Source organism: Burkholderia sp. IT-111MI5, from assembly GCF_949752865.1.
In the GTDB taxonomy this organism is placed as follows: Bacteria; Pseudomonadota; Gammaproteobacteria; order Burkholderiales; family Burkholderiaceae; genus Burkholderia; species Burkholderia pyrrocinia_C.
The window spans coordinates 398,303-512,141 of the sequence record NZ_CATKIF010000044.1 but is presented as its reverse complement, the minus strand read 5'-3'; the positions used below and the strand labels follow the sequence as shown (position 1 = coordinate 512,141).

The 113,839-nt window shown below is 67.8% G+C and carries 101 protein-coding genes and 3 pseudogenes (2 of these 104 cut by a window edge); 61 read left to right on the top strand and 43 right to left on the bottom strand.

Annotation, left to right across the window (positions count from 1 at the left end; translation table 11 throughout):
* The 3 genes in view from ACM6JT_RS27000 to ACM6JT_RS26990 are tightly spaced (at most 7 nt apart) and all read left to right on the top strand, a layout consistent with a single transcriptional unit that may run on beyond the window.
* Positions 1-514: the 3' portion of a 4Fe-4S cluster-binding domain-containing protein gene (locus ACM6JT_RS27000; RefSeq protein ID WP_414857644.1), read on the top strand. Its footprint begins 365 nt before the window's first position; only the last 514 of its 879 coding nucleotides appear in the window; the start codon falls outside the window, past its left edge; the stop codon is at positions 512-514.
* A complete protein-coding gene (locus tag ACM6JT_RS26995; protein ID WP_407970600.1) occupies positions 511-1,578 on the top strand; it encodes an asparagine synthase-related protein in 1,068 nt (355 codons plus the stop codon). The genes ACM6JT_RS27000 and ACM6JT_RS26995 overlap by 4 nt, the downstream gene beginning before the upstream one ends.
* A gap of 7 nt (positions 1,579-1,585) precedes the next feature.
* Positions 1,586-2,791, top strand: a complete 1,206-nt coding sequence (locus ACM6JT_RS26990) for a glycosyltransferase (RefSeq protein WP_414857643.1) — start codon at positions 1,586-1,588, stop codon at positions 2,789-2,791.
* On the opposite strand, the gene ACM6JT_RS26985 is transcribed toward ACM6JT_RS26990, so the two are convergent.
* Positions 2,748-3,437, bottom strand: coding sequence for a cephalosporin hydroxylase family protein (locus tag ACM6JT_RS26985; RefSeq protein WP_131947567.1), 690 nt, complete (start codon positions 3,435-3,437; stop codon positions 2,748-2,750). The genes ACM6JT_RS26990 and ACM6JT_RS26985 overlap by 44 nt on opposite strands.
* A 25-nt stretch (positions 3,438-3,462) precedes the next feature.
* Between ACM6JT_RS26985 and ACM6JT_RS26980 the strand changes: the two genes are divergently transcribed.
* On the top strand, positions 3,463-4,422 hold the full coding sequence (locus ACM6JT_RS26980) for a phosphotransferase (protein ID WP_407970598.1): 960 nt from the start codon (positions 3,463-3,465) through the stop codon (positions 4,420-4,422).
* 18 nt (positions 4,423-4,440) lie between these two features.
* Here the strand turns inward: ACM6JT_RS26980 and ACM6JT_RS26975 are convergent, their stop codons facing one another.
* The 5 genes from ACM6JT_RS26975 to ACM6JT_RS26955 all read right to left on the bottom strand — a co-directional run bounded on the left by ACM6JT_RS26975 (position 4,441) and on the right by ACM6JT_RS26955 (position 9,083).
* Complete coding sequence (locus tag ACM6JT_RS26975; protein WP_034181326.1) at positions 4,441-5,016, bottom strand: polysaccharide deacetylase family protein; 576 nt, start codon at positions 5,014-5,016, stop codon at positions 4,441-4,443.
* Positions 5,017-5,155: 139 nt separating this feature from the next.
* Complete coding sequence (locus ACM6JT_RS26970; protein ID WP_217589533.1) at positions 5,156-5,965, bottom strand: ABC transporter ATP-binding protein; 810 nt, start codon at positions 5,963-5,965, stop codon at positions 5,156-5,158.
* A complete protein-coding gene (locus tag ACM6JT_RS26965) occupies positions 5,958-7,022 on the bottom strand; it encodes a FecCD family ABC transporter permease (protein ID WP_414857642.1) in 1,065 nt (354 codons plus the stop codon). The genes ACM6JT_RS26970 and ACM6JT_RS26965 overlap by 8 nt, the downstream gene beginning before the upstream one ends.
* Positions 7,019-7,939, bottom strand: coding sequence for an alpha/beta hydrolase (locus tag ACM6JT_RS26960; protein WP_414857641.1), 921 nt, complete (start codon positions 7,937-7,939; stop codon positions 7,019-7,021). The genes ACM6JT_RS26965 and ACM6JT_RS26960 overlap by 4 nt, the downstream gene beginning before the upstream one ends.
* Positions 7,940-7,961: 22 nt before the next feature.
* Positions 7,962-9,083 carry an ABC transporter substrate-binding protein gene (locus ACM6JT_RS26955; RefSeq protein WP_407970596.1) on the bottom strand — a complete coding sequence of 374 codons (1,122 nt, stop codon included), beginning with the start codon at positions 9,081-9,083 and terminating at the stop codon, positions 7,962-7,964.
* Between the two features lie 161 nt (positions 9,084-9,244).
* Here ACM6JT_RS26955 and ACM6JT_RS26950 point away from each other — a divergent pair, with 161 nt between their 5' ends.
* From ACM6JT_RS26950 to ACM6JT_RS26905, 10 genes are all read left to right on the top strand, one after another.
* Positions 9,245-10,216, top strand: a complete 972-nt coding sequence (locus ACM6JT_RS26950; protein WP_034181331.1) for a helix-turn-helix transcriptional regulator — start codon at positions 9,245-9,247, stop codon at positions 10,214-10,216.
* Between the two features lie 117 nt (positions 10,217-10,333).
* Positions 10,334-12,541 (top strand): TonB-dependent receptor domain-containing protein, encoded by a 2,208-nt coding sequence (locus ACM6JT_RS26945; RefSeq protein WP_243564599.1) that lies wholly within the window; start codon positions 10,334-10,336, stop codon positions 12,539-12,541.
* A gap of 49 nt (positions 12,542-12,590) precedes the next feature.
* Positions 12,591-13,775: an isochorismate synthase gene (locus ACM6JT_RS26940; RefSeq protein WP_414857640.1), complete on the top strand. Its 1,185-nt coding sequence runs from the start codon at positions 12,591-12,593 to the stop codon at positions 13,773-13,775.
* A complete protein-coding gene (locus ACM6JT_RS26935) occupies positions 13,772-15,388 on the top strand; it encodes a (2,3-dihydroxybenzoyl)adenylate synthase (RefSeq protein ID WP_414857639.1) in 1,617 nt (538 codons plus the stop codon). Before ACM6JT_RS26940 ends, ACM6JT_RS26935 begins: the two co-directional genes overlap by 4 nt.
* Before the next feature lie 48 nt (positions 15,389-15,436).
* Positions 15,437-16,312, top strand: coding sequence for an isochorismatase family protein (locus ACM6JT_RS26930; RefSeq protein WP_414857638.1), 876 nt, complete (start codon positions 15,437-15,439; stop codon positions 16,310-16,312).
* Complete coding sequence (locus tag ACM6JT_RS26925) at positions 16,309-16,635, top strand: DUF2218 domain-containing protein (protein WP_034181402.1); 327 nt, start codon at positions 16,309-16,311, stop codon at positions 16,633-16,635. Before ACM6JT_RS26930 ends, ACM6JT_RS26925 begins: the two co-directional genes overlap by 4 nt.
* A 44-nt stretch (positions 16,636-16,679) precedes the next feature.
* Complete coding sequence (locus ACM6JT_RS26920; protein ID WP_414857637.1) at positions 16,680-20,594, top strand: amino acid adenylation domain-containing protein; 3,915 nt, start codon at positions 16,680-16,682, stop codon at positions 20,592-20,594.
* Positions 20,591-21,385 carry a 2,3-dihydro-2,3-dihydroxybenzoate dehydrogenase gene (locus ACM6JT_RS26915; protein WP_414857636.1) on the top strand — a complete coding sequence of 265 codons (795 nt, stop codon included), beginning with the start codon at positions 20,591-20,593 and terminating at the stop codon, positions 21,383-21,385. Before ACM6JT_RS26920 ends, ACM6JT_RS26915 begins: the two co-directional genes overlap by 4 nt.
* 34 nt (positions 21,386-21,419) lie before the next feature.
* Positions 21,420-21,617, top strand: coding sequence for a hypothetical protein (locus tag ACM6JT_RS26910; protein WP_414857635.1), 198 nt, complete (start codon positions 21,420-21,422; stop codon positions 21,615-21,617).
* The gene (locus ACM6JT_RS26905) at positions 21,598-22,836 is read left to right on the top strand and encodes an MFS transporter (protein WP_414857634.1); all 1,239 of its coding nucleotides are present in this window, start codon (positions 21,598-21,600) and stop codon (positions 22,834-22,836) included. Before ACM6JT_RS26910 ends, ACM6JT_RS26905 begins: the two co-directional genes overlap by 20 nt.
* A 46-nt stretch (positions 22,837-22,882) precedes the next feature.
* On the opposite strand, the gene ACM6JT_RS26900 is transcribed toward ACM6JT_RS26905, so the two are convergent.
* A complete protein-coding gene (locus tag ACM6JT_RS26900) occupies positions 22,883-23,440 on the bottom strand; it encodes a hypothetical protein (RefSeq protein ID WP_414857633.1) in 558 nt (185 codons plus the stop codon).
* A 206-nt stretch (positions 23,441-23,646) separates the two neighbouring features.
* On the bottom strand, positions 23,647-24,012 hold the full coding sequence (locus ACM6JT_RS26895) for a hypothetical protein (protein ID WP_034181339.1): 366 nt from the start codon (positions 24,010-24,012) through the stop codon (positions 23,647-23,649).
* A gap of 335 nt (positions 24,013-24,347) precedes the next feature.
* Here ACM6JT_RS26895 and ACM6JT_RS26890 point away from each other — a divergent pair, with 335 nt between their 5' ends.
* From ACM6JT_RS26890 to ACM6JT_RS26880, 3 genes are all read left to right on the top strand, one after another.
* Positions 24,348-25,784, top strand: coding sequence for an aldehyde dehydrogenase family protein (locus tag ACM6JT_RS26890; RefSeq protein ID WP_414857632.1), 1,437 nt, complete (start codon positions 24,348-24,350; stop codon positions 25,782-25,784).
* 122 nt (positions 25,785-25,906) lie between these two features.
* On the top strand, positions 25,907-27,097 hold the full coding sequence (locus ACM6JT_RS26885) for an NAD(P)H-dependent flavin oxidoreductase (protein WP_131947581.1): 1,191 nt from the start codon (positions 25,907-25,909) through the stop codon (positions 27,095-27,097).
* A gap of 65 nt (positions 27,098-27,162) precedes the next feature.
* Positions 27,163-27,804, top strand: a complete 642-nt coding sequence (locus ACM6JT_RS26880) for an OmpW/AlkL family protein (RefSeq protein WP_034181342.1) — start codon at positions 27,163-27,165, stop codon at positions 27,802-27,804.
* 86 nt (positions 27,805-27,890) lie between these two features.
* On the opposite strand, the gene ACM6JT_RS26875 is transcribed toward ACM6JT_RS26880, so the two are convergent.
* On the bottom strand, positions 27,891-28,094 hold the full coding sequence (locus tag ACM6JT_RS26875) for a DUF1289 domain-containing protein (RefSeq protein WP_006493160.1): 204 nt from the start codon (positions 28,092-28,094) through the stop codon (positions 27,891-27,893).
* A 516-nt stretch (positions 28,095-28,610) separates the two neighbouring features.
* On the opposite strand from ACM6JT_RS26875, the gene ACM6JT_RS26870 reads away from it, so the two are divergent.
* From ACM6JT_RS26870 to ACM6JT_RS26855, 4 genes are all read left to right on the top strand, one after another.
* On the top strand, positions 28,611-29,705 hold the full coding sequence (locus ACM6JT_RS26870; RefSeq protein WP_047900781.1) for a polyamine ABC transporter substrate-binding protein: 1,095 nt from the start codon (positions 28,611-28,613) through the stop codon (positions 29,703-29,705).
* Positions 29,706-29,791: 86 nt separating this feature from the next.
* Positions 29,792-30,952, top strand: coding sequence for an ABC transporter ATP-binding protein (locus ACM6JT_RS26865; protein WP_034181344.1), 1,161 nt, complete (start codon positions 29,792-29,794; stop codon positions 30,950-30,952).
* Positions 30,949-31,875 carry an ABC transporter permease subunit gene (locus ACM6JT_RS26860; protein WP_034181345.1) on the top strand — a complete coding sequence of 309 codons (927 nt, stop codon included), beginning with the start codon at positions 30,949-30,951 and terminating at the stop codon, positions 31,873-31,875. Before ACM6JT_RS26865 ends, ACM6JT_RS26860 begins: the two co-directional genes overlap by 4 nt.
* Positions 31,872-32,693, top strand: a complete 822-nt coding sequence (locus ACM6JT_RS26855; protein ID WP_414857631.1) for an ABC transporter permease subunit — start codon at positions 31,872-31,874, stop codon at positions 32,691-32,693. The genes ACM6JT_RS26860 and ACM6JT_RS26855 overlap by 4 nt, the downstream gene beginning before the upstream one ends.
* Positions 32,694-32,798: 105 nt before the next feature.
* Here the strand turns inward: ACM6JT_RS26855 and ACM6JT_RS26850 are convergent, their stop codons facing one another.
* On the bottom strand, positions 32,799-34,412 hold the full coding sequence (locus ACM6JT_RS26850; RefSeq protein ID WP_414857630.1) for a DUF3472 domain-containing protein: 1,614 nt from the start codon (positions 34,410-34,412) through the stop codon (positions 32,799-32,801).
* A 151-nt stretch (positions 34,413-34,563) separates the two neighbouring features.
* Positions 34,564-34,857, bottom strand: a pseudogene (locus ACM6JT_RS26845) (TSUP family transporter); the annotation flags it as partial.
* Positions 34,858-35,048: 191 nt separating this feature from the next.
* Here ACM6JT_RS26845 and ACM6JT_RS26840 point away from each other — a divergent pair.
* Genes ACM6JT_RS26840 through ACM6JT_RS26830 form a run of 3 tightly spaced genes read left to right on the top strand, consistent with a single transcriptional unit; the run spans position 35,049 to position 40,006 of the window.
* A complete protein-coding gene (locus ACM6JT_RS26840; protein ID WP_034181072.1) occupies positions 35,049-35,300 on the top strand; it encodes a PAAR domain-containing protein in 252 nt (83 codons plus the stop codon).
* 19 nt (positions 35,301-35,319) lie between these two features.
* The gene (locus ACM6JT_RS26835) at positions 35,320-39,174 is read left to right on the top strand and encodes a type VI secretion system Vgr family protein (protein ID WP_414857629.1); all 3,855 of its coding nucleotides are present in this window, start codon (positions 35,320-35,322) and stop codon (positions 39,172-39,174) included.
* 1 nt (position 39,175) lies between these two features.
* Positions 39,176-40,006, top strand: a complete 831-nt coding sequence (locus ACM6JT_RS26830) for a hypothetical protein (RefSeq protein WP_414857628.1) — start codon at positions 39,176-39,178, stop codon at positions 40,004-40,006.
* Between the two features lie 267 nt (positions 40,007-40,273).
* On the opposite strand, the gene ACM6JT_RS26825 is transcribed toward ACM6JT_RS26830, so the two are convergent.
* Genes ACM6JT_RS26825 through ACM6JT_RS26815 form a run of 3 tightly spaced genes read right to left on the bottom strand, consistent with a single transcriptional unit; the run spans position 40,274 to position 43,684 of the window.
* Positions 40,274-41,080, bottom strand: coding sequence for a sulfite exporter TauE/SafE family protein (locus ACM6JT_RS26825; protein WP_034181348.1), 807 nt, complete (start codon positions 41,078-41,080; stop codon positions 40,274-40,276).
* 18 nt (positions 41,081-41,098) lie between these two features.
* Complete coding sequence (locus ACM6JT_RS26820) at positions 41,099-42,769, bottom strand: TIGR01244 family sulfur transferase (RefSeq protein WP_414857627.1); 1,671 nt, start codon at positions 42,767-42,769, stop codon at positions 41,099-41,101.
* A 30-nt stretch (positions 42,770-42,799) separates the two neighbouring features.
* Positions 42,800-43,684 carry an MBL fold metallo-hydrolase gene (locus ACM6JT_RS26815; protein ID WP_034181350.1) on the bottom strand — a complete coding sequence of 295 codons (885 nt, stop codon included), beginning with the start codon at positions 43,682-43,684 and terminating at the stop codon, positions 42,800-42,802.
* Between the two features lie 249 nt (positions 43,685-43,933).
* Between ACM6JT_RS26815 and ACM6JT_RS26810 the strand changes: the two genes are divergently transcribed.
* From ACM6JT_RS26810 to ACM6JT_RS26795, 4 genes are all read left to right on the top strand, one after another.
* Positions 43,934-45,331, top strand: a complete 1,398-nt coding sequence (locus ACM6JT_RS26810; RefSeq protein WP_414857626.1) for a sigma-54 interaction domain-containing protein — start codon at positions 43,934-43,936, stop codon at positions 45,329-45,331.
* A 135-nt stretch (positions 45,332-45,466) separates the two neighbouring features.
* Positions 45,467-46,030: a DUF2975 domain-containing protein gene (locus tag ACM6JT_RS26805; RefSeq protein ID WP_034181353.1), complete on the top strand. Its 564-nt coding sequence runs from the start codon at positions 45,467-45,469 to the stop codon at positions 46,028-46,030.
* 8 nt (positions 46,031-46,038) lie between these two features.
* On the top strand, positions 46,039-46,263 hold the full coding sequence (locus tag ACM6JT_RS26800; protein WP_006488139.1) for a helix-turn-helix domain-containing protein: 225 nt from the start codon (positions 46,039-46,041) through the stop codon (positions 46,261-46,263).
* Positions 46,264-46,324: 61 nt separating this feature from the next.
* Positions 46,325-46,948, top strand: a complete 624-nt coding sequence (locus tag ACM6JT_RS26795; protein ID WP_414857625.1) for a hypothetical protein — start codon at positions 46,325-46,327, stop codon at positions 46,946-46,948.
* A 67-nt stretch (positions 46,949-47,015) separates the two neighbouring features.
* Here ACM6JT_RS26795 and ACM6JT_RS26790 read toward each other — a convergent pair whose 3' ends face one another.
* From ACM6JT_RS26790 to ACM6JT_RS26775, 4 genes are all read right to left on the bottom strand, one after another.
* Positions 47,016-48,044, bottom strand: coding sequence for a MerR family transcriptional regulator (locus ACM6JT_RS26790; protein WP_105392583.1), 1,029 nt, complete (start codon positions 48,042-48,044; stop codon positions 47,016-47,018).
* 119 nt (positions 48,045-48,163) lie between these two features.
* Positions 48,164-49,729 (bottom strand): efflux transporter outer membrane subunit, encoded by a 1,566-nt coding sequence (locus ACM6JT_RS26785; protein WP_414857624.1) that lies wholly within the window; start codon positions 49,727-49,729, stop codon positions 48,164-48,166.
* A gap of 2 nt (positions 49,730-49,731) precedes the next feature.
* Positions 49,732-52,881 carry an efflux RND transporter permease subunit gene (locus ACM6JT_RS26780; RefSeq protein WP_175749467.1) on the bottom strand — a complete coding sequence of 1,050 codons (3,150 nt, stop codon included), beginning with the start codon at positions 52,879-52,881 and terminating at the stop codon, positions 49,732-49,734.
* On the bottom strand, positions 52,878-53,987 hold the full coding sequence (locus tag ACM6JT_RS26775; protein WP_414857623.1) for an efflux RND transporter periplasmic adaptor subunit: 1,110 nt from the start codon (positions 53,985-53,987) through the stop codon (positions 52,878-52,880). Before ACM6JT_RS26775 ends, ACM6JT_RS26780 begins: the two co-directional genes overlap by 4 nt.
* Positions 53,988-54,165: 178 nt before the next feature.
* Here ACM6JT_RS26775 and ACM6JT_RS26770 point away from each other — a divergent pair, with 178 nt between their 5' ends.
* The gene (locus tag ACM6JT_RS26770) at positions 54,166-54,786 is read left to right on the top strand and encodes a TetR/AcrR family transcriptional regulator (RefSeq protein ID WP_034181360.1); all 621 of its coding nucleotides are present in this window, start codon (positions 54,166-54,168) and stop codon (positions 54,784-54,786) included.
* 91 nt (positions 54,787-54,877) lie between these two features.
* Here the strand turns inward: ACM6JT_RS26770 and ACM6JT_RS26765 are convergent, their stop codons facing one another.
* Together ACM6JT_RS26765 and ACM6JT_RS26760 are read right to left on the bottom strand one after the other, a co-directional pair.
* A complete protein-coding gene (locus tag ACM6JT_RS26765; protein ID WP_414857660.1) occupies positions 54,878-56,611 on the bottom strand; it encodes a ClcB-like voltage-gated chloride channel protein in 1,734 nt (577 codons plus the stop codon).
* A gap of 103 nt (positions 56,612-56,714) precedes the next feature.
* Positions 56,715-57,782: a YeiH family protein gene (locus ACM6JT_RS26760; protein ID WP_175749466.1), complete on the bottom strand. Its 1,068-nt coding sequence runs from the start codon at positions 57,780-57,782 to the stop codon at positions 56,715-56,717.
* Positions 57,783-57,893: 111 nt separating this feature from the next.
* On the opposite strand from ACM6JT_RS26760, the gene ACM6JT_RS26755 reads away from it, so the two are divergent.
* The 8 genes from ACM6JT_RS26755 to ACM6JT_RS26720 all read left to right on the top strand — a co-directional run bounded on the left by ACM6JT_RS26755 (position 57,894) and on the right by ACM6JT_RS26720 (position 65,870).
* Positions 57,894-58,787, top strand: coding sequence for a LysR family transcriptional regulator (locus tag ACM6JT_RS26755; protein ID WP_034181363.1), 894 nt, complete (start codon positions 57,894-57,896; stop codon positions 58,785-58,787).
* A gap of 160 nt (positions 58,788-58,947) precedes the next feature.
* A complete protein-coding gene (locus ACM6JT_RS26750; RefSeq protein ID WP_175749464.1) occupies positions 58,948-59,712 on the top strand; it encodes a TIM barrel protein in 765 nt (254 codons plus the stop codon).
* 28 nt (positions 59,713-59,740) lie between these two features.
* A complete protein-coding gene (locus ACM6JT_RS26745) occupies positions 59,741-60,733 on the top strand; it encodes a sugar kinase (RefSeq protein WP_407970580.1) in 993 nt (330 codons plus the stop codon).
* A gap of 158 nt (positions 60,734-60,891) precedes the next feature.
* A complete protein-coding gene (locus tag ACM6JT_RS26740; protein WP_034181366.1) occupies positions 60,892-62,172 on the top strand; it encodes an MFS transporter in 1,281 nt (426 codons plus the stop codon).
* A 5-nt stretch (positions 62,173-62,177) separates the two neighbouring features.
* Positions 62,178-63,143, top strand: a complete 966-nt coding sequence (locus tag ACM6JT_RS26735) for an NAD(P)-dependent oxidoreductase (RefSeq protein WP_414857622.1) — start codon at positions 62,178-62,180, stop codon at positions 63,141-63,143.
* Between the two features lie 464 nt (positions 63,144-63,607).
* Positions 63,608-64,651 (top strand): LacI family DNA-binding transcriptional regulator, encoded by a 1,044-nt coding sequence (locus tag ACM6JT_RS26730; protein WP_131948809.1) that lies wholly within the window; start codon positions 63,608-63,610, stop codon positions 64,649-64,651.
* A 54-nt stretch (positions 64,652-64,705) separates the two neighbouring features.
* A complete protein-coding gene (locus ACM6JT_RS26725; protein WP_414857621.1) occupies positions 64,706-65,494 on the top strand; it encodes a YhfC family intramembrane metalloprotease in 789 nt (262 codons plus the stop codon).
* A gap of 13 nt (positions 65,495-65,507) precedes the next feature.
* Positions 65,508-65,870: a DUF3022 domain-containing protein gene (locus ACM6JT_RS26720; protein ID WP_034181369.1), complete on the top strand. Its 363-nt coding sequence runs from the start codon at positions 65,508-65,510 to the stop codon at positions 65,868-65,870.
* Positions 65,871-65,903: 33 nt separating this feature from the next.
* On the opposite strand, the gene ACM6JT_RS26715 is transcribed toward ACM6JT_RS26720, so the two are convergent.
* Positions 65,904-66,335 carry a PGDYG domain-containing protein gene (locus ACM6JT_RS26715; protein ID WP_021160921.1) on the bottom strand — a complete coding sequence of 144 codons (432 nt, stop codon included), beginning with the start codon at positions 66,333-66,335 and terminating at the stop codon, positions 65,904-65,906.
* A 129-nt stretch (positions 66,336-66,464) separates the two neighbouring features.
* Positions 66,465-67,016 (bottom strand): Spy/CpxP family protein refolding chaperone, encoded by a 552-nt coding sequence (locus tag ACM6JT_RS26710; protein WP_217589560.1) that lies wholly within the window; start codon positions 67,014-67,016, stop codon positions 66,465-66,467.
* Positions 67,017-67,392: 376 nt separating this feature from the next.
* Between ACM6JT_RS26710 and ACM6JT_RS26705 the strand changes: the two genes are divergently transcribed.
* Together ACM6JT_RS26705 and ACM6JT_RS26700 are read left to right on the top strand one after the other, a co-directional pair.
* Entirely contained in the window at positions 67,393-67,857 is a 465-nt protein-coding gene (locus ACM6JT_RS26705; RefSeq protein WP_006481526.1) for an Lrp/AsnC family transcriptional regulator, read from the top strand.
* Positions 67,858-68,322: 465 nt separating this feature from the next.
* On the top strand, positions 68,323-69,423 hold the full coding sequence (locus ACM6JT_RS26700) for a saccharopine dehydrogenase family protein (protein ID WP_034181371.1): 1,101 nt from the start codon (positions 68,323-68,325) through the stop codon (positions 69,421-69,423).
* Between the two features lie 101 nt (positions 69,424-69,524).
* On the opposite strand, the gene ACM6JT_RS26695 is transcribed toward ACM6JT_RS26700, so the two are convergent.
* Positions 69,525-70,142, bottom strand: coding sequence for an AAA family ATPase (locus ACM6JT_RS26695; protein ID WP_034181372.1), 618 nt, complete (start codon positions 70,140-70,142; stop codon positions 69,525-69,527).
* Positions 70,139-70,285 carry a cytochrome bd-I oxidase subunit CydX gene (gene cydX / locus ACM6JT_RS26690; RefSeq protein WP_034181373.1) on the bottom strand — a complete coding sequence of 49 codons (147 nt, stop codon included), beginning with the start codon at positions 70,283-70,285 and terminating at the stop codon, positions 70,139-70,141. The genes ACM6JT_RS26695 and cydX overlap by 4 nt, the downstream gene beginning before the upstream one ends.
* 179 nt (positions 70,286-70,464) lie before the next feature.
* Here cydX and corA point away from each other — a divergent pair, with 179 nt between their 5' ends.
* On the top strand, positions 70,465-71,442 hold the full coding sequence (gene corA, locus ACM6JT_RS26685) for a magnesium/cobalt transporter CorA (protein ID WP_034181374.1): 978 nt from the start codon (positions 70,465-70,467) through the stop codon (positions 71,440-71,442).
* 10 nt (positions 71,443-71,452) lie between these two features.
* Here corA and ACM6JT_RS26680 read toward each other — a convergent pair whose 3' ends face one another.
* Together ACM6JT_RS26680 and ACM6JT_RS26675 are read right to left on the bottom strand one after the other, a co-directional pair.
* A complete protein-coding gene (locus ACM6JT_RS26680) occupies positions 71,453-71,740 on the bottom strand; it encodes a YciI-like protein (protein WP_034181375.1) in 288 nt (95 codons plus the stop codon).
* 265 nt (positions 71,741-72,005) lie between these two features.
* Positions 72,006-72,494, bottom strand: a complete 489-nt coding sequence (locus ACM6JT_RS26675) for an adenosine-specific kinase (protein WP_131948813.1) — start codon at positions 72,492-72,494, stop codon at positions 72,006-72,008.
* Positions 72,495-72,636: 142 nt separating this feature from the next.
* Here ACM6JT_RS26675 and ACM6JT_RS26670 point away from each other — a divergent pair, with 142 nt between their 5' ends.
* The 3 genes from ACM6JT_RS26670 to ACM6JT_RS26660 all read left to right on the top strand — a co-directional run bounded on the left by ACM6JT_RS26670 (position 72,637) and on the right by ACM6JT_RS26660 (position 75,105).
* Positions 72,637-73,623 carry a cysteine synthase A gene (locus ACM6JT_RS26670; protein ID WP_034181376.1) on the top strand — a complete coding sequence of 329 codons (987 nt, stop codon included), beginning with the start codon at positions 72,637-72,639 and terminating at the stop codon, positions 73,621-73,623.
* Positions 73,624-73,723: 100 nt separating this feature from the next.
* Positions 73,724-74,212 carry an aminoacyl-tRNA deacylase gene (locus ACM6JT_RS26665; RefSeq protein WP_105392611.1) on the top strand — a complete coding sequence of 163 codons (489 nt, stop codon included), beginning with the start codon at positions 73,724-73,726 and terminating at the stop codon, positions 74,210-74,212.
* A gap of 416 nt (positions 74,213-74,628) precedes the next feature.
* Positions 74,629-75,105, top strand: a complete 477-nt coding sequence (locus ACM6JT_RS26660; protein WP_105390103.1) for a papain-like cysteine protease family protein — start codon at positions 74,629-74,631, stop codon at positions 75,103-75,105.
* Between the two features lie 144 nt (positions 75,106-75,249).
* Here the strand turns inward: ACM6JT_RS26660 and ACM6JT_RS26655 are convergent, their stop codons facing one another.
* The 3 genes from ACM6JT_RS26655 to ACM6JT_RS26645 form a co-directional block, all read right to left on the bottom strand.
* Complete coding sequence (locus ACM6JT_RS26655; protein WP_414857620.1) at positions 75,250-75,969, bottom strand: Bax inhibitor-1/YccA family protein; 720 nt, start codon at positions 75,967-75,969, stop codon at positions 75,250-75,252.
* A gap of 86 nt (positions 75,970-76,055) precedes the next feature.
* Positions 76,056-76,409 carry a chaperone modulator CbpM gene (locus tag ACM6JT_RS26650; RefSeq protein ID WP_306795585.1) on the bottom strand — a complete coding sequence of 118 codons (354 nt, stop codon included), beginning with the start codon at positions 76,407-76,409 and terminating at the stop codon, positions 76,056-76,058.
* Positions 76,410-76,412: 3 nt separating this feature from the next.
* The gene (locus tag ACM6JT_RS26645) at positions 76,413-77,333 is read right to left on the bottom strand and encodes a DnaJ C-terminal domain-containing protein (protein WP_243565615.1); all 921 of its coding nucleotides are present in this window, start codon (positions 77,331-77,333) and stop codon (positions 76,413-76,415) included.
* Positions 77,334-77,836: 503 nt separating this feature from the next.
* Here ACM6JT_RS26645 and ACM6JT_RS26640 point away from each other — a divergent pair.
* The 4 genes and pseudogenes from ACM6JT_RS26640 to ACM6JT_RS26625 all read left to right on the top strand — a co-directional run bounded on the left by ACM6JT_RS26640 (position 77,837) and on the right by ACM6JT_RS26625 (position 85,509).
* The gene (locus ACM6JT_RS26640) at positions 77,837-79,570 is read left to right on the top strand and encodes an ABC transporter permease (RefSeq protein ID WP_034184256.1); all 1,734 of its coding nucleotides are present in this window, start codon (positions 77,837-77,839) and stop codon (positions 79,568-79,570) included.
* Positions 79,571-79,578: 8 nt separating this feature from the next.
* Positions 79,579-80,919 (top strand): nitrate/sulfonate/bicarbonate ABC transporter ATP-binding protein, encoded by a 1,341-nt coding sequence (locus tag ACM6JT_RS26635; RefSeq protein ID WP_051983827.1) that lies wholly within the window; start codon positions 79,579-79,581, stop codon positions 80,917-80,919.
* Positions 80,920-81,035: 116 nt separating this feature from the next.
* A pseudogene (locus ACM6JT_RS26630) lies at positions 81,036-82,783 on the top strand (AAA family ATPase).
* 326 nt (positions 82,784-83,109) lie between these two features.
* A complete protein-coding gene (locus tag ACM6JT_RS26625; RefSeq protein ID WP_034184302.1) occupies positions 83,110-85,509 on the top strand; it encodes a phosphoketolase in 2,400 nt (799 codons plus the stop codon).
* Between the two features lie 271 nt (positions 85,510-85,780).
* Here ACM6JT_RS26625 and ACM6JT_RS26620 read toward each other — a convergent pair whose 3' ends face one another.
* The gene (locus ACM6JT_RS26620) at positions 85,781-85,930 is read right to left on the bottom strand and encodes a hypothetical protein (RefSeq protein ID WP_217589570.1); all 150 of its coding nucleotides are present in this window, start codon (positions 85,928-85,930) and stop codon (positions 85,781-85,783) included.
* 83 nt (positions 85,931-86,013) lie between these two features.
* Between ACM6JT_RS26620 and ACM6JT_RS26615 the strand changes: the two are divergent.
* Both ACM6JT_RS26615 and ACM6JT_RS26610 read left to right on the top strand, forming a co-directional pair.
* Positions 86,014-86,130 (top strand): annotated as a pseudogene (locus ACM6JT_RS26615) (cytochrome C); the annotation flags it as partial.
* A 55-nt stretch (positions 86,131-86,185) separates the two neighbouring features.
* On the top strand, positions 86,186-86,560 hold the full coding sequence (locus ACM6JT_RS26610; protein WP_414857619.1) for a DUF3564 family protein: 375 nt from the start codon (positions 86,186-86,188) through the stop codon (positions 86,558-86,560).
* Positions 86,561-86,690: 130 nt separating this feature from the next.
* On the opposite strand, the gene ACM6JT_RS26605 is transcribed toward ACM6JT_RS26610, so the two are convergent.
* The 6 genes from ACM6JT_RS26605 to ACM6JT_RS26580 form a co-directional block, all read right to left on the bottom strand.
* Complete coding sequence (locus ACM6JT_RS26605; protein WP_407971528.1) at positions 86,691-87,002, bottom strand: hypothetical protein; 312 nt, start codon at positions 87,000-87,002, stop codon at positions 86,691-86,693.
* Positions 87,003-87,429: 427 nt separating this feature from the next.
* Positions 87,430-87,606 carry a hypothetical protein gene (locus tag ACM6JT_RS26600; RefSeq protein WP_414857618.1) on the bottom strand — a complete coding sequence of 59 codons (177 nt, stop codon included), beginning with the start codon at positions 87,604-87,606 and terminating at the stop codon, positions 87,430-87,432.
* Between the two features lie 148 nt (positions 87,607-87,754).
* Positions 87,755-88,687 (bottom strand): carbamate kinase, encoded by a 933-nt coding sequence (locus tag ACM6JT_RS26595; RefSeq protein WP_105390109.1) that lies wholly within the window; start codon positions 88,685-88,687, stop codon positions 87,755-87,757.
* Positions 88,688-88,700: 13 nt separating this feature from the next.
* Complete coding sequence (locus ACM6JT_RS26590) at positions 88,701-89,702, bottom strand: ornithine carbamoyltransferase (protein WP_034184252.1); 1,002 nt, start codon at positions 89,700-89,702, stop codon at positions 88,701-88,703.
* Positions 89,703-89,766: 64 nt separating this feature from the next.
* A complete protein-coding gene (locus tag ACM6JT_RS26585; protein WP_034184251.1) occupies positions 89,767-90,990 on the bottom strand; it encodes an arginine deiminase in 1,224 nt (407 codons plus the stop codon).
* A gap of 137 nt (positions 90,991-91,127) precedes the next feature.
* Positions 91,128-92,621, bottom strand: coding sequence for a basic amino acid/polyamine antiporter (locus ACM6JT_RS26580; protein WP_051983825.1), 1,494 nt, complete (start codon positions 92,619-92,621; stop codon positions 91,128-91,130).
* A gap of 652 nt (positions 92,622-93,273) precedes the next feature.
* Here ACM6JT_RS26580 and ACM6JT_RS26575 point away from each other — a divergent pair.
* From ACM6JT_RS26575 to ACM6JT_RS26560, 4 genes are read left to right on the top strand one after another with little or no spacing between them, the layout of a single operon-like run.
* Positions 93,274-94,785, top strand: a complete 1,512-nt coding sequence (locus ACM6JT_RS26575) for an efflux transporter outer membrane subunit (RefSeq protein ID WP_414857617.1) — start codon at positions 93,274-93,276, stop codon at positions 94,783-94,785.
* Positions 94,782-95,855, top strand: a complete 1,074-nt coding sequence (locus ACM6JT_RS26570) for an HlyD family secretion protein (RefSeq protein WP_034184249.1) — start codon at positions 94,782-94,784, stop codon at positions 95,853-95,855. The genes ACM6JT_RS26575 and ACM6JT_RS26570 overlap by 4 nt, the downstream gene beginning before the upstream one ends.
* A complete protein-coding gene (gene rbbA / locus ACM6JT_RS26565) occupies positions 95,852-98,656 on the top strand; it encodes a ribosome-associated ATPase/putative transporter RbbA (RefSeq protein WP_414857616.1) in 2,805 nt (934 codons plus the stop codon). Before ACM6JT_RS26570 ends, rbbA begins: the two co-directional genes overlap by 4 nt.
* A 2-nt stretch (positions 98,657-98,658) precedes the next feature.
* Positions 98,659-99,783 carry an ABC transporter permease gene (locus ACM6JT_RS26560; RefSeq protein ID WP_034184247.1) on the top strand — a complete coding sequence of 375 codons (1,125 nt, stop codon included), beginning with the start codon at positions 98,659-98,661 and terminating at the stop codon, positions 99,781-99,783.
* 38 nt (positions 99,784-99,821) lie between these two features.
* On the opposite strand, the gene ACM6JT_RS26555 is transcribed toward ACM6JT_RS26560, so the two are convergent.
* A complete protein-coding gene (locus ACM6JT_RS26555; protein WP_414857615.1) occupies positions 99,822-100,343 on the bottom strand; it encodes a hypothetical protein in 522 nt (173 codons plus the stop codon).
* Positions 100,344-100,630: 287 nt separating this feature from the next.
* On the opposite strand from ACM6JT_RS26555, the gene ACM6JT_RS26550 reads away from it, so the two are divergent.
* Positions 100,631-102,034, top strand: a complete 1,404-nt coding sequence (locus ACM6JT_RS26550) for an MBL fold metallo-hydrolase RNA specificity domain-containing protein (RefSeq protein ID WP_034184246.1) — start codon at positions 100,631-100,633, stop codon at positions 102,032-102,034.
* Positions 102,035-102,118: 84 nt separating this feature from the next.
* Here ACM6JT_RS26550 and ACM6JT_RS26545 read toward each other — a convergent pair whose 3' ends face one another.
* The 4 genes from ACM6JT_RS26545 to ACM6JT_RS26530 form a co-directional block, all read right to left on the bottom strand.
* On the bottom strand, positions 102,119-103,159 hold the full coding sequence (locus ACM6JT_RS26545) for a zinc-dependent alcohol dehydrogenase family protein (RefSeq protein ID WP_105390118.1): 1,041 nt from the start codon (positions 103,157-103,159) through the stop codon (positions 102,119-102,121).
* Positions 103,160-103,316: 157 nt separating this feature from the next.
* Entirely contained in the window at positions 103,317-105,131 is a 1,815-nt protein-coding gene (locus ACM6JT_RS26540; protein WP_414857614.1) for a PHA/PHB synthase family protein, read from the bottom strand.
* Complete coding sequence (gene phbB / locus ACM6JT_RS26535) at positions 105,128-105,874, bottom strand: acetoacetyl-CoA reductase (RefSeq protein ID WP_414857613.1); 747 nt, start codon at positions 105,872-105,874, stop codon at positions 105,128-105,130. Before phbB ends, ACM6JT_RS26540 begins: the two co-directional genes overlap by 4 nt.
* A complete protein-coding gene (locus ACM6JT_RS26530; RefSeq protein ID WP_175749448.1) occupies positions 105,864-106,361 on the bottom strand; it encodes a hypothetical protein in 498 nt (165 codons plus the stop codon). Before ACM6JT_RS26530 ends, phbB begins: the two co-directional genes overlap by 11 nt.
* Before the next feature lie 209 nt (positions 106,362-106,570).
* On the opposite strand from ACM6JT_RS26530, the gene ACM6JT_RS26525 reads away from it, so the two are divergent.
* From ACM6JT_RS26525 to ACM6JT_RS26515, 3 genes are all read left to right on the top strand, one after another.
* Positions 106,571-107,410: a universal stress protein gene (locus ACM6JT_RS26525; protein WP_407970559.1), complete on the top strand. Its 840-nt coding sequence runs from the start codon at positions 106,571-106,573 to the stop codon at positions 107,408-107,410.
* Between the two features lie 191 nt (positions 107,411-107,601).
* On the top strand, positions 107,602-108,105 hold the full coding sequence (locus tag ACM6JT_RS26520; protein ID WP_105390122.1) for a universal stress protein: 504 nt from the start codon (positions 107,602-107,604) through the stop codon (positions 108,103-108,105).
* On the top strand, positions 108,102-108,935 hold the full coding sequence (locus tag ACM6JT_RS26515) for a universal stress protein (RefSeq protein WP_131948828.1): 834 nt from the start codon (positions 108,102-108,104) through the stop codon (positions 108,933-108,935). Before ACM6JT_RS26520 ends, ACM6JT_RS26515 begins: the two co-directional genes overlap by 4 nt.
* 52 nt (positions 108,936-108,987) lie before the next feature.
* Here ACM6JT_RS26515 and ACM6JT_RS26510 read toward each other — a convergent pair whose 3' ends face one another.
* Positions 108,988-109,446: a universal stress protein gene (locus ACM6JT_RS26510; RefSeq protein ID WP_034184239.1), complete on the bottom strand. Its 459-nt coding sequence runs from the start codon at positions 109,444-109,446 to the stop codon at positions 108,988-108,990.
* 355 nt (positions 109,447-109,801) lie between these two features.
* Between ACM6JT_RS26510 and ACM6JT_RS26505 the strand changes: the two genes are divergently transcribed.
* Positions 109,802-110,449 carry a response regulator gene (locus tag ACM6JT_RS26505; protein WP_414857612.1) on the top strand — a complete coding sequence of 216 codons (648 nt, stop codon included), beginning with the start codon at positions 109,802-109,804 and terminating at the stop codon, positions 110,447-110,449.
* Between the two features lie 301 nt (positions 110,450-110,750).
* A complete protein-coding gene (fnr, locus tag ACM6JT_RS26500; protein ID WP_034184297.1) occupies positions 110,751-111,524 on the top strand; it encodes a fumarate/nitrate reduction transcriptional regulator Fnr in 774 nt (257 codons plus the stop codon).
* A gap of 34 nt (positions 111,525-111,558) precedes the next feature.
* Here the strand turns inward: fnr and ACM6JT_RS26495 are convergent, their stop codons facing one another.
* The gene (locus ACM6JT_RS26495) at positions 111,559-112,548 is read right to left on the bottom strand and encodes a zinc-dependent alcohol dehydrogenase family protein (RefSeq protein WP_414857611.1); all 990 of its coding nucleotides are present in this window, start codon (positions 112,546-112,548) and stop codon (positions 111,559-111,561) included.
* A gap of 176 nt (positions 112,549-112,724) precedes the next feature.
* Here ACM6JT_RS26495 and ACM6JT_RS26490 point away from each other — a divergent pair, with 176 nt between their 5' ends.
* Together ACM6JT_RS26490 and ACM6JT_RS26485 are read left to right on the top strand one after the other, a co-directional pair.
* Positions 112,725-113,726: an Acg family FMN-binding oxidoreductase gene (locus ACM6JT_RS26490; RefSeq protein WP_414857610.1), complete on the top strand. Its 1,002-nt coding sequence runs from the start codon at positions 112,725-112,727 to the stop codon at positions 113,724-113,726.
* A gap of 42 nt (positions 113,727-113,768) precedes the next feature.
* Positions 113,769-113,839: the beginning of a c-type cytochrome gene (locus tag ACM6JT_RS26485; protein ID WP_034184235.1), read on the top strand. 265 nt of this gene lie beyond the right edge of the window; only the first 71 of its 336 coding nucleotides appear in the window; its start codon is at positions 113,769-113,771; its stop codon lies off the right edge, out of view.

Sequence of the window (113,839 nt, the reverse complement as noted above, 5' to 3'; positions counted from 1 at the left end):
GAACGGCCTGAAGCTCGGCGAGATGCCGGACGCGTTCTGGCAGTCGGTGGATGCGCTGACGATCTCGCGCTACCCGAAGCCGTCGCTTTCGCCCGACCTGATCGCGCACGTCGAGCACCAGGCGGTGCGTTTCGACGTGCGCCTGAACTGGAAGGTGCAGGACGTGTTCACGACGATGAATCGCGCACAGCCCGGCACGGACCGCGACGACGCGCAGCGCCTCTATCGCGATTGCTGGATCCGCGAGCGCTGCCATATGATTCGCGACGGCATGTTCTACACGTGTACGCGTCCCGCGCATTTTCATACGCTGTACAAGGGCGAGAAGGATTTTCAATCCGACGGCCTGCCGCTGCGCGACGACGCAGGCATGCTCGACGCGATGCTCGCCTATCTGCAACGCGAGGCGCCGCTGGAAGCGTGCCTGCATTGCCAGGGCGGCAGCGCGCCGGTGGCGCCGCATCGCATTCTCAAACGCATTGAAGTGGACACCTTGAAGGCTCGTTATCCATGATCGTCGGCACGCGCGACCCGTTCGGTTTCGATCGTCTGCACTACCACCCGCGCAGCGGCGTGTCGGCGTCCGGTATCCGGGCCGTACTGCATGCGTCGGGGCAACCGGCCGGCGCGCCGGACACGGCCGCCATCGCCGGCTATCTGAGCGGCGAGCGTCCCATCGGCCGCACCGTGCTGCGCGACGTGCTGGCAGTGCCGCCCGGCCATGCGCTGATCCGTTCGCCGCAAGGGCTGGCGGTGCAGCCGGCGCCCGAGCGGCCGCAGCGCGGCGATCTGGAAACCGTGCTGCGCGCATCGCTGCAACGCGCGCTCGACAGCGGCAAGCGCGTCGCGCTGGCGCTGAGCGGCGGGCTCGATTCGGCGCTGCTGCTCGCGTTGCTGCGCGAACTAGGCGCGCAGCGGCACGTGACGTCCTACATCCTCGCGACCGACATGCCGGACTATTGCGAACGCGATGCCGCACTCGAACTGGCCGCGCAGATGCAGGCGACGGTGAAGATCGTGCGCGCGAACGAGGCCGATTTCGTGGCCGCGCTGCCGAGAACGACCCATGCGGTCGAGGAGCCGATGTTCAACCTGCATCCGGTCGCGAAGCTGCTGCTGGCCGAGGCGATGGCCGCGGACGGCATCGAGGTGGCCATCACCGGCGACGGTGCGGACCAGGTGCTGCGCCGCGACCGGTCGGCCAACTATCTGCCGCTGTGCCATGCGTTGTTCGATGCGGCGTCGGTCGACCTGCATCCGCCGTTTGTCGACACCGCCGTCGTCGCGCATCTGACGAGCATCGAACCCGACCCGAACAAGCAGTGCCTGCGCGATCTCGGTGCGCGCCTGAACCTGCCGGACCGTCTCGTGCACGGCCCCAAGCGCGGGCGGCTCGCGCCGGCGATGGACCTCACGGCACTACTCGATCGCGACCGCACGCATGCACTGGCCGACACGCTCGGTCTTGCCGTGCCCACATTGCAGGCGGATACCGAACGCGTGCTGTGGGCGACGCTGACGCTGATCCTCGATCATCTCGACCACATCCACTTCGATGCCGCGCATCGCCCAACCTGAGCCGCTCATGAAACGCATCCTGTTCTGCGTGGTGCCCGAAAAAGGGCACGTCAATCCGTGCATCGGCCCGGCCCAGCATCTGCGTGCCGCCGGCTGCGACGTCGCGTTCTACGCGCCGGCCGACATCAGCGCGCAGCTCGACGGCGCGGGCGGCTTCGCGTTCGTCGGCCCTCGCGAGACGCCCGAACGCCACGACCTGTCGCGCGGCGCGAGCTTCGCCGCGAACATTCGCGATGCCGACTGGCTGCGGCACTGGATCCGCACGCTGCTGATCGACCTTGCGCCCGCGCAGGTGGACGGCATCCGCGCGGTGCTGCGCGAATGGCGGCCCGACGTGGTCGTGATCGATCCGCTGCTCTATGCGGCGGCGATTGCCGCCGAGCTGGAAGGGCTGCCGTGGGTCTCGATGTCGAATTCGCTGAATCCGGTGCTGCCGGACGATCTCGATTCGGAACTGCTGCGCACGGTGCGCTGGCTCGCGCCGGAACGCACGCGCCTGTTCGCGCGCTACGGTCTCGACGCGCGCTTTCGCGGTTGCGACATCCTGTCGCCGCATCTGACGCTCGCGTTCACGACCGATGCGCTGGTCGGCGCGCCGCCGCCGGGTGTCGAACTGGTCGGCCCCGCGTTGCCGTCCGGCCCGCGTGGCGACGAGACGCCGTTCCCGTGGGAACGCCTCGACGCGGATCGCCCGCTCGTCTACATGTCGCTCGGCAGCCAGCTTTATTACCACCCGGATGTATTCGCGAAGGTCATCGACGCGACGCGCGCGACGTCGGCGCAACTGGTGCTGTCGGTGGGCGAACTGGTCGATTCGGATCTGCTGCCGGCCGGTGACGAGCGTGTCGTCGCGGTGCGTTATGTGCCGCAACTCGCGCTGCTGCGGCGCACGCACGCGTTCGTCAGCCACGGCGGCGCGAACTCGGTGATGGAGTCGCTCGCATGCGGCGTGCCGATGCTGCTGTCGCCGTTCTGCAACGACCAGTTTCATTCGGCGCACTTCGTCGAACGGGCCGGCGCCGGATGCGTGCTGGATCTGCAGCAGGCTGGCGTCGCGGACATTACCGATGCGCTCGAGCGCCTGTTACGTCCCGGGCCGCTGCGCGAGCACGCGGCGCGGATCCGTGCGAGCTACACGCGCGACGGCTCGGCGCAGGCCGCCCGCCTGATCAGCGAACTCGCTTCAGGAAGCCGCCTGGCGACAGCGTCATGAGCACGCGGTCCTCGATGTCCGCGTCGACTTCGAACCGGTCGTCGCGGGCGAGAAATTCGCGTACGGCCGTCGCCGGGTTGTTGCCTTTGCCGTACGGCTTGCCGTCGAACATCGATGCCGGCAGATATTCCATGATGGTGTCCATCACGATCGCGTAGCTGCCGGGCGTCACGAACGATGCATAACATTCGAGTTCGCGCAGCACGTGCGCGTGCGTATGCGTGAGATCGAGGATCGCCATCACGCGCGCGCCGTCGCCGATCCGTGCGCGCACCGACGCGAGCGTGTCGGCCGCGCACGATTCGCCTTCGATCAGCACCATGCGATGGGCGAGCCGGTGCGATTGCAGGCGCTGCCTGACCTCGTCGCGCAGGCGCGGCTCGATCGCGACGACGCGGCCGCGATCGCCGTTCAATTCCAGCATCGACGCGGAGAACACGACGCCGCCGCCGGCCGCGATGCCGGTCTGCACGATGCAGTCGGGGCGTTCGCGCCAGATCAGTTCCTGGAGCGCGAGCATGTCGCCGGGCAGATGGAAGAAGCGCTCGCCGAGCCAGCGCGTCTGGAACAGATGGTCGAATTCGGCAGCGCGCGTCAGCCATTCGATGTTGATGTCCCGCATGCGGGCCGAAGGACGCTCTGACATGGTCAATGCAACGAGTAGGAGTGACGTGAAAACGCTGGAACCCTGGCTTCGCCGGCACTGGAACCTCGGGCCGGCGCGCCTGCAGGCGCTGTCGTCGGGCCATACTAACAAAACGTACCTCGTCGAGTGCGATTCGGAGCGCGTGGTGCTGCGCGTGTCGTGGTCCGGCAAGCCGGTCGAACAGGTGCATCGCGAGGCGTCGATACTCGGCGATCTCGGCCGTTCGCGCACGGCGCCGATGCTGCCCGCGCTGCCGCGACTGCGGCCGACCGTGGATGCGCAGCCCGGTGTGCAGGTGTCCGATGGAAGCTGGCTGCATCTGTTCGAGCATATCGACGGCAGCCCCGGCTTGCCCGACGACGCGCAAGCGGGCGCGATCGATGCGATGCGCGCGCTCGCGCATCTGCATGCGGCGCTGGCGGCGATATCGGCGACCGAATCGGCACCGCTGGCGTGGCTGTCGGCGCGCCATGCACGCGTGTCGGCGCGCGCAATGCCGTCGTTGCCGGGCGAGTTGAGCGGCGATTACGGCACGATGATCCGGCGGATCGGCATGCATCTCGACGCCGCGGCACGCTGGTTGACGGGGCCGGTGCATTGGCTGCACGGCGACTATCACGCGGGCAACCTGCTGTACGTGGGGCGTGCGGTGAGCGGCGTACTCGATTTCGACGATGTCGGGCAGGGGGCGCAATGGCTCGAGGCGGCCTTTGCGCTGTTCGCGCTGTCGCGCGATGCGGGAAGGGACGATCGCTTCGTTTTCGATGCGCAGCGATGGGACGCCGGCCTGCAAGCCTACGCGGCGACGCGGGCCGATGCTGCGCCGGACTGGATGCGCGCGAACCGCGCTGCGTTGATGTCGCTGTTCTGCGTGGACCAGACGCTGATCCATCTGGAAGCCGCGCAACGCGGCCTGTGGATGCCGGGGCCCGGCATCGGGTTTCTCGGCGGCTGGCGGCAGTTGCTGGACGGCGCGGCGCCCTGAAGCTGGCCGGCCGCCGCGTCAGTTTTGTCGATTCAGGAACAGGCGCACGGCTTCGACCGTGTTGGGGCGCGCTTCGCCATGCCGCGATCCGTCGTGCATGCAGAACAGCACGTCGCGATGCCGTGCCGCGCTGTCGGCGACATGCGCGCGCATTGCGTCGAACAGTGCCTCGGGCGACGGCGCCGGGCGCTGCCAATCGTCGAGGATTGCGGTCCAGCCTGTGTGTTCGCGTTGAAGGCGTGCAAGTACGCCGGCGCGATTGTCCTGCGGCATCAGCCCGTAAGGCAGGCGCAGCGGGATCGTATCCGGTGCGGGCATACCGGCCCGGCGATACGCGTCGCGAATCAGCGCGTCGGTCGCATCGATTTCGGCGATCAACTCGTCGTCCGCCAGCGCGCCCGGTCTCGCATGCGAATGGGTGTGGTTGCCGAGCCGATGGCCTTCACGCGCCATTCTTGCCGCGATGTCGAGCGCACCCGCGAGGTTCTTGCCGAGCAGGAAGAAAGTCGCTGCGCACGAGGCGTTGCGCAGGACGTCGAGCAAGGCTGGCGTCGACGGGCCGGGGCCGTCGTCGAAACTGAGGTGAATGGACATCGCGGGGAGGGCGCGCGCGTGAGTGGAACCGGAACGATAGCGCAATCCGGCGGCTGACCGGTCGTGCGTCGTCAGCGAGCGCAAGCGTGCGGGCGCAACACGGCCGGGCGATACCGCCCGTGCTCAAGCGTTGAATCGCTCAATCGTCGCAAGCAAGCGCCGGCTCGTCCGGAATCGCCCGCTCCGCCAGCGCGACATAATCGCCCGACGCCGTGCGCTCGACCCTTGCATCGACGCGGTACGCGCGTCGCAGGTTCGGCGGCGTCAGCACGTCGGCCGGTGCGCCGTCCGCGACGAGTCCGTCGGCGCTCAGCAGCACGAGCCGGTCGCAGAAACGCGATGCGAGATTCAGGTCGTGCATCGCGACCAGCACGATCGCGCCGCGCCGGCGGGCCGCTTCGCCGACCGCCTCCAGCGCGAGCAATTGCCAGCGCAGGTCGAGCGCGCTGGTCGGTTCGTCGAGCAGCAGCAGCGGCGTGTCGCGCACGAGCACCTGCGCGAGCCCGACCATCTGCCGCTGGCCGCCCGACAACCGGTCGAGCGACGACATCGCCAGCGGGTGCAGCCGCAGCCGCGTGAACACCTGTTGCAAACGCCGGTCGCGCGTCGCGTCGGACAGGCCGCCGCAGGTGGCGCGCAACGCGCTGCGCACGGCTTCGTACACGAGCAGCGACGACGGTTGCGGCAAGGTCTGCGGCAGATAGCCGACCTGCCGTGTGTGTTCGCGGCTCGGCCCGCACAGCAGGTCGAGGCTGCCGAATGCCGCGCGACCGGTCGCGGACGCGAGCCGCGCCAGCGCGCGCAGCAGCGTCGACTTGCCGACCCCGTTCGGCCCGAGCAGCCCGATCGTCGTGCCCGGCTCGACCGGCGCGAGCGACAGCCCGTCGAGCACGACCCGGGAGCCGTAGCGGACGCACAGCGCGTCGAGATGCAGCATCGACTCAGCCATCGAGCCTCCTGCGCCGGCTGACGAGCAACATGAACAACGGCACGCCGACCAGCGCGGTGATGATGCCGATCGGCAGTGTCACGCCGGGGATCAGCGTCTTGCTGAGCACGGACGCGCCGGCCAGCATGATCGCGCCGGCGAGCGCCGCGCCCGGCAGGTAGTAGCGATGCTCGTCGCCGACCAGCAGTCGCGCGACGTGCGGCCCGACGAGTCCGACGAAGCCGATCGTGCCGACGAATGACAGCGCCGTCGCGGACAGCAGGCTGATGCGCGCGAGCGCGACGAGCCGCAGCCGCTCGACCGCGATGCCCATGCTGCGCGCCTGCTCGTCGCCGGCGCGCAGCGCCGTCAACGACGCAACGTCGACGCTTGCCCACAGCGCGCAGGCGGCGAACACGCAGGTCAGCAGTGCGATCTTGCTCCACGTCGCGCGGACCAGGCTGCCCATGCTCCAGAACACGATCTGCTGCAGCGCATTCGCGTCGGCGATGAACTGCAGCAGCCACAGCAGGGCCTCGAAGCTGAACATCAGGCCGATGCCGAACAGCACGACGGTTTCGGTCGACGCGCCGTGGCGCCACGCGAGCCAGACGATCAGCAGCGTCGCGACGCTCGCGCACACGAACGCGCCGAGCGACAGCGCGACGTTCTCGTTCCACAGCACGAGGTGCCAGCCGGAAATCACGACGAGCGACGCGCCGACGCTCGCGGCGGCCGACATGCCGAGCGTGAACGGGCTCGCGAGCGGGTTGTTCAGCACGGTCTGCATTTCGGCGCCGGCGAACCCGAGCGACGCACCGACGAGCACGGCCATCAGCGCATACGGCAGGCGCACGTCCCACAGGATCACGCGCTGTTCGAGCGGCAGCCCGTCGGGCCGGAACAGGCCGCCGACCAGGTCGGCGACCGGAAACGACGACGGGCCGGTCGAGACGTCGACGACGAGCAGCACGACGAGCACGCATGCGAGTGCGGCCAGCGCACCGATACGCCGCGCGGCGACCGCGCGGTAGCGGAGTCGCAGCGACGGAGGCGAAACGGGTGTCGTCGTGCTCATGCGGCCGCTCCGGACGCGGGCTCGACAACCACGCGTGACGCAAGCATGAGGCTCGGCAGCACGACGCCGCCGTGATCCTCGCCGTCGACCAGCCGGAACGCGGCGTCGAGCCCTGGGCGGCCACCCACGCGCGCGACGAAGTCGCGGGCGGAACTGACCTGCTTGCGTGCCTGCTGGCGGCGCATCCGTTCGGCGTCGGGGCTTGGAGCGCCTTCCTCGAGGCTGCCTGCGGTCACGAGGACGCTCAGCGGTGGTGCGAGCGGGGCGATTTGCGCGGCGAACCGGTCGGCATAGGGCAGCAGCGCGCGCTCGCCCCACCAGATCGACGGGCTCGCGGCCACGTAGCGCCGAAACAGGTGCGCGCGCGTGAGCATCGCGTACAGCGTCAGCAGGCCGCCGTACGAGTGGCCGAACAGCGTCTGCCGCTCGGGATCGACCGGCAACTGGCGGGCGAGCCACGGCTGCACGTCGTGCTCGATGAAGTCGAGAAAGCGGTCTGCGACGACGCCGCGGCTGTTCGGCAACGGCGCAAGCGTGTAGTCGTCCGCGCGTGCGGCCATGTCGTAGGGCCCGTCGACCGGATAGCCGATGCCGATCACGACGGCCTCGGCGTCGCGCGCGCCGTCGGGCCGCGCGCGGAGATTGCGGACGAGCTGCGCGGCGAGCGGGAACAGCGCATTGCCGTCGAGCACGGTGAGCACCGGATGGGGCGCCGAGCCTGAACGCTCGGCCGGTAGCGAGACGAACAGACGCCGCGTGCGGCCGGCGATCGTCACGTCGAACTGGCGGCTGTTCGGCACGACGACCGGCAGTGCGGCGTCGAGGCCGGGCCACGCAGGCGCATCGGCGGCGCGCGCGGGCGCGAGCCGGCCGCCGAGCGGGCCGGCCAATCCGGCGACGAGCAGGGAGCGGCGCATGGAGGAGGCGGGCATCCGCATGTCAGGACCCTTCCTGCGCCCAGTATTCGCCTTGCAGCGGAACGGGCTGGAAGCGTCGCACCATCGTGTCGAACGTGGTGCGCGGATCGAGATCGGCGAACAACGCCGGATGCAGCCACTTGGCCATCGCCTGCACGGCGACGACGTTGAACGGCGAATTGTAGAAGTGATGCCAGATCGCATACGCGCGCCGCTCGCGGACCGCGCGCAGTGGCGCGATCTGCGGCCGCTTCAGCGACCGGTCGAGCGAACGGACGGCGGCGTCGTGCGGCACGCCGGCGCCGAGCGCGATGCGTTGCGGCGCGCTTTGCAGCGTCTGGAGCGAGCCGATCGCGGTGCCGATGTAGAAATCGGGCTGGCGGCTCAGCAGGTATTCGGGGTTCAGCGTGCCGTGCTCGCCGGGTACGCGGCCTTTCGCGACGTTGTTGCCGCCGGCGGCGTCGAGCAGGTGGCCCATCATGCCGGTCATCGTGTCGCAGCAGTCGCCCGACAGGCCGACGCGGCTTTCGAGGAACACGCTCGGCGCGGCCGGGCGCGCGATCGCGAGCCGCGTGCGGACGAGATCGAGCTGCTGCTGCCAGTACGCGTTGAATTCCGTCGCGCGCTGCGGCGAGCCGAGCACCTGGCCGAGCAGCGCGATGCTGCGCGGCGTGTTGGCGAGCGGGTCGTGCCGGAAGTCGACGAACACGATCGCGACGCCGGCCGCCTCGAGCCGCGCGAGCGTTTCGCGATCGCGCTCGCCGGGGCCGTGGCCGCCGCCGAGCCCGAAGATCGCGACCTGCGGACGCAGCGCGAGCGCGCGCTCGTCGCTGAAGCTGCCGGACTGCGAGCGTCCGATGCGCGGCACGTCCTTCAGGCGCGGGAAGCGCGCGAGCCATTGCGTGTAGCTCGCGGGATCGAGCTGCTCGAAATCACCCATCATGCCGACGAGGCGGCGCGTCGGATCGTCGCCGTCGACCACCGCCAGCGCCGGCAGCAGGCGACCCTCGCCGAGCAGCACGCGCTCGACGCGCGCGGGAATCCGGACTTGCCGCCCGGCCAGGTCGGTGACGGTCGTCGTGTCCGCCTGCGCGGCATGCATCACGAGCCAGCCGCACAGCCATACACCCAACATGGCCCACATTCCGCTTGTTTTTTTCACGCGACTCCCGATACGATATAAATGAGAACAATTCTCATTTGATTGTAGCCGAGCCGAGGCCGTGACTGGGGCATCGGCCATTTGATCGAACACCAAAATAGTTTGCGCGGGCGCAAGAGGCCTGTGCGCGGGGGTATGACGACATGACAGCGCTGACGCCAGCCGCTTCCCATTCCGATCGCTATCGACACGACGCGCACGTCGCGCGGATCCGCGAGGTGCGGCCCGGGTTGCGGATCCATTCGGACGACGCAACCGACGAATTCGACGCCGTGATGTCGGGGCAGTGTTCGCCGGGCCTGCATCTCGTGCTGCTGCTCGAGGGTGCGCTCGACGTGTCGTACGGCGATCGGCGCGTGGTGTTGACGACGGACGGGCGGCGCACCGGCCGCACGGACCGCGACGCCGCGCGGCCTGCGGTGCGGATGCAGTCGTTCCTGCTCAACGCGGTCGAGCCGGACACGTTCCGCAGGCGGCTCAGCAAGGGCGGTTACGCGCGGCGGCTGAGCCTCGCGATGTCGGGCGAATGGCTCGGCCATCTGCAGGCGGCCAGCCGCGGCGTCCTGCCGGAACGGCTCGACGCGATGCTGTCCGCGCATCTCGCGATCCGCTTCTGGCAGCCGACGCCGCGTGCGACGGCGCTCGCCGAACAGATCGTGCGGCCGCCCGCCTATCAGCCGATGCTGCAGGCGATCTATCTGGAGAGTCGCGTGCTCGAACTGCTCGCCGAGGCCTTCACGCCGCTCGAGACCGGTGCGGCGCAGACGGCGGACGCGTCGCTCGGCTCGCGCGACTATCGGCGGATGGCCGAGTTGCGCGCGTTCCTCGCGAGCGACGCGGCGCAGGAACTGTCGCTCGACGACATCGCGCGGCACGCCGGGATGAGCGCGAACGCGATGCAGCGCCGGTTCCGCGCGGCCTATGGCACGACCGTGTTCGACTTCGTCCGCGAACATCACCTGCAGCGCGCGCGGCTCGCGCTCGAGCGCGATGCGGTGAGCGTCAAGCAGGCTGCGGCGCTGGCCGGCTACACGAGCGCCGCGAACTTCGCGACGGCCTACAAGCGCCGCTTCGGCGTCACGCCGACGCTGGCGCGACGCAGCGACCGGCGCTGACGACGGCCGGCGACGGCGCTCAAACGACTTCGATGCTTACGCAAAGATTTCGGTTGATTACATGTTTCATAATGAGAATGAGAATCAATCACATCATGAAACATCGAAAGCGCCACCATGTCGAATCAAGCTGCAAGCTTTGCATTCAAGCCGGTCGTCGTTGCCGGCCTGTATCTGATGGGCGCGTCGTGCGCGTGGGCGCAGACGCCTGACCCAACGGCGGAACCCGCCGCGGCGTCGTCTGTCGCCGCCCGATCCGCCGCCGCCGGACCGGACGACCGGGCCAAGCCGGCCGGATCCGCGCCGCCGGAGGCAGCCGCCGATCCGGCCGCGCTGAAGGAGATCGTCGTCACGGCGAGCCGCCGCGAGCAGGCGATCCGCGAGGCGCCCGCGAGCATTTCGGTGATCAGCCGGGAAGACATCGACGCGAAGCCGTACACGTCCGTCGCCGAGATCGTCGCCAACGTCGAGGGCGTGAGCGTCGTCGGTGCTTCGCCGAACGACCAGGACATCTCGATTCGCGGGATGCCGGGCGAGTACACGCTGATCCTCGTCGACGGCCGCCGCCAGAACACGCGCGAAACGATGAACCGCGGCACGGCCGGCGTGCAGTCGAACCTGATGCCGCCGCTGTCGGCGATCGAGCGGATCGAGGTCGTGCGCGGGCCGATGTCGTCGTTGTACGGCGCCGACGCGATGGGCGGCGTGATCAACGTGATCACGCGCAAGGTGCCGAAGCGCTGGGGCGGCACGATCACGGCCGGCAGCGTGTGGCAGCTCGAATCGAACCAGGGCGACACGCAGAGCGTCGATTTCTGGCTTGGCGGCCCGCTGAAATCCGACGTGCTCGGGCTGCAGGCGTCGGGGCGTCTCCTGCATCGCGGCGAAGACGACATCTACTACCCGAACAGCGGAACGAGCGGGGCGAACGGGCAGCGGATCGGCAGCTTCGATGTGAAACTGTCCGCGAAACCCGCGAGCAACCAGGACGTGAGCGTCAATATCGGGCGCGAGCAGCTTACCTATCTCAGCACGCCGGGCAAGAGCGCCGCGCCGCTTACGCCGCGCACGGCGGCCACCGCGCTCACGGAGACGCGTCATATCCGCGATTACTGGGGCATCACGCACGACGGCCGCTGGGGCTTCGGCGACACGACGGTATCGCTGTACGGCGAGCGCGGCGTGCAGGACCAGTGGACGCCGGCCGGGCGTTCGCCGGTGAGGCCCGCACTGACCGACACGATCCTCGAAGCCAAGGCCGCGATCCCGTGGTGGGGCGAGCGCAACATCCTGACCGTGGGCGGCCAGCACATCTGGTCGCGGCTGTCGGGCGTCAGCGTGCAGGACGCGGTGCCGAAAGGGCACGGTGCCAATGCGGATCGCGTCACACGCAACGCGTGGGCGCTGTTCGGCGAGAACGACTACTTCTTCAACGACCGCTTCACGCTGACGACCGGCGTGCGGCTCGATCACGACGACCGCTACGGCAGCCACGTGAGCCCGCGCATCTACGGCGTGTACCAGCTCAGCCGGGCGTGGACGGTGCGCGGCGGTGTATCGACCGGTTTCCGGCCGCCGTCGCTGCGCCAGAGCACGGCCGGCTACTGCATGACGTCGGGCGGCGCGGCGGGCGCGACGCCCGGTACGCTGTGCGGCAATCCGGATCTCAAGCCGGAGACGAGCCTGACCGAGGAGCTCGGCGTGCGCTACGACCTGGGCGACACGTACGCGGGCCTGACGCTGTTCAACAACCTGTTCAAGAACAAGGTGGCGAGCTACGACACGGGCAAGCCCGATCCGCGCTCGCCGGGCCGCAACATCTACGTGTACGACAACATCGACCGGGTCAAGCTGTACGGGCTCGAGATCGGCGCGGGCACGCGCCTGTCGCGCACGCTGAAGGTGTCGGGCGCATACACGCTGACCGAATCGCGCCGCGAAGGCAGCGGCGAGAAGGCGTTCAACGGCAGTTCGCTCGACGGCTATCCGCTCGACAAGACGCCGAAGCACAAATTCAACGTGCAGGTCGACTGGACGCCGACAGCCAAGCTCGATCTCTACGCGACGGCGAACTATATCGGCAGCGAATACTGGGCCGCGTTCCGCAACGGCGCGCAGGGCGTGCGCGAGCGGCCGTCGACGACGACCTTCGATCTCGGCGGGCGCTACCGGATCGACAAGCGTTTCTCCGTCAATTTCGCGGTGCTGAATCTGACCAACAAGATGGTGCCGATCGACGATCGCACGCGCACGACCGGGTTGAGCGGCAACTGGCTCGTCGACCAGGGGCGCCGCATCGCGGTCAGTCTGACCGCCGAAATGTGACGGCATGGCCGGCGCGCCGCGCCGGCTCGTTCAATCTGGAGGCAATGCCATGAATGCGATTTCCCGGCCTGACGAACTATTAGTACCCCATAGTGTGTGGGATGTTTATCGCGCGGATACGCCGCTGTTTCTCGCAACGCCGGCGCATACGCTGCTGGCCTGCGATGTTGCGGCGGCGATCCCGCATGCGGACGCGCCGCTCGCGGCGCGCGTGAACGACGCGTTGCGCCGCGAGCGGGCCGACGGCCACATGGGTGCGGCGGTGGTCGGCGCGGTGCCGTTCGACGTCGGCGCGCCGGCCGCGCTGCGGGTCGCACGCACGATGCTGCGCGCGCGGCCGCTCGGCGCGCTGCGGGCAGCCGGCTCGGCCGGCACGCGCTACGCGACGCGCGAGGTGCCGTCGGCGGATGCCTATGCGGACGCGGTCGCACAGGCGGTCGCCAGGATTCGCGCGGGCGAGCTCGACAAGGTCGTGCTGGCGCGCATGCTGGAGGCGACCGGCGACGCGCCGGTCGACGTTGCGGCGCTCGTTACGCGACTCGCGTCGTGCAATCCGCACGGCTATACGTTCTCCGTGGATCTCGGCGGGGGCCGCACGCTGCTGGGCGCGAGCCCGGAACTGCTCGTGAACCGCTTCGGCGGCATCGTGCGCGCGAATCCGCTGGCAGGCTCCGCGCCGCGCAGCCGCGATCCGGTCGAGGACCGGCGTCGCGCGCAGGCGCTGCTGGCGTCCGCGAAGGATCTCGACGAACACCGGGTCGTCGTCGAAGCCGTGCGCGACAGCCTCGCGCTGCTGTGCCGGCGGCTCGACGTGCCGGCGCGCCCGTCGCTCGTCCATACGGAAACGATGTGGCATCTGTCGACCGAGGTGTGCGGCGAATCCGACGCGGATGCGCTGACACTCGCACTCGCGCTGCATCCGACGCCCGCCGTCTGCGGCGCGCCGCGCACGGCGGCGCGCGACTGCATTCGCGATGCCGAGCCGTTCGATCGCGGCTTCTATGCGGGGATGCTCGGGTGGGTCGACGCGCACGGCGACGGCGAGTGGGTCGTCACGATTCGGTGCGCCGAAGCGTTCGACCGTACGCTGCGGCTCTATGCGGGCGCGGGCGTGGTCGCCGAATCGACGCCCGATGGCGAACGCGCGGAAACCGCCGCCAAGTTCCGGACCATGCTGGATGCGCTCGATATCGATCGAGATGCCGCATCGGGCGCCGCGCGGGAGGCTGCATGACGTCTGCGAACTACACGCCTTGGCCGGACGCGTTCGCCAGCGCGTACCGGCAGAAGGGGTACTGGCTCGGCCAGTCGTTCGCTCAGTGGTTAGACGAACGCGTCGCGCGGCACGGCGAACGCATCGCGCTCGTACAGGGCGACCTGCGCTGGTCGTACCGGACGTTCGCGGCGGAAGCCGAACGCACGGCCCGCGCGCTGACCGCGTGCGGGATCGTGCCGGGCGACCGCGTCGTCGTGCAACTGCCGAACTGCGTCGCATTTTTCGCGGTGATGTTCGCACTGTTCCGGATCGGCGCGCTGCCGGTGTTCGCGCTGCCCGCGCATCGCCGGCGCGAGATCGGCTACTTCTGCCGGCACGCGGGCGCGCTCGCCTATGTTGCGGCGGAACAGCACGACGGGTTCGACTACCGGGCGCTCGCGAGCGAGATCCGCGCCGATGCGCCGACACTGCGTCACGTGCTGTTCACGGCGCCCGGCAATACGCGCGTCGCGCTGCCGGAGGCGACGCCCGACATCACGCTCCCGCCGGGGCCCGGCGCGCACGAGATCGCGTTCCTGCAATTGTCGGGCGGCAGCACGGGTACGCCGAAGCTGATCCCGCGCACGCATGACGACTACCTGTACAGCGTGCGCGAGAGCGCGCGCATCTGCGGGCTGACCGAGCGCAGCGTCTATCTCGCGGCGCTGCCGGCCGCGCACAACTATGCGCTGAGTTCGCCGGGCTCGCTCGGCGTCTTCGATGCCGGCGGCACCGTGGTGCTGAGCGACAGCGCGAGCCCCGACGTCGCGTTCCCGCTGATCGAGCGCGAGCGCGTGACGGTGGCGGCGCTGGTGCCGCCGCTCGTGCCAGTGTGGCTGGCCGCGGCCGGGCAGCGGCGCGGCGCGCTCGCGAGCCTCGAACTCGTGCAGGTCGGCGGCGCGCGCTTCGATCCCGCGCTCGCGGCGCGCGCGGCCGACGGCTTCGGCGCGCAATTGCAGCAGGTGTTCGGGATGGCCGAAGGGCTCGTCAACTACACGCGGCTCGACGACCCGCGCGACGTGGTGATCGCCACGCAGGGGCGCCCGATCTCGCCGGACGACGAGATCCGCATCGTCGACGACGACGACTGCCCGGTCGAACCCGGTGAGGTCGGCCATCTGCTGACGCGCGGCCCGTACACGATCCGCGGCTACTACGACGCAGCCGCGCACAACGCGCGCGCGTTCACGGCGGACGGCTTCTATCGCACCGGCGATCGCGTCCGCCTGACGGCGGGCGGCCAGCTCGTCGTCGAGGGGCGCGCGAAAGACCAGATCAACCGCGGCGGCGAGAAGATCCCGGCCGAGGAGATCGAACACCTGCTGCTCGCGCATCCGGGCGTCGTCGACGCGGCGCTGGTCGCGATGCCTGACCCGTATCTCGGCGAACGCAGTTGCGCATACGTGATTCGCGGCGCGCCCGCGCCGGCCGCGGCGGACCTCGTTCGATTCGTGCGCGGACAGGGCGTGGCCGCGTACAAGGTGCCCGACCGGATCGAATTCGTCGATGCATTCCCGAAAACGCCGGTCGGCAAGATCGACAAGCGCGCGCTTCGGCAGCACATCGCGGATCGGCTCGCCGCCGCCGCTTGACGGGCGCGGCGGCGCCCCGTCGATTCCTCCATTCCAATGCAATCCATCATGGCCATTCCGAAAATCGCTTCCTATCCGATGCCGGCCGAGCTGCCGGCGAACCGCGTGAACTGGCGGTTCGACCCGCACCGCGCGGCGCTGCTCGTGCACGACATGCAGGACTACTTCCTCGACTTCTACGACCGTGCGGCCGCGCCCGTGCCGACGCTCGTCTTGCATGTGCGCCGCCTGATCGATTTTGCGCATGCGACCGGGATGCCGGTCTACTACACCGCGCAGCCGGCGACGCAGGCCGCGGCCGACCGGGCGCTCCTGACCGACATGTGGGGGCCGGGCCTCACCGCGCAGCCGTCGCGTGCGGCGATCTGCGACGCGCTCGCGCCGGCGCCCGGCGACACGGTGCTCGACAAGTGGCGCTACAGCGCGTTCCGGCGCTCGCCGCTCGAGACGCGCCTGTGCGAGCAGGGGCGCGACCAGCTCGCGATCTGCGGGATCTATGCGCACATCGGCTGTCTGATGACCGCCTGCGACGCGTTCATGCGCGACGTGCAGCCGTTCTTCGTCGCCGACGCGCTCGCGGATTTCTCCGAGCGCGAGCACCGCATGGCGATCGACTACGTGGCCGGCCGCTGCGGGATGGCGGTGACCACGAGCGCGCTCGTCGGCGTCGCGTCAGCGGACGACGCGGCACCGACGCTCGCCGCGATCGCGGCGCAGGTCGCCCGCAGCCTGCGGATGCCTGCCGCCGACCTGCGCGAGCACGACAACCTGGTCGATTGCGGGCTCGATTCGATCCGGATGATGACGCTCGTCGAGCAGTGGCGCGCGCAAGGCTACGACGTCACGTTCGTCCAGCTCGCAGAGCAGCCGACGCTTGGCGCATGGACGCGGGTGCTGCAGCGCGCGGCGCAGGTGAGCGCATGACGGCGCGTCCGGCGATGTCCGATGCCCGTCCGGCGCCGTTCGTCAGCACGGCGGAGGTGTCGGTGCCGCAGGCCGACCGCGTGCTGTTCAAGCTGTGCAAGCACTACGCGATCAAGGTGCCCGTCGTGTTCGACGAACATCGCGCGACCGTCGATTTCCCGTACGGCGTTTGCCGGATGCTGCGCACCGACGACGTGCTGCAGCTTCGCTGCGAAGCCGATTCCTCGGAGCAGCTCGAGCAGATCCAGTACGTGATGGACGAGCACCTGGGGCTGATGGCGCGCAACCGGGCGCTGGTGGTCGCATGGGAGCGGGGCGCGTGATGCGGCCCGTCTCCGGCTCAACGAACCTCGGAGCAAGCCCGCTCATGAAAAACGAATCCTTGCCGATCCGCGCGACGTCCGCGCAATACGGAATCTGGGTCGCGCAACAGGTCGACCCCGACGATCCAGGCTATCTGACGGCCGAGACCGTCGAGCTCGACGGCGCGCTCGACGTCGCCGCGCTGACCGACAGCGTCGAGGCCGTGCTCGATCACGCCGACGCGCTGCACATGCGGTTCGCGTGGCAAGACGATGCGCTGTGGCAGGCGCGCCGGCCGCCGCGCACGCGGCTGCCGCTCGTCGACCTGTCGGCGCAAGCCGATCCCGTGCAGGCGGCGCACGCATGGATGAAGGCGTCGCTCGCGATCTGCTGCGACGTGACGGCCGATCCGCTATACCGCACCGCGCTGCTGCGGCTGTCGCCGACCCGGCACTGGTGGTATCTGCAGGTGCATCACATCGCGCTCGACGGCTTCGGCTACGGGCTGCTGCAGCAGGCCGTGGCCGCCCGCTACAACGCGCGCGTCGGCGGCGGGCCGCTGCCGGCGCTGCCCGACTGGCGGATCGATCGCGTGGTGGAGGCCGAGGCGCGTTATCGCGGCGCCGGCGGCTTCGATGCCGATCGCGCGTTCTGGCGCGAACATCTGCGCGACGTGCCCGCGCCGCTCGTGCTCGCGCCGAAGCAGGATATTGCCCCGTGCGCGCTGCGCGCGACGCACGTGCTCGACGCGGAGCGCGTGCACGCGCTCCGCGCGGCCGCCGAGCGCGTCGACGTCGACTGGAATGCGTGGCTGCTGTGCGCGGTCGGCATCTGGCTCGCGAAGCAGGGCGGCCGGTGCGACCTGACGCTCGGGCTGCCGGTGATGAACCGGCTTGGCACGCCGGCACTCGGCGTGCCGTGCATGGCGATGAACATCGTGCCGCTGCGCATGCATGTCGGCGCAGGGCGCTCGCCGCGTGCGCTCGCGCGCGAATGTGCGGAGCGCCTGCGCGCGATCCGGCCGCACCTGTATTACCGGTATGGCTGGATTCGCGGCGATCTCGGGTTGCTGGAACGCAACGCGTTCCTGTTCAACCAGGCCGTCAACGTGATGCCGTTCGAACGGCAGGTCGCGTTCCACGGGCTCGCGAGCGATACGCGCGCGGTAAGCGGCGGCCCGGTGAAGGATCTGAACGTGACGCTCGCCGTGCGCGGCGGCGCGTGGCATCTGGCGCTGGAAGCAAACCCGAACGCATACGACGAGGCCGTGCTCGCCGCGCAGGCGCACGATCTTTCCGCGTGGCTCGACGCGTTCGCCGGACAGGCGCCGGACGAACCCGTCGGTGCGTTGCTCGACGGGATGCCCGCGCCGTCGATCGTGCGCGGCGCGCCGCTCGCCGGACCGTGCGACGACGTGCTCGCGCGGATCGAACGCATCGCGCTCGACATGCCGACGCAACCGGCGATCGAGGCCGGCGACCGGCGCATCGACTATCGCGCGCTGCTCGCCGATGCCGATGCGCTTGCGGCGGAACTCGGACGACGGGGTGTGGCGCGCGACGCACGCGTCGCGATCGCGGCACCGCGCGCGCCCGACGTGATCGCGGCGATGCTGGCCGTGCTGAAGGTCGGCGCGACGATCATGCCGATCGATCCGGACGGGCCGCCGCAGCGCGTCGCGGCGATGCTGGCGGATGCAGCGCCTGCGCTGGTGATCACGCGCGATGCGTATCGCGAATGCGCAGGCGGCCGGCCGGTGCTCGATCTGGACGCGGCGCGTGTGCCGTCGCCGCATGACGTGGCGTGCGTGGCGCCCGACGCGGCACAGCACGCGTACCTGCTGTACACGTCGGGATCGACCGGCCGGCCTAACGGCGTGCTGGTCGGGCGCGGCGCGCTCGCGCATTTCGTCGCGAGCACGCGCGACCTGTATCGCATCGGTCCGGGCGACCGGGTGCTGCAGTTCGCACCGCTGCATTTCGATGCGAGCTTCGAGGAGATCTTCGCGACGCTTTGCAATGGCGCGACGCTCGTGCTGCGCGACGACGCGATGCTCGACTCGGTCGACGCGTTCACGGCCGAGGTCGAGCGCCGCCGCATCACGGTGCTCGACCTGCCGACCGCCTACTGGCACGTGCTCGCCCACGCACTGGACGTACGCCATGCGCAACGCCTCGCCGGCGTGCGCCTGACGATCATCGGCGGCGAGGCCGCGTTGCCGGAGCGGATCCGGCGCTGGCATGCGCACCTGCCGAACCAGGTGCTGCTGAACACCTACGGGCCGACCGAAACCACGATCATCGCGACGGCCGCGTACGTGAGCGGCCCCGGCGCGGTCTGGCGCGACGGCGAGCCGGTGCCGATCGGCACGCCGCGCGCGGGCGTCGACGCGCAGGTCGTCGACGAGCGGCTGTATCCGGTGGCCGAGGGCCGCACGGGCGAACTGGTGCTGTGCGGCGACGCGCTGGCGCTCGGCTATCCGGGCAACGCGGCGCTGACGTCCGCGCGCTTCGTCACGCTGCCGGGGAGCGGCGCGCGTGCCTACCGGACCGGCGATCTCGCCACCGTGCGCGATGGCCGGCTGGTGTTCGACGGCCGGATCGACCACGAGGTGAAGATCAGCGGCGTGCGCATCGATCCGCGCGAGATCGAGGACTGGCTGCTGCGCACGCCGGACGTGCGCGAGGCAGCGGTCGTCGCGCTGCGCGGCGACGCCGACGTGACGACGCTCGCGGCGTTCGTCGCCGGGGTCGACGACACGGCCGCGCTGCGCGCGCAACTCGCCGACGCGCTGCCGGCCGCGGCGATTCCCGACGCGTGGCACGTGCTCGAACGGCTGCCGCGCAACGTCAACGGCAAGACCGATCGCAACGCGTTGCATCAGCTCGCGATGGCGGGTCGCATCGGCGTGGACGACGATCCGCGCGCCGACGCGCTCGAACGGCAGGTGATGCACGCGTGGCGCAGCGTGCTCGGCGGCGTCGCGCTGACGCCGGATTCGAATTTCTTCGACATTGGCGGCAAGTCGTTGCAGGCGATCCAGGCGAGCGCGCGGCTGGCGACCGCGCTCGGCCGCGACGTGCCGGTGTCGATGCTGTTCCGCCATGCGACGGTCGCGGCGCTGACGGCCGCGCTGCGCACGCCGCTGCCGTACCGGCCGCGGGCGGCGCGCGACGCGTTCGCGCCGCATCTCGCGATCCAGACGGCGGGCGGGCCCGCGCAGCGGCTGATCTGCATCCACCCGGCCGACGGCCTCGCGTGGAGCTACCTGCGGCTCGCCGCGTACCTGCCCGACACGACGATCGACGGGCTGCAGCTGTCGGTCGATGACACGAACGGCGCGGCCGATTTCGACGCGCTCGTCGACACCTATGTGCAGCGCGTGCGTGCGCTACAGCCGAACGGTCCATACCACCTGCTCGGCTGGTCGCTGGGCGGCGCGCTCGCGTACGCGGTCGCGGCGGCCCTCGAACGCGCAGGCGCACCGGTCGGCGTGCTCGCGCTGATGGACAGCTATCCGTCGTCCGCGTGGACGGCACAGCCGCAGCCTGAGACGGGCGACGCGCTGCGGATCCTGCTGACGGTGAACGGCGATTTCGACACGGCGGCGTTGTCCGACGCGCTGCTGCGGCAGCGCCTGCTGCGCGCGAACAGCCCGTTCGCAGCGCTCGGCGGCGCAGGGCTCGACGTGCTGGTCGACGCGACGCTGCGGCAGATGCGCCAGTTCCGTGCGGCGCCGACCCCGCATTACGGCGGCGAACTGCTGCTGTTCAACGCGACCCGCAAGCAGCCCGGCACACCGGCGCCCGACAGCTGGGCCGCGCACCGGCCGGCGGCGTTGCCGACCTGCGTGGCGCTCGACTGCTCGCACGACGGGATGTCCGATCCCGAACCGATGGCGGCGATCGGCGCCGCACTGACCGAACGGCTCGCCGCATGGGCCGACATGGAAACCGATACGAGGAACTTGAAGCGATGAGCAGGGAAACCGAAATGACATTTCCGGCGGGCGTGGCCGTCGTGACCGGCGCGGCGCGCGGGATCGGCGCCGCCGTGGTTCGCGCGCTCGCCGAGCGTGGGTTCGACGTCGCTGCGTTCGACGCCGACGGCGACGCGCTGGCGCGCGCGACCGGGGATCGGCCGCCGGCGCCGGGCCGCGTCCATCCGTTCACGGTCGACGTGGCCGACGCGCACGCCGTGCGCGCGGCAATCGAGCACGTGGAGGCGGCGGTCGGCCCGATCGGCATGCTCGCGAACGTCGCCGGCGTGCTGCGGCTCGCGACCGCGACGTCGCTGAGCGACGACGACTGGGCGCATTGCTTCGCGGTGAACGCGCACGGCGTGTTCCACCTGTCGCGCGCGGTCGCACAGCGCATGATCGTGCGACGCGCGGGCAGCATCGTGACCGTCGGGTCGAACGCGGCGCTCGTGCCGCGCACGCAGATGGCCGCCTACGCCGCGTCCAAGGCCGCCGCGCATCAGTTCACGCGCTGCCTCGGCCTGGAACTGGCCGGCCACGGCATTCGCTGCAACATCGTCGCGCCGGGTTCGACCGACACGCCGATGCAGCGCCAACTGTGGCGCGGCCCGGAAGGCCCGGCGGGCGTCATCGCGGGTTCGCTCGAAACCTATCGCACGGGCATCCCGCTCGGCCGCATCGCCACGCCGGACGACGTCGCCGGCACCGTGCTGTTCCTGCTGTCCGATGCCGCGCGCCACGTGACGCTGCACACGCTGTGCGTCGACGGCGGCGCGACGCTCGGTGTGTGACGGCACGGCCTTCGTCCGTTTCCGGCGCATCGTCATGAAACACATTCCGGCCTGTGTCGAACGAGGCGCGGCAGGCGCGTTCGCGTTGCTGCGTTACGAGGAACGGCTGCGCATCGGCGCGCGGCTGCCCGTGCCCGATGCGCTGCGTCACGCGATGCCGGCGTCCATTCGTGCTGACGCACGACGCTTGCCTTCTTTCATCGGAACACCTTATGTCGACGACTTCCGCTGACTCCGTGCCCACGCCGGCCGATGCCGGCGTATCTTTCCTGCCGCTGCTGTTCGTGAATTTCGCGATGGTGGCCGGCACCTACGCATTCGTCACGATCGCCGGGCCGATGGCGCGGCGCATGCATCTCGAGCCGATACATGTCGGCGCGATCATCGGCATCGTCGGGCTCGTGTGGATGATCGCCGCGCCGCGCTGGGGGCGCGCGGCGGACACCCGCGGGCGGCTGCCGGCGATGCGCGCGGCGATCGGCGGCTTCGTCGCGAGTTCGCTGCTGCTGGCCGGCTACGTCGGCTGGGCGCTGCGCGACGGCGGCAGCGCCGTGCCGCCGGTATGGGCGGGCTTTGTCGCGCTGCTCGTTACGCGCGCGGCGATGGGCGGCTGCTATGCGGGGCTGCCAGTCGCGGCCATGGCGTGGATCGCGGACCGGACCCTGGCCACGGGGCGCGCGGCCGCGATCGCACGATTCGGCGCGGCGGGCGCGATCGGAATGGTGCTCGCGCCGCCGCTCGCGGGCTGGCTGGCCGGGATCGACATGACGCTCGCGCTCGCCGTTTTCGCGCTGCTGCCGCTCGCCGGACTGGCGGGGCTGCGACGGCTGCGCGACGACGGCGCGCATGCGGCGCGGCAGGCGCCGCCCCGGCTGAAGCCGACCGATCCGCGCCTGCGCCTGCCGTGGTGCAGCGCGTTCGCGCTGTACAGCGCGGTGATGATCGCGAACAGCGTGCTCGGCTTTTACGCGATCGACCGGCTGCACGTGCGGACGGGCGACGCGTCGATGGTGGTCGGCTACGCGCTCGGCAGCGCCGGCATCGGGCTGATCGCGACGCAGTCGCTGGTCGGCCGCCTGCGTGCGGTCGCGCCGCTCCAGTGCCTGCGCTGGGGCGCGCTGGCGGGGGGCGCGGGGTTCGTGTCGGCGCTGGCCGCGGAGGCCGCGTACCCGCTGCTGCTGTGCGCGAGCTACTTCGTGGCGGCGTGCGGGTTGGGCGCCGCGTTTCCCGCAGTCGCGGCGCTCGCGAGCACGCGCGTCGAAGCACACGAGCAGGCTGCGTGCGCGGGCGCGATGTCGATGGCGCAAGGGCTCAGCATGGTCGTCGCGCCGCTGGCCGGTACGATGCTGTACGAACTGCATCCGGCGGCGCCGTTCGCGTCGATCGGCGTGGTGCTCGCGGTCGTGTTCGTCGCGGCATGCGGCGACGGGGCACGCGCGCCGGCGGCGTGACGGTTTTCGTGAGTGCTGCGCGGATCGGTTGCCGGTTATTTGACTGTTATTCGACTGGCGCAACGACCAGCGGACAAGTGCCGACCTGCCGCAGCCGCGTGCCGGTCCATTCGTAGAAGAACCGGGCCGCCTTCGCGTTGTCGTCGCCGCAATCGTCGTTGAAGCAGCCCGCGACGATCAGCAGCCTGCTGCCGGCGCGGAAATCGACGCGTTCGTCGTCGTTGCCCATCACGCCCGCGATGGCCTGCACACCGGGCATCGTGTACGTCTTGCCCGTGTACTTGTCGGCGATCGCGAAATTCCGGCAATCCGTTCCGCAACCCCAGGTCGCGACGCGATAGTGGCCGGCAAAATTGGCTGGTTGCGTGAATGCGTCGCGAATGACGGTGCGGTACAGGCGCGCTTCCCTGGTGGTCAGCCTGGGCGACGCCGCCGGCTTGCGCGGTGCGCTTGCGGCGGGTGCCGGATAGCGGTCGAACGACGGCGACGGGCATGCCGCGGCAGCCGTTGCCGCGGGCGCGGGCGACGCATGGGCAGTTCCGGAACCGGCAATCAGCGCGGCCGATACGCCGGCGATCAGCAGAAATCGATAGGCGAGCGCCACGCGAGCATCCTTCGGGTTCGAGGTGGGATTGGGCCGGGTGGTCCGAACGACAGGCGACGACGATTCCATGACGCTTCGCGTGTGTCCGCGCAGGGGGCGGTGCTGGCGTACCTACGCTGTCAGTCAGGCCGTTACTTCCGCATCGACGAAAAGACCGTCGCGCAGAGCGGTGCCGCGGCCCGCACGCGTGCGGCTCGAAACGCAGCTCAATCGGCCAGCCGCTTGTCCGCGAGCGCCTTGCAGCAATCGTCGTACACCCATTGCACGAGTTTTGCCCGATAGTCGAGATCGTCGGTATCGACGATTTCCTCGACCGCGTCGCGTGCCCACGGCGCGTCCACGAACCCGGCGTGCCGCTTCGCGATGTCCTGCGCGAGCGCCGCGAGCTTGGCGATCGCGAGCCAGTCGGCCTGACGGTGATGGCGATCGAGCCAGCGGTGCGCGGCCTGGACCTGGAACGTGGCGTCCGGCCACGATTCGTTGAGGTAAAACGCGCCGAGATTGCCGCAGGTGAGCCAGCAAAGCAGCTCCAGGCGGTCTTGCGAGCCGAGGGTATGGGATGCGTCGGACATGGCAGCGCTCACGAAATGCGTCGATTCCGGGCGGCGCCGGTCGCAATGGGCCGGTGCCGATAATAAAAACATAGCACGATGCGGGCCCGGCCGCGCACCCGGGCGGATGCGGACATGACGGCGGTATCGCGGACGTCGGGCCGGCGTTCACGCCGACGGCGCAGCGAGGGTGCGGCAGAGGCCGGAGTCCTTTCGAACGGCTGTCAATCGTCACACCAGTCGACCGCAACGCTCGCTAGAATGTCGGCTTTCCCGCGAAGCATGGGGCTGGAGTACCTGCTCCAGCCGCCATAAGCGCTAAAGCGCCAACTCTGCCCGACAGGAGACGGAACACGATGAAAATCTACGACCAGTTCTATATCGACGGCGCATGGCGCAAACCGGCCGGAACGGGCACGATCGACGTGATCGACTCGGGCACCGAGGTCGTGATCGGCCGGATTCCGGAGGGCATCGCCTCCGACGCGCAGGACGCGATCCGCGCGGCGCGCGCGGCCTTCGACGCGTGGGCGGCCACGCCGGCCGCGACGCGCGCGGGCTATCTGCGCAAGATCGTCGAGCGTCTGCAGGCGCGCAGCGAGGAACTCGCGCAGTCGATCACCGGCGAAGTCGGGATGCCGATCAAGCTGTCGCGCGCGATCCAGGTCGGCGGCCCGATCTACAACTGGAAGGCGTATGCGAAGCTCGCCGAGTCGTTCGAATTCGAGGCACAGGTCGGCAACTCGCTCGTGGTGCGCGAGCCGGTCGGCGTGGTCGCGGCGATCACGCCGTGGAACTACCCGCTCAACCAGGTCACGCTGAAGGTCGCGCCGGCGCTCGCGGCCGGTTGCACGGTGGTCCTGAAGCCGTCCGAAGTCGCGCCGCTCAACGCATTCATGCTCGCCGAAGCGATTCACGAAGCCGGCCTGCCGGCCGGCGTGTTCAACCTCGTGTGCGGCTACGGCCCGGTCGTCGGCGAGGTGTTGGCTACCGACCCGGACGTCGACATGGTGTCGTTCACGGGCTCGACGCGCGCCGGCAAGCGCGTGGCCGAGCTGGCGGCCGCAGGCGTCAAGCGCGTCGCGCTCGAACTGGGCGGCAAGTCGGCGTCGGTGATCCTCGACGATGCCGATTTCGCGACGGCGGTGAAAGGCACGGTCAACGCGTGCTACCTGAACGCGGGGCAGACCTGCTCGGCGCACACGCGGATGCTGGTGCCGGAAGCGCGCTACGAAGAGGCGCGCGAGATTGCGAAGGCCGTGGCCGAAACATACGTGGCGGGCGATCCGCGGCAGGACGCGACGCGCCTCGGTGCGCTCGCGTCGGCCGTGCAGCAGCAGCGGGTGCAGGCGTACATCCAGCGCGGGATCGATGAAGGCGCGGAACTCGTGACGGGCGGCACGGGCCTGCCGGAAGGGCTCGCGAAAGGTTTCTTCGTGAAGCCGACCGTGTTCGGCCGTGTCGACCCGAAATCGACGATCGCGCAGGAAGAGATCTTCGGGCCGGTGCTGTCGATCATCACGTATCGCGACGAAGACGAAGCCGTGCGGATCGCGAACGATTCGCCGTACGGGCTCGGCGGCGCGGTATGGGCCGGTAGCGACGAACGTGCGATGGGCATCGCGCGGCGCATCCGCACGGGGCAGGTCGACATCAACGGCGGCACGTGGAACGGCGCCGCGCCGTTCGGCGGCTACAAGCAGTCGGGGCACGGCCGCGAGAACGGCGTGTACGGGCTCGAAGAGTATCTCGAGTACAAGTCGATGCAGTTGAAGCCAGCGAAGCCGGCCTGAGCGTTTCGCACTGCATGAACCGGAAACGGCACGCTCGCGTGCTGTTTTTTATTGACGGCCGTCAAGGTGCGCTGCAGTGAATCGCCGATCATCGCGGTTCCGATGTTCCGACGAGGTATCCGATGACCGTACGCACTTCCTTTCCGCCGCTGACGATACGCGGCCGTACCTTGCTGCCTGTCGTGCAGGGTGGCATGGGCGTCGGCATCTCCGCGCACCGGCTGGCGGGCAGCGTCGCGCGCGAAGGCGCGGTCGGCACGATCGCGAGCATCGACCTGCGCCACCATCATGCGGACCTGCTCGCGCGTTGCCGTGCGCAGCCCGATCGCGCGACGCTAGAGGCCGCGAACCTCGACGCACTGGCGCGCGAGATCCGTCTCGCGAAGACCTACGGCGAAGGGCGCGGGATGATTGCGGTCAACGTGATGAAGGCGGTGAGCGCGCATGCGGACTACGTGCGAGTCGCGTGCGACGAGGGCGCCGATGCGATCGTGATGGGCGCGGGCCTGCCGCTCGACCTGCCCGATCTCACGCAAGGACACGACATCGCGCTGATCCCGATCCTGTCGGACAGCCGCGGGATCGCGCTCGTGCTGAAGAAGTGGATGAAGAAGGGGCGCCTGCCCGATGCGATCGTGATCGAGCATCCGGCGCACGCGGGCGGCCACCTCGGCGTCACGCAGATCGACGACATGCACGACGCGCGCTTCGATTTCGCGCGCGTGCTCGACGAGACCGCGCAGGTGATGGCGTCGCTCGGCCTCGCGCGCGACACGATCCCGCTGATCGTTGCGGGCGGGATCAATAGTCACGACATGGTGCGTGAGGCGCTCGCGGCCGGTGCGAACGGCGTGCAGGTCGGGACGCCGTTCGCGGTGACGGAAGAGGGTGACGCGCATCCGGACTTCAAGCGCGTGCTCGCCGATGCGACGCCCGACGACATCGTCGAATTCGTCAGCGTGACGGGGCTGCCCGCGCGCGCGGTGAAGACGCCATGGCTCGATCGTTACCTGCGCAACGAGACGCGCATCCGCAACAAGCTAGGCGCATTCAAGCAGCGCTGTCCGACCGCGCTCGAATGCCTGAGCGTATGCGGCTTGCGCGACGGCATCGAGAAGTTCGGCCATTTCTGCATCGACACGCGGCTGGCGGCCGCGCTGCGCGGCGACGTCGCGAACGGGCTGTTCTTCCGCGGCCGCGAAGCGCTGCCGTTCGGCCGCGCGATCCGCAGCGTGCGCGATTTGCTCGACCTGCTGCTGACGGGTCGTGCGACCGAGCCTGCGGCAAACCGCCCCACGTTTACGCTGGCTTGACGAATATCAAGATAAGGAAAAGACCCTACGGGGAGAATGGAAACCATTCTTTGGGGGTCCGTACCATGCATAAAACGATTCGAACTTTTGTCACCGCTGCCGCCGTCGCGGCAAGCTTCGTCGCGATGCCGTCGGTGTCGCACGCGGCGTCGCCGGGCGACGGCATCAACCAGGGTGACGTCCTGGTCCGGCTGCGCGCGATCAGCATCCAGCCGAACGAGCGCGCGAGCGACACGCTCGGCGCGCTCAACGTCGGCGTGAACAACGCGATCGTGCCCGAGCTCGACTTCACGTACATGATCCGCGACTACCTCGGTGTCGAGCTGATCCTCGGCACGTCGCGGCACCAGGTGACGTCGAGCCTCGGCAACCTCGGCGGCGTGGGCGTGCTGCCGCCGACGCTGCTGCTGCAGTATCACTTCAACCATGCCGGCAAGGTGCGTCCGTACGTCGGCGCCGGGTTGAACTACACGTACTTCTACAACAACGGGCTCAACGTCGGCGGGGAAGGCGTGTCGATCAACAAGAGCAGCTTCGGGCCGGCGCTGCAGTTCGGCGTCGACGTGCAGTTGACGAAGAAGGTGTTCATGAACGTCGACGTGAAGAAGATCTGGATGAGCACCGATGCGACGCTCGGCGACAAGGGCATCGGCACGCTGCACATCGATCCGTTGATCGTCGGCGTGGGCGTCGGGATGAAGTTCTAGACGCGGCGGGAAAAGAACAGAGTTAGAACAGAGTTGGGGTTCGCGGCATGGCGGTCGTCATGCCGCTTTTTTTATGCGCGATGGATTTACAGCTTGTCGTACTGGAAGCGCATCGCAGTGCCTTCGCGCGTGATGCGCTCCCACACCGCGCGCTTTTCGTCGTCGCTCAGGAACACCCAGTTCGACACTTCGGCGGCCGTGCGGCCGCAGCCCTTGCAGACTTCGTCGAAGAGGGTCGAGCACACGCCGATGCAGGGGCTGTCGGGCAGGTCGTGGAGATTGGAGGCCATCGGAGGGTTCGCGCAGTTGAATCGTCAACCGCCATTTTAATGCATCGTGGCCGATCGGCCCGGCGGGTGCGGCCGGCATGCGGTACCGGCGCATCGTCGTAACGTGCGGCTGGCCGCTCCGGCGCAGCCGCACGGCAACGCCTGGCCCACGGGGCGGCCAGCCACGCGTCGGTGCGCGAAGCGCGCCGCGATTTCACCGGTGAAACGCCGGCGTGCCCGGCCGTCGGGCGCGCGACCCGAGCAGCCGGCGAACACGGTTGCGCTGCTGCCCGTTTTTCCCGGTGGACAGCCGCGGATTACCCGATAGAATTCCCCTCGGAATGCCCGACCGCACGGGCGGCCTGACTGGTCGGCGGCGGTAATCTGTTCCGTTTGCGCGACACCGGCATGATTTTTTTGTGACGGAGCGCGAATGGTGGTAGTTTTCGGGGTTTTCGAGGGGCGGAGCACCAGAATGCGCCGCCGTGACGAGGCAGACGGCAGCCGGACAAACGGTTCGGCCGGAGGGAGAACGGGATGAAAGCAAAAGTAGTTGGCCGGTTCGCAGCGCTCGCGCTGTGCGTGGGTGCATCGGCGGCAGCGGCGAAGGATACGCAGCTCAATGTCTATAACTGGTCGGACTACATTGCGAAGGACACGATCCCGAACTTCGAGAAGCAGGCGGGCGTCAAGGTCCGCTACGACAACTACGACAGCGACGACACGCTGCAGGCGAAGCTGCTGACGGGCAGCTCGGGCTACGACATCGTCGTGCCGACCAGCAACTACGCGGGCAAGCAGATCGCCGCCGGCATCTTCGCGCCGCTCGACAAGTCGAAGCTGCCGAACCTCAAGTACCTCGATCCGCAACTGATGGCGCTCGTCGCGGGCGCGGATCCGGGCAACAAGTACTCGGTGCCCTGGGCGTACGGCACGACCGGTCTCGCGTACAACCTGACCAAGGCGCAGCAGGCGCTCGGCAAGGTGCCGCTCGACAACTGGGACATCCTGTTCAAGCCGGAAAACATCTCGAAGCTGAAGACCTGCGGCGTGTCGGTGCTCGACGCGCCCGACCAGATGTTCGCGGCGACGCTGCACTACATCGGCAAGGATCCGATGAGCACGAACCCGGCCGACTACAAGGCCGCGATGGAAGTGCTGAAGAAGATCCGCCCGTACATCACGCAATTCAACTCGTCGGGCTACATCAACGATCTGGTCGGCGGCGACATCTGCTTCGCGTTCGGCTGGTCGGGCGACGTCGTGATCGCGAAGCATCGCGCGATCGAGGCGAAGAAGCCGTACAAGGTCGAGTACTACATTCCGAAGGGCGGCGCGCCGGTGTGGTTCGACGTGATGGCGATCCCGAAGGACGCGAAGAACAAGGATGCCGCGCTGCAGTGGATCAACTACATCGAGGATCCGAAGGTGCACGCGGCGATCACGAACGCGGTGTACTACCCGAGCGCCAATGCCGAGGCACGCAAGTACGTGCGGCCCGACGTCGCGAACGATCCGGCCGTCTACCCGCCGGCCGACGTCGTGAAGACGCTGTTCCTGCTCAAGCCGCTGCCGCCTGAAATCCAGCGCCTGCAGACGCGTCTGTGGACCGAGCTGAAGTCGGGCCGCTGACGCGAGCCGGCGTTCCCCAGCAGTCATGAAGCCCCTGGTGCCCCCGGGGGCTTTGTTCGTTAAACGCAGGAGAGAAGCAGCACATCATGAATAGCCAGTCGGGTGCGCCGGTCGCGGGCGCACCGTCCTCCGTTTCCTCCTCCGGCGCCAATGCGCGCGCCGAGAACTTTGTCCAGATCGTCGACGTCGTGAAGAAATTCGGCGACACCGAAGCCGTGCGCAGCGTCAACCTGACCGTGCGACAGGGCGAGCTGTTCGCGCTGCTCGGCAGCTCGGGCTGCGGCAAGTCGACGTTGCTGCGGATGCTCGCGGGCCTCGAGACGGTCACGTCGGGCAAGATCCTGATCGACGGCGAGGACCTCGCGCAGATGCCGCCGTACAAGCGGCCCGTGAACATGATGTTCCAGTCGTATGCGCTGTTCCCGCACATGTCGGTCGAGTCGAACGTCGCGTTCGGCCTGAAGCAGGAAGGCGTGCCGAAGGCCGAGCTGAAGGAGCGCGTGCATGCGGCGCTCGAACTCGTGCAGATGAGCAAGTACGCGAAGCGCAAGCCGCATCAGCTCTCCGGCGGCCAGCAGCAGCGCGTCGCGCTCGCGCGTTCGCTGGTCAAGCGCCCGAAGCTGCTGCTGCTCGACGAGCCGATGTCCGCGCTCGACAAGCAGATCCGCCAGCGCACGCAGATCGAGCTCGTCAACATCCTGAACAAGGTCGGCGTCACCTGCATCATGGTCACGCACGACCAGGAAGAAGCGATGACGATGGCGAACCGCCTCGCGGTGATGAGCGAAGGGCAGATCGTACAGATCGGCTCGCCGAACGAGGTCTACGAATATCCGAACAGCCGCTTCTCGGCCGAGTTCATCGGCTCGACGAACCTGTTCGACGGCGTGACCGTCGAGGACGAACCCGACCACGTGTACATCGAATCGCCGGAGCTGCCGAGCCGGCTGTACGTGAGCCACGGGATCTCGGGCCCGCTCGGGATGCCGGTCACGGTATCGGTGCGCCCCGAGCGGATCGCGCTCACGCGCAAGCCGCCCGAAGGCGCGTTCAACTGGGCGCGCGGCAGGATCAGCAACGTCGCGTACATGGGCGGTTATTCGCTGTATCACGTGAAGCTCGACGCGGGCAAGACGGTGATCGCGAACGTGTCGAGCCTCGCGATTTCGGAGCTCGACACGCCGTCGCTCGGCGACGAGATCTACGTGCGCTGGAGCGCGACCGCAGGCGTGGTGCTGACGTCATGAGCGCGTTCAAGTCCCTGCTCGAGTGGCCGGTGCGGCGCTTCAACCTGACGGGCGCCTCGGCGGTCGTCGCCGGGCCGTTCACGTGGCTCGTGCTGTTCTTCCTCGTGCCGTTCGTGCTGGTCGTCAAGATCAGCTTCGCGGAGCTGCAGCTCGGCATCCCACCGTACACCGAGCTCGCGTCGTACGCGGACGGCGTCGTGCACGTCGCGCTGAACCTGTCGCACTACGCGTTCCTGTTCACCGACAGCCTGTATTTCGCGACCTACGTGAACTCGGTGTGGGTGGCCGCGGTCACGACGCTGCTGTGTCTGCTGATCGGCTATCCGATGGCGTACTACATCGCGCGCTCGAACCCGGCGACCCGCAACCTGCTGATGATGGGCGTGATGCTGCCGTTCTGGACGTCGTTCCTGATCCGCGTGTATGCATGGATCGGCATCCTGAAGAACAACGGGCTGCTGAACAACTTCCTGATGTGGATCGGCCTGACCCATACGCCGATCGAGCTGTACCGCACGAACTACGCGGTGTACATCGGGATGGTGTATTCGTACCTGCCGTTCCTCGTGATGCCGCTCTACGCGCACCTCGTGAAGATGGACCTGCGCCTGCTCGAAGCCGCATACGATCTCGGCGCAAAACCGTGGAAGGCGTTCGTGCAGATCACGCTGCCGCTGTCGAAGAACGGGATCATCGCGGGCTGCCTGCTGGTGTTCATCCCGGCGGTCGGCGAGTACGTGATTCCGGAACTGCTCGGCGGCGCGAACACGCTGATGATCGGTCGCGTGATGTGGAATGAGTTCTTCAACAACGCAGACTGGCCGATGGCGTCGGCGGTGACCTGCGCGATGGTGCTGCTGCTGCTCGTGCCGATGGCGATGTTCCAGCACTTCCAGGCGAAGGAGCAGGGGGGCCGCCGATGAAGCCGAATCGTTACCTGCAGTTCGCGGCGCTGTTTGCCGGCTTCGCGTTCCTGTACATCCCGATCATCAGCCTGATCGTCTATTCGTTCAACGAGTCGAAGCTCGTCACCGTATGGTCGGGCTTTTCGTTCCGCTGGTACTCGGCGCTCGTCGAGGACGACGAACTGCTGACGGCCGCGTGGCTGTCGCTGAAGATCGGCGTGCTGACCGCGTTCGCGTCGGTGTTCATCGGCACGTGGGCCGGCTTCGTGCTCGCGCGGATGGGGCGCTTTCGCGGCTTCGCGCTGTTCAGCGGGATGATCAACGCGCCGCTCGTGATTCCCGAGGTGATCCAGGGGATCTCGCTGCTGCTGCTGTTCATCGAGCTCGCGAAGTGGATCGGCTGGCCGGCCGAGCGCGGCATCTTCACGATCTGGCTCGGCCACGTGATGCTGTGCATCTCGTATGTCGCGATCATCGTGCAGTCGCGTGTGCGCGAGCTGAATCCGTCGCTGGAAGAAGCCGCGCTCGATCTCGGCGCGACGCCGTTGAAGGTGTTCTTCACGATCACGCTGCCGCTGATCTCGCAGGCGCTGATCGCGGGCTGGCTGCTGTCGTTCACGCTGTCGATCGACGACCTCGTGCTGTCGGCGTTTCTGTCGGGCCCCGGCTCGACGACGCTGCCGCTCGTCGTGTTCTCGCGCGTGCGCCTCGGGCTGAATCCGGAGATGAACGCGCTCGCGACGCTGTTCATCGTCGCGGTGACGGCCGGCGTCGTGATCGCGAACTTCGTGATGCTGCGGCAAGAGCACAAGCGGATGGCGGGGTTCGCGACCTGACGCGCAGGTTGCTTCCGCAACGAAAAACGCCCGGTGCCGACGACGAGTCGGGCCGGGCGTTTTGTTTGGGCGGCCTGCGTGCCGCTCAGCGCAGGTCGTCGCCGGTCAGTACGCGAAGCTCTTGCCGGGCGTCGTCCAGACCGCAGTGGCGGCCGAGCACGGTTGGAGGCTCAGCGTGCCGCCGGCGGCGGGCGCGAGGCAGCGGCCCGTCGGCTGCGACACGAGCTGTGCCGAACCGGGCGCCGTGCCGGCCTTGACGAGCCATTGCTGATCGGCCTCGCCGGCGACGCAGGTGCGCAGCAGCGTGCCGTTGCCCGCGCTCGGTGCCTGCGCGGTGAGGCAGTAGCTGTACTTGGTCTGCAGCGTGCCGTCGCCCGCGGCGACCCACAATTGCGGATTGAAGTGCGTGCCGCCGGAGGCGCGCACCGACGCGAGCGTCGGGCAGGCGCCGAGCACCGCGGCATTGCCGTCGCGCAGGCCGCCCGATGCGGTCAGGCAAGCGCCATTCGCCTTGACGAGGCCTGCGGCCGACTGCTGCGGGCCGCCGATCAGCGTCGCGACGCCGTTCGATTCGGATGCATTGGCGTAGGCGGTGGGACACGTCTTGTTGACCGTGACCGACGGGACAGGCACCGTCACCGGATTGCCGAGCCCATCGTAAGCAGCCACGCTGAATTGCGCGTTCGTATATGCAACCGACGCGCAGCTCGTGCGACTCGAATTCCAGTCGAAGTACTCGACCCACTGGCTGATCGACGAGACTGGAACCTGCGTTTGCGTCGTGCCGACGTAGATGCTGCCGATGTCGAAGCTGTCGCCGGTCGCACCGCCCGTCACGTCGGTCACGTTGCTCTTGAACCAGCCGGGCCCCTGGCTCGTGTCCGGCGTGATGCGGAAGCGGTACGTGTGGCCGGCCTGCCACTCGTAGCGGTAGCGGCACTGTGCGCCGGCGCTGCCGTCCGTTGCCGAGCCGCTGACCGTGCAGAAGCTGCCGGCGCCGATGCCGGCGCTCGCGGGTGTGCCGGGTTTCGCGGCGGTGGCGTCCCACAGGCTGAACAGGAATTGCTTGCCCGTGCCTTCGCTGGCAGACACCAGTTCGGTCGACTGCAAACCCGTGTAGCCGTGCAGCGAGTTGACCTGGTTCGACCAGAACACGTTGGAGTTCGGGCCCGGGTCGGTCCGCGGCGTGATGAACAGGTCGAGGATCGCGACGCTGCGCACCGTCGACGGAAACCACGTGTTGCTGTAAAGCCCCGGCGTCGCGCCGAGGAAGCCGTTGAGCGTCGGTGCGGTGCTGGCCGACAGTGTCGCGAGGCCAGGCGCCGTGCTGGCCGCGATGCTGAAACCGCGCGCGCCCGGTGGCGGCAGGGACGCGACGGGCGGTACGCCGAGCGTGAAGGTGAACGTGCATGCGCCGCCTGCCGGCACCGTCGCGCCGGTCAGCGCGAGCTGCGCGGTGCCGTCGCTGGCCAGCGTACCGCCGCACGCGCTCGTGAAACCGTTCGCGGTGAAACCGGCGGGCATGCCGATGGAGAGGCCGGCGGCAGCCGGTTCGGTGCCGGTGTTGGCGAGTTTCAGCGTCGCCTTGTCGGTGCCGCCGACGGACGGCGACAGGCTGGCGAGCGTCAATGTCGCCGTGTAGGCGGGCGCGGCGAGCGCAGTGAGCGGAGCGAGCATCAGCGCAGCGATTGCCGCGCGGCTGACGGACGGGACGAGCATGGCCGGACTCCTGAATAGTTATTCGTTTTCGACGCGCGACGGACGGGCGCGCGGCGGCGAGTCTAGCATGCGGTCCTGACAAATTCGCGACGGATGGGGCGCGTCGCGAGCCGGGCGCGGGATCGGTTCCGCACCCGGATGCTGAGCCGGCTTATGCGCCGAACACCGCCTTCGCCAGCATTCCGAGCGCGACGCACACGAGCACGGCCGCGAAGCCGGCCTGCACGTGTCGCGCGGCAAGGTGCCGCGATGCACCGCGGCCGGCGGCCATGCCGAGCGCGGTCGCGACGGTGAACCACAGCGTCACGTCGAGCGGCGCGCGCGTGCCCGATACGAGCGTCGCGAACACGCCGCCGGCGCCGACCAGCGCGATCACCATCAGCGACGTCGCGACGATGCCGTGCATCGACACGTTCGTGAACTTGCGCAGCATCGGCACGATCACGATTCGAGAGTGGATCGGGTATTCATGCGAATACGAAAAATCCTAATTTCTTTAATTAATTCGTATAAAGCTGAATTTATTACTGGATATGTTGATTGCATTTATCGAGAGATGGAAATAGTCATCTCAATAATTGCGCGGTGCTTCGGCGCGAGGTAAAAGGACGGTTTCATTCCTCGCACGGGGCATCGATGAAAAACGCACAAGGCCGCGAAATGGTTCGCCTCGGAGACGCCACCGATCATGGTGGTGTCGTTACCGAAGCCGCCGATGATCTCAAGCATCTCGGCATCGGCGTCGCATTGGACGGCCACGGCGTGACATGCCCGAAATGCGGCGGCATCTTTCCGCTGCTGGCGAGCGGCCCGCGCACACATCATGGTCGTCTGGTCGCGTATCGCGGCGACAAGACCGGCTGCGGCGCCACGATCGTCGGTGCTTGAGCAGAGAGGACCAGCAACCATGTCGACTCTGCCCCAAGCACGCACCCTGTCGATCTCCGGCGCAGCCTTGCCGACCTATGGAATGAATGCGCTCCCGATATTCGTTCCGGTGCGGTTGCAGGGCACCGAAACGATTGGCCGCATCGACGAATGCCGTTATCTCGTTACGCTGCGCACCGACGATGCCTATGCATTCTCCCCGAGCATCACGTCCAATCTCGATCTGGATAAAGTGGTCGGTACCGAGGTCACCGTTTCGATCCGGTTCGAAGGCAAAGGGCAATTCATACCGGGCCTTGCAGGCAGTGCCGGACTCGGCAATATCGGCGCAGGAACGCGCGAGATCACGGGGCTGGTCGTGGCGGCACGGATTGTCGGGCAGGACCGCGATTCGATTCTGTACGAGTTGGAATTGCGCCCATGGCTCTATCGAACGACGCTGACGCAGGACAGCCGACTCTTTCAGGAGATGACCGTCGTCGAAATCACCGACGCCGTGCTGTCGAAATATCCGTACACGGTTGAAAAGCGTCTCGCGGGCATATTTCGAGGAATCTATCCAAAGCGCGACATGCAGCGTCAGGCGTTCGAATCGGACTGGGCGTTTCTGCAGCGACTGTGGGAGGAATGGGGCATTTGGTGGTGGTTCGAACACGACGGCGGCCATCATCGCCTGGTCTTGTGCGACACGATGGGTGGCCACCAGCCGCACGGTGCGGCCTACGAGACGCTGCGCTACCTGCCACCCGACAGCAAGCGCATTGACGAAGAACACATTCATGCGCTGTCGGTGACGAGTCGGCTCACGGCCGGCTGTGTCACCGTGACGGACTACGACTACACGCGTCCGCGCGCGAAGCTGGCTGCCACCGAAGAGAATCCGCGCGGAACTGCCAGCGCGGACGGTGAGATTTACGCCTGGGGCGACTACAGCCAACCGCTGGCGGGTGCACAAGGTCTTGCAGGCCAGCCGAACGATGCGGATCGGGAAGCACGCCATTTTGCGCGCGTGCAACTCGAGGCACAGCGCTGTGCGGGGCTGCGCGCCCATGGCGCGGGCAACCTGCGCGGGCTGACGGTCGGGCGCACGTTCACCCTGACAGGCTACCCGCAGCAGGCCGCGAACCGCGAATATGTCGTCGTGTCATGTGCGCTCGACATCGAGGAAATCGGCAATCGTGCAGGCAGCGCGCAAACGTACCGCGTCGATACGCAGTTCGAACTGCTGCCGGCAAACGAGCTGTTCCGGCTCAAGCGCAGTGTCGACAAACCATTGTTGAGCGGTCCGGAAAAAGCCGTCGTCGTGGGGCCGGCCGGACAAGAGGTCTGGACGGACCAATACGGCCGCGTGAAGGTGCAGTTCGAGTGGGATCGTGAAGGCAAGCACGACGAGCATTCCGGAATCTGGCTGCGCGTGTTGTCGCCGTGGCAGGGCATGGACATGGGTGCGACATTCATTCCGCGCATCGGTCATGAAGTGGCTGTGTCGCACTACCACGGCGATCCGGATTTGCCGGTGATTGTCGGCAGTGCCGTGAACGCGTTCCGACAACCGGCACTGCACGTGCCGGACAACCAGGCGGTATCGGTGATCCGCGGCCGGGAATTCCACGGCACCGCATCCGGCCATCTGGCGATCGACGATACGCAGGGGCAAATCCAGACGCAGATTGCGAGCGATGCGGGCGCCTCTCAACTCAGTCTCGGGAATATCCGGCGCATCGTGAAGAAGAAGGGGCGGGCGGATGCGCGCGGCACGGGTTTCGACCTGCGCACGGATTATTGGGGTGTCGTGCGAGCGTTGAGGGGCCTGTTCGTCACGACAGACGGCCAGACGGGCGGCCCAGGCCACGCGAAGGACGCGCGTGAGGCAATCGGCCGGCTGACGCGGGCGCGAGAACTGCAAGATAGTCTGTCCGCGCTGGCACAACGGCATGAGACGCAGCAGCATGATGCAGACCAGAGCGACGTGGCGCGAGCGATCAAGGCCCGTAACGACGCGATCAAAGGGAATCCATCGGGCGATCCGGATGACTTCCCGGAACTGACGGAAGCCGACATGGTGCTGGCAGGATCGGCGGGAATCAGTTTAGCGGCCGAGCGCAACGTTCATATCGCGAGCAACGAGGATGTCGCGGTGACGAGCGGTCGGCATGTTGGCCTGGCGGTCGGCCGGTCGCTGTTCGCGAGCGTGGCGAATGCGTTCTCGCTGTTCGTGCACAAGGCGGGAATAAAGCTGATTGCCGCCGCTGGCAAGGTGCGTATCGAAGCGCAGACCGATGGCATCGACGTGACGGCCAAACATTCGGTCACCATCACAAGTACCACCGACAGCATTCATCTGCACGCGGCGAAGGAAATCGTGCTGCACGCCGGCAGTACTGAGGTGCGTATCGGTGAACAGGGCTACGTGGTTCGCACGGCCGGCGAACATACGGTCTATGCGGGCAGCCACCAGACCGATGCTCCTCAGATTCGGCCGATGCGCCTGCCGGTCACGCCGGACAATCCGGGGCTGTTCGCTGCACACTTTGTGTTGATGGAACACGACAGCGGCTTCGCGCTACCGCAGCAGCCATACCGCATCACGCTCGACAATGGGCGCGTGATCGAGGGGGTAAGTAACGAGCATGGTGAAACGTCGCTGATTACCGACCATGACGTTGCGTTCGGGGCCGTCGAGTTACTGGCCGCAAGCGATCCGGACAAGGTGATTGCGGTCAATCATGCGGCGATCGTGCGCGACAACACGACGCCCTACACCGCTACCGCGCCGAACGCCGACAAGCGGACCGCGAAAATCAGGGGCAAGACGGCGAGCACGCCGGAACAGGGGGCGACGTCCGAGAATCAACCGCCAACGTTTGCGACATGCGATCCGCTCAACTTCGGGCTGCGCTTCCATCACTTCATCGACGGGGCCAAACAGAGCGATGTGACAGAGAATCGGCCGCGCAACGATGTCGTGTATCCGGTGACGAAGGCCTATACGTCGGCGATCAAGGATGCGCTCAAGGGCATTCCGTGGAGTCGGTCCAAAATGGTAGGCGGTGAAATATCGAACGACTTGAAAGACAGGATTATCGATACGATTGGTGAAATATTGAGAGTGGCGCTAGCCTCTGGGCCATTTGGCCTACCCGAAGGCACTGTTAATGACGCGATGCAATCAAACGGAGCGATGCCGATCATTGACATTGTCAGCGCGCAACAAGGGCAAGTTCGTTACAACATGCGCCCGGATGTTAGTGCATCATTTGTTCAGAAAAACTGGGCCATTGCCATTCAGGAGAAAGAGGTCGAAAAAATTATTGCGACTGCGGATGATGCGGCGGCGTTGGATGGTCGAATGAAATCATTCGCTGACATGCTTTACCATGAGGCACGACACTGCCAGCAGGCATTTTGGATGATGGCGCTGCTCCAACAACATTCCGCGGATTATGAAATATTTACGCAGATGTTCGGTGTGTATAAGGCATATACGAAAAAAGGTGCCTGTGATGCAGCCAAAAAAATCAACATCCCCAATGACAACCTCGTTACTACAGGGCTGCATCGGATGCTGATGTTTCACTACTACTGGATGATCTCGTACATGCAGGACCAAGCGGGTGGAGCCTATGTGAAGCCCGATGTTCCAATTGCGCAAGCCGAAGTGTGCAAATTGTTGAGCGTGCCGCCTGAGACGGCAGCAAAGATGGTGCGTTTCGAGGAAGGCTACCGGAGTCAATTGCATGAAGAAGATGCGTATGCGTGTGCAGAGGTGGTGCAGGCCTATTGGGACCGTCCTGATCGCGCTCTCGTGTTCAACCCCGGCACATGCACAGCAGACTATGCCGCTGCCCTCAAAGCCGTTGACGCAAGGAGTTGACATGACGAGCCAAGCTGACGAACAGCGTGCGATGGTCCGCAGCATCCTGAAAACGGCAATGGCGATCCTGCGCGACGACAAACCATTTGATCCTGAAGGCACAGTCTTCGGGCGGGTGTACGCGGCAAAACCGCATCCCCCCGCCGAAGGAAGACTTTACCGTTATGCCAATCCTGTGTTACCTAAAGCGAGAATTGAATTTTCCACTGGCGATGATCCCGAAGATTATAGTGCTGACCGTTCGAAGGTGATGATCGTCCCGGCAGGAGTAAGAATTCTCCTTGACCCAATGATCGCTGGCCTGCCCGATACGGAAATCAAATCTCTTCTTCAATTGGAGGATTATTGGGTGGATCATCAAGGTGAAAAAAATTATGGGAATGAAATGATGGGGCGCACACCTGATTCCCCTAATGCTCAGACGTTTCGCTACCGAGCAAAAGATATCCCCGGTAGTAAATTTCCCGTCGACGTAGAACTATTTTATGCAAATCCCCTGGATGGCTCGTTTCCACAGATGCTGGGCGAAATCACGATAAGTCGTGACTACAAGATTTTGACACCCGAGGAACGCGAGCAGCGTCGCCTTGAACAACAGCAGGTGAAGCGGCAGAAGTACGGCGAAATGAACCTGTGCACCGGGATGATTTGTCCAGAAACCGGTATTTGGGAAGGATGGTCGGATAACGGGCCGACCGACGCGTTGCTTGTTCACGCTGGTAGAAAGTTTCCCGAGGTGCGAACCATTCACTTTCGCGAACAATGGTATTCCCCTCATGCTCCGGGGCGATGGATGTGGCTAAAGGACGATTCGGGGTGGAGACGGGGCTGACCGACATCCCACTCGCTTCTCGTAGAGACAGACACAGTTGGAGGTGGCGGAGGACTCTCCGGGGGGTATCGTGGCAAAAGCGCCACGGAAGCTGAAACCGCCCGCCCCACTTTTCTTTCGCCGAAATTCGATTTCCGGCTGAAAATTCCAGGGTTGATTTGTTGATTTGGCCGTTGAAAATCCGACGGACCTTTTGGTATCTGCGCGAGACGGACTTCTGATATGAGTGAGAGGGGGCGCCGGTAACCCGGCGTCCGTCTCCATCGTTCACGCGCCGAACACCGCCTTCGCCAGCATTCCGAGCGCAACGCACACGAGCACGGCCGCGAAGCCGGCCTGCACGTGTCGCGCGGCAAGGTGCCGCGATGCACCGCGGCCGGCGGCCATGCCGAGCGCGGTCGCGACGGTGAACCACAGCGTCACGTCGAGCGGCGCGCGCGTGCCCGACACGAGCGTCGCGAACACGCCGCCGGCGCCGACCAGCGCGATCACCATCAGCGACGTCGCGACGATGCCGTGCATCGACACGTTCGTGAACTTGCGCAGCATCGGCACGATCACGAAGCCGCCGCCGACGCCGAGCAGCCCCGTCATCAGGCCCGTCATCGCGCCGGTCGACGCGAGCGCGAAGCCGACCGGCCAGGACCACACGAGACGGCCCGTATCGGGATTCACGCGGCCGACGCACAGCGGCGACGCGTCCGCGTCGACGGGTGCGTGTCGCAGCGCCTGCCGCAGCAGGCGGCCGGCGACGATCAGCATCGTCAGCGCGAACAGCGCGAGCAGCAGGCGCTGCGGCAGCACGTGCGCGAGCCGCACGCCGAGCGTGGTCAGCGGCACGCCGGCCACGGCCATCAGCAGCGCGGCGCGATAGCGCACGAGCCCGCGGCGGAAGCCTTCGAGCGCGCCGAGCGCGGCACTGCCGGCCACCGCGACGAGCGCGACGGGCGTGGCCTGCTGCATCGGCCAGCTCATGCCGACGACGAGCGCGGGCACCGCGAGAATGCCGCCGCCGGCGCCGGTCAGGCCGAGCACGGCGCCGACGAAGCCGCCGAGTACGAGGGAAATCAGCATGACGTCATCGGGCTCCGGTCAACGTGCGATCGCGGGCTTCGCGAGCCATTCGCGGCCCTTGAGCATCGCCTTCCAGTAGAGCGGCGGCAGCACGCGTTCCTTGAGCAGCCATGCGAGCCGCGACGGGCGCTTGCCGTCGATCAGCCATGCGGGGAAGGTCGGCGCGACCTTGCCGCCGTACAGGAATTCGGCGAGCACGATCTTGCCGCGCTCGACGGTGAGCGGGCACGAGCCGTAGCCGTCGTACGCGGCGTCGCCGTGCGCGCGGCCGAGCGATGCGAGCAGGTTGTGCGCGACGACGGGCGCCTGCTTGCGGGCGGCCGCGGCCGTCTTCGCATTGGTCGTGTTGGTGGCGTCGCCGAGCGCGTAGATGTCCGGAAAGTGCTTGTGCCGCAGCGTCGCCGGATCGACGTCGATCCAGCCGGCCGCGTCGGCGAGCGGGCTCGAACGCACGAAGTCGGGCGCCTTCTGCGGCGGCACGACGTGGATCATGTCGAACGAACGCACGACGGTTTCCTTGCCGCCGTCCGGAAGCGCACGCGCGAACGTCGCGCGGCGCGCGGGCCCGTCGATCGCGACGAGGTTATGGCCGAACGACAGCGCGATGTCATAGCTTTTCACGTACTCCATCAGCGCGGGCACGTAGTCGGCCACGCCGAACAGCGCGCAGCCCGCATTCAGGAACTCGACGTTCGCGACCTCGAGGCGCCCCGCGCGCCGCCAGTGGTCGCACGACAGGTACATCGCCTTCTGCGGCGCGCCCGCGCACTTGATCGGCATCGGCGGCTGCGTGAAGAGTGCGTTGCCGCCGCGGAACGTACGGACGAGCTCCCACGTGTACGGCGCGAGATCGTAGCGGTAGTTCGACGTGACGCCGTTGCGGCCGAGCGTGTCGGCGAGGCCTTCGATCGCGTGCCAGTCGAGCTTGAGCCCCGGGCACACGACGAGCTTGCGGTAGCCGATGCGCCGGCAGCCGTCGAGCACGACCGTGTGCGTGTCGGGCTCGAAGCCGGCGACGGCAGCCTGGATCCGGTGCACGCCGCGCGGCAGCAAGTCGGTCATCTGGCGCGCGGTGGTCTCGGGCTGGAACACGCCCGCGCCGACCATCGTCCAGCCCGGCTGGTAGTAGTGGACGTCGGCCGGATCGATCACTGCGATGTCGAGCGACGCGTCGCGCGCGAGCAGGCTCGATGCGACCGCGATGCCGGCCGCGCCCGCGCCGACGATCACGATGTCGTGCCGCGCGTCGACAGTCGGCGCCGCCTGGCGGCCGCCTTGCATGACGCGCGACGCGAGCGCGCGCAGGTCGTAACCGGCCGCATCGGCCGTCGCGACGATGTCGTCCAGCGGGCGCAGGCCCGCTTGCGACAGCGCCCACAGCGTGGCCGAGCGCATGCCGCTGCGGCAGTATGCGAGCACCGGGCCGTCGAGCGACGCGACGAGCGCGCCGAACTGCGCGGCCTGGTCGTCGGTCACCTTGCCCGTATCGACCGGCAGGTAATGCACGTCGATGCCGAGCGGCGCGGCGGCCGCGCGGATTTCGGTGACGGTCGGCTGGTCGGGGCCTTCGCCGTCGGGCCGGTTGCAGACGATCGCGCGGATGCCCGCCGCGTGCAGCGCGGGCAGGTCGGCCGCCGCGATCTGCGGCGAGACCGACAGCGCGTCGGTCAGCTTGCGGATGGTGGTCATGTCGGGGTTCTCGGTTGGGGGCGGCGGCGCTCAGATCGCGTCGAGCGGGATCTTCAGGTAGCGCACGCCATTGTTTTCGGGCTCCGGCAGGTGGCCGGCGCGCATGTTGACCTGCACGGACGGCAGCATCAGCACCGGCATGTCGAGCGTCGCATCGCGCGCGGTGCGCATCGCGACGAAATCGTCCTCGGTCACGCCGTCCTTCACGTGCACGTTCGCGCGGCGCTGCTCGGCGACGGTCGTCACGAACTGCACGTCGCGGCCGCCCGGCTGGTAGTCGTGGCACAGGTACAGGCGCGTGTCGGGCGGCAGCGCGAGCACGCGGGAGATCGAGCGGTACAGCGTGCGCGCGTCGCCGCCGGGGAAGTCGCAGCGGGCCGTGCCGTAGTCGGGCATGAACAGCGTGTCGCCGACGAACGCCGCGCGCTGCGTCGCGTCGTCGACGCAGTAGGTCATGCACGCGGGCGTGTGGCCCGGCGTGTGCAGCGCGCGGATCGTCAGCGTGCCGAGCGCGAGCGTGTCGCCGTCGTCGACGAGCCGGTCGAACTGGCGGCCGTCTTCCGCGAAGCCGGGGCCTGCATTGAACAGCGTGCCGAAGACGTGCTGCACGCGGCGCACGTGCGAACCGATCGCGATCCGGCCGCCGACCCGTGCCTTCAGGTACGGCGCGGCCGACAGGTGGTCGGCATGCACGTGCGTCTCCAGCAGCCAGTGCACGGTCGCGCCGAGTTCGGCGACGCGGGCGATCAGCCGGTCGGCGCTGGCGGTACGCGTGCGGCCGGATTTCGGGTCGTAGTCGAGCACGCTGTCGATCAGCGCGCACGCGCGGCTCGCCGTATCGAGCAGGAGATAGCTGACGGTGTGGGTCGCCGGGTCGAAAAAGCCTTCGACCGACAGCGTGGGGGCGTTGCTCACGGGGTGTCCTCGATCGGGTTCTGCATTTGCAATCGGGATCTCTGACTCAAGAAGCATGCCAAGCGGCACAGCGGTGCCGGCCGATAGGCCAGAGACTTGATTTGGTTCGGGTTTTCGGCACGGCCGAGGCGCTGCGCGGGCGTTGGCGCTAGCCGGTCGACCATGTGGACTGCCATATCTGGCAGTGTCGTGGCAGAATTGGCAGTCAGCCTGGCAGTCCGTCCGGCAGAACCGTCACCGAGCGTCCGCATGAATCCGCACGACACCATCCCGATCGTTCCCGCGCCGCGCCGCGATGTCACGCCCGACGTCCGCGCGCTCGTCGCCTATCTCGAGCAGGACCCGCAGCCGATGATCGTCGTCGATCCCGACTACCGCATCCTCGCGGCGAACGATGCGTACCGGCGCCAGTTCGGCGTGGCGGGCGTCGAGCACGTGGGCCGCCACTGCTTCCAGGTCTCGCATCACTACGACGTGCCGTGCGACCAGGCCGGCGAGCATTGCCCGATGAAGCAGGCGCTCGAATCGCGCGGGCTGAACCGCGTGCTGCACATCCACCACACGCCGCGCGGCCCCGAGCACGTCGACGTCGAGCTGCGGCCGATCTTCGATGCGGACGGCAACGTGATCGCGTATGTCGAGCGGCTGACGACGGTGCGCAGCGCGTCCGCGCAGCCGAGCGCGGAAGGGCTCGTCGGCGGCGCCGACGCGTTCAACGCGGCGCTCGGCGCACTGCAGCGCGTCGCGCCGTCGATGTTGCCGGTGCTGCTGCTCGGCGAGTCGGGTACCGGCAAGGAGCTGTTCGCCCGCGCGCTGCACGAGGCGAGCGATCGCGCGATGGGGCCGTTCGTCGTCGTCGATTGCTCGGGGATCGCCGAGACGCTGTTCGAGAGCGAACTGTTCGGCTATGAGAAGGGCGCGTTCACGGGCGCGAACCAGCGCAAGCCGGGCCTCGTCGAGACCGCGCAGGGCGGCACGCTGTTTCTCGACGAGATCGGCGACGTGCCGCTGCCGATGCAGGTGAAGCTGCTGCGGCTGATCGAGTCGGGCACGTTCCGGCGCGTCGGCGGCGTCGAGGCGCTGCGCGCCGATTTCCGGCTCGTTGCGGCCACGCACAAGCCGCTGCGCGAGATGATCGACGACGGCCGGTTCCGGCAGGACCTCTACTACCGGATCAACGCGTTCCCGATTCCGCTGCCGGCGCTGCGCGAACGGCAGGGCGACGTCGCGCTGCTGGCCGAATCGATCCTGCGGCGGATCGCGAACGCGCGCGCGAATGCGGGCGACGCGGGCGCGCGGCCGTTCGCGGCCCGGCCGTTCGTGCTGACCGAGCGCGCGCGTGCGTGCCTCGACGCGTATGCGTGGCCCGGCAACATTCGCGAGTTGCGCAACGTGCTCGAACGCGCATGCCTGTTCGCGGACGACGGGACGATCCGCGTCGAGCATCTGCCGGCCGAACTCGTGGCGGCATCGGTGGCGCAGCAGGATGGCGCGGGCGCGGCGGGCGCGCTGACGGATGCCGAACTGGTGCGGATCGCCGGCGAATTCACCGGCACACGCAAGGCGCTGGCCGAGCGCACGGGGATGAGCGAGCGCACGCTGTACCGGCGGTTGAAGGCGCTCGGGCTGGGCACGCGCGGCGGGTGAGCGGGTGTTCCGGTGTATCGATGACGAACATGCCCGGCAATCATAAATTCATGTCATGCGAAAAATAATTATCGTTTTACGATAAGTGTCGACGTACAATCGATGCGTGTTCACCACCATCGAAGAGGATGTCGCATGCATTCCGATCGTATTGCCCGCATCAGCCAGCGCATGGCTGCCGTCACGTTGTGGTTCATCGTCGCCATGCTGGTGCTCAACGCCGCTTGCTGGGCGTTTCCGTCGCTGAGCGCGGCCGACTCCGGGCCCGGTTTCGTATTCGGCCTCACGGACTCGGTAATGTCGAACCTGCACGTGGATGTCGCTGCTTTCCCGTGGTGGCAAAAGGCGGTCGGCATCCTGCTGTCGAGCGTGCCGCTCGTCGCGCTCGCGAACGGCCTGCGCCATCTGCGCGCGCTGTTCCGGACTTACGCGCGCCGTGACTATTTCTCCGCGCAGGCGGCAGGCCATCTCGGCAAGACGGGCCGTGCGATCGGCCTGTGGGTGCTGCTGAGCCTGTTGTGCGAACCGCTCCTGAGCGTGTGGGCGACGATGCGCGAGCCGGTCGGCCATCGCGTGGTCAGCATCGGCTTCAGCATGCCTTACGTTGTCGCGCTGTTTACGGCAGCCTGTATTGCGGTGATCGCGCATATTCTCCGGCAGGCGAGCGAGCTCGACGCCGAACATCGGCAGTTCGTCTGAGGCCCGCCATGACGATCGTGGTCAAGCTCGACGTGATGCTCGCGACCCGCAAGGTCCGCTCGAAGGATCTCGCGGCGGCGGTCGGCATCACCGAACAGAACCTGTCGTTGCTCAAGCAGGGGAAGGTCAAGGGCATCCGTTTCGCTACGCTCGAAGCCATCTGCCGCTATCTCGATTGCCAACCCGGCGACCTGCTCGCGTTCAGCGATGACGGCGGCGGCGAGCCCGACTGACGCATCGCCGTGGCGTACGGCCGACGCGGCGGCGCGACGGCGGCGGCTGGGCGTCGTCGCGGTGGCATTCGCAATCGCGGCGTCGATCCACGTGCTCGGATGGTTCGTGCTGCGCTGGGCGTCGCCGACGGTCGGTGCGACGAGGCCCGAGGTCGGGGCGCCGGCCCGGCCCGCGCTGAGCGTCGTGTTGATTCCGGCGCGGCCGGTCCAACCGCCGGCAACCGGCATGGCCGGACGCACCGGACGGAACGGGAAGGTGGGCGGCAATGGTCGAGCGACGGAACGTTCCGGCGCCGCCGCGAACGCGCGCATGCCGGCGCGTTCGCTTCCGGATGCATTCGGGACGCTGCATGCACGAACGGACGCGCCTGCCGGTGTCGCGCCGGATGGACGCGACAACCGGCCGGCTAACGCGTCGATGCCCGATGTCGACTGGGGGCGCGATCTGGCGTCGATCGGCGCGCGGCGCGCTTCAGGGCGCAGCACTGCCGACGCGGCGATCGACGCATTGGGTGCATCGTCCGGTCACGCGGCGCCGAGTCGCGATACCCTCGACGCCAGGTTGGCCGGGGGGATGTCACGCGCGCACCGCGTCGACTGCCGGAGCGCGTACTCGGGCGCCGGCCTCCTTGCGTTGCCGATGCTCGCACTGGATGCGGTTCGCGATACCGGCTGCAAGTGGTGACGCGGGCGGCCTGCCTCACGGGCCTGGCGGCGGCGCGCAGGCGACCTGCGTACGGCCACGTCGCTGATCAGCGTGCCGGCACCAACTGCGCCATCGCCTCGCGGATGAAACCGAGCAGCGTATCGTCGACCCACGCGTCCTTCGTCAGCGCCGGCTCGTTCATCATCGCGTGACGGAATTTCGCGTGCGTGGCCGGATCGTGGCCCGCATAGCTGCAGAACAGGTCGAGCCAGCGCTGCGCGAGCGCGCGGCCTTCCGGCGAATCGGGCTTCGCGCCCGCGTCGATCGCGTCGCGCACGTCGCCCATCAGTTGCGGCCATTCCATCGCGCGTTTGCCGTAGTGCGCCCGCATGAAGCGGATTTCGTCCGGCGCGAGATATTTCTCGAAGATCCGCATCTTCGTTTCGGCGGTCGCGCGCAGCACGTAGTCGCGCAACGCGGTCGAAATGCCGATCTTCGACTGCATCGCCGGTTCACGCTCGTGCATCAGGTTCAGCTTCGCCAGCAGACGCGGGTCGTTGTTCGTGTCGCGCACGAGCAGTGCCATCCAGCGGCCGGCGAGCGCGCGCACGCGCTCGTCCTCGGGCGGCACGCCCGCGTCGTGCAGCGCACGGACCTCGCCGACGAGCGCGATCCATTCCGCGTCGCCCGCCTGGCTCTTTCGGTACATCGGCATGCGCGCGAGTTCTTCCTCGGAAAAATATTTGTCGTACACGGTCATCAACTCCAGTGTGGTGAGCCAATCGGCCAGCTCCGGCTCCGTGCCCGCGGCGAGCTGCGCGTGCAGGCTCACGAGCCGCTCGCGCAGCTGCGCGGTTTGCGCGAGCTGGCGGTCGAGCAGCGCGATCTGCTTCGCGACGAGATCGACGAGCGGGGTGCCGGGCTGGTTCAGGTAGTCGCCGATTTCGGTGAGCGACAGTCCGAAGCGACGCAGCGCCTGGATCTGGTGGAGCCGGGCGATGTCGTGGCGGTCGTACAGCCGGTAGCCGTTGTCGGCACGTGCCGAAGGCGTCAGCAGACCGATCGCGTGATAGTGATGAAGCGTGCGGACGGTCAGCCCGCTGCGTTTCGCCAGTTCTCCCACTTTCAGCTGCATTCGTTCCTCCGTTCGGTACGCACACTGGAGTCTCGAACGTTACGCTACGTGAGGGTCAAGCGGAAGATCGAAAATCGGGCGCGCGTCGGGTTGCCCGCGCGCCCGATCGAAGGGCCGGCTTATTGCGGCGAAGGCGCGGTGTCGGGCGTGGCGGCGCGCGCTTCCTGGCCGGTTGCGGTGTCGCCGGCCGCGTTGCCGGTTTTGCCGGACTGATCGGCCTTGTCGGCCGGCGGCGTGCCCATCGCCTGATAGAGCCGCGCGGTATCCGCGAACCGCGCGCCGGTCGCGCGGATCTCGTCGAGCCGTGCGTTGCGGTACTGCAGCTCGCTGGCGCGCGCGGCCGACGGCGGCAGCGCGCCGAGCCGCACGCGGGCGGCCGCGTCGTCGTATGCGCCGCGTGCGGACAACGCGGCGCGGGACGATGCGTCGAGTGCCTCCGCATCGTGTTCGAGCGCCGCGAGCGAATCGGCGACGTTCTGGAACGCGCCGAGCACGGCCTGCTTGTACTGGTCGACCGCGGCTTCGTAGGCGGCCTTCGCCGCGCGGCGCTGCGCGAGCAGCGCGCCGCCGTGGAAGATCGGCTGGCTCAGCGACGCGCCGACGTTCCAGATCGCGCCGGCGCCCGACAGCATGGCCGGCCAGCTGAAGCCGCCTTTGCCCATCGCCGCCGACAGCGACAGTTGCGGGAACAGCTGCGCGGTCGCGACGCCCACTTCCGCAGCGGCCGCCTTCAGCCCCGCGTCGGCCGCCTGGATGTCCGGGCGGCTTTGCAGCAGGTCCGACGGCACGACGACGGGCACCTGCTCGGGCAGGTGCAGATCGGCGAGCGTGAGATCGGCCGGCGGCCGGTCGGGCGTGCGGCCGACCAGCACCGCGAGCGCATGGCGCGCCGAGTCGCGCTGCTGGCGCAGCGCGGGCAGGCTTGCCGCGAACGTGTCGGCGCTTTGCCGCGCGTTCAGCGCGTCGCTGCGCGACGCCGAGCCGAGCGCGTAGCGGCGTTCGGCGTCGTGCGCCTGGTCGTTCGCGAGCGCGACGAGCCGCTCGGTCGTATCGATCTGCGCGTTGAGCACCGACACCGTGATCGACGCGGTGACGATGTTCGCGGCCAGCGCGCGCCGCGCCGATTCGAGCTGGAACGCACTGACGTCGACGCGTTTCGCGAGCGCGCGGTTCGCGAAGCGGGAGGCGCCGAACAGGTCGACCGTGTAGCTCGCCTGCAGTTGCCCGACGAACGTGTCGTACAGCAGCGTCGGTGCGCCGAGCGCCGGAATCGGCACGCCGAGCGCACGCTGGCGCGTGGCCTGGCCGACCGCGTCGATCGACGGCAGCATCGAGCTGCCGATCTGCCCGCGCAACTGCTCGCGCGCGGCATCCAGCGAATGCGACGCCGCACTGAGCGTCGGGCTGTTGCGCAGCCCTTCGTCGACGAGCGCGTTCAGCGCATCGGAACGGTACTGCTTCCACCAGTCGGGCACCGGTTGCGCGCCGACTTCGAACTGCTGCGCGACGCCTTGCGCGGACACGGTCTGCTGGACTTGCGGCACCGCGCCGTAATGCGCGGGAGACGGCATCGCGGGCGGCTCGCCGCTCGGCGCGAACCACGCGCAGCCGGCCAGGGGGCCGGCGAGGCTCGCGGCTGCGAGCGCGCGCACGGCTTGGGTTTTCAGGTTCATCGACACATCCATGATCAGGCTCCCGACGGCGCGGCCGGCGTGCTGCCGTCATGCGGCGGGCCGTCCTGCGGGTCGCGTTCGTCGCGCTTCACGCGGAACCACGTCGCGTACAGCGCGGGCAGGTAGAACAGCGTCAGCACGGTCGCGCTCGTGATGCCGCCCATCAGCGCGGTCGCCATCGGCCCGAAGAAGTTCGAGCGCAGCAGCGGGATCAGCGCGAGCACGGCGGCCGCGGCCGTCAGCGTGATCGGGCGGAAGCGCCGCACCGTCGCGCCGATGATCGCGTCGACGCGGCCGTGGCCGACCGCGATGTCCTGCTCGATCTGGTCGACCAGGATCACCGAGTTGCGCATGATGATCCCGAACATCGCGATCACGCCGAGCATCGCGACGAAGCCGAACGGCTGCCCGAACAGCAGCAGCGTGGCGACCACGCCGATCAGCCCGAGCGGCGCGGTCAGCACGACCATCAGCACGCGCGAGAAGCTCTGCAGCTGGATCATCAGCAGCGTGAACACGGCGATCGCCATCAGCGGCATCTGCGCGTTGATCGAGTTCTGCGCCTTCGCGCTTTCCTCGACCGAGCCGCCGATGTTGATCTGATAGCCGACCGGCAGCTGCGCGCGCAGTGCGTTCAGCTTCGCGTCGACCGCGTGCGTGACGTCGATGCCCTGTGCGCCGGCGCGCACGTCCGACTGCACGGTGATGGTCGGCTGGCGGTCGCGTTCCCACACGACGCCGTATTCGAGCGTCGGCTCGAAGCGGCCGAGCGAGCCGAGCGGCACCGGGCCGTTCGGCGTCGGCAGCGCGAGGCCCGCGAGCTTCGCCGGATCGACGCGGTCGGCCTGCGGCGCGCGCAGGTCGACCGCGATCAGCTTGTCGCGCTCGCGGTACTGCGTGACGGTCGCGCCGGACAGCGTCATCGCGAGGAAGCTCGACACGTCCTGCGACGTCACGTTCAGCTCGCGCGCCTTCTTCTGATCGATCTCGAAGCGCACCGAGCGCTCGGCCGGCTCGTCCCAGTCGAACTGCACGTTGACCGTGCGCGCATCGCCGCGCATCGTCGCCGCGACCTTCTCGGCGATCGAGCGGACCGTCGCGATGCTGTCGCCGCTCACGCGGAACTGCACCGGATAGCCGACCGGCGGGCCGTTCTCGAGCCGCGACAGCCGCCAGCGCACGGCCGGGAACTTGTCGCGCAGCGTGGTTTCGAGCCAGGTCGCGAGCTTCTCGCGATCCTTGACCGATTTCGCGGTGATCACGAACTGCGCGAAGTTCGGCAGTTGCAGCTGCTGGTCGAGCGGCAGGTAGAAGCGCGGCGCGCCGCTGCCGACGAAGTTCACCGAATGATCGATCTCGGGGCGCTTGTCGATCGCCTTCTCGAGGCGTTCGGTTTCGCGCAGCGTCGCCGCGAACGACGCGCCCTCGGGCAGCCGCAGGTCGACCAGCAGCTCGGGCCGGTCGGAGCTCGGGAAGAACTGCTGCGGCACCAGCGAGAAGCCCATCAGCGACACGACGAACAGGGCGCCCGTGATCAGCAGCACGACGAAGCGCCGCTCGATGCACCAGTCGACCCAGCCGCGCAGCCGCCGGTAGAAGCGCGTGTCGTAGATGTCGTGCTCGTGGTCGTCGGGCAGGTGCGCTTCGTGCGCCTGCCGCTTGCGCTCGGGCAGCATGTGGTAGCCGAGCAGCGGGATCAGCACGACGGCCGCGAACCACGACGCGATCAGCGCGATCGCCGACACCTCGAAGATCGAGCGCGTGTATTCGCCGGTGCTCGATTTCGCGAGCGCGATCGGCAGGAAGCCCGACACCGTGACGAGCGTGCCCGTCAGCATCGGGAACGCGGTGCTGGTGTACGCGAACGCGGCGGCGCGCGCGCGCGTGTAGCCCTGTTCGAGCTTCACGGCCATCATCTCGACCGCGATGATCGCGTCGTCGACGAGCAGCCCGAGCGCGAGCACGAGCGTGCCGAGCGACACCTTGTGCAGCCCGATGTCGAACAGGTACATGAACAGGGCCGTGACCGCGAGCACGACCGGAATCGAGATCACGACGACCATCCCGGTGCGCAGGCCGAGCGATACGAGGCTCACGACCAGCACGATCGCGATGGCTTCGGCGACCGCCTCGAGGAAATCGTCGACCGAATGCGCGACCGCATGCGGCATGCTCGATACCTCGACCAGCTTGAGGCCGGCCGGCAACCGCGCCTGCAGGTCCTTAGATTCGGCGTCGAGCGCCTTGCCGAGCCGGATCACGTCGCCGCCCGGCTGCATCGTCACGCCGATGCCGAGCACGGCTTTTCCGCCAGCCCGCATCTGCGTGACGACCGGATCGTCGTAGCCGCGCTTGACCGTCGCGAGATCGCCGAGCCTGAACGTGCGGCCGTTGATGCGGATCAGCGTATCGGCGATCGCATTGACGTTGTCGAACTGGCCGCTCGGCCGCACGAACACGCGATCGTCGGCGGTCGTCAGCACGCCGGCCGACGAGATGTCGTTCTGCGCGTTGATCGCCTGCCCGAGCTGCTGCGGCGAGATGCCGAGGCGCGTGAGCTGCGCGTTGTTCACCTCGATGAAGATGCGCTGGTCGGGGTCGCCGAAATAGTCGACCTTGCCGACGCCCGGCACGCGCAGCAGCACGGTGCGCAACTGGTCCGCGTAGTCGTGCAGCTGCGCGGGCGAGAAGCCGTCGCCTTCGAGCGTCCAGATGTTGGTGTAGACGTCGCCGAATTCGTCGTTGAAGAACGGGCCCTGCACGCCGGGCGGCAGCGTATAGCCGATGTCGCCGACCTTCTTGCGGATCTGGTACCAGGTCTCGGGCACGTCCTTCACGGGCGCCGAATCCTTCATCGTAAAGAAGATCAGCGATTCGCCGGGGCGCGAATAGCTGCGCAGGAAGTCGATGGCCGGCGTTTCCTGCAGCTTGCGGCCGATCCGGTCGGTCACCTGTTCCTGCACCTGCCGCGCGGTCGCGCCGGGCCAGAACGTGCGGATCACCATCACGCGGAACGTGAACGGCGGGTCTTCGGACTGCGCGAGCCGCGTGTACGCGAGGATGCCCGCGAGCGTCGCGAGCGCGATCAGGTAGACGACGAGCGCCTGGTGGCGCAGCGCCCACGCCGACAGGTTGAACCGGCCTTCTTCGCGGGGGGTGCTCACGATGCGAAGTCCTCCGGATGCAGCGGCGCGATCGGGCGCACCTTCTCGCCCGCGCTGACCGTATGCACGCCCTGCAGCACGACGCGCTCGCCCGGCTGCAGCCCGTGCGACACGGTGACGGTGCGCTCGTTGAAGCGCGCGACGTCGACGCGGCGCAATTCGAGCGTGTCGTCCTTGGTGCGCACGACCCACACGGCCGGCTGCGCGCCGTCGTGGAACAGTGCGGTCGCGGGCAGCGTGATCGGCTGCGCGTCGCCGGCGGCCGGCGCGCCGTCGAATGCGACGTTCGCGGTCATGCCGAGGCGGATCGCCGGATCGGGCGCGGCGAGCGTGAGCTTCACGCGATAGGTGCGGCTTTGCGGATCGGCGGCCGGCGCGACTTCGCGCACCTTCGCGGCGAACTGGCGGCCCGGCAGCGACGGCAGCGTGACGGTCGCCGCATGGCCGGGCGCGAGCGACGCGAGCGCGGCCTCGGGCACGTCGCTGACGACGTCGACGTCGCCGGACCACGCGAGCTGGTAGACGGCCTGGCCGGCCGACACGTTCTGGCCGGTGTCGGCCTGTTCGGCGGTGATGTAGCCGGCATGATCGGCGACGAGCGTCGCGTAGCGGAGCTGGTTCTTCGCGAGCGCGAGTTGCTGCTGCGCCTGGTCGCGCTGCGCGAGCGCCGACGTGTAGCTGTTCTGGGTCTGCTCGAGCTGTGCGGTCGCGATCAGGTTTTCATGCGCCTGCGCGCGGTCGCGGTCGAGCTGCTGCTTCGCGAATGCGAGGGTGTGCGTCGCGGCATCGAGCTGCGCCTGCGCGCTCGCGGCGTTTTTCTCGACGTCGGACGGATCGAGCAGCGCGACGACCTGGCCGACCTTGACCGTATCGCCGAGCCGCACCTTGCGCTCGACGATCTTGCCGGCGATGCGGAACGACAGCGGCGTCGCGTAGCGCGGCTGGATTTCGCCGGGCAGCGTGCGCGCGACCGCGGCGCCATCGGCATGCGCGGGCAGCGCGACGACGGGGCGCGGCGCGGGCGGCGCGGATTCTTTCGGATGACAGGCGGCGACGAAGAGCGCGACGCCGATCAGCAGCGCGGCGCGGGAACCGGAGCGATTCACGAAACCCCCAGGGGAGATGGAGCGGAACGAAGCCGGCAAGCGCGACGGGCGCTTGCCCCATGCGGCGCCGGTAGCGGCGCGCGGACAACAATTTCAGAAACTGTGGCGGATTCTAATACACACCTGTATCTGAATGCAAAGGTGAATCCGAAGGGGTAATGGTGCTAGACTGCGCGCCATGAAACCACAGCGCTTAACTCGCGAGCAGAGCAGGGACCAGACGCGCGAACGTCTGCTGAAAGCTGCGCATCGTATTTTTCTGAAGAAAGGCTATGTGGCCGCGAGCGTCGAGGACATCGCGGCCGCGGCCGGCTATACGCGCGGCGCGTTCTACTCGAATTTCCGCAGCAAGTCGGACCTGCTGCTGGAGTTGCTGGAGCGCAACCATGAGGCGGTGCGGGCCGATTTCGAGGCGATCTTCGACGAGGGCGGGACGCGCGAACAGATGGAGTCGATGACGCTCGCGCATTACCGGACGCTGTTCCGCGACGACGAATTCTCGCTGCTGTGGGGCGAGGCGAAGCTGCAGGCCGCGCGCGACGCGAAATTCCGCGTGCGCTTCAACCAGTTCCTGCACGGCAAGCGGCTGCAGATGGCCGAATTCATCCAGCGCTTCGCCGAGCGCTCGGGCACGCCGCTGCTGCTGCCGGCCGAGACACTCGCGTTCGGGCTGATGTGCCTGTGCGATGGCGTGCAGTCGTACTACACGGCCGATCCGCAGCACGTGCCGGCCGACGTGGCCGAATCGGTGCTCGCGGGGTTCTTCGCACGGGTCGTGCTGGGGCGCGCGCCGGACTGAGCGGGGAAGCGGGTTCGCGGGCATCGTGTTCGCCCGCGGCAGGCTGCATGCGATGAAGCGGTGCGGTGCGACGCGAGCCGCACCGTGCGCGTCAGCGCTCGCTGGTCATCCGCCGGTACGCGTCGAGCAGCGACGTCTTGTAGACGACGCCCGCGAGCGTCGGCTCGGCTTCGCTTTCGATCACCGGCAGCCGTTCGCCCTGGAACGCCATGAAGCGTTCGAGAGCCGTCGCGAGCGGCATGTCGGGCGTGAGGAGCGGAAACGGCGTATGCGCGTAGTGCGCGGCGGTCTTGTCGGACGTGTCGCGCTTGTCGAGCAGGTCGGACGTGATGTCCTTCAGCGCGACCGCGCCGCGGAAGCGCCCGGCGTCGTCGGTCACGTACAGATACTTCACCGGATATTCGAGAAACACGCGCGTCATGTCGGCGACGCTCGCGGTGAGCGGCACGACCGTCTGCGCGGGCTGGATCAGCTCGCGCATCTGCGTGGTGCGCAGCCGCAGCCGTTCCTGCGCGTCCTGGTAGTGGTGCAGCGTGATCTCGTACATCGACGTCGTGCCCGTCGCGCGCGCGACGAAATACGCGAACACGCACGACACCAGCAGCGGCAGCACGACCTGGTAGCTCAGCGTCATCTCGAAGATCATCAGGATCGCCATCAGCGGCGCCTGCGTGGCGCCCGCCATGAACGCGCCCATCCCGACGATCGCATACGCGAAATACGCCGACGTATGGCCGGGCCACAGCGCTTCCATCGCGAGCCCGAACAGCGAACCGAACACCGCGCCGACGAACAGCGTCGGCGTGAAGACGCCGCCGATCGCGCCCGAGCCGGCGGTCGCGGCGGTCGCGATCACCTTGAACACGAGTACCGCGACGAGCGCCTGCCAGGTCCACGGCGAATGAAGGATGTGGTTCACGACGCTGTAGCCGTTGCCCCACACGTCCGGAATCCACACCGAGATCACGCCGACGACGAGGCCGCCGAGCGCGAGCCGCACGGGCAGCGGCACGGGCAGCCGCTTGAACTGGTTCTTCGACGCGTCGAGCAGGTGCAGGAACTGCGGCGCGAGCACGCCGCACAGCGCGCCGAGCACGACGAACAGCAGCACCTCGGGGCCGGTGACGGCCGGAAACACCGGCATTTCGTACGGCGGCCGGTAGCCGGCGAATTCGCGCATCACGATGTTCGCGACGACCGACGCGACGACCATCGGCCCGAAGCTCTCCATCGCGATCGTGCCGAGCACGATCTCCGACACGAAGAACGCGCCGGCGATCGGCGCGTTGTACGCGGACGTGATGCCGGCAGCTGCCCCGCACGCGACCAGCAGGCGCAGGCGCGGCGGGTCGAAGTGCACGAAGCGGCCGACGAGCGACGCGGCGAGCGCCGCGAGCTGCACCATCGGGCCTTCGCGGCCGATCGAGCCGCCGCTGCCGATCGTCAGCAGCGACGACACGCTGCGCCACAGGCTCTGCCGCACGGGCACGATGCCGTTGCCGAGCGCGACGGATTCCATGTAGTCGGTCTTGCCGGACGGCTTGTCGCCGCGTGTCGCGAGCAGCAGCACGCAGCCGGCGAGGAAGCCGCCCGCGGCCGGCATCCAGAACCGCACGTACCACGGCAGGCTCTTCGCCATCTGGACGAAACTGCCGCTGTGCCCGGAGATCAGGCGCTGCATCAGGTCGATGCCTTCGCGGAACGCCATGGTGGCGAAGGCGCCGCCGACGCCGACGATGGCCGACCAGATCAGCATCGTATGGGCGTCCGACAGGCGGAACAGCGTTTCGGCGCGAGTGCGCAGCTTCAGCAGGAACGAGAGCACGGCTGAAAGGGGGCGATGGAAAACGACGCGAAGCATAGCACCGCGCCGCGCCCGCGGGACCATCCCGTCGGGCGCGGCGCGCGAAGTGCTGCGGACAGGCGGCTCAGCCAAGCCAGTGCTGCACGGCCCAGGTGATCCCGTAGCCGCCGGCGATCAGCCACACGTACAGGATCAGGCCGGTCACCAGTGCGCGGGGGCCGGCTGCGCGGATCTGCGACACGCGCGTCTCGATGCCGAGCGCGGTCATCGCCATCGTCAGCGCGAAGGTGTCGAGCACGTTCAGCGTATGCGTGACGTCGGTGGGCAGCACGTTCAGCGAATTGACGATCACGAAGCCGAGGAAGCCGAGCGCGAACCAGGGCACCGCCACCTTGCGCTTGCCTTGCGCACCGCCGGCCGTGGCGCGGGCCGAGCGGGCGAGCCACCAGCCGAGCACCAGCAGCACCGGGACCAGCAGCATCACGCGCGTCATCTTGACGATCGTCGCGATGTGCGCGACCTGCGGGCTGATGTCGCTGGCTGCGCCGACCACCTGCGCGACCTCGTGGATCGTGCCGCCGAAGAACAGGCCGAGGCCGGCCGGATCGAGGTTCAGCAGCCCGGCGTGATACGCGATCGGGTACAGGAACATCGACAGCGTGCCGAACAGCACGACGCTACCCACGGCCATCGCGCTCTGGTGCGGCTTCGACTGCAGCGTCGACTCGAACGCGAGCACGGCGGCCGCGCCGCAGATCGCGCTGCCGGCGGCGGTCAGCAGCGCCGCGTCGCGGTCGAGCTTCATCAGCTTCATGCCGGCCCAGGTGCCGATCACGAGCGTGCTGACGACGACCAGCACCGAGACCATCAGGCCCGGCAGGCCGACCTGCGCGATTTCCTGCAGGCTCACGCGCAACCCGAAGAACGCGACCGCGATGCGCAGCAGCTTGCGCGCGGAGAAATTGACGCCGGCTGCCCAACTGGCCGGCATGCCGTCGCGCAGCGCATTGCCGTACAGCGCACCGGCGACGATGCCGACGATCAGCGGCGACAGGCCGAGCCCGGCGATCGCGGGGAGCTCGGACAGGCTCGTGACGGCGGCGGCGAACAGCGCGACGAACAGCACGCCGTTCAACTGGCCGCGCATCGACGGCGCGGCGTGGCTGAGATGGGGAGTCGGGGCAGTGGACATGGAGCACCGTAGTTGAGCGTGTTGCGATGCTGTAATCCTAATTTTGTTATATCGATATGAAAAATTGTGATTTGTGACGTAAACTATCCGGAAAGCCGATAATTCATCCCCATGACCCCGGATCAACTGATAACGTTCGCGGCCGTCGCCGAACACCTGAACATCAGCCGTGCCGCCGTGGCGCTGCATCTGTCGCAGCCGGCCGTGTCGGGCCAGTTGCGGCTGCTGCAGGACGAATTCGGCGAGCCGCTGTACCAGCGCGACGGCCGCGGCATCCGGCTGACGCCGGTCGGCGAACAGCTCGCGCAGTACGCGAAGGCGCAGCGCGACACGTTTGCGCAGGCGCGGGCGTTTCGCGACGCGGTGCGCGGCCTCGAGGCCGGCACGCTGCGGATCGGCGCGAGCACGACGCCGGCGAGTTATCTGCTGCCGTACCTGATCGCGGCGTTCCAGCCGCGCGCGCCGCGCGTGGCGATCCAGACGATGAGCGGCAATACGGCCGACGTGGTCGCCGCGCTGCCGTCGCTCGACATCGCGATGATCGAAGGGCCGCCCGGCGAGGCGCTGCCGCCCGGCACGGCCGTGCATGCGTGGCACGAGGACGAGATCGTCGCGATCGTGCCGGCCGACCATCCGCTGGCCGCGCCCGACTACGATGCGGGCGTGACGCTGGCCGCGCTCGCCGCCCATCCGCTCGTGCTGCGCGAGGAGGGCTCCGGCGTGCGGCAGCTCGTCGAGCGGGCGTTCGCGCATGGCGGCGCGCCGATGCGCGTGGCGTTCGAGATCGCGGGCGTCGAGGCCGTGAAGGAGGCCGTGCGTGCCGGGATGGGCGTCGGGTTCGTGTCCGCGATGTCGCTGCGTCACCAGGATGCGGCGCTCGTGCTGCGCTCGCTGGCGCCCGCGCCGCTCACGCGTCATTTCTCCATCCTCGTGCCGCATGGCGGCGCGCCGTCGCGGGTTGCCGCGCAGTTCCTTGAAATGAGTCTCGCGCAGGACCTCGCCTGAGCGGCCGAAGTCCGCCCGGAAACGTGCGATGCACGCCGGCGGACGCGCGTTCGCGTGGCGCCCGGCCCTAGGGATTTCCTCTATGGCGTGCGTTCGAAGCGAAGCGCACCATCCGTCTCAAGCAAATGGAACCGGTTCCATTCCGGTAAAAAAGGGCAAAATGGCAGACATCGTGATCGTGGCGAGCGCATTCGGGATGGACCGCGTGCGTCAGGAGGGCCACAGCGCATTCGTCGCGACCGCGGCGGCATCCGGTGCGACCGGTTTCGAGGTGAGGCGCGAGCTGTTCGTATCGGACGACGACACGACGCCCGGTGCGCTGGCCGCGCTCGGCGCGCAACTGGCCGGCCACGGGCTGTGGTCGGTCTATTCGACGCCGGCCACGCTGTACACGGAAACGGGCGCGCTCGATGCCGACGCATTGCGCGACGCGCTCGCGGAAGCCGACGCGCTCGGCGCGCGTTTCGTGAAATTCCAGCTCGGCGGTTTTGCAGGCGACGCGCACGCTGCCGACATCGTCGCGCTGTCGCGCGGCGCGCGTGCCCGCGTGGTGGTCGAGAACGGCCAGCTTCCGGTCGGCGGCGCGCTCGCGCAATTCCGCGGGCTGTTCGACGCACTGGCCGCGGCGGGCATGCCCGATGCGCTCGGGATGACGTTCGACATCGGCAACTGGCAGTGGCCGGGAGAAGCGCCGCTCGACTGCGCGCAGATGCTCGCGCCGCATGTGGAATACATTCATTGCAAGGCGGTCGCCGGCGAGGGCGCGCGCCGTTTCGCGGCCGCGCCGGCGCCGAACGACCCGCTCGTGACGGGCGTGCTCGCGGTGCTGCCGCAACATGCGCCGCGCGGCATCGAGTTTCCGTTCGACGCGGCCGACCTGGCGGGCGATGCATGCCGGCGCGTCGCTTGGCTTGCAACGGCGTGACGGCAGAAGGATCCTGAGGAGTTCACTCATGAAAGCAGCACTCGATGTCGTGACCTACGGCGAGGCGATGGCGATGTTCGTCGCGACCGAGCCCGGCCATCTCGCGCATGCGGCGCAATTCACGAAGCGGATCGCGGGCGCCGACCTGAACGTCGCGATCGGCCTGTCGCGGCTCGGCTACAGGGTCGGCTGGATGAGCCGCGTCGGCCGCGATTCATTCGGCGGCTACGTGCTCGACACGCTCGCACGCGAAGGCATCGACGCGTCGTGCGTGACCGTCGATCCGCGTTACCCGACCGGTTTCCAGCTGAAGTCGCGCAACGACGACGGCAGCGATCCGACCGTCGAATATTTCCGCAAGGGCTCGGCCGCAAGCCACCTGTCGTGCGACGACTACGTGGCCGACTACGTGCTCGGTGCGCGCCACCTGCACCTGACGGGTGTCGCGCCGGCGATCTCCGCGACGTCGTGCGAACTCGCGTTCCAGCTTGCGCGCGAGATGCGCGCGGCCGGCAAGACGATCTCGTTCGACCCGAACCTGCGCCCGACGCTGTGGCCGTCCGCCGACGTGATGGCGAAGACGCTGAACGCGCTCGCGACGCTCGCCGACTGGGTGCTGCCGGGCCTCGCCGAGGGGCGGCAGCTCACCGGGCACGACACGCCGGCCGACATCGCGGGCTTCTATCTCGCGCAAGGCGCGCGCGGCGTCGTGATCAAGCTCGGCGAGCAAGGCGCGTACTTCCGGACGGCCGACGGCCGCGAAGGCACGGTCGCGGGCGAGCGCGTCGAACGCGTCGTCGACACGGTCGGCGCCGGCGACGGCTTCGCGGTCGGCGTGGTCAGCGCGCTGCTGGAAGGCCGCAGCGTCGAACAGGCCGTCGCGCGCGGCAACCGGATCGGCGCGCTTGCGATCCAGGTGATCGGCGATTCGGAAGGCTTGCCGACGCGCGAAGCACTCGACCGGCTCGAAAATGTCAGCAATCGCGCCGATCGCTTAGAGGAAACCGTCACCGCGCAATGAGAGGCCGAACACGGCACAATCCGCGGATTCATTTCGTGCATCAAGCACCGCTTTGCGTGAGACCGGACGGCAAAGCAGGCGACCGGAGCGGTGCTGACGCACCGGTTTCGGCCGCCAAGCGCTGAAGCGCCAGCCCGGTCAACAAAGGAGACATTCTGATGGCAACCAATCTCGCAGCCCGACGCTGGTGGACGATCATGCCGATCGTGTTCATCACGTACAGCCTCGCTTACCTCGACCGCGCGAACTACGGGTTCGCGGCTGCGGCCGGCATCAACCAGGATCTCGGGATCGGCAAGGGCCTGTCGTCGCTGATCGGCGCGCTGTTCTTCCTCGGTTATTTCTTCTTCCAGATTCCCGGCGCGATCTATGCGGAACGCCGCAGCGTGAAGAAGCTCGTGTTCGTCAGCCTCGTGCTGTGGGGCGCTTGCGCGGCGCTCACCGGCGTGGTCAGCAACATCCCGTCGCTGATGGCGATCCGCTTCGTGCTCGGCGTCGTCGAGGCGGCCGTGATGCCGGCGATGCTGATCTACATCAGCAACTGGTTCACGAAGAGCGAGCGCTCGCGCGCGAACACGTTCCTGATCCTCGGCAACCCGGTCACCGTGCTGTGGATGTCGATCGTGTCGGGCTATCTCGTGCATGAATTCGGCTGGCGCCACATGTTCATCGCCGAAGGCGTGCCGGCCATCCTCTGGGCCGTGTGCTGGTGGTTCCTCGTGCAGGACAAGCCGGCCGATTCGCCGTGGCTCACCGCGCAGGAAAAGCGCGACCTCGACGCCGCGCTCGCGGCCGAGCAGGCGGCGATCAAGCCCGTACGCAACTATGGCGAGGCGTTCCGCTCGCCGGCCGTGATCAAGCTGTGCGCGCAGTATTTCTGCTGGAGCATCGGCGTGTACGGCTTCGTGCTGTGGCTGCCGTCGATCGTCAAGAACGGCTCCGACCTCGGGATGGTCGCGACCGGCTGGCTGTCCGCGCTGCCGTATCTTGCGGCGACGATCGCGATGCTCGCCGCCTCGTGGGCGTCCGACAAGGTCGGCTCGCGCCGCGGCTTCGTATGGCCGTTCCTGCTGATCGGCGCGGCCGCGTTTGCCGCGTCGTATGCGCTCGGCTCGTCGCATTTCTGGATCTCGTATGCGCTGCTGGTGGTCGCGGGCGCGGCGATGTACGCGCCGTACGGCCCGTTCTTTGCGATCGTGCCGGAGCTGCTGCCGAAGAACGTCGCCGGCGGCGCGATGGCGTTGATCAACAGCATGGGCGCGCTCGGTTCGTTCGTCGGCTCGTACTTCGTCGGCTACCTGAACGGCGCGACTGGGTCGCCCGTCGCGTCGTACGCGTTCATGAGCGCCGCGCTCGTCGCCGCGGTGATCCTCACGCTGTCCGTCAAACCCCAGGCGCGCGATGCGCATCCGCTCGCCGCGCCGCTGCAAGGAAAATGAAACTGATGAAGCCTCGTATCGTCGCGTACAAGCCGCTGCCCGATGACGTTCTCGCGTACCTGCGCGAGCATGCGGACGTCGTGCAGGCCGACGGCGCCGACGCGCTCGCCGATGCGCTCGGCAACGCGGACGGCGCGATCGGCGCGAGCCTGAAGGTCACGCCGCAGATGCTCGACCGCGCACCGCGGCTGAAGGCCTGGTCGACGATCTCGGTCGGCTACGACAACTTCGACGTCGCGGATCTCACGCGGCGCGGGATCGTGCTCGCGCATACGCCGGACGTGCTGACCGAGTCGACCGCCGATACGGTGTTTTCGCTGATCCTGGCGTCCGCGCGACGCGTGGTCGAGCTGGCCGAGTGGGTGAAGGCCGGCCACTGGCATCGCAGCATCGGCCCGGACCTGTACGGCACCGACGTGCAGGGCAAGACGCTCGGCATCGTCGGGCTCGGGCGGATCGGCGGCGCGGTCGCGCGCCGCGCGGCGCTCGGCTTCCGGATGCAGGTGCTGTACGCGAACCGGTCCGCGCATGCCGAAGCCGAGACGCAGTACGGCGCGCGGCGCGTGACGCTCGACGAACTGCTCGCGCAGTCGGATTTCGTGTGCCTGCAGGTGCCGCTGTCGCCGGAAACGCACCACCTGATCGGCGCGGCCGAATTCGCGAAGATGAAGCGCGGTGCAATCCTGATCAATGCGTCGCGCGGGCCCGTCGTCGACGAAGCAGCGCTGGTCGACGCGCTGCGCGCGGGCACGATCCGCGGTGCGGGGCTCGACGTGTTCGAGAAGGAGCCGCTGCCGGCGGATTCGCCGCTGCTGCAGATGAAGAATGTCGTCGCGCTGCCGCATATCGGCTCGGCGACGCACGAGACGCGCCACGCGATGGCGCGCTGCGCCGCGGAAAACCTGGTCGGCGCGCTGGCCGGCACGCTGCGCGCGAATCTCGTCAATCCGGATGCGCTCGCGCGGGCCTGAGCCGCGTCGGGTAACAGGGCGACAGCCGGCCGGCGGGGTGCCGGTGCCGTTAGAGGCGATGGTCTTGGTGCCGGAGGGCTGGCTGCGTTATGATCGCCCGCTTGTCGCATCGACGGCCCGGCAATGCTGCCGGCGGCGTCCGGCGACGGGCATCCGCGCCAGGTCCGGTGCGGCCGACTGCTTTTGCACGTGACTGGAGCGGGCGCCGATGCGCCGGCGCCGATCGACCGCGACGCATGGGACCAGCGTAAGCGCTGAAGGGCTGACGCTGGTCGACCGCGACGCATGGGACCAGCGTAAGCGCTGAAGGGCTGACGCTGGTCGACCGCGAAGCATGGGACCAGCGTAAGCGCTAAAGCGCTAACGCTGGTCGACAGAGGAGTCCGCCGGGTGGCTTACGTTTCCAACAACAAAGGTCCGTCCGCTCACGAAGCGGCACGGATCGTACGTCGTGAGGCACGACAGTGACCGATTCGCATCCTTCCACGCCGCGTCCGGCGACGATCAGCGATGTCGCACGCGAGGCAGGCACGGGCAAGACCAGCGTTTCGCGCTACCTGAACGGCGAAACGCATGTGCTGTCCGTCGATCTGCGCCAGCGGATCGAGGCGGCGATCGCGCGCCTCAACTACCGGCCGAACCAGATGGCGCGCGGGCTCAAGCGCGGCCGCAACCGGCTGCTCGGCATGCTCGCGGCCGACCTGACCAATCCTTACACCGTCGAAGTGCTGCAGGGCGTCGAGGCCGCGTGCCACGCGCTCGGCTACATGCCGCTCATCTGTCACGCGGCGAACGAGGTCGAGATGGAGCGCCGCTTCCTGCAGCTGCTCACGACCTACCGTGTCGAAGGGCTGATCGTCAACGCGCTCGGCGCCGAAGAGGACGTGCTGCGCCCGCTGCGCGGCGCCGGCATCCCGGCCGTGCTCGTCGACCGGACGGTCGAGGGCTTCGAGGCCGACCTGATCGGCCTCGACAACGCCGATGCGATCGAGACGGCGGTCGCGCACCTGATCGAGCACGGCTTCGACGCGATCCATTTCGTCGTGCAGCCGTTCGAGCACGTCAGCTCGCGGCGCTTGCGCGAGGCCGCGTTCCGCGCGGCGCTGGGCGCGCGCGGGCTGCCGGTGCCGGCGACGGTCGTGCTCGACCTGAACGAGCCGGACGCGGCCGCGGCGGCACTCGCCGACCTCGATACGCGCATCGACGATGCGACGCGGCGCGGCGTGCGCGCGGCGTTGTTCGCCGCGAACGCGCCGGTCGCGCTCGCGATCGCGCGCCACCTGCGCGCGCGTTTCGGCGCCGCGTGGCAGCAGAAGGCCGCGCTGCTGTCGATCGACGATCCGGAATGGGCCGAGCTGATCGGCATCACGACGATCCGTCAGCCGACCTACGAAATCGGCTACAAGGCCGTCGAATTCGTGCACGAGCGGATCGACGGCGCAGCGGGCGACGTGCGCGTCGCGATGCTGCCGGGCGAGCTGATCGCGCGCGCGTCGACCGCAAGCTGAGTATCATGCGGGGCACGCAGCGCGCCAGGTGCGCTGCCCCGAACAAGGAAATACATGACTGTCGCTCCCGTCACGCTGGCGGTGCTGATCGCCGCCACGCTGATCATCGCGCTGCTGCCGCTCGTTCTCTTCCGACTCCTGCGCAAGCCGCTCGCGCTCAACCGCCGCGACACGATCGTCGGCGTCGCCGTCTTCACGCTGTTTGCGATGATCGTCGAACGCGCGTTCCACGGGCTCGTGCTGAGCCAGACGCCGGCGGATGGCTGGCTGACGCAGCCGCTCGCGTTCGTCGCATACAGCGCGCTCGCGACCGCCGTATTCGAGGAAGTCGGCCGTTATCTCGGGATGCGTTTCCTGAACCGGCGCTACGGCACGTCGGCCGGCGACGGTCGCGCGATCGGCTACGGGATCGGCCACGGCGGCGCCGAAGCGTGGTTCGTCGGCGTGCTCGTATGGGGCCAGTGGTCGTATCTCGCGTGGCTGGCAAGCCGCGGCCAGCTCGAGACGCAGCTTTCCGACCTGCCGGGCGATACCGTCGTTAGGCTGCACGTGATGCTCGCGACGCTGTCGGCACAGTCGATCCTGCTGTTGCTGCTCGAACGCTGCGCGGCGTTCGTGCTGCAGCTTGCGCTGTCGGTGCTGATGTGGCGCGGCGTGCGCGCCGGCCGTGCGGGCGTGCTGCCGCTCGCGATCGTGCTGCATGCGCTCGCCGCGGCGCCGGCGCTGCTGTACCAGGTGCGCGTGCTGCCGGCCGCATGGGTCGAGGCTGCGTATTTCGTGCTGGCCGCGATCCTGGTCGTCGTGATGGTGAAGACGTGCCGGCCGCCGCGTACGGCTGCCTGACGGGAGAGACGGGATGGACGACTATCTGATCGAATGCCGGAGCGCCGAATTCGACGCGCTCGCGCGCGTGATCTGCGATCTCTTTCCGGAGCAGACGCGCTTCGCCGAAAGCAGCGACGAGCGCGGGCGGTTCCTGTCCGTGCACTGGCTCGCGATGCGTTTCGGCGCGACGCCGAAGCGGATGACGCTCGATATCCGCATCGTGCCGGCCGCGCTCGCGCGTTATCTCGCGCTCAAGCCGATGCAGCGCGCGCGCAGCCATGCGGTGCTGCATGCGTATACGGAAGCGATGCTCGGGTCGCTCGAGGAGCGCCACGCGGCCGGCGAGGCCGTCGAGCGCAGCGCGGAACTCGAACTCGACGAAGACTTTGCGTGAGCATGCGCGCCGGCTTCATGCCGGCGCGGTGGATTACGCGTCGCGGTAGACCTGTGCGAAGCGCTGCGCCTGCACGACGCCGTAATCGCCGGGTGCGTACTGCATTACCCAGTCGCCGGCGACACCGCGCAGCGTGTCGCCGTTTTCCGAGCGGGCGATCGTAAACGGCTCGTCCATCCGGCGTGCGAGCACGACGGCCGGCCGGTTCCGGTAGGCGCCCGGTGCGCCGTGCGCGAGTGCCGGATCGGCGGGCAGGTATTTGGCGTCGAAGCGCGCGCGCGACACGACCCAGCGGTCGCCGGTCGAGCCCGTGATCAGCGCGTCGCCCGCGACATAGCGGTTCGGGCCTTCGAGGCTCATCAGTTCGCCGTCTGCGTCCGCGAATGAAACGGCGACGGTTTCGTCCTTGACGACGCGACGGGCCTGCGGGTCGGTACGCAGATCGATGTGCTTGAGTTCGAGCATGGCGAGGAAGTGCGGGAAAAGCCGGGAGCTTATCCCGAATTCGGCGCGCCGTGTGACGCGCCGATCGCCGGCAGGACGCGCGGCGCCGTTCGGCCCGTAACGGGCAGCTCGGCGCCGGCGGGGAGGGCGTCAGGGTTGCGCGGGTGCGCTTGCGGCCGGCGCGGCTGCCGCCTTGCCTTCCTTGGCCTTCGTCTTGCCCTTGCCGCGGTGCTCGCCGCCATGGTTCAGCCAGCTGCGGAACGTCGTGTCGGCCAGCGCCTTCTGCTCGGCCGGGAAGCTCGCGTAGAGCGGCGCGAATGCGTCGGAGAGCTTTTTCGCGCCGTCGGCGTTCGCCTGCGACAGTTCCGCATACTGCTTCATGTCGTCGAGCGCGGAGACGTCGTGCTTGGCCATCCGGTCGCGATAGAGGCGGCCCATCGTTTCGCCGTTGTCGCGCATCGTGTCGGCGAACGTCTTCCATTGCGGTTCCTGCGCCGACGTGATCTTCAACTGGTCGTGCAGGTACTTGATGCGCTGCTCGACGCGCGCTTCGTGGCGTGCCGCGCGCTGCTCGGCGCTCGGGGCCGATGCTGCGGCCGCAGCCGTCGTGGCCGGAGCGGGCGCTTGCGGCTGCGCCGGGGTTTGCGCGAACGCGCTGGCTGCAACGGCGAGCGTAGCGAGGGTGAGCGAGATTTTCTTCATGGTTGGCTCTCCGGGGTGGTGTCTTGCGAGCGGGCGCGGCGGCAATTGCCGCAAGCACGCATCTCGCGTCGCACATTATTAGTAGCACGTTGCGTGCAGCGCGGTAGTGAATGCGACACTTGCTTACATCCGATACGAATCGAAATTGAAAGGGACATGGCGGATCGGCGCGGGGCTGGCGATGGTCCGGCACGTACCGGCGACGGGCTCGGCAAGCGAGAGCGCGATTCGGGTGCGGTCGTTGCGCACCGACAAGGCAGCGCGACCGCATGACGGCGCGCGATTGAGCAGTCGTGCGATGCCGTTTGGGCGTACCGGCGTTCGGCGCTATCATCGCGTCACCTTCCACTTAGCCGGCGCGTGCCGGCCCGGCCTCATGCGTCCACCCCGCCTCGACCAACTCGACGATCTCGACCGGCAACTCGTCGCGCTGCTGCAAGCCGATGCGCGTGCAAGCGTCGCGGATCTCGCGCGCCAGCTCGACGTCGCGCGCACGACGGTCGTCGCACGCATCGCGCGGCTCGAACGCACCAACGTGATCGCCGGCTACAGCGTCCGGCTCGGGCAGGACGTGCTCGACGCGAGCATTTACGCGTATGTCGGCATCATCCTCACGCCGAAGTTCGGCAAGGACGTGTTGCGCAAGCTCGACCGGATGCCCGAAGTGCAGTTGCTGTGTGCGGTGAGCGGCGAGTACGACTACGTCGCGTGGCTGCGCGCCGATTCGCCCGAACGGCTCAACGACCTGCTCGACCAGATCGGCACGCTCGAAGGCGTCGAACGCACGACGACGTCGATCATTCTTTCGCGCAAGATCGATCGCGGGACGATCGGCGGCTGATGCGCACCTCGCGACATCGCATTCGATGTCGCAGTCGAGTATTCCGCACAGATATCTGCGTGATCGGCGAGCATATTCGTGCGCGCCGAGTGCACGCGACTCCACGTATTCGACACCGCCGTGCCCGATGTTCCGCAGGGGCGCAGACGGCCCAGACGGCCGTTTCCACGCGTCGTTCGACGCATCCATGCCGCATTCTCTTGCGCATTTCCGCACATGACGAGTGCGCGTCGTTCCTCCTTCTTTCCGCCTTCGAGAACGCAGGCCGTAACGGTCCGCTTGCGGCACGAGCTATACGCGATTTTTAGATGATTTGGTCGTTTGGACGAAACGAATCGTCATTTCGTCGAAATTATCGGTCGTTTCGCATCATTCTTCGTCTTGGAACTGATTTTGCGCGTCCCTAAACTGTGTTCATGGCTCAACGCCGTCCACAACAGCAACCCATCATCAGGAGATAAGCGCATGAAAATCGCCATCGTCGGCGCAGGTCTGATCGGCCACACCATTGCTCACATGCTGCGTGAAACGGGCGACTACGAAGTCGTCGCGTTCGACCGCGATGCGGATGCGCTCGCAAAGCTGTCGCGCGAAGGCATTGCGACGCAACGGGTCGATTCGGCCGACGCGAACGCGATTCGCGAAGCAGTGAAGGGCTTCGACGCGCTCGTCAACGCGCTGCCTTATTACCTCGCGGTCAACGTCGCCGCCGCCGCGAAGGCTGCCGGCGTCCATTACTTCGACCTGACCGAAGACGTGCGCGCGACCCACGCGATCCGCGAACTGGCCGACGGTTCGGACCGTGCGTTCATGCCGCAATGCGGCCTCGCGCCGGGCTTCATCGGCATCGCCGCGCATGAACTCGTGAACGGCTTCAGCGAAGTGCGCGACGTGAAGATGCGCGTCGGCGCGCTGCCCGAGTATCCGACCAACGCGTTGAAGTACAACCTGACGTGGAGCGTCGACGGCCTGATCAACGAATACTGCCAGCCGTGCGAAGCGATCCGCGACGGCCGCAAGCAGTGGGTGCAGCCGCTCGAAGGCCTCGAGCACTTCTCGCTCGACGGCACCGAATACGAAGCGTTCAACACGTCGGGCGGCCTGGGCACGCTGTGCGAGACGTTGTCGGGCAAGGTCGAGACGCTCGACTACAAGTCGGTGCGCTACCCGGGCCACCGCGAGCTCGTCCAGTTCCTGCTCGAGGACCTGCGCCTGTCGACCGACCGCGACACGCTGAAGTCGATCATGCGCCGCGCGGTGCCGTCGACGAAGCAGGACGTCGTGCTCGTGTTCGTCACGGTGACGGGCGTGAAGGACGGCCAGCTCGTGCAGGACGTGTTCACGCGCAAGATCTTTGCGAAGGACGTGTGCGGGATGCACATGAGCGCGATCCAGATCACGACGGCCGGCGCGATGTGCGCGGTGCTGGATCTGTTCCGCGAGAAGAAGCTGCCGCAGAGCGGTTTCATCCCGCAGGAAAAGGTGTCGCTGAAGGCGTTCCTGTCGAACCGCTTCGGCAAGCTGTACGAAGGCGGCACGATGGAGCGCGTGCACGCGGTGGCCTGACCACCCGCCAGTCTCAGGCACGAGGGCCGTACGACGCCGGGAGCGCAGCAGCGCTTCCGGCGTTGTTTTTTTGGGGGGAGAGAGAAGGGCGCCGGTGCCGGTCAGGCCGGCAGCGGTGGCACGATCGTCGCGGCGGGCGCGGGCGGCACGATGCGGTACAGCAATGCGTCGACGTCCGCGTCGGACGGTGCGGTGTTATCGAACATCACGATGCCGTCGCATTCGTGGCCGGTCGGTACGAAGCGGCGCTGCCGGTATTCGTCCCAGTGTGCGAGCTTGTACGCGTCGTTCGGGTTGCCACGCGCGACGATCCGCGCGTGCGCGACGTCTTCCGACGTGTGGACCCAGACGACCGTCAGCGTGACGTCGGGCGCGATGCCGAGCCACGCGCGGTCGAGGATGCGCCGGTCGCGCACTTCGCGCGACAGCGGGCCGACGACGATCGCGCTGATGCCGAGCGCAAGATTTTCACGGGCCGTGTCGAGCAGGCCGTGGTATTCGGGATCGCGCAGATGCTTCAGATAGAGCGGGCTGTCGCGGTCGTTCGGATCGTCGGTGAGCGCGCCCATCGCGGCCGAGCTGTAGCGGCCGTACAGCGTGTCCTTGTCGAGCAGGCAGAAAGCTTCGCCGGTCGCGCGCATCAGCGGCCCGATGAGCCGCTTCGCGAGCGTGGTCTTGCCGGTGCCGGCGTGACCGCAGAAGAACACCAGGTGCGTCACGAATATTTGCTCCCCGACCCCTGGCTCGACGTGTCGCTGCGCTTGTCGCCGCGCGAGAACACTTCCGCTTCCAGCCACATCGCGTTGATGATGCCGAAGCCGAGTGCCACGCCGATGCCGAGTATCCACGAGAAATACCACATGGGTCTGTCTCCTTGACGGTTGGGCCGCACGGCCGTGCGGCGTACGTGCCGAAGTGCGTTGGTGCGCGTGCTGCGGTGCACGCAGCCCGATCATGACCAATATCGGTGTGCCGCGCAAGCCGGGCCGACCGCGTAGCAAACCGGTAAACTGATGCGTAAACCGCAACATCACCGACAACATGCTGATCAACTGTGCTGCATACCAGGACGGCCGCAAGCTGGCCGACATCGATATCGACGCCATCAGCGACTACGTGTCGAAGCCCGAGTGCTTCGTGTGGGTCGCGCTGAAGGATCCGACGCCCGACGAAATCGACCTGATGGGCGAGGAGTTCGGGCTGCACGAACTCGCGCTCGAGGATGCCCGCAAGGGGCATCAGCGGCCGAAGATCGAGGAGTACGGCGATTCGCTGTTCGCGGTGCTGCATATGGTCGAGCTCGACGGCGACGGCGAACTCAAGGTCGGCGAGCTGAACGTGTTCGTCGGCCCGAACTATGTGCTGTCGATCCGCAACCACACCGAGCAGGACTTCCGCGACGTGCGCAAGCGCTGCGAGCGCGAGCCGCATCTGCTGCAGGAAGGCTCGGCGTTCGTGTTCTATGCGCTGATGGACCAGGTCGTCGACCGCTATTTCCCGATCCTCGAAACGCTCGGCGCCGAACTCGAGGAACTCGAGGACCGCATCTTCACGAAGGCCACGCCCGCGTCGTCGCGCGCGATCATCGAGGATCTCTATTCGCTGAAGCGCCGCCTCGTGATGCTGCATCAGCACACGGCGCCGCTGATCGAGCCGCTCGCGAAGCTCACGGGCGGACGCATCCCGCAGATATGCAGCGGGATGGAGCATTACTTCCGCGACGTGTACGACCATCTGCAGCGGATCGTGAAGACGATCGAAGGGCGGCGCGAGATGGTCGTGACGGCGATCCAGGTCAACCTCGGAATGATCTCGCTCGCCGAGAACGAGGTGACCAAGCGGCTCGGCTCGTTCGCGGCGTTGTTCGCGATTCCGACGATGATTGCCGGCATCTACGGGATGAACTTCGCGAACATGCCCGAGTTGCACCTGAAATACGGCTTCTACGGCTGCATTGCGGTGATGGTCGCGGCCGATCTCGCGCTGTGGTGGCGCTTCAAGCGGGCAGGGTGGCTGTAGCCTCGCGCGTCTAGCGCGGCGCGTGCTTGCCGACCACGACGCGCCACGGGCGCACGCGCCAGGATTTCACGAGGCCGTTCTGCACGTACGGATCGGCGCGCGCGAACGACTCGGCCGCTTCCGGCGAATCGCCTTCGAACACGAGCACGGCCTGATCGGCCGGGTCCGACAGCGCGCCGGCGAGCACGAGTTCGCCGCGCTCGGTCGCGGCCTGCGCGAGCGCGAGATGCTGGGCGCGGAACGGCTCGCGACGGGACAGGTAATCGTCGACGAGTTCGTAAATCAGCTGGTAATGCATGCGTTGCTCCGGGAAGAATCGGCGGCCGTGGCCGGTGTGTCGGCGCGGCCGTCGGTCGGTCTGCTGCGGCCAGTATAGGACAGCCGGGCGGCAGTGGCGCGACGCAAGCGGAAGCGTACCTTCGCCTTCAGAAATGCAACTAACGGTCCGGTTTTCCTACGCCCCGAAATCCCGACCGCGACCGCGCCTTTGATGCAGCGGAGTCTGCAGGACGGGCCCCGGCAGGGAAGGCGCGATCATGATCCGTCCGCCCCGGCGGCCCACGCTACGCCTTGTATCCGATCGTGCGCAGCAGATCCTTGCGCCAGCGCACGTCGTCGTCGTTCTCGATGCCGAGCGGCGGAAAGCCGTCGACGACGCCGACGATCCCGCGTCCTTGCGCGGTTTCCGCGACGATCACGTCGGTCGGGTTCGCGGTCGCGCAGTAGATCCGGCAGACCTCCGGCACGGCCTTGATCGCATTGAGCACGTTGACCGGATAGAAACCGTCGCCGAGGAACACGATGAAAGCGTGACCGGCGCCGATTGCGAGGGCGTTGCGGCACGCGAGTTCGACGAGCTCCGCATCGGTGCCGGAACGGCGCACGAGCCGCTTGCCCGATGCCTCGCAGAACGCGAGCCCGAAACGGATGCCGGGCACGGTGCCGACCAGCGTCTCGTGGATGTCCTCGACGGACTTGATGAAATGCGACTGGCCGAGGATGAAATTCATGGCCTCGGGCTTGTCGACGGCGACGGTTTGCAATTGCAGCATGGCGGACCTCGTCTGGCGATGCGGCGCGCGCGCCGCAATGGGCTCTCCAAGCTTAGTACGCGGCGGCCGGCGCCGAAAGCGGCGGGCGCGTCCTATCCTTCGTTGTGTATGGCGCGCGAGCGCGAATGCAAAGGAGGGCGAAATGGACGTGCGACAAGGCTTCGTCGACTGCGTGGGTCGCACACCGTTGATCCGGCTGGCGAAGCTCAGCGCGGAAACGGGCTGCGAGATCCTCGGCAAGGCGGAATTCATGAATCCGGGCGGCTCGGTGAAGGATCGCGCGGCGCTCTACATCATCCGCGACGCCGAGCTGCGCGGCGCACTGAAGCCGGGCGGCACCGTCGTCGAGGGCACGGCGGGCAACACGGGCATCGGCCTTGCGCATATCTGCGCGGCACGCGGTTATCGCTGCGTGATCGTGATTCCCGACACGCAATCGCCGGACAAGATGGCGATCCTGCGCACACTCGGCGCCGACGTGCGCCCGGTGCCGGCGGCGCCGTACCGCGACCCGAACAACTATCAGAAGATTGCCGGGCGGCTCGCGGACGAACTCGACAACGCGGTATGGGCCAACCAGTTCGACAACGTCGTCAACCGGCAGGCTCACTACGAGACGACCGGGCCGGAAATCTGGCGCGACACGGCGGGCACGGTCGATGCATTCGTCTGCGCGACCGGCACGGGCGGCACGCTGGCGGGCGTGAGCCGCTACCTGAAGGAGCAGAATCCGGAGGTCCGGATCGTACTGGCCGATCCCCACGGCAGCGGGCTCTACGGTTACGTGAAAACGGGCGATCTCGGCGCCGAAGGCAACTCGATCACCGAAGGCATCGGCTCGACGCGCGTCACCGCGAATCTCGCCGGCGCGCCGATCGATGACGCCGTGCGGATCGACGATACGCAGTGCGTGAAGATGGTCTACCGGCTGCTGCGCGAAGAAGGGCTGTACGTCGGCGGATCGAGCGGCATCAACGTCGCGGCGGCGGTCTGGCTGGCCCGCCGGATGGGCCCGGGACACACGATCGTGACCTTGCTGTGCGATCGCGGCGACATCTATCGCGCGCGGCTTTTCAACCGCGAATGGCTGCGCGAAAAGGGGTTGGAACCTGGGTTGGAGCCCGAATGACGTTGGGGCGAGGCGGTGATTTCCATCGGCCCGAATGCGAACTATGCTGAACGAATCCGGTGCGAACGCCGTTCGCTCGATTCGTCAGACGAGGTGTGCCATGTCCGTGTCAGCCACCCTGCAGGATTGCCTGCGCCAGAAGTCATCGCGGTACGAAGTCGTGTACCACCCTTATAGCCATACGAGCATGGAGACGGCCGCCGCCGCGCATATTCCCGGCGATCGCCTCGCGAAAACCGTGCTCCTCGAGGACGACGAGGGCTACGTCGCCGCCGTGTTGCCGACGACGCACGCCGTGCGCCTGTCGGATCTCTGGGTGAAGACGGGCCGCCATCTCGTGCTCGCCCGGGAGGTCGAATTGCGCGAACTGTTCAAGGATTGCGACATGGGCGCGCTGCCGCCGGTCTGCATGGCGTACGGGATGAAGACGTTCCTCGAGGAGCGCCTCGCGCAGCAGCCGGAAGTCTATTTCGAGGCCGGCGACCACGAAGCGCTGATCCACATGACGCAGGACGAATTCCTGGCGCTGATGGAGACGGCCGAGCGCGCGCATTTCTCGCACAAGATGCAGGGGATGATGTCGTCCTGATGCTGGTGGTTGCGGGCGGTTGTTGTGGCTGGTTGGGACGACGACGGCTTCGAGGGTCGTCGCGAGTTGCCGTGTGTCCTTGATGTCGAGTTGGAGGTTCGGCGTTCGGTCGGGAAAAAGAACGGCGGCGGGCGACCGGAGAGGCGCGATTGCGGCGTTGTCTGGCGGTGATTTCAGTTGGGTTTTCGGGTGAATATCATATTTGACATAATGTGAATTATCGAAATTAAATCGCGGAACGATATCTGACCCCTAAAGTCGTTGCACGGCCCACTCGCGCCATAGCCCGCGCCGGCAACCCAGCGCCGGAGGCTTCGATGGCTGCAATGGAACGGATCGCCATGATCTGCCGGGATGGTTGTCCCCGAGCCCGACTCTTCCTACTCTTATAGATTCATCATGCTTCGAGACCCGAAATGGTAGACGTCAGACTAAACGTTGGACTGGTCGATCAGAGCGGCGTGAAGATGACCAAGTCAGGTTCCAAAGAGGTGAAAAACGCGTGCTGGTATGCCGCGGCGTGCATGGTTTCGTACTACTTCCGCCCTGGACCGCGCCGGGGCATTCCGAAGCTATGGCAGGCGGACCGGGGGCTCCCCGAGGCAAGGATCCTTGAGTTATGCGCCGCTGAAGGACTCGTGCCGCTTGATCAGCCCGACAAGATCACCCCGGAGTGGCTCGCCGCGGTACTGACGGACTCCGGTCCGATCTGGGCTGCGGGTCATTTTCTGGATGAACCGGGTCATGTGATCGTCATTACCGGCATCCAGCATAGCGTCGTTCACTACAACGATCCGGAGGGGCCTCCCGCACGCACGATGCTTTTGGGGACACTTGACTCCGGAAGATGGAAGCCCGACGGGCTGCTGGTGAAAGATCCGAGCCGCTATTGAGGTTGCGTTTGTCGGGGGCGAACAAGGTCGACGTAAATTCCTGTCACAAGCGCGCGGGTTGGACAGGAATCTGCCCCTGCTTGCACCGGAGGTGATCCCGCCGGCTTTCCGCGGCGCTCCCGCTCCCGATCCGCAACTGTTCGCCTAGCTGCGGCGGTTGCCGAGGAGCCGCATCAGCATCAGGAAAAGGTTGAGAAAGTCGAGATAGAGCGCAAGCGCCCCCAGGATCGCCTTCTTGCCGACGATCTCGCCCTCTTCGCCCGCTATGTAGAGGCGCTTGATGCGTTGCGTGTCGTATGCGGTGAGCCCCGTGAACACGAGCACGCCGATCACTGAAACGACGAACTGCAGCGCCGAGGAAGCCAGGAAGAGATTCACGACCCCCGCGATGATGATGCCGATCAGCCCCATGAACAGAAAGGAGCCGAAGCGTGAGAGATCGGCCCGTGTCGAGTAGCCATAGAGGCTCGTTGCGCCGAAGGTGGCCGCGCTGATGAAGAATACGCGTGCAATGCTCTCGCCCGTATACACGAGGAAGATGCCGGAAAGGGAGAGCCCGACCAGCGCTGCGTAGGCCCAGAAACTGATCTGCGCCGCGCCGAAACTGATGTGCTCGATGCGGAAGCTCAGGAACATGACCAGCGCCAGCGGTGCGAGCAGCACGACCCAGAACAGGGGCGTTCCGGCGATCGAGCGGTAAAACCCCGTCGACGCGCCGATGTAGGCAGTGGCGCCCGTCAGCGCCAGGCCTCCGGCCATATAGTTGTAGACGCGCCGCACATACTGTCGAAGGCCGACGTCGTCGCCCTCCCATACGCGCTGCGATTTTTCCGCTCGTGTTGCCTTGCGAAAGTCGTTTCCCATGATCAAGTCTCCTCGGATCGCAATCGTGGCGGCCGCGCTTCGTCACGGCCGCCCCCGTGATCAATCTCGCCCGTCGGGCAGTTGAATCAGGCGGAGCCCGCGGGCGGCCCCGATTCCCGATGCGTGGCCGCGGTGGCCCGGGTGCGAGCGCGCAGCGCATCGATCTCGTCGAGCAGATCGAGCGCGAGCGCGATGCCTGGCGGGTTGATCATCAGGTCCCGGGACAGGCGCTGCGCGATCGCGACGCGGCGCAGCACCGCGCCGCTGAAACGCCACTCTCGCGGACCGGCGCCGATCGGATCGAGCGCGCCCTCCGCGACCCACAGCGTCACTTCTTCCTCGGACGCGCCGCTCATCCGGCACAGCTCGACGAACGTCAGTTCGACGCACTCGTCGATGACCTGTCCTTGCAGACAGGCGGTTTCGGATTCTTTCATCATGCATCACCCGTAAAAATGCGCGCGCGGGTCGAAATCGAACGACTGGCGCATGGTGTCGTAGGCGGCCTTGCTCCGCTCGCTGTCGGCGGGCGGCAGCACGATATTCAGCTTCACGTACAGGTTGCCGGGCGGATCGCCGGGAATCCCCTTGCCTTTCAATCGCAGCCGTCTTCCGGATGGCGAATTCCCGGGCACGGTCACCGCGACCTCGCCGTCGGGCGTCGGCGTCGTGACCGTTGCGCCGAGTGCCGCTTCCCACGGCGCGACCGGGAGATCGACCGTCACATCCCGGTCGTCCACCTGAAACCGCGGATGGTCGCGAAACACGATCTCGAGATACAGGTCGCCGGGCGCGCCGCCGCCATGCGCTGCACCGCCCTGTCCCGCCAACCGGATGAACTGTCCGGCCCGGATGCCTTTCGGGATGGCGACGTTCAGCGTCCGCGGTTGCAGCCGCACGTGACCCTGTGGGTCGACGACCGGCACGCTCAGCGAAATGACGCGCTGCGCGCCGCGATACGCGTCTTCCAGATCGACGACGAGCTTCGCATGGTGATCGCGCCCGGCGTTGAGCGGCCGATCCTGCCTGGCCCGCCCGGCGGCGAAGATCGACGCCAGATAGTCGTCGAAGTCGGGCGGCGCACCGGCTCCGCTGAATTCGAACCCTTCGTCCCAGTTCGGCTGCGGGTGAAATGCGTCGCCGCCATGCCATCCGGCGCCGAGTCTGTCGTAGGCAGCCCGCTTCTCGGGGTCCTTCAACACCTCGTAGGCCTGCCCGACTTCCTTGAAATTCGCTTCGGCATCCTGATGCTTGCTGACGTCGGGGTGATATTTGCGCGCGAGCTTGCGATACGCCCGCTTGATGTCGTCCTGAGTCGCGTCGCGCGCCAGGCCCAGCACTTCGTAATAGTCTTTGTATTCCATGAGAAAGATCTGGCGGTAAGAGCGATGGACCGGTCGGCGCATGCGTCGCTGCAGCCTGGCCGAGACGGCGCTCCGTGCCGCGAATTCCGGCATGGCGCGGCACGGCGGTGCGAGCGTATCGTCCACGCGCGTTCACGCACCCTCCTTCGCAGCGTATTCAGCGATCCTGCAACGGGGATTGATCCATCTCAACGCGCACGCCGATGTCGCGACGGACCCGCGGCGCGCGTGGACGAAGCTTCCCGGGCGCCGGGCGCCGAGTGTCGAGTGCACCTGGTCCCGGACCGGGCGGATTCGCCGCAGCGGCGCATGGCCCGGGCGCCTGCGCGTGCAACCGGCCGGATCGCGCCCGCCCGGGCGATACCTGACCCACTCGCATGAACCCGATCCGGCCCCCCGCGCCGTCGCCCGTCCCGAGCGGCTCAGGCCATGCTTGACCCATGTCAACGGCCCGCCGGCCAGCGTGGCCGACGATGTGACGAAACCGAACGGGGGGACCCACTTTGGAGCACCATGCGGACATCCTGCACGGCGGACACTGGCACCCGCGCGCGCCCGACTGGCGCGACCCGCTTGCCGTGCTGCTGGTGCTCGGCCTGGTGGTGCTCGTCGGCGCCGGCGCGCGGCAGATGGTCGGCCCTCTCGCGATCGCGCAGCACGCGAGCGTCACGCTCGCGCCCGACGCATTGCCGGGATACACGCTGCGCACGGTGATGCGCATGCTGGCCGCGCTGTTCGCGTCGCTGTGTTTCACCTTCACCTACGCGACGCTCGCGGCGAAGAGCCGCCGCGCGGAAATGGTGCTGATTCCGCTGCTCGACGTCCTGCAATCGGTGCCGATTCTCGGTTACCTGTCGTTTACGGTGGTATTTTTCGTGTCGCTGTTTCCCGGCAATCTGCTCGGCGCCGAACTGGCGGCGATTTTCGCGATCTTCACGAGCCAGGCATGGAACATGGCTTTCAGTTTCTACCAGTCGCTGCGGATGGTGCCGCACGATCTGGACGAAGCGAGCCGCAGCCTGCGGCTGTCGGCATGGCAACGATTCTGGCGGCTCGAGGTGCCGTTCGCGATGCCCGGCCTGATCTGGAACACGATGATGTCGATGTCGGGCGGATGGTTCTTCGTGGTTGCCTCCGAAGCGATTTCGGTCGGCAACCTGCAGATCGCGCTGCCGGGCGTCGGTTCGTATGTCGCGCGGGCGATCGAGCAGCGCGATCTCCACGCGGTCGGCTATGCGATTCTCGCGATGACCGTCGCCATCGTGCTCTACGACCAGTTGCTGTTTCGGCCGATGGTCGCCTGGGCCGACAAGTTCCGCTTCGAGCAGACGGCCAGCCGAAGCGCGCCGCACAGCTGGGTGCTCGATCTGCTGCGGCGCTCCAGCCTGATTCGGCAGGCCAGCGCGCCGCTCGGCTCGATCCTGCAGCGGGCCGCGCACGCGCGCCTCGCGTTGCCGCGGCATGCGCTCACGCCGCGTCTGCCCTTGTCCCGGCGCGCGGGCGACGCGATCTGGCTGGCCTCGTGCGCCGCCGGCCTCGCTTGGCTGGTCTCGGTCCTGCTGCGCGTCGCCGTGCCGCGCCTGATGTGGAGCGATGTCGCCGTCGTCGCGCACGACGGCATGCTGACCTTGGCGCGGGTCGTCGTGCTGATCGCGATCGCGTCGATCGTCTGGGTGCCGCTCGGGGTGCTGATCGGACTGCGGCCAAGGTTGACGGAGCGCGTGCAGCCGATTGCGCAGTTTCTCGCGGCATTTCCCGCCAACCTGCTGTTTCCGATGGCGGTGTTCCTGATCGTACGCTTCGGCCTCGCGCCGAAGATCTGGTTGAGCCCGCTCATGATCCTGGGCACGCAGTGGTACATCCTGTTCAACGTGATCGCGGGCACGACCGCGCTGCCGAACGATCTGCGGGAAGCCGCCGCGAGCCTGCGCCTGCGGCCGCATGCGTGGTGGCGCAAGGTGGTGCTCCCCGGCATTTTTCCGTATTACGTCACGGGTGCGATCACGGCATCGGGTGGCGCGTGGAACGCCAGCATCGTGTCCGAAGCGGTCAGCTGGGGGCCGACCGCGCTCGACGGAGGCGGGCTCGGCGCCTATATCGCACACATGACCGTTGCGGGCGATTACCTGCGCATCGCACTCGGCATCACGATGATGTCGATCCTGGTGATCGCCACCAACCGCCTGCTGTGGCGTCCGCTCTATGTGTATGCGGAACGCCGCGCCCGACTGGATTGAGTCCGCCCATGTCCGAGCTTACGCCTGCTTCCATCCAGCCCGACGCCGCGCCGGCAATTCGCGAAGCGCCGCCCGTGATCGAACTGCACGATATCTGCATGTCGTTCGCCAAACCCTCGGGCGCACCGCTGCCGGTACTGGCCGGCGTCGACCTGACGCTGCGCGAAGGCGAGATTCTTGGCTTGCTGGGGCGGTCGGGGTCCGGCAAATCCACGCTGCTGCGCATCGCGGGCGGCCTCATCAAGCCCTCGTCCGGCCAGGTCCGTTATCGCGGCGCGCCGCTCGCGGGCCCCGCGGAAGGGATCGGGGTCGTGTTCCAGACGTTCGCGCTCTACCCGTGGCTGACCGTGCTGGACAACGTCGAGCTGGGACTGGATGCGAGCGGCTTGCCGCGCGACGTCGTTCGCCGGCGCGCGTTGTCGGTCATCGAGCTGATCGGTCTCGACGGCTTCGAATCCGCATTTCCACGCGAACTCTCGGGCGGCATGCGGCAACGCGTCGGGTTTGCGCGCGCGCTGGTCGGCGAACCGGCGCTGCTGTTGATGGACGAGCCGTTCTCGGCGCTCGACGTGCTGACCGCCGACACGCTGCGCCTGGATTTCCTGGATCTCTGGGCCGCGCGGCAGTTGCCGACCAAAGCGGTATTGCTCGTCACGCACAACATCGAGGAAGCGGTGCAGATGTGCGACCGCGTGCTCGTCTTGGGTGCGCATCCCGGCCAGATCGTCGCCGAGCTCGAGATTCCGCTGCCGCATCCGCGCCAGCGTCTCGACAGCCAGTTCCAGGCGCTCGCCAACGAAATCTACGCGATCCTGACCGCGCGGCTCGTCGAATCGCTCGATGCGCAGCGCAAGGGACTGCCCGATTTCACGCAGCGGCTGCCGATGGTGTCGAGCCACCGCATCGACGGCTTCATCGAGACGCTCGCCGCCGGCTCGACCAACGGCTACACCGAACTGTCGAAGATCGCCGGGCCGCTGCTCAAGGTGAACGAACTGCTGCCCGCCGCCGCCGCGCTGCATCTGCTGGCGTTCGCGGAACTGCACGACGGAGCGATACGGCTGACCGCCGCCGGCCGGGTCTATGCGCAGGGACATGCGGCCGACCGCAAGCGGCTGTTGCGCGAGCATCTCGAGCATTTCGTCCCGCTTGCCAGCCACATCCGGGCAATCCTCGACGAGCGTGACGGGCACCGGGCGCCGCGCGAGCGTTTCGAGCTCGAACTGGAAGATCACCTGAACCGGCAGGACGCCGCGGATACGCTGCGAACCGTCATCGACTGGGGCCGCGCGTCGGGGCTCTACACCTACGACGACGCGACCCGCATGTTCGGAGCCGGCGATGATTAGGCGCGAAACCCGCCGGAACCGCGCCGGCGCGCCCGTCCGCGGACTCGTGCGGACACGGCGGCGAGCCCGGACCGGGGCGGCAGCCGCATCCGGCGGCCGGACGCCCTTCATGCGCGATTCATTGTCGAATCCCACGGAAATCATGTCGCTTGCCGTGCTCCCCCGCCGTTTGGGCCCGCTGCGAAAGCAGAACCGGTTGCGGGCAGCCCGCCGTCACGCGCGGCGGCTCGACGCGGCGCTGCGGCGCGCGTCCTTCTACCCGCACCCTGCCGGCCGGATCGAACGAATCGAGACGCATCTGTCGGTGGTCTACCTGGCCGGACGTTTCGCCTACAAGCGGCTCAAGCCGCTCGACCTGGGCTTTGCCGACTTCAGACCCCTCGCCGCCCGGCGCCGCAGCTGCGCCGCCGAGCTGGTCCTGAACCGGCCGCTGGCGCGCGAACTCTATCTGGCCGTCATGCCGCTCGAACGCACGCGGCGCGGTTGCCGGCTTGCCGGCTGCGATACGCGTGCGGTGGCGGCCATCGACTATCTGGTGAAGATGCGCCGTTTCGACCAGGCAGCGCTGTTTTCCCGCCTGCTTGCGGCGGGAGCGCTCACGAACGCGGATATCGACCGCGTCGCGGCCCGGCTCGCGAGCTTTCATGCGCGCGCCAGCAAGGACGTGCCGTCCGCCGCGTTCGGCAGCGCGGCCTTGCTGCACGCGCAACTCGACGCCGTGCTCGCGTCGTTCGCGGTCGGGCCGATGGCCCTGCCTGCCGCGCTGCGGGACAGCTATCGACACAGCTGCACGGCACTCGCCCGTCATCTCGATGCGCGCCGCGCGGACGGCTTCGTGCGCGCCTGCCATGGCGACCTGCATCTCGACAATCTGGTCCGCCGGGGCACCGACGTGCTGATGTTCGACTGCATCGAATTCAGCGACGCACTCCGCTGGATCGACGTCGTCAACGACCTGGCATTCCTGGTGATGGATCTGTGCGCGCACGGGCGCGCCGATCTCGCCCGTCGCCTGCTCAATCGCTGGCTGGAGGCGACCGGCGATTTCGCCGGCCTCGCGGCGCTGCCGCTGTACGTCGGCTATCGCGCGCTGGTGCGCGCGCAGGTGGCCGTGCTGCGCGCCGGTTCGGGCGGCCCGCGACTCACATCGGCACAAAACGACGACCTGCGCGTGGCCGGACGTTACATTGCGCTCGCCGCGCGCGTCGCAGACCGGCCGCCGCCGTATCTGCTGCTATGCCACGGCGTGTCCGGCTCCGGCAAATCCGTCGCAAGCCGCGCACTCGCCGATCTGATCGGCGCGGTCCGCGTGTCGAGCGACAGCGAGCGCAAACGCACGCATCCGCTTGCCCCCGTCGAGCGCGGCGCATTATCCGACGGCGCCTATGCGGCGCGCGCGATCGACGCCCAATACGATCGGCTGCGCGCGATCGCGGAAACCACGCTGCGGGCAGGCTACCCGACGATCGTCGACGCCACCTTCCTGGCCCACGCCCGCCGGGCGCGCTTCATCGCGCTTGCCGAGGCGCTTGGCGTACCGGTGTTCATCCTCGATTTCCGCGCCGGCCGGGCCTGCATGGCGGAACGCGTCAAGCGGCGCTGGCTGGCCGGAAGCGACGCGTCCGATGCGGGGCCGGCGGTGCTGGACGCGCAATGGCGCGACGCCGAGCCGTTGACGCCGCACGAAGCGGCGATCTCGCTTTCCTTCGACACGGAGGTGCCGATCGATCGATTCCTGTCAGCGGGATACTGGCGGCCGCTAATGGCCGCGTTGCACGCGGAGCGGGGGCGCGCCGCCGCAGAAGCGGCGAAGCGCTCGTGCGTCGGTTCGTTGCCGGGGACGGTGCCGGCCTTCCCCGGTTGATTCGAGAACTGCGCAACTGCGCAACTGTGCTACGTGCGCCGAAGGCGGCGCGCATCGTTTTCCACGTTGCGGAGCCGCTATCCGCGTTACCGACGATCCCGCCGCCGGCCGCGGTCGGGCAGCGGCGGACATGTCCGGCGTGGGCCCTGCCAAATCGGCAAGATCGGCAAGATCGGCAAGCCGTATGACGAATTCGCCTGCCGGCCGTTGCACCGGCTTGATGACGATCAAGCGCCGCGCCGCGACTCACCGTACGGTGGATGCTGATCGATTCGTCGCGAATCGCACTGTCTTCCATGCGGCACGGCCGCTTTCAGGAGCGTTGCATGACCCAAGCCGACCTGGCCTCCCCAGCCCCGCTTTCCGACGCACTGCTGCATCGCATGAACGCGTGGTGGCGGGCCGCCAACTATCTGTCGGTCGGGCAGATCTATCTGCTCGACAATCCGCTCCTTCGCGAGCCGCTGCAGATCGCGCACGTCAAGCCTCGTCTGCTCGGTCACTGGGGCACGACGCCGGGGCTGAACTTCATCTACGCGCATCTGAACCGGGTGATCAACGCACGCGACCTGGACATGCTGTTCATCGCCGGGCCGGGCCACGGCGGCCCCGGCGTGCTTGCCAACGCATGGCTCGAAGGGGTGTACAGCGACACCTATCCGAACGTGCCGCAAAACGCCGAGGGCATGGCGGCGCTGTTTCGCCAGTTCAGCTTCCCCGGCGGCGTACCGAGCCACGTCGCACCGCAGACGCCGGGCTCCATTCATGAAGGCGGCGAACTGGGCTACTCGCTGTCGCATGCGTTCGGCGCGGCGTTCGATCATCCCGGGCTGATCGTCGCCTGCGTCGTGGGCGACGGCGAGGCGGAAACCGGGCCGCTCGCCACCGCCTGGCACTCGAACAAATTCCTCAATCCGGCATCGGACGGCGCGGTGCTGCCCATCCTGCATTTGAACGGCTACAAGATCGCCAGTCCGTCGATCCTCAGCCGCATCGGACAGGACGAACTGGAGAGCCTGCTGACCGGTTATGGCTATCGGCCGCTGTTCGTCTCGGGCGACGAGCCGATGGCCATGCACCAGCGCATGGCGGCCGCGCTCGACGACGCGCTGGACGACATTCGCGGCATCCAGAACCGGGCGCGCGGCGGACGCGAGCTCGACCGCCCTCGCTGGCCGATGATCGTGCTGCGCACGCCCAAGGGCTGGACCGGCCCGAAGCGCGTCGACGGCCTGAAAACGGAGGGGCACTTCCGTTCGCATCAGGTGCCGATCGCCGACCTGAAACAACCGGGACACCTGCAATTGCTGGAAGCCTGGCTGAGCAGCTATCGCCCCGACGAACTGTTCGACGCGGACGGGCGTCCGTGCGAGGCGATCCGGTCACTGTCGCCGGCCGGATCGCGCAGGATGAGCGCGAATCCGGTGGCGAACGGCGGCGGCGAAGCGCGCGAGTTGCGGATGCCGGATTTCACCCGCCACGCGGTGGCGGTGCCCGCGCCCGGGCAGGTCGACGCGCAGGCCACGCGCGTGATGGGCGGCTTCCTGCGCGACGTGATGTCCGCGAATCTGGCCGACCGGACGTTTCGCGTGTTCGGCCCCGACGAAACGGAATCCAACCGCTTGTCGGCGCTGTTCGACGTCACCGCGCGCACCTGGATGGCCGAGACCGATCCGGACGACGTCCAGCTCGCGCCCGACGGCCGGGTCATGGAGATGCTCAGCGAGCACACCTGCCAGGGCTGGCTCGAAGGTTATCTGCTGACCGGGCGACACGGGCTGATGTCGTGCTACGAGGCGTTCATTCATATCGTCGATTCGATGTTCAACCAGCATGCGAAATGGCTGAAGGCCTGCCGGGAAATCCGCTGGCGGCGGCCGCTGCCGTCGCTCAACTACCTGCTGACATCGCACGTCTGGCGGCAGGACCACAACGGCTTCAGCCACCAGGACCCGGGCTTCATCGATTTCGCGGTCAACAAGAAGGCCGACACGGTGCGCGTCTATCTGCCGCCCGACGCGAACACGCTGCTGGTCGTCACGGATCACGCGCTGCGCACCTGGAACCGGATCAACGTGATCGTCGCCGGCAAGCAGCCGGCGCCGCAATGGCTCGATCTGGATGCCGCGATCCGGCATTGCAGCACCGGCGCGGGCATCTGGGAATGGGCGAGCAGCGACGGCGAGCCGGATGTCGTGATGGCCTGCGCGGGCGACGTGCCGACGCTCGAGACGCTCGCGGCCGTCGACCTGCTGCGCACCCATCTGCCGGCGTTGCGCGTCCGGGTCGTCAACGTCGTCGACCTGATGACGCTGGAGCCCGCCGACGTTCATCCGCACGGGCTGAGCGACGCGGATTTCGACGCGATGTTCACGACCGACCGGCCGGTGATATTCGCGCATCACAGCTACCCCACCCTGATTCACCGGCTGACCTATCGCCGCACGAATCACGCGAATTTCCACGTGCACGGTTTCATCGAGGAAGGAACGACCACGACGCCGTTCGACATGACGGTCCTCAACCGGGTCGACCGGTTCCATCTGTGCGAGGCCGTGCTCGATCATGCGGGCGAACACGTGCAGTCGGGCGCGCTTTTCAGGCAGTACCTGCGCGACAGGCTGGTCGAGCATCGCCGCCATGTGGACCGGTACGGCGACGACCTGCCGGAAATCCGCGACTGGCGCTGGCCCGCGACGCCGGGAAGCCGGAGCCCGATGCCGTGAGCCGCGCGTATTCGCCGGGAGGCGGCCACGGTCTCGGGCCGATCGCGAACCGCGGCCGCACGCCCCGTCGTTACCCCGCCGACGCGTGCATGGACGAATCTCCCGCCGGCCGGCATCGGCGCGTATCGATGCGATGACGGCCGCACAGCGGCCGGCGCATGTCGTGACCCGGCCGCGCTATCCGGGCGGGATGCGTGCCCCTTTCGAGTCGGACAGCCGGCGGTTGGCGCTTGCGGCTGCTGGCGTACCCGAGCGCCGTCCGCGAGGGTTTTCACCGGCCGTAGCCGCAGTCGGCATTCTTCCCCGGCGGCTGTTCTCCAAACCCTGCCTGACTTTCCATCCCGGGCGATTCCAGTCCGGTCGCGCGCCAGATCGCGAAGAACCGGTCGGCGAGCGCGTTCCCGCATTTGACCTGCATCAAGCGCCGGCTCGGGGCCACGCATAGACTGAGTCGGACTACTTGCCGGACACGCGCGCGACGACTACCGCTCCAATGACACACCGAGACCGGGCGGCCGTGCGCACCGGGGCGACGCCGCGATGCCGCCGCCCGCCGAGCACGGCGGCCCGCTGTCCTCCGAGGACGCGCATACGCTGATTCGCCGGGTCATGAGCCAGTAAAAGCCGCGACCGCCGGTGACGGCGACCGCCCTCCTTCATCGATTCGGAGCCCATTGTGCGGATCACGCTGCATCTCGATACTTTCGCCTGCGACAACCCGTCGGCCTATGCCATTCTCTGGATCGACACGGCCACGCGACGCTGGTCGCGCGAGGGTCATGCCGGAATGGACCTGGCCGCGTGGGGGACACTCGTCCGCGAAGGCAGCGCCACCCTGATGACGGGGCCCGACAACGCCGGCACCCTCTGCTGGCTCGACGATCTCGATCTCGACGCATCGTCCGGGCCGTTCGAAGGCCAGGCCGGCTGCGCGCGCTGGCTGCGCGACGCCATGCAGGCGCCAGTGACAGGCACATGGCGGGTGCAGTGGGTCGACGATACGGCGGAGACGCCGGAACACGAGGTATTCACGGGCGACGAGGAAAGTTAATCGGACCAAGGCTGCCGGCTGCGCCGGCTCCGTCGACGCGGCGGATCAACACACGCCTGGCGAGTCGCCGCAAACCGCCGCGGGCCAGTGCATCGGGCCATGGCGAAGCGCGCCCGATGCGCGGGACGTGTCAGCGAGAGTTTTCGTGGGTTCCAGTGGCCGCGCTCGTGCCGAGTTGCCGCTCGGCGAGGTCGAATGCCCGCTCCAACGCGTTCATGGGATCCGCACCCGTCATATGCGGAACGGGACGGAGTTCCCCGTTGCGCGTGATCAGATCGAGTCGTACGTCATACCTCGGCTGGCGAGTCGACGCGCCCATGGCCTCGATCGCGAGATGGCAGCCGGCCAGTTGCGGACTGAACTGCTCGAGGCGCATCAGCTGGATGCTCGCTTCCGCTTCCAACTGAGTCGACCCGGCGAAGCCGAAGTAAGCGATTTGCATCCAGATTCCCATGTTCAGCTCCTGTTGATTGCGCCGATTGATGGCGAGAGCCGGTTCATCAGTGTGGTGCGCTCGCAATACTTGATTTCGTACTCGTACGTCAATCTTCCATGGCCACGGCACTGCCTTGTTGATGTGCGTCAACCGACGGACATCACCGCACGCTGCCCGACAACCGGCGCCGGTCGCGCGACGAACCGGCGGCTCGCGCCGACCGTGGTCAAGCCACGGATCGCACGCTTTCACCGTGAAACCGGACAGGCCGGAGTGCCGCAGGAGCCGCGATGAAGAAACCCGCACCGATCGCTGCGTCGCTATCGCCCCGGGCCGCCGGCATCAGGCGGGGCCGGGGCGCTCGAGCGCACGCCGGCCCGCTCGGTATGCGGGGCGGACAACTGAATCTTCGGCGACACGCAGGGATGGACCCTCACGAACGTCGGGTCGGCTTCGACGAGAGGCCGCGCACCGGCATGCGCGCCTGCGCCGGATGCGAGGCCGGTAGCCGGCTGATCAGGAGCCTGTCGACATGGCAGCGCACCCGCAGCTGGCCCGACGGCGTGCCGAACAGCGCGCCGATCGCGACCTTCGCGATGCTGACGATCACGCCGCGATTGTGATTCGGCTCGAAGTCGGTTCAGGGCGTCAGATCTTCACGATGCGCGCCTGACGGAATCGGAGCCCCGGTTCGTCACTCCGTCGTCGGCAATGCCCGGCTCCGCACGTTGGCGATCCGCGTCACGTCGCGAGTGGCCTCAACGCTCCACGAACATGCTTGCCTGACTGACCAGAACCGACGTGCCCGCCGTGTCGTCGACGAGCCGCGCGATATCCGAGAGCGCGCCGATTGCCGCGCGTCGCCCGGTTGTCCGCGCAAAGTCGCAGACTGCTTCGACCTTCGGCCCCATCGATCCGGCCGCGAACTGCAGCGCCGCGAGCGCTTCCGGCGACGTGCGCCGGACCATGCGTGCGTCGGGCGTGCCCCAGTCGAGGTAAACGCCCGCCACGTCGGTTGCGATCACGAACAGGTCTGCGTCGAGCTCGCGCGCGAGGAGCGCCGCACTGCGGTCCTTGTCGATCACCGCCTCGATTCCCCGGTGCCGACCGTCGTTCGCTTTCACGACGGGAATACCGCCTCCACCCGCGCAGATCACGATAGTCCGGGTCGCGAGCAGCGCGCGCACCGGTTCGATCTCCAGAAAGCGCAGCGGTCGAGGGCTCGGCACGGCACGACGATAACCGCTGCCGTCGGCGACGATCGTCCATCCATTCGAACGTGCCGCTTCGGTCGCAGCCGCCTGCGTCAGCACCGGGCCGACCGGCTTGTCGGGCCGGTCGAAGGCGGCATCGGACGCACTGACCTCGACCATCGTCAGCAGCGTCGCGCATGGGCGCGATGCAGACAGCCGGTTGCGCAATTCGAGTTCGATCAGGTAGCCGATCATGCCTTCGGTCTCGGCGTCGAGCACATCGAGCGGGAAACGTTCGGCAACCGGCGCCTGCCCGGACAATGCCGCGAGCATGCCGACCTGCGGGCCGTTGCCGTGCACGATCACGAGTTCGTTGCCGTGCGCGATGCCCGCGAGCTGGGCGGCGGCCAGTCTCACGTTTTCCTGCTGAGCGGCGGCGGTCATCGCCTCGCCGCGTCGCAGCAGCGCGTTGCCACCCAGGGCGACCACGATACGCATCGGTTCCCCTCCCCTAGCTCGCCAGCGTCGCGACCAGCACGGCCTTGATCGTATGCAGCCGGTTCTCGGCCTGCTCGAAGACGATGGACGCGTCCGACTCGAATACCTCGTCGGTGACCTCCACGCCGTCGGTCAAGCCGAAGCGATCCGCGAGCTGCTTGCCCACTACCGTATGAGCGTCATGAAACGCCGGCAGGCAATGCATGAACTTCACGCGCGGGTTGCCGGCTGCCGCCAGGAGCGCAGCGTTCACCTGGTACGGCAGCAGCGTGCGGATGCGTTCGACCCAGGCCTCCTCGGGCTCGCCCATCGACACCCACACGTCCGTGTAAATGAAGTCCGCGCCCTTCACGGCTTCCGCGGGCTGCTCGGTCAGCGTGAGCCGGGCGCCGGTTTTCGCGGCGATCTCGCGGCATTGCGCGATCAGCTCGTCATGCGGCCACAGATGCCGCGGCGCGCACAGGCGCACGTCCATGCCGAGCTTCGCGCCGACGATCATCAGCGAATTGCCGGTATTGTTGTGCGCGTCGCCGATGTAGCAATACGCGATCTCGTGCAGCGGCTTGTCGCTGTGTTCGTGCATGGTCAGCACGTCGGCCAGCATCTGGGTCGGATGGAATTCGTCGGTCAGCCCGTTGTAGACCGGCACGCCCGCATACTGCGCGAGTTCCTCGACGATGGCCTGGCCGAAGCCGCGATACTCGATCGCATCGTACATGCGGCCCAGCACGCGCGCCGTATCCTTCATCGATTCCTTGTGGCCGATCTGCGAGCCGGTCGGGTCGATATAGGTGACGTGCGCGCCCTGGTCGTGCGCGGCAACCTCGAACGCGCAGCGCGTGCGCGTGGAGGTCTTCTCGAAGATCAGCGCGATGTTCTTGCCGGTCAGGCGCGGCTGCTCGGTTCCCGCATATTTCGCCCGCTTCAGGTCGCGGGACAGGTCGAGGAGATAGCGGATCTGGCGCGGCGTGTAGTCGATCAGCGTCAGGTAGCTGCGGTTGTGTACGTTGAACATGGTGAGATTCCGTCTGTCGATATCGGCGCAAAATGCGCGGTCGAATGCGCGGTCGAATGTGCGGTCAGAGCGCGATCGGATCGCGCGCCACCGGGCAGCTGAGGCAATGGCTGCCGCCGCGCCCGCGGCCGAGTTCGCCGCCCGGCAGCTCGATGACTTCGACGCCGGCCTGGCGCATCTTGCGATTCGTGTAGGTGTTGCGGTCGTACGCGAGCACGACGCGGCGATCCAGCGCGAGCACGTTGTTGCCGTCGTCCCATTGCTCGCGTTCGCTCTCGTAGCGGTCGCCCCCCGTCGTCAGCACGCGCAGCGAGCCGACGCCGAGCGCGTTGGCGACGACTTCCAGGAACCGGCCGTCATGGCGCTCGTAGCGCACCTGCCCGAGCGCGTCGCCGGGGTACAGGCTCGTGCAGCGGATCTCGTCGGCCACGTCCGGATAAATGCTGACGAAGTCCGCGTCGAGGAAGGAGAACACCGTGTCCAGATGCATCGACGCGCGCGACTTCGGCAACTGGCAGGCGATCACGCGCTTCGCGCCGTGTCCGGCAAACAGTGCGCGCGCCACCTGCGTCACGGCTTGCGGGCTCGAACGCTCGCCCATGCCGATCAGCACCACGCCGTTACCGATCGCCATCACGTCGCCGCCTTCGAGCGTCTGTGCGCCGTGGTCGACGTCGGGATTGCCCCACCAGGTGCGAACCTGGCCTGCAAAACGCGGATGGAACGCATAGACCGCGGCGAGCAGCAGCGTTTCCTTGCGCCGCGCCGGCCAGAACATCGGATGCAACGTCACGCCGCCGTAGATCCACGCGCTCGGATCGCGCTGAAAAATCAGGTTCACGAGCGGCGGAATCACGAAGTCGGACCGCTCCAGATAGCCGCCGAACAGGCCGCGCGCGTCGAACGGCAGCTCCGATTTGGCGACGCCGCCGATCAGTGCGTCGGCAAGCCGCTGCGCCGGCATCGATTCGAGCCACAACCGCAACTCCCGCAACATGCCGGTGCCGACTTCCTCCTCGGTGATGCGGCGATCGAGGATCCAGTCTCGCGCGTTGGTATCGAGACAGACTTCGGCCAGCAGGTGCTGGAATTCCAGCACTTCCACGTCCCGTTCGCGCAGCACGCGCACGAAGGTCTGGTGATCCTCGATCGCCTTGTCGACCCACAGCACGTCGTCGAACAGCAAGGAGCCGCAGTTGGCCGGCGTGAGCCGCCGATGAGCGAGGCCCGGCGCGCACACCATCACGGTGCGCAGCTTGCCGGCTTCGGAGTGAACGCCCAATGTCATGGTTTGATGGTCCTTGATCCTGAAGTAGTGGTTCGATCGCGACGGCGGTCGGGAGTCGCATGCGGCCGTCGCGTCCATGCCCGCCGTCGAGATTCCGGGTCACGCTGTCGAAACCCGGAAGCCGGCGGGCGGGCGCATCAGCCGACCGACACGATGCCCTTCGCGAACAGCACGACCGCGCTCACCGCGACCGCAAGCAGCACAACGGCCGCCACGCGTTCGCGAGCGGTGAAGACGTTCGACTGCGGATCCTTCTCGCGCTGCGCATACCAGAACACCGGGATGCCGACGACGAAGAAAATGGTGGACATCAGCAGATAGGTCGGGCCGGCCGCATAGAGCAGCCAGGCCGCATAAACGGTTCCCAGCACGCCGGTCCAGATCGACGCGCGCTTGCCCTCGCCCGCCCGCTCGTGAAAGCCCTTTTGCGTGGCGCACTTCCACAGAAAGCCGGTGCTCGCGAGATACGGCGGCAGGATCATGACCCCGGCCACACTGATGAGCCAGATCCATGCGTCATGCGCGAACAGCACGACGAACATCATGACCTGCATCACCGCGCTCGACAGCCATAACGACGGCGCGGCCGCGTGATGCCGGTTCTCGCGGGACAGGAAGCGCGGGAAAATGTTGTCCTTGGCAGCCGCAAAGGGCAGTTCGGCGACGAGCACCGTCCACGCGAGCCAGCAGCTCAGTACCGAAAACAGCAACGCGACGACGATGAAGATCGCGCCCCAGTGCCCGACGAGCTGCTCCAGCACATACGCGGAGGACGGGTTCTGCAGGCCGGCCAGCTGGTGCTGGGACATGACGCTGAACGGCAGCGCCGAAAGCAGGAAGTAGAGCGTCGTGCAGACCGCGAGCCCGATGAACGTCGCGGTACCCACTTCGTGCTGGTTGCGCGCCCGATCGGACACGACCACGGCGCCCTCGATGCCGATGAACACCCACAGCGTGACCAGCATCGTGCTCTTGATCTGCGCGAGCGTGCTGCCCAGGTGTTGCTGCTGCCCCCAGACGTCGAACGTGAAGTGCCCTTTCTGGAAGAACAGCGCGATCACGACGATCGCGATCGACAGCGTGACGATGTTGACGATGCTCGCCATCGTATTGAGGATCGCCACCCGCTTCACGCCGGAGAGCACCATGAAGTGCAAGACCCAGATCAACAGCGAACCGCCCACGATCGACTGCCAGTTCTTGCCGTCGAGCACCGGAAAGAAATATCCCAGCGTCTGCATGATCAGCACCGCGAACGCGACGTTGCCGAATGCGGAACTGAGCCAATACCCCCACGCCATCTCGAAGCCGGCGAACTTGCCGAAACCTTCTCGTGCATAGGAATAGATGCCGGCGGTCAGGTCGGGACGCTGGTCCGCCAGCGTGCGGAACGCGTTGGCCATGAAGAACATGCCGACGAGCGTGATGGCCCATGCGATCGCAATGGCGCCCAGGCCGGCACCCGCGGCCATGTTCTGCGGAAGGTTGAAGGCACCGCCGCCGATCATCGAGCCGACGACGATGCCGCTCAACAGCAGCAGGCCGAGCTTGCGCGTTTCCGGGCCGCCTGCCGCCGGCTTCGACGGCTGCTGGCCGTCGACCGGCGGTTTTTCGACTACAGGTTGGCTCATACCAGTTCTCCGAATGCGTTGACTTGGCCTGGCCACGGCATGCGACTGGATGCTGCAACGTCGCACCGTAACGGGCGCTCTTCCCGGCTGCGGGCAGCGCAACCGGCCGATGCGTTTTCGTCGAAACGAACGGGAAACGCGTCGGTAACAAACCGTGGTCCAATCAGGAAGAATTGGAGTCCTACTTATATCGATCGATGCGACCGGGATCGAAGCAAACCGGATATCGACGGCATCACTCGACAGGCTAGCGGGGTATGCCGGTGCAAGTGCAACGCCGTGGCGCCCGCCGATTCCAATGACGATAGTAGGTACCGAATCGCCGATGTCGGTTGACTCATGTCAAGGGGGAACCCGGGGGCGGCAACGGAGATGCGCGGGGAGCCTGCAAGCGGTCGGCGGTGGATTGGCGGATGCGTCGACTCTTTGCACTTCTTCCCCCAGCGGTTTGCTCGAGTCCGGCGTACGACGCTACCCGTAGGGTTGATACATTTCCGGCGCAGATGTCAAGCGAAGCACCGCTCGAAACGCATCCCCGCCGAAGTGATACAGATCAAGGGTGGGGACCGCTATCGTCGGATATAAGTGAACCCGAAGCGGCGACGCCACGAGGCGGCGCCATCCCGTGTTCCCGTATTCGCCGAGGCATTCCATGCGCGCCATCGCGCTTCCCGCTGACTTCCACATCGCCGTTGCGTGGTGCGTGCGTTTCGTTGCGATGACAACGGGCGCGGGACTGCTTTCGGGATGCCTGTCGCTTGCGCCGCCCGACGAGCGCCCCGCCGCGCCGATCCCTGCCGCATTCCCGGATCCATCCGTCAGCGTCAGCGCCAGCGCCAACGCCCCGGCCGCGGCGCAGGTACCGGCGTGGCAGCAATACTTCGTCGATGCGCGTCTTCGCGCGCTGATCGCGCAAGCGCTGACCGACAATCGCGATCTGCGCGCGGCCGTCGCGCGCGTCGAGCAGGCACGCGCCGTCTATGGCATCCGCCGCGCGGACCAGTGGCCGTCGATCGATGCGGGCGCCGCCTACGCGCGGTTTCGTACACCGGGCGGCTTCCTGTCCCCGACGCCCATGATCGGCCAGGTCTACGAGGTTCGGCTGGCCGAGACGCAATGGGAGATCGACTTCTGGGGCCGTGTGCGTAACCTGAAAGACGCGGCGCTCCAGCGCTACCTGGCGAGCGATGCGGCCCGGCGAGCCGCGACGCTGAGCGTGATCACCGCGGTCGCGGACGCGTACCTGACCCTGTGCGAGCTCGACGAACGCATCGCGCTGACCCGCGCGACGATCGACACGCGGCGCGAATCGCTGCGGATTTTCCGGCTTCGCCAGGCGGCCGGCGCGATTTCGCGACTCGACCTGACGCAATCGGAGATCCTGCTGCAGCAGGCGGAATCCCTTGGGGTCCAGTTGCAGCAGGCACGCGCGTCGGCTGCCGATGCGCTGGCGCTGCTCGTCGGCGGGCCGCCGGATCTGCCCGACGCGCCGCTCGCGCTCGACGACGGTGCCGTGACGCCGTCGCTCGCACCCGGCCTGCCTTCGTCGCTGCTCGCCAACCGTCCGGACGTGATTGCGGCCGAGCACGAGTTGCAGGCGACGCGCGCGAACATCGGCGCGGCGCGCGCCGCATTCTTTCCCCGCATCGCGTTGACGAGCTCGATCGGCTCGGGCAGCAGCGCGCTGCACGATCTGCTGTCGTCCGGCGCCGGCGTATGGTCGATCGTCCCCACCGTGACGCTGCCGCTTTTCGACGGCGGCCGAAACCGCTCGAATCTCGCCCTTGCGCATGCGCAGCGCGACGAGGCGCTCGCGAAGTACGAAAAGACGCTGCAAGGCGCCTTCCGCGACGTGTCCGACGCGCTCGCGTCCCGCTACTGGCTGGCGGACCAGGTACGCATCGAGCGCGCCACGCTGGCCTCCCAAACCGAACGGGCGCGCCTGGCGAAGCTGCGCTACGACAGCGGCGCCACACGGTTCCTCGAAGTGCTCGACGCGCAACGGGACCTGATGAACGCGGAGCAGCAATGGGTGATGGCGCGCCGTGCGCTGCTGTCGAGCCGCGTCGCGCTGTACGGCGCGCTCGGCGGCGCGACGCACGAGGACGACGAGGCCGCCGCGTCGCCGATCAACACTTCGACCGATCCGGATTCCACACGATGAAAACCATCAAGCGCCCTCTTCTGATCGGTGCCGGCGCCGCCGTGCTCGCGATCGGCCTGATCTACTACGGGTGGACACGCTGGCGCGACGGACACGCGGATGCCGGCCTGGTGAGCGGCAACGGCCGGATCGAGGCGACCGAGATCGACGTCGCGACCAAGCTGCCGGGGCGCGTCGCCGCGATGCTCGTCGACGAAGGCGACTTCGTGAAGGCCGGGCAGCCGCTCGCGCACATGGACGTCGTCGTGCTGCAGGCGCAGCTCGACGAAGCGCGCGCCAGGGAGCAGCAGGCGGTGAACACCGCGGCGAGCGTCGACGCGCAGGTCGCGCAGCGGCGCAGCGACAAGGCTGCCGCGGCGGCCGTGGTCGTGCAGCGGGAAAGCGAACTCGACGCGGCGACGCGGCGGCTCGCGCGTTCCGAAACCCTGTCGCGCGACGGTGCGTCGTCGCTGCAGGAGCTCGACGACGATCGCGCGCGCGCCGGCAGCCTGCGGGCAACCGTGAGCGCCGCGCGTGCGCAGGCGGAAGCCGCGCAGGCCGCGATCGACGCCACGAAGGCCCAGCTGGTTGCGGCGCGCTCCGCCGTGACGGCCGCGCAGGCGACCGTCGCGCGCGTGCAGGCCGACATCTCGGACAGCGATCTGACGTCGCCGCGCGACGGGCGCGTCCAGTATCGCGTGGCCGAATCGGGCGAGGTGCTGCCGGCAGGCGGCAAGGTGCTCAACGTCGTCGACCTGTCGGACGTCTACATGACGTTCTTCCTGCCCGAAACGGTCGTCGGTCGAGTGCCGCTCGGCGCCGACGTGCGGATCGTGCTCGACGCCGCGCCGGAATACGTGATTCCGGCACGTGTGTCGTACGTGTCGAGCACCGCGCAGTTCACGCCGAAGACGGTCGAGACGGCCACCGAGCGGCAGAAGCTGATGTTCCGCGTGAAGGCGCGCATCGACCGCGACCTGCTGCAGCGCCATCTGAAGCTCGTCAAGACCGGGCTGCCGGGTGTCGCGTGGCTGAAGGCCGATCCGAACATGGCGTGGCCCGAGCGCCTCGCGATCAGGGTGCCGCAATGAAATCGATGTCGCCGGCCGGCGCCGACGCCGGATCGACCGAAGGCCCGCCTGTTGCGGGTGCGCCCGGCGCGGTCGTACGGCTGTCGGGCGTCTCGTTGCGATACGGCGGCAAGTACGCGCTCGACGACGTGACGCTCGAGATTCCGGCCGGCCGCATGGTCGGGCTGATCGGGCCGGACGGGGTCGGCAAGTCGAGCCTGCTCGCGCTCGCTTCCGGCGCGCGCGAGGTCCAGCAGGGTCAGGTCTGGACCCTCGACGGGGATCTGTCGTCGCGACGCCACCGCGAACGCGTCTGCCGGCGGATCGCGTACATGCCGCAAGGCCTGGGCCGGAACCTGTATGCGACGCTGTCGGTCGAGGAAAACCTGCAGTTCTTCGCGAGACTGTTCGGCCACGATGCGGCGGAGCGCCGCCGCCGGATCGACGCGCTCACGCGCAGCACCGGCCTCCACCCGTTCCTCGACCGTCCCGCCGGCAAACTGTCCGGCGGCATGAAGCAGAAGCTCGGGCTGTGCTGCGCATTGATTCACGATCCCGACCTGCTGATCCTCGACGAGCCGACGACCGGCGTGGATCCGCTCTCGCGCGCGCAGTTCTGGGAACTGATCGGACGCATTCGCGCCGCTCGCCCGGCGATGAGCGTACTGGTCGCCACCGCGTACATGGACGAGGCCCGGCGTTTCGACTGGCTGATCGCGATGGACGCCGGCCGCGTGCTGGCGACGGGCAGCCCCGGCGAACTGCTCGCGCATACCGGTTGCGACACGCTGGAAGCCGCGTTCGTCGCGTTGCTCCCGGACGCGCGCCGGCGCGGGCACCAGCCGATCCGGATCGAGCCTTTTCAGCCCGATGCTTCCGCCGGTTATGCGATCGAGGCCGAGGCGCTGACGATGCGGTTCGGCGATTTCGTCGCGGTCGATCACGTGAGCCTGCAGATCCGCCGCGGCGAAATCTTCGGTTTTCTCGGCTCGAACGGCTGCGGCAAATCGACGACCATGAAGATGCTCACGGGGCTGCTGCCCGCATCCGAAGGCACCGCGACGCTGTTCGGCCGACCGGTCGCCGCGGACGACATCGACACCCGCCGGCGAGTCGGCTACATGTCGCAAGGGTTTTCGCTGTACGGCGAACTGACCGTCCGGCAGAACCTCGTGCTGCATGCCCGCCTGTTCGGCGTACCGGAGCCGGAGGTATCCGGGCGGGTCGCCGAAATGGTCGAGCGCTTCGGGCTCGCCGACGCGCTCGACTCACTGCCCGAGCAGCTGCCGCTCGGCATGCGGCAGCGGCTGTCCCTGGCGGTGGCGATGGTGCACAAGCCCGAACTGCTGATCCTCGACGAGCCGACGTCCGGGGTGGATCCCGTCGCACGGGATGATTTCTGGCGACTGATGATCGAGCTCGCGCGGCACGATCGCGTGACGATCTTCATTTCGACGCACTTCATGAACGAGGCCGAGCGCTGCGATCGCATCTCGCTGATGCACGCGGGCCGCGTGCTCGCGAGCGCCGCGCCGGCGGAACTGGTTCGCATGCGCGGCGCCGGCACGCTCGAGGAGGCGTTCATCGGATACCTGACCGATGCGCAGCAAGCGGACGGCGCGTTGACGGAGGCACCGTCCGACGCCGGCTGGCTTGCCGCGCCGCCCGAGGCGGCCGGCACAAGCCACGGGGCCGCGTGGTTCAGCCCGGCGCGCGCCGGCAGTTATCTGTGGCGCGAGGTGCTGGAGCTGCGCCGCGACCCGCTGCGCGCGACGCTGGCGCTGTTCGGTTCGCTCGTGCTGATGTGCGTGATCAGCATCGGCATCAGTCTCGACGTCGACAACCTGACGTTCGCGGTGCTCGACCGCGACCAGTCGATCCTGAGCCAGGACTATGCGCAGAACCTCGCCGGCTCGCGCTATTTCGTGCCGCGCGCGCCGCTCGCGGACGATCGCGACATCGATCGCCGCATGCGCGGCGGCCACCTGTCGCTCGCGATCGAGATCCCGCCCGGGTTCGCACGCGATGTCGCGCGCGGCCGGCGCGTCGAGATCGGCGCATGGGTCGACGGTGCGATGCCGATGCGCGCGGAGACGATCCGCGGCTATGTCGCCGGCATGCACGAGAACTGGCTGCGCGATCAGGCGAAGCGCCGGCTCGGCGCGTCGCTCGTCCCCGCGGTCGACGTCGCCGTCCGCTATCGCTACAACCCGGACGTCAAGAGCCTGCCGGCGATGATTCCGGCGATCATGCCGATGCTGCTGCTGATGCTGCCCGCGATGCTCACGGCGCTCGCGGTCGTGCGGGAACGGGAGCTCGGGTCGATCGTCAACCTGTACGTGACGCCGGTCACGCGGGCCGAGTTCCTGCTCGGCAAGCAGGCGCCCTACGTGATGCTGGCGATGCTGAATTTCCTGCTGATGGTCGTGCTGGCCGACGTCGTGTTCGGCGTGCGGATCAAGGGAAGTTTTGCAACGCTGGCGGCCGCGGTGCTGATATTCAACGTCGTGGCCACGGGCATCGGGCTGTTCGCGTCGACCTTCACCCGCAGCCAGATCGCCGCGATCTTCATGACGATCATCGGCACGCTGATCCCCGTCGTGCAGTTCTCGGGCCTGCTCACGCCGCTGTCGTCGCTCGAAGGCAGCGGCAAGTGGATCGGTACGATCTACCCGGCCACCTACATGCTCGCGATCAGCCGCGGCGTCTACAACAAGGCGCTCGGGCTGGCCGACTTGTCGTCCCAGTTCTGGCCGCTGCTCGCGGCGGCACCGGTCATCCTGATCATGACCGGTCTGCTGCTGCGCAAACAGGAGCGCTGACCATGTCGCGCCTGCTCGCCATTTACCGGCTCGGCATCAAGGAACTCTGGAGCCTCGCCCGCGACCCGATCCTGCTCGCGCTGATCGTCTACACGTTCAGCGCGTCGATCTATGTCGCCGCCACCGCTCGGCCGGAAACGCTGCACAAGGTGCCGATCGCGATCGTCGACGAGGACGCGTCGCCGCTGTCGGCGCGCATCGTCGCGGCGTTCTTCCCGCCGCAGTTCGCGGCGCCGCCGATCATCGACGCCGTCGCGGCCGATCGCGGTCTCGACAACGGCGACTACACGTTCTCGCTCGACATTCCGCCGGACTTCCAGCGCGACGTGCTGGCCGGCCGCCATGCGACGATTCAGCTCAACGTCGATGCGACGCGCATGACCCAGGCATTCACCGGCAGCGGTTATGTCCAGCAGATCGTGTCCGGCGAGATCGACGCGTTCGTGCGGCGCTATCGCGGCACGCCGCTGCCGCCCGTCGATCTCGCGATGCGGATGCGCTTCAACCCGAATCTCGACGAGGTATGGTTCGGCGCGCTGATGGAACTGATCAACAACGTGACGATGCTGTCGATGATCCTGACCGGGGCGGCGCTGATCCGCGAGCGCGAGCACGGCACGATCGAACATCTGCTGGTCATGCCGGTGACCGCGGCGGAAATCATGCTCGCGAAGGTCTGGTCGATGGGGCTCGTCGTCACGGTTGCGGCCGTCGCATCGCTGACGTTCGTGGTGGGCGGCGCATTGCACGTGCCGATTCCGGGCTCCGTGCCGCTGTTCGTCGCCGGGATGGCGCTGCACCTGTTCGCGACGACGTCGATGGGGATCTTTCTCGCGACGCTCGTGCGCAGCATGCCGCAGTTCGGGATGCTGCTCGTGCTCGTGTTGCTGCCGCTGCAGTTGCTGTCGGGCGGGCTGACGCCGCGAGAAAGCATGCCGCTGGCCGTGCAGGACATCATGCTGGCCGCGCCGACCACTCATTTCGTCGAGCTGGCGCAGCGCATCCTGTATCGCGGCGCCGGCTTCGATGCGGTCTGGGTACAGTTCGCGGTGCTGTTCGCGATCGGATGCGCGCTGTTCCTGCTGTCGCTGATGCGGTTCCGCAAGACGATCGGCCAAATGGCGTGACCGACCCGGCGCGCGGCGCTGCGCCGCGCGCTGTCGCCCTATCGTGGAGGCGTTCCCTGTGCAGACGACGGATCCTGGAGCGAGCGGAAGCCTTCCTGTATCTCGAGGATCTTCGCCGCGCAACCGTCGTATTGCCAGCCCGGGCCGCCATTGCTGTCGTACATGCCTTTGCACATCGCCTTGAGCCGGATCGTCGCGCTCCCGTCTGCCGACGCTGCGCGGGACGCCCACAGATAGATGTTTCCGGCCAGATGCGACTGCGCGGTTTCGATCAGGTCCGGGCCGAATCGCGTGATCCGGGTCGACGAACGTCTTTCGATGAAGTCCCGCGTGCGATTCCACGCACGGTCGCATTCGGATTGCGTCGCACACCGCAGCAATGCCGTCTGGCGCGTCTCGAGCAGTTGCGTTTCCTTCTTCCTGAATGCGGCGGTATGCTCCTCTCCCGCACAAGCACTCAACGCGAGCGCCACGCCAACCGCCAACCATCGCTGTTTCATCGCCAACGCCTCGCACCGCCGTGAGTTCCATACGCAAATGCGCGGCATCGGCTGGATCATCCGGCTTTCGAACGCGCCGCGCTGGTCGGCTCTGCGCACCACGTGCGCAAGCCTTGGTGTCGACTGTAGGGGGATGCCGACGGGCGCGGTTGACACACATCAACCCCATCAAACGGAGCGCCCCGCATGCCGGCCGGCAGCTCGCCGCCATTCTCCTGTCGAATCGCCACTGTTCAGCGCCTTCCTTCGCACGCGGATACGGCAATCCCTGACTTCAGTCAACGCGATTGCGCGCACACGCGATGTAATCGGAACATCGAACTCTCCAACTCCCGGCGAGGCAAGCCATGAAGCTGACTTTTCTCGGTGCGACCGAAACCGTGACCGGATCGAAGTATCTGGTCGAACATCGCGACCGGCGCATCCTGGTCGATTGCGGCCTGTTCCAGGGCACGAAGAACCTGCGGCTGCGCAACTGGAACCCGCTGCCGGTCGCGCCCGACACCCTGGATGCGGTGGTCCTCACGCATGCGCATCTCGATCACACCGGCTACCTGCCGGTGCTCGCGCGCGACGGGTTTCGCGGCCCGGTGTACTGCACGCAGGCCACGGCCGAACTCTGCGACATCATGCTGCGCGACAGCGCGCGGCTGCAGGAGGAAGAAGCCGATTTCGCGAACCGGCACGGTTATTCGAAGCACCATCCGGCCCAGCCGCTCTACACGACCGACGACGCGCAACGCGCGCTGCACCTGATGAAACCCGTCGCATTCGACGAATGCGTCGCGTTGGGCGGCAGCCTGTCGTTCCGGCTGCTGCCGGCCGGTCACATCCTCGGCGCGGCCAGCGTCGTGATGCACTGGGATCACAAGGTACTGGCGTTCTCCGGCGATCTCGGCCGCTATCACGACCCGATCATGCAGCCGCCGACGCCGCCGGCGCATGCGGATTACCTGGTCGTCGAATCGACGTACGGCGACCGGCTGCATCCGGCATCGGACCCCGAGGCCGAGCTGGCAACGCTGTTCGAAAACACCTTCTCGCGCGGCGGCGTGGTCGTGATCCCCTGCTTCACCGTCGGCCGCGCGCAGGAGATCCTGCACTACGTCGCGCGCCTGAAGGCGGCCGGCCGCATGGCGCGCGTGCCGGTGTTTCTCGACAGCCCGATGGCGACGGACGTGACGGAGATCTATCGCCACCACATCCTCGAGCACCGGCTGACCCTGTCGGAAGCGAACGCGCTCGGCCACGCGGCGACGATGATCCGAACGGTCGACCAGTCGAAGGCGATCGCCGACCACCAGGGGCCGATGGTCATCATTGCGGGAAGCGGCATGGCGACGGGCGGACGCGTGCTGCATCACCTGAGCCGCTATGCGCCCGATCCGCGCAACACGATCGCGCTGGTGGGCTACCAGGCCGCGGGCACGCGCGGCGCGGCGCTGGCAGCGCATGAGCCGACGCTGAAGATTCACGGGGAGTACGTGCGCGTGCGTGCCCGGGTCGAGTCGATCGCGTCGCTGTCCGCGCATGCCGACTACGAGGAAATCCTGCGATGGCTCGGCACGATGCAGCGCGCGCCGTTCCGGACCTTCGTCACGCACGGCGAGCCGGCGGCGGCCGATGCGTTGCGGCGGCGCATCGCCGAGACCCTGCACTGGCCGTGCGAGGTGCCGACCTACGGGCAGACCGTCGATCTCGACGAAGCCGAGCGCGACGACACGCGCGAACCGGCAACGCCGTCATCCTGACGACGACGCGCGGCGCACGAACGCCGCGCGCATCGCGTCATCCGACGCGGCGGGCTCCCGCTCCCGCCGCGCCGCGCGCCGCCATCACGCCACTTCGATGATGACCTTCAGTGCATGCGTTTCCGCGGCGCGGCCGAACGTGTCGTACGCGCGCTCGACGTCGTCGAGCGAAAACCGGTGCGTGATCAGACGCTTCGGATCGAGCCGCCCCGCGCGCACGGTCTTCAGCAGCATCGGCGTGCTGACCGTATCGACGAGCCGGGTCGTGATCGCGATGTTGCGATCCCACAGCTTCTCGAGATGCAGGTCGGCCTTCACGCCATGCACGCCGACGTTCGCGACGACGCCGCCCGGCGCGACGAGCGACGTGCACATCTCGAACGTCGCCGGAATCCCGACCGCCTCGATCGCGCAATCGACGCCGACGCCGTCGGTCAGCTTCATCACGTCCGCGACAGGGTCGCCACTGGCGCCGTCGAAGCAGTCGGTCGCGCCGAAGCGCCGCGCGACGTCGAGCCGGTTGCGGTCCGGGTCGATCATGATGATCTGCGCGGGCGAGTAAAACTGCGCGGTCAGCAACGCCGCGAGCCCGATCGGCCCCGCGCCGACGATCGCGACCGTACAGCCCGGCTGCACCTTGCCGTTCAGCACGCCGCATTCGAACCCGGTCGGCAGGATGTCGGACAGCATCACGAGCGCATCCTCGTCCGCGCCGGGCGGAAGCCGGTACAGGCTGGTCTGCGCGTGCGGAATGCGCACGTACTCGGCCTGCGTGCCGTCGATCCGGTTGCCGAGGATCCAGCCGCCCGTCGTGCAATGCGAGTACAGGCCGCGCCGGCAGTATTCGCACCGGCCGCACGACGTGATGCACGAGATCAGCACGTGATCGCCCGGCTGCAGCGTGTCGACCGCCGCGCCGACCTGCTCGACGATCCCGACGCCCTCGTGGCCGAGGACACGGCCGGGTTCGCACGACGGCACGTCGCCCTTCAGGATGTGCAGGTCGGTGCCGCAGATCGTCGTGCGCGTCACGCGGACGATCGCGTCGGTCGGCGCCTGCAGCTCCGGCATCGGCCGCCGTTCGAGCGCCTTGCGCCGCGGCCCCTGGTATACGAGTGCTTTCATTGCGTTGTCTCCATCGAAAGGGAGGTTCGTTCGTTGATCGGGCCCGGCGTGCACGTTGCAGGCAGGCGTCGCATGCGCCGGCAGCGCTGTCGATGCGCAGGCCCGATCCCGCCGCGAAGATGAGCGGCGCGATCGAGCACGCCGCCGGTCAGGTTCTTCAAGTTTCGAGCACGTAAGTGCCGGGCGCCGCCCCCAGGCCGGCATCCGGCGTGCGTGCCGGCACGTCGCCCGACGCGTGCGCGCGCAACCAGTCGCGCCAGCACGTCCACCACGACCCGTCGACGGCGCGTGTTTCGTTCACGAAGTCGTGCTGGCTGCGGTAAGGCGCTCCCGGTTCGCGGGTGGCGCGGCGATAGTGGCGGCCCGGATGGCCGGGTTCCGACACGATGCCGGCGTTATGGCCGCCCGAGGTCAGCACGAAAGTCAGCGCGTTGTGCGTGAGCAGGTGAAGCTTGTAGACGGAGTGCCACGGCGACACGTGATCGCGCTCGGTTCCGACCACGAACATCGGCACGTCGATATCCGACAGCGCGACCGGCCGGCCGTCGACGCAATAGCGGCCTGCCGCGAGGTCGTTGTCGAGGAACAGCCGCGTCAGGTATTCCGTGTGCATGCGGTACGGCATGCGCGTGACGTCCGCATTCCACGACATCAGGTCGTTCGGCTTCGTGCGCTTGCCGAGCAGATACTCGCTCATCATGCGCGACCAGATCAGGTCGCGCGCATTCAGCAGCTCGAACGTGGCGGACATCTGCGAGCCGTCCAGGTAGCCTTGCCGCCACATCAGCGCGTCGAGCGCGGACAGCTCGCTCGCGTCGACGAACAGGCCGAGTTCGCCGGGTTCGCTGAAATCGGTCTGGGCCGCCAGCAGCGTGACGGAACGCAACGTGTCGTGCTGCCGCCCGTCGCGCGCGAGCGCCGCCGCGCCGATGGCCAGCAGCGTGCCGCCGAGGCAGTAGCCCACGGCGTGGACGGCTTCGCCGCACTGCTCGCGAACGACGTCGAGCGCGGCGAGGCAGCCGTCGCGCAGGTAGTCGTCGAGCCCGAGATCGCGCGACCCCGCGCCCGGATTGCGCCACGAGATCGCGAACACGGTGTAGCCCGCGTCGACCAGGAAGCGGATCAGCGAATTGTGCGGCTGCAGGTCGAGGATGTAGTACTTCATGATCCACGACGGCACGATCAGGATCGGCTCGCGTGCGACGCCGGCCGTCGTCGGTTCGTACTGCAGCAATTCGCACAGTGCGTTGCGCCATACGACCCGGCCCGGCGTGATCGCGACGTCGTGCCCGGGCAGATAGGCCTGCGCATCGCGCGGACGGGCGCCGCCGGCGCGATCGATCTGCGCGCCGAGATCGTCCAGCCAGTGCCGCGCACCGGCCGCGAAATTGGCGCCGCCGCTGCGTATCGTCGCGTCGAGCACGACCGGATTGGTCGCGATGAAATTGCCCGGCGAGCAGGCGTCGAGCCATTGCCGCGCGGCGAACCCGACGAGTGCTTCGTGATGCCGCTCGACGCCCCGCACGCCGTGCGTCGCATCGCGCCACCAGCGCTGGATCGACAGGAAGCCGTCGCGATATGCGCAAAACGGCCAGTTCGACCACGCCGGTGCGGCGAAGCGCGGATCGGCCTGCCCGGCATGCACCGCCAGCCCGGCCTCGTCCTGGGCGTCGGCCGCGCCGTTCGCCGCCGGCAACGGACCGGCCGCGAGCCATGCCTGCCACGCCAGTTCGAAGCACTTTCCGGGCGACACGGCGAGATGCGCGCCCCAGTCGATCATGGCCAGCGCCAGCGACACCGGCGACAAGCCGAGTGTCATCGTGGCCAGGCTCGCGCGCGCCGCGCGATCCCATTGTTCGGCCGGCGACACGTCGGGCCGTGCGCCCGCGCACGGACGCGGGACCTGCGCGAGTTCACCGGCGGCGGCAGCCGGACGGCGCGTGACCGGCACGCGGATGACGGAATCATTCATCGCATGTGCATGCCGCCGTTGACGTCGAATTCCGCGCCGGTCGCGAATGCGCCCGTGTCCGAGCACAGCCACGCGACGAGCGCCGCGATTTCGTCGGGGTTGCCGAGGCGCCCCACCGGAATCTGCGGCAGGATTTTCGTGTCGAGCACGTCCTTCGGCACCGACTCGACCATCGCGGTCGCGAGATAGCCGGGCGACACCGTGTTGACCGTCACGCCGTGTCGCGCGAGCTCGAGTGCGAGCGCTTTCGTGAAACCGTGAATGCCCGCCTTGGCGGCCGCATAGTTGGCCTGCCCGTACGCGCCTCTCGAGCCGTTCACGGAGCCGACGTTGACGATGCGGCCGAAGCCGGCTTCGATCATGGCGGGCACGAACGGCTTCGTCATGTTGAACATGCTGTCGAGATTGGTGCGCAGCACCGCGTCCCACATGCACTTGGTCATCTTCACGAAGCTGGCGTCGCGCGTGATGCCGGCGTTGTTGACGAGCACGTCGACACGACCGAACTGCGCGAGCACGCGCGCCGCGCAGTGCTGGCACGAGTCGTAGTCGGCGACGTCGACCTCGAACGCATGGAAGGTGCGCCCTGCTTCGCGCTCGTGCGCCAGCCAGGTCGCGATATGGTCGTTGTGCTCCGTGTGCGACACGGCGACGGTCATGCCCGCGGCATGCAGGCGGCGGCTGATCGCGGCGCCCAGGCCGCCCGTGCCGCCCGTCACGAATGCGACACGGTCAGCGCACATGATCGTGCTCCCGCGTCGCATTCGCGCCGGCCATGTCCGTCATGCCGCGTCCGAACGCCGCCATCCATTCGTGCCATGGCATGCTCGCTTCGTTGACCACCGCCAGCCGGCTCACGTCGGGCAGCCAGTCGGTCTGGTAGCGCGACAGCATGTCCGCGCCATACTCGCGCAGCCAGGTGCGCCAGACCCCCGCCTCCTCGTATTGCGTGCGCATGCCCCATTCGACGGCGTCCTGCCAGATCGCGGCGCTCGCGATCGCGTAATCGCGCATCACGCGCTGTGCCGCCGCGCCGAACTCGGTCCATTCCCGCGTGTCCGCGAGCGCCTGCTGCAACTGCCGCGCCGCGTCGCGATCCCGCTCGATGCGCCGTCCCGTCAGCGCATGCCATTCGTGCTGCCAGTCGCGATTCAGCGCGAACAGGCGCAGCGCGATGTCGCAGGCTGCCCGGCACGCGCCGTTCGGTGTCGTCAAAGCGTCGGTGGTCATCGTCTTCCCTCTGTCGATTCGGTCGAAGGGTCGGCCCCCGGCTGCACCCCGGGCGGCACCCGTCTTGCGCCGCCTGCCCGGTACCGGCCGCGACCGCCTCACTGTGCGGCTGTGCGGCACGGCGGCCGTTGATCTGCGTCAAGCGCGCGGGAAGCCCGCTTCGTAGACTGGATTGCAATGGCGGATACACCGTCGATGGAGCGATCCAGATGAGCTACAAGAGCATGGTCGTGCATCTCGATACGAGCGTTCGCGCGCATTCGCGCCTCGAGCTCGCGTTGCGTCTCGCGCGGCGCTTCAAGGCGCACCTGACCGGGGTGTTCGCGATCTACACACCGGAGCCGACTTCGTTCTACGTGATGGCCGGTTCCGCCGATTACTTTCGCGAGCAGCGCGACCAGCGCGACGAACGTCTCGCCGCACTCGAGCGCCTGTTTCATGCCGAAACGGCACGGGCCGGCGTATCGGCGGCCTGGATTCGCGCCGACGAGCGCGCCAACGTCGCGGTGCCGCGTCTCGCGCGTCTCGCGGATCTCGTGATCGCGGGCCAGAGCGACCCGAACGACCCCGAAACCTATATCGACGACCAGTTTCCGGAAACGCTCGTGATGTCCGCGGGGCGTCCGGTGCTGTTCGTGCCGTATGCCGGGGAATTCCCGTCGATCGGCGAACGCGCGCTGGTGGCGTGGGACGGCAGCCGCGAGGCCACGCGCGCCGCGCACGACGCGCTGCCCTTTCTCGAGCACGCGAAACGCACGACGGTGGCCGCGGTGATCGACGGCGATTCCGAAGCGGCGACCACCCGCATTCCGGCCGCGGATGCCGCGCTGATGCTTGCGCGCCACGCGCCGGACGTCAACGTGCTCGACATCGATAGCGGCGCCGGCGCGTCCGTCGGCGACACGCTGCTGTCGCGCGCGTACGAAACGGGCAGCGATCTGCTCGTGATGGGCGCGTACGGCCATCCGCGCTGGCACGAACTGCTGATGGGCGGCGCCACGCGCACGGTGCTGGCGTCGATGACGCTGCCGGTACTGATGTCGCACTGAGGATGTCGCACTGAGCGCGCCGCTGCGTACGCTCGCGCTGCTCGTCGTCGAGCCGGCCGACGAAGCGTGGATTGCGGCACGCGATGCGGTGCGGCTACTGCGACGCGACGGCGCCGCTTGATCCAGATCAGCGCGATCGGCGCGCGTGCGCCGATGATGAAATCGTTGACACGCGTTCAGAGGGAACCGCCATGTACTCGAACATTCTGGTCGCGCTCGACGGCAGCGAACCGTCGTCCCGCGCGCTCGACGCCGCACTGGCGCTTGCGTCGGAATCGGGCGCGCGGCTCACGCCGGTCTACGTCGTCGATTTCCTGGTGCCGGCCTACGACATGTACGGCTACGATCCGTCGATCCTGATCGACGCGTTCCGCGAGGAAGGGCTGCGCGTCACCGACGACGCGGCCAAGCGCATGGCTGCGCGCGGCGTCACCGGCACGCCGCGGATCGCCAATGTCGAGCCGGGCGGCGAAGACGTCGCGCAGCGGCTCCTGATCGTTGCGAAGGAAGCCGGCGCCGACCTGATCGTGATGGGCACCCACGGCCGGCGCGGCTTCAGCCGCCTCGTCCTGGGCAGCGTCGCCGAGCGCTTGCTGCGGCGCGCCGCGTGCCCCGTGCTGATGATTCCGGCGAGTTGTGCGCCGGTGCCCGCCGCGGCGCCCGGCGCTGCGTCTACCGAAAAGGAGCCGTCATGAGCTACAAGACCTTGCTCGTCCATCTCGACGACAGCGATCGCTGCGCGACGCGCGTCGAACTGGCGCTCGAACTCGCAGGACGCTGGAACGCGCACCTGATCGGCCTGTACGTGGTCTGCCAGGATCTTTTCGAACCGTTGCGGCGGCCCGACGAGCCGCTCAAGCTCGCGGTGTACGAGCGCCTGTGCGAACAGCGGCGCAAGGACGCGGAGGAGAAATTCCTCGCAACCGCCGAGCGCGCGGGGCGCAGCGTCGAATGGCAGGCGCCCGCCGGCGCCGCGACCGACGCCGCGATCCTGCATGCGCGTCATGCCGACCTGCTCGTGCTCGGCCAGGAGGATCCCGACGACCGCCTGACGTACGTCGCGCGCCATTTCATCGAGGACGTCGTGATGGGCAGCGGCCGTCCGGCGCTCGTCGTGCCGTACGCGGGCGACGTGCGCAAGATCGGCGAGAACGTGCTGATCGGCTGGGACGGCGGGCGCGAAGCCGCGCGCGCGATGGCCGACGCGCTGCCGCTGCTCGCGCGTGCGCGCTTCGTCAACGTCGAGACGGTCAGCCACGGGCAACCCGATCCGGACAAGACGCCGGCAGGTGTGGACGTCGCCGCGTACCTGGAGCGCCACGGCATCCGCGCATCGTTCTCGACGACGACACGCCCAGGCACGGTCGGCGTCGGCGCGACGCTGCTGAACCGGGCCACCGACCTTCACGCGGACCTGATCGTGATGGGCCTGTACAGCCATACCCGGATGCACGAGCGCGTACTCGGCGGCGCGACGCGCACGATCCTCGAAACCATGACGGTGCCGGTGCTGCTGTCGCACTGAGCATGAACGCGAACGGGGCGGCCTCGGTCGGCCGCCCCGTCGTCCTGGCGGATCACGGCGCGCCCGAATCGTCGCGGACCAGCAGCACGGGCAGGTCCGCGGTGCGCAGCAGCGACTCGGCGACGCTGCCGAGCAACGCCCGGCGAACACCCCGCCGGCCGTGCGTCCCCATCACGATCAGGTCGGCATCGCAGTCGGTGGCCGCGCGCGCCAGCACCGACGACACGTTCTCGCCGCACGCATCGATCGTTTGCGCGGTGCCGCGCACCCCGCACAGCCGGAATGCGGTTTCGGCATCGGCGACCGCCACCGCTGCGCGGTTTGCATCTACCCCGCCCGGGGCGATCCGATCGACATAAGCGCTGCCGATATTCGTCAGCGGCGGCGTATCCGTCACGACGCACACGGCGACCACGAGGCCGCCCGACGCGCGGGCGAGCGTGATCGCCTCGTCGAGCGCGAGCCGCGCGCCGCGACTGTCGTCGAGCGCGGCGAAGATCCGTTCATACATGGCGCCTCCCGGTTTCTGCATCCCGTTCCGGCCGGATCGGGATCTTCAGTCTGGGCCCGCCGCCGCCCGGCCGGTTGACACCGATCAAGCAGGCCTCGCGCCAGGCACGGCGGCACGGTGCACGTGCGCCGATTGGCGAACCCCTGCAAAACGCGCACAATTCCATTCAACGTCCGCAACGTCCGCAACGGCGGATCGGCGCATGCAAGCGCATGTGCCGGAACGGCATCCGGGCATCGAAGACGGCCATCCTGACCGCGGCCGGACGCCGGACGATCGGGATGTTCGAATCGGGGCAGGATCAACGAGCGCCGCCGCGCAGCCGTTCCACGCGATCCGGCAAGGGGCATGTCGCATGATCAGGGTACTCATCGCCGACGACCACGCGCTCGTCCGGGACGGCCTCCGGTACATCCTGCAGAACGCAAACGGGTTCGAGGTCGCGGGCGAGGCGTGCGACAGCGCTTCGACCGTTGCGCTGATCCGCGGCACCCCGGCACAGGTGCTGGTGCTCGATCTGTCGATGCCCGGCCGCAACGGCATCGAACTGATCCGGCAGATCAAGGACGAAAAGCCGGCCCTGCATATCCTCGTGCTGACGATGCATGCGGAACAGCAATATGCGGTGCGTGCGTTTCGCGCCGGCGCGTCCGGCTACATGACCAAGGAAAGCGCGAGCGCGGAGCTGGTGGCCGCGCTGACCAAGATTGCATCCGGCGGCGTCTACGTGAGCCTCGCGATGGCGGAGCAGTTCGCGCAAAGCCTCAACGAGCCGGCGGAACTGCAGCCGCACCAGCGCTTGTCCGATCGCGAGTTCGACGTGTTCCGGCGCATGACTTCCGGCGAATCGATCTCCGACATCGCGCAGGCGCTGTGCGTCAGCGTCAAGACCGTGAGCACCTACAAGACGCGCATCCTCGAGAAAATGCAGATGCCGAACGATGCGGCGCTCGTGCGTTATGCGGTACGCCACAAGCTGTTCTACGATCCGGACGACCTCTGAGCGCGGCAAGACGCCGCACGCTTGTAGGAATTTCCCTACAGCCCTTCTTCATCACCTACTTAATCTTCAATTTTCGCTGATTTCATTCGCGCGCCCGGCTGCCCATACTCCCGGTCAAGAAAAACAAACACGCGTGCCTCCCGGCGCGGCCGGCGGCGCAGTCCTGCATCGACTGCATCGTCGTCCCGTACCCCGATGCGGCACGTCCTCGATGAAGGCGGCGAAGATTCACGCCGCCCGTAGCGGCCAGCGCGACCGTGCCCATGCGATTCGCCGCCGCCCCAACAAACCGGAGCAGATCATGCAGAGCCATGCCGAAGTATCGATGACACCGCAGTCGCGCCCCTTTATTCCGCTGCACCCCGTCGAGCGGTCGGACCAGCCGAAGCGCGCGTCGTCCCGCTGTTCTTCGTGCGCGCTGCGCGCCGTTTGCCTGCCCCAGGAACTGACACCCGACGATTTCGCGCGGGTCGACGCGATGATCTGCACGACGCGTCACGTCAAGCGCGGCGACACCCTGTATCGGGCCGGCGATACGTTCAACAGCATCTACGCGGTGAGAACCGGATCGTTCAAGACCGTCGTCATGCATCGCGACGGCGACGAGCAGGTGACCGGCTTCCAGATCGTCGGCGAATCGCTCGGACTGGACGGCGTGCACACCGGCCATCACAACGGCGATGCGATCGCGCTCGAAGACAGCACCGTCTGCATCATTCCGTTCGGCCAGCTCGAACAGGTCTGCCGCGAAGTACGGACGATGCAGCACCACGTCTACCAGATGATGAGCGGCGAGATCGTCCGCGAGTCCGCGTTGATGCTGCTGCTCGGTACGATGAGCGCGGAACAGCGCGTGGCCGCGTTCCTGCTGAATCTCTCCACGCGTTTCAAGGCGCGCGGCTACTCGGCCGCGGAGTTCGTGCTGCGGATGACCCGCGACGAGATCGGCGAGTATCTCGGCATGAAACTCGAGACGGTCAGCCGCATGCTGTCGAAGTTCCAGCAGAAAGGGCTCGTCGCGGCGCAGGGCAAGCAGATCCGCATCGTCGATTCGGAAGAGCTCGCGCGCATCTGACGCCGCGGATTTCCCGGCTCGCACATCGCGCGGCTCAGCCGCGCGTGTCGAGCACGGCGGCGCCCGACAGATGCCCCGTGCGCAGGTCCGACAGCGCGCGGTTCGCGTCGGTCAGCGCATAGCGCGTTGCCTCGACCCGCAGCGGCGTCGCGTCGGCGATCCGCATGAACGCGACGGCATCCGCGCGCGTCAGGTTGGCCACCGATGCGATGCGGCGCTCGCCCCACAGCCACGCGTACGGAAAAGCCGGGATGTCGCTCATGTGAATGCCGCCGCACACGACGATCCCGCCCTTGTCGACCGCCCGCAGCGCCGCCGGCACCAGTGCGCCGACCGGCGCGAAAATCAGCGCGGCGTCGAGCGTCTCGGGCGGCGCTTCGTCGCTGCCGCCCGCCCATGCCGCCCCCAGCAACAGCGCAAGCTGCTGCGCAGCGGTATCGCCGGGTTTCGTCAGCGCGAACACCCGGCGTCCTTCGTGGTGTGCGATCTGCGCGACGAGATGTGCCGCCGCGCCGAACCCGTAGATCCCGATTCGCCGTGCGTCGCCGGCCATGCGCAACGTACGGTAGCCGATCAGCCCGGCGCAAAGCAGCGGCGCGGCCTCCTGGTCGGCGTAGCGCTGCGGCAGATGCACGCAATAACGGTGGTCCGCGACGGTGCGCTCGGCATAACCGCCGTCGATCGTATAGCCGGTGAATCCGGGGCTGTCGCACAGATTCTCCCGCCCGGCGGCGCAATACGCGCAATGCCCGCAGGTCCGGCCGAGCCATGGCACGCCAACCCGGTCGCCGACCGCGAAACCCGTCACGCCTGCGCCCAGCGAGCGCACCGTCCCGACGATTTCATGCCCCGGAATCAGCGGCAGCTTCGGATGCGCGAGATCGCCGTCGACGACGTGGAGATCGGTACGGCATACGCCGCATGCATGCACGTCGATCAGCAGCTGGCCCGCCGCGGGCCGCGGGTCCGGCACGTGTGCCTCGCGCAACTCCGGTGTCGTCCCGTCGAACATCATTGCAAGCATCTGGATCTCCCCCGCGCGATCGGCGTCGCGCGCTTCGCCTGTTCCAAGCGTAGACGCATGGAACCGTGTCCGTACGACTCGCTGACGCGGGCTTGACGTGGGTCAACGGCCGCCGGCCGGTTGCTGACAGGATGAAATGGCGTTCCGCCGCTGGCCGGCTCCCTGGAGATTGCCGAATGATATCCGTTACCCCCGTTGCTGCAAGCCCCCGTCTCGACGATCGACTGCGGTCGCTGCTGGGCTACGCGGTGCTGGCGCCGTCGAGCCACAATTCCCAGCCGTGGCGGTTCATCGTCGACGGCACGACGATCGCGGTCTGCGCGGACCGGGTTCGCGCGCTGCCCGTGGTCGATCCGTACGATCGCGAACTGATCATCAGTTGTGGCGCGGCGCTGCTCAACCTCCGCGTCGCGCTCAATCACGCCGGAATCGCGCATACGATCAGCGCGTTCCCGTCCGATATCGATCCCGACGTCCTGGCGCTCGTGCGCGTGTGCGACGACGGCTACACCGATGCGGAGCTGGGTACGCTGTTCGCCGCGATCCCCGAGCGCGTCACGACGCGCGCCCCGTTCGAATCCGAACCCGTTCCGGACGCGCTCCAGCACGCGCTGATCGCGGCGGGCGCCGCGGAAGGCGCGGACGTGGCCTGTGCCGACTCGATCGCGCGGCGCGCCCGGGTAGCCGAGGTGATCGCCGACGCGGATCGCCAGCAGTTTGCGGACCCGCGGTTCCGCCGCGAACTGGCGAGCTGGATCGATCCGCGCCGGCACGTCGACGGCATGCCCGCGTTCGCGGCCGGCGTGCCGGCGCTGCTGGATTTCGCGGCGCCGATCGTGACGACCGCGGTGCGCACGTTCGATCTCGGCAACGGCCTGGCCGCGCTGCACCACCAGCTCGTCGGTGCGTCGCCGCTGATCGTCTGCATCGCGACGGCTCGCGACGATCGCGAGGCCTGGCTCGCCGCCGGGCAAGCGCTCGAGCGCATGCTGCTGGTCGCGACGCGTGCGGGCTACACGGCGTCGTACCTGAACCAGCCGATCGAGACGGCCGGACTGCGCGCGCAGCTGTGCGACATGCTCGCGCTTCGCGGGCATCCGCAACTGCTGCTGCGCATCGGGCGCGGCCCGCATGTGCCGCATTCGCCGCGCCGACCGCTCGACGAAGTGATTTCCTGATCGCGAGCTACGCCCGCTTTCGTCCTGACGAGGAAAAAAACCATGAACGTCACGCGCCTACTCGCCGCCTGCATGCTCGCCGCGACGGCCGGCATCGCGGCCGCCCAGACGGT

Bases quoted from the DNA above. Each gene is read 5' to 3' on its own strand.
- ACM6JT_RS26595 (WP_105390109.1), bottom strand. From the start codon at position 88,687: ATGCGTATCGTGGTCGCCCTGGGTGGCAACGCGCTGCTGCGACGCGGC.
- ACM6JT_RS26525 (WP_407970559.1), top strand. From the start codon at position 106,571: ATGAGCTACAAGAGCATGGTCGTGCATCTCGATACGAGCGTTCGCGCG.
- ACM6JT_RS26820 (WP_414857627.1), bottom strand. From the start codon at position 42,769: ATGACCACCATCCGCAAGCTGACCGACGCGCTGTCGGTCTCGCCGCAG.
- ACM6JT_RS26715 (WP_021160921.1), bottom strand. From the start codon at position 66,335: ATGCTCGAACTCAAGCACATCGATCTGCGTACCGACCCGCAGGCCCGT.
- ACM6JT_RS26750 (WP_175749464.1), top strand. From the start codon at position 58,948: ATGGCAGACATCGTGATCGTGGCGAGCGCATTCGGGATGGACCGCGTG.
- ACM6JT_RS26635 (WP_051983827.1), top strand. From the start codon at position 79,579: ATGTCCGAGCTTACGCCTGCTTCCATCCAGCCCGACGCCGCGCCGGCA.
- ACM6JT_RS26655 (WP_414857620.1), bottom strand. From the start codon at position 75,969: ATGGGAAACGACTTTCGCAAGGCAACACGAGCGGAAAAATCGCAGCGC.
- ACM6JT_RS26530 (WP_175749448.1), bottom strand. From the start codon at position 106,361: ATGACCACCGACGCTTTGACGACACCGAACGGCGCGTGCCGGGCAGCC.
- ACM6JT_RS26870 (WP_047900781.1), top strand. From the start codon at position 28,611: ATGAAAGCAAAAGTAGTTGGCCGGTTCGCAGCGCTCGCGCTGTGCGTG.
- ACM6JT_RS26785 (WP_414857624.1), bottom strand. From the start codon at position 49,729: ATGGATGTGTCGATGAACCTGAAAACCCAAGCCGTGCGCGCGCTCGCA.
- ACM6JT_RS26970 (WP_217589533.1), bottom strand. From the start codon at position 5,965: ATGGCTGAGTCGATGCTGCATCTCGACGCGCTGTGCGTCCGCTACGGC.
- ACM6JT_RS26960 (WP_414857641.1), bottom strand. From the start codon at position 7,939: ATGCGCCGCTCCCTGCTCGTCGCCGGATTGGCCGGCCCGCTCGGCGGC.
- ACM6JT_RS26770 (WP_034181360.1), top strand. From the start codon at position 54,166: ATGAAACCACAGCGCTTAACTCGCGAGCAGAGCAGGGACCAGACGCGC.
- ACM6JT_RS26975 (WP_034181326.1), bottom strand. From the start codon at position 5,016: ATGTCCATTCACCTCAGTTTCGACGACGGCCCCGGCCCGTCGACGCCA.
- ACM6JT_RS26660 (WP_105390103.1), top strand. From the start codon at position 74,629: ATGGTAGACGTCAGACTAAACGTTGGACTGGTCGATCAGAGCGGCGTG.
- ACM6JT_RS26665 (WP_105392611.1), top strand. From the start codon at position 73,724: ATGTCCGTGTCAGCCACCCTGCAGGATTGCCTGCGCCAGAAGTCATCG.
- ACM6JT_RS26840 (WP_034181072.1), top strand. From the start codon at position 35,049: ATGAAAAACGCACAAGGCCGCGAAATGGTTCGCCTCGGAGACGCCACC.
- ACM6JT_RS26495 (WP_414857611.1), bottom strand. From the start codon at position 112,548: ATGCTTGCAATGATGTTCGACGGGACGACACCGGAGTTGCGCGAGGCA.
- ACM6JT_RS26830 (WP_414857628.1), top strand. From the start codon at position 39,176: ATGACGAGCCAAGCTGACGAACAGCGTGCGATGGTCCGCAGCATCCTG.
- ACM6JT_RS26570 (WP_034184249.1), top strand. From the start codon at position 94,782: ATGAAAACCATCAAGCGCCCTCTTCTGATCGGTGCCGGCGCCGCCGTG.
- ACM6JT_RS26760 (WP_175749466.1), bottom strand. From the start codon at position 57,782: ATGTCCACTGCCCCGACTCCCCATCTCAGCCACGCCGCGCCGTCGATG.
- ACM6JT_RS26965 (WP_414857642.1), bottom strand. From the start codon at position 7,022: ATGAGCACGACGACACCCGTTTCGCCTCCGTCGCTGCGACTCCGCTAC.
- ACM6JT_RS26725 (WP_414857621.1), top strand. From the start codon at position 64,706: ATGACTGTCGCTCCCGTCACGCTGGCGGTGCTGATCGCCGCCACGCTG.
- ACM6JT_RS26580 (WP_051983825.1), bottom strand. From the start codon at position 92,621: ATGAGCCAACCTGTAGTCGAAAAACCGCCGGTCGACGGCCAGCAGCCG.
- ACM6JT_RS26925 (WP_034181402.1), top strand. From the start codon at position 16,309: ATGACGGCGCGTCCGGCGATGTCCGATGCCCGTCCGGCGCCGTTCGTC.
- ACM6JT_RS26865 (WP_034181344.1), top strand. From the start codon at position 29,792: ATGAATAGCCAGTCGGGTGCGCCGGTCGCGGGCGCACCGTCCTCCGTT.
- ACM6JT_RS26930 (WP_414857638.1), top strand. From the start codon at position 15,437: ATGGCCATTCCGAAAATCGCTTCCTATCCGATGCCGGCCGAGCTGCCG.
- ACM6JT_RS26745 (WP_407970580.1), top strand. From the start codon at position 59,741: ATGAAAGCAGCACTCGATGTCGTGACCTACGGCGAGGCGATGGCGATG.
- ACM6JT_RS26940 (WP_414857640.1), top strand. From the start codon at position 12,591: ATGAATGCGATTTCCCGGCCTGACGAACTATTAGTACCCCATAGTGTG.
- ACM6JT_RS26995 (WP_407970600.1), top strand. From the start codon at position 511: ATGATCGTCGGCACGCGCGACCCGTTCGGTTTCGATCGTCTGCACTAC.
- ACM6JT_RS26710 (WP_217589560.1), bottom strand. From the start codon at position 67,016: ATGAAGAAAATCTCGCTCACCCTCGCTACGCTCGCCGTTGCAGCCAGC.
- ACM6JT_RS26955 (WP_407970596.1), bottom strand. From the start codon at position 9,083: ATGTGGGCCATGTTGGGTGTATGGCTGTGCGGCTGGCTCGTGATGCAT.
- ACM6JT_RS26705 (WP_006481526.1), top strand. From the start codon at position 67,393: ATGCGTCCACCCCGCCTCGACCAACTCGACGATCTCGACCGGCAACTC.
- ACM6JT_RS26735 (WP_414857622.1), top strand. From the start codon at position 62,178: ATGAAGCCTCGTATCGTCGCGTACAAGCCGCTGCCCGATGACGTTCTC.
- ACM6JT_RS26920 (WP_414857637.1), top strand. From the start codon at position 16,680: ATGAAAAACGAATCCTTGCCGATCCGCGCGACGTCCGCGCAATACGGA.
- ACM6JT_RS26555 (WP_414857615.1), bottom strand. From the start codon at position 100,343: ATGATCCAGCCGATGCCGCGCATTTGCGTATGGAACTCACGGCGGTGC.
- ACM6JT_RS26945 (WP_243564599.1), top strand. From the start codon at position 10,334: ATGTCGAATCAAGCTGCAAGCTTTGCATTCAAGCCGGTCGTCGTTGCC.
- ACM6JT_RS26835 (WP_414857629.1), top strand. From the start codon at position 35,320: ATGTCGACTCTGCCCCAAGCACGCACCCTGTCGATCTCCGGCGCAGCC.
- ACM6JT_RS26825 (WP_034181348.1), bottom strand. From the start codon at position 41,080: ATGCTGATTTCCCTCGTACTCGGCGGCTTCGTCGGCGCCGTGCTCGGC.
- ACM6JT_RS26560 (WP_034184247.1), top strand. From the start codon at position 98,659: ATGTCGCGCCTGCTCGCCATTTACCGGCTCGGCATCAAGGAACTCTGG.
- ACM6JT_RS26860 (WP_034181345.1), top strand. From the start codon at position 30,949: ATGAGCGCGTTCAAGTCCCTGCTCGAGTGGCCGGTGCGGCGCTTCAAC.
- phbB (WP_414857613.1), bottom strand. From the start codon at position 105,874: ATGTGCGCTGACCGTGTCGCATTCGTGACGGGCGGCACGGGCGGCCTG.
- cydX (WP_034181373.1), bottom strand. From the start codon at position 70,285: ATGTGGTATTTCTCGTGGATACTCGGCATCGGCGTGGCACTCGGCTTC.
- ACM6JT_RS26670 (WP_034181376.1), top strand. From the start codon at position 72,637: ATGGACGTGCGACAAGGCTTCGTCGACTGCGTGGGTCGCACACCGTTG.
- ACM6JT_RS26720 (WP_034181369.1), top strand. From the start codon at position 65,508: ATGGACGACTATCTGATCGAATGCCGGAGCGCCGAATTCGACGCGCTC.
- ACM6JT_RS26915 (WP_414857636.1), top strand. From the start codon at position 20,591: ATGAGCAGGGAAACCGAAATGACATTTCCGGCGGGCGTGGCCGTCGTG.
- ACM6JT_RS26680 (WP_034181375.1), bottom strand. From the start codon at position 71,740: ATGCATTACCAGCTGATTTACGAACTCGTCGACGATTACCTGTCCCGT.
- ACM6JT_RS26520 (WP_105390122.1), top strand. From the start codon at position 107,602: ATGTACTCGAACATTCTGGTCGCGCTCGACGGCAGCGAACCGTCGTCC.
- ACM6JT_RS26850 (WP_414857630.1), bottom strand. From the start codon at position 34,412: ATGCTCGTCCCGTCCGTCAGCCGCGCGGCAATCGCTGCGCTGATGCTC.
- ACM6JT_RS26875 (WP_006493160.1), bottom strand. From the start codon at position 28,094: ATGGCCTCCAATCTCCACGACCTGCCCGACAGCCCCTGCATCGGCGTG.
- ACM6JT_RS26800 (WP_006488139.1), top strand. From the start codon at position 46,039: ATGACGATCGTGGTCAAGCTCGACGTGATGCTCGCGACCCGCAAGGTC.
- ACM6JT_RS26810 (WP_414857626.1), top strand. From the start codon at position 43,934: ATGAATCCGCACGACACCATCCCGATCGTTCCCGCGCCGCGCCGCGAT.
- ACM6JT_RS26950 (WP_034181331.1), top strand. From the start codon at position 9,245: ATGACAGCGCTGACGCCAGCCGCTTCCCATTCCGATCGCTATCGACAC.
- ACM6JT_RS26575 (WP_414857617.1), top strand. From the start codon at position 93,274: ATGCGCGCCATCGCGCTTCCCGCTGACTTCCACATCGCCGTTGCGTGG.
- ACM6JT_RS26505 (WP_414857612.1), top strand. From the start codon at position 109,802: ATGATCAGGGTACTCATCGCCGACGACCACGCGCTCGTCCGGGACGGC.
- ACM6JT_RS26605 (WP_407971528.1), bottom strand. From the start codon at position 87,002: ATGCAAATCGCTTACTTCGGCTTCGCCGGGTCGACTCAGTTGGAAGCG.
- ACM6JT_RS26905 (WP_414857634.1), top strand. From the start codon at position 21,598: ATGTCGACGACTTCCGCTGACTCCGTGCCCACGCCGGCCGATGCCGGC.
- ACM6JT_RS26880 (WP_034181342.1), top strand. From the start codon at position 27,163: ATGCATAAAACGATTCGAACTTTTGTCACCGCTGCCGCCGTCGCGGCA.
- rbbA (WP_414857616.1), top strand. From the start codon at position 95,852: ATGAAATCGATGTCGCCGGCCGGCGCCGACGCCGGATCGACCGAAGGC.
- ACM6JT_RS26755 (WP_034181363.1), top strand. From the start codon at position 57,894: ATGACCCCGGATCAACTGATAACGTTCGCGGCCGTCGCCGAACACCTG.
- ACM6JT_RS26625 (WP_034184302.1), top strand. From the start codon at position 83,110: ATGACCCAAGCCGACCTGGCCTCCCCAGCCCCGCTTTCCGACGCACTG.
- ACM6JT_RS26885 (WP_131947581.1), top strand. From the start codon at position 25,907: ATGACCGTACGCACTTCCTTTCCGCCGCTGACGATACGCGGCCGTACC.
- ACM6JT_RS26675 (WP_131948813.1), bottom strand. From the start codon at position 72,494: ATGCTGCAATTGCAAACCGTCGCCGTCGACAAGCCCGAGGCCATGAAT.
- fnr (WP_034184297.1), top strand. From the start codon at position 110,751: ATGCAGAGCCATGCCGAAGTATCGATGACACCGCAGTCGCGCCCCTTT.
- ACM6JT_RS26895 (WP_034181339.1), bottom strand. From the start codon at position 24,012: ATGTCCGACGCATCCCATACCCTCGGCTCGCAAGACCGCCTGGAGCTG.
- ACM6JT_RS26805 (WP_034181353.1), top strand. From the start codon at position 45,467: ATGCATTCCGATCGTATTGCCCGCATCAGCCAGCGCATGGCTGCCGTC.
- ACM6JT_RS26990 (WP_414857643.1), top strand. From the start codon at position 1,586: ATGAAACGCATCCTGTTCTGCGTGGTGCCCGAAAAAGGGCACGTCAAT.
- ACM6JT_RS26890 (WP_414857632.1), top strand. From the start codon at position 24,348: ATGAAAATCTACGACCAGTTCTATATCGACGGCGCATGGCGCAAACCG.
- ACM6JT_RS26985 (WP_131947567.1), bottom strand. From the start codon at position 3,437: ATGTCAGAGCGTCCTTCGGCCCGCATGCGGGACATCAACATCGAATGG.
- ACM6JT_RS26545 (WP_105390118.1), bottom strand. From the start codon at position 103,159: ATGAAAGCACTCGTATACCAGGGGCCGCGGCGCAAGGCGCTCGAACGG.
- ACM6JT_RS26650 (WP_306795585.1), bottom strand. From the start codon at position 76,409: ATGATGAAAGAATCCGAAACCGCCTGTCTGCAAGGACAGGTCATCGAC.
- corA (WP_034181374.1), top strand. From the start codon at position 70,465: ATGCTGATCAACTGTGCTGCATACCAGGACGGCCGCAAGCTGGCCGAC.
- ACM6JT_RS26740 (WP_034181366.1), top strand. From the start codon at position 60,892: ATGGCAACCAATCTCGCAGCCCGACGCTGGTGGACGATCATGCCGATC.
- ACM6JT_RS26550 (WP_034184246.1), top strand. From the start codon at position 100,631: ATGAAGCTGACTTTTCTCGGTGCGACCGAAACCGTGACCGGATCGAAG.
- ACM6JT_RS26590 (WP_034184252.1), bottom strand. From the start codon at position 89,702: ATGTTCAACGTACACAACCGCAGCTACCTGACGCTGATCGACTACACG.
- ACM6JT_RS26585 (WP_034184251.1), bottom strand. From the start codon at position 90,990: ATGACATTGGGCGTTCACTCCGAAGCCGGCAAGCTGCGCACCGTGATG.
- ACM6JT_RS26910 (WP_414857635.1), top strand. From the start codon at position 21,420: ATGAAACACATTCCGGCCTGTGTCGAACGAGGCGCGGCAGGCGCGTTC.
- ACM6JT_RS26490 (WP_414857610.1), top strand. From the start codon at position 112,725: ATGATATCCGTTACCCCCGTTGCTGCAAGCCCCCGTCTCGACGATCGA.
- ACM6JT_RS26510 (WP_034184239.1), bottom strand. From the start codon at position 109,446: ATGTATGAACGGATCTTCGCCGCGCTCGACGACAGTCGCGGCGCGCGG.
- ACM6JT_RS26645 (WP_243565615.1), bottom strand. From the start codon at position 77,333: ATGGAATACAAAGACTATTACGAAGTGCTGGGCCTGGCGCGCGACGCG.
- ACM6JT_RS26540 (WP_414857614.1), bottom strand. From the start codon at position 105,131: ATGAATGATTCCGTCATCCGCGTGCCGGTCACGCGCCGTCCGGCTGCC.
- ACM6JT_RS26790 (WP_105392583.1), bottom strand. From the start codon at position 48,044: ATGCAGCTGAAAGTGGGAGAACTGGCGAAACGCAGCGGGCTGACCGTC.
- ACM6JT_RS26935 (WP_414857639.1), top strand. From the start codon at position 13,772: ATGACGTCTGCGAACTACACGCCTTGGCCGGACGCGTTCGCCAGCGCG.
- ACM6JT_RS26700 (WP_034181371.1), top strand. From the start codon at position 68,323: ATGAAAATCGCCATCGTCGGCGCAGGTCTGATCGGCCACACCATTGCT.
- ACM6JT_RS26855 (WP_414857631.1), top strand. From the start codon at position 31,872: ATGAAGCCGAATCGTTACCTGCAGTTCGCGGCGCTGTTTGCCGGCTTC.
- ACM6JT_RS26515 (WP_131948828.1), top strand. From the start codon at position 108,102: ATGAGCTACAAGACCTTGCTCGTCCATCTCGACGACAGCGATCGCTGC.